92 protein-coding genes, 1 tRNA gene and 1 pseudogene (1 of these 94 running past the window's edge) are annotated in these 115,343 nt (G+C 56.2%); 54 read left to right on the top strand and 40 right to left on the bottom strand.

Annotated elements, in window-relative coordinates:
• Positions 1-579: pseudogene (locus tag AC2FIZ_RS13705) on the bottom strand (GH1 family beta-glucosidase) (its annotated part extends 726 nt beyond the left edge of the window); the annotation flags it as partial.
• Between the two features lie 2 nt (positions 580-581).
• Complete coding sequence (locus AC2FIZ_RS13700) at positions 582-1,613, bottom strand: LacI family DNA-binding transcriptional regulator (protein WP_282027173.1); 1,032 nt, start codon at positions 1,611-1,613, stop codon at positions 582-584.
• A 223-nt stretch (positions 1,614-1,836) separates the two neighbouring features.
• Here AC2FIZ_RS13700 and AC2FIZ_RS13695 point away from each other — a divergent pair, with 223 nt between their 5' ends.
• The 14 genes from AC2FIZ_RS13695 to AC2FIZ_RS13630 all read left to right on the top strand — a co-directional run bounded on the left by AC2FIZ_RS13695 (position 1,837) and on the right by AC2FIZ_RS13630 (position 19,086).
• A complete protein-coding gene (locus AC2FIZ_RS13695; RefSeq protein ID WP_282027174.1) occupies positions 1,837-3,105 on the top strand; it encodes an ABC transporter substrate-binding protein in 1,269 nt (422 codons plus the stop codon).
• Positions 3,106-3,171: 66 nt separating this feature from the next.
• A complete protein-coding gene (locus AC2FIZ_RS13690; protein WP_282027175.1) occupies positions 3,172-4,179 on the top strand; it encodes a carbohydrate ABC transporter permease in 1,008 nt (335 codons plus the stop codon).
• A gap of 3 nt (positions 4,180-4,182) precedes the next feature.
• On the top strand, positions 4,183-5,331 hold the full coding sequence (locus AC2FIZ_RS13685; RefSeq protein ID WP_496791186.1) for a carbohydrate ABC transporter permease: 1,149 nt from the start codon (positions 4,183-4,185) through the stop codon (positions 5,329-5,331).
• Between the two features lie 9 nt (positions 5,332-5,340).
• On the top strand, positions 5,341-6,996 hold the full coding sequence (locus AC2FIZ_RS13680) for an alpha-amylase family glycosyl hydrolase (RefSeq protein WP_281995050.1): 1,656 nt from the start codon (positions 5,341-5,343) through the stop codon (positions 6,994-6,996).
• A gap of 3 nt (positions 6,997-6,999) precedes the next feature.
• Positions 7,000-8,082 carry an ABC transporter ATP-binding protein gene (locus AC2FIZ_RS13675; protein ID WP_496791183.1) on the top strand — a complete coding sequence of 361 codons (1,083 nt, stop codon included), beginning with the start codon at positions 7,000-7,002 and terminating at the stop codon, positions 8,080-8,082.
• 84 nt (positions 8,083-8,166) lie between these two features.
• Positions 8,167-8,919, top strand: a complete 753-nt coding sequence (locus AC2FIZ_RS13670; RefSeq protein WP_496791181.1) for a sugar phosphate isomerase/epimerase family protein — start codon at positions 8,167-8,169, stop codon at positions 8,917-8,919.
• Positions 8,919-9,965 (top strand): LacI family DNA-binding transcriptional regulator, encoded by a 1,047-nt coding sequence (locus AC2FIZ_RS13665; RefSeq protein ID WP_271948740.1) that lies wholly within the window; start codon positions 8,919-8,921, stop codon positions 9,963-9,965. The genes AC2FIZ_RS13670 and AC2FIZ_RS13665 overlap by 1 nt, the downstream gene beginning before the upstream one ends.
• A 22-nt stretch (positions 9,966-9,987) precedes the next feature.
• The gene (locus AC2FIZ_RS13660) at positions 9,988-10,737 is read left to right on the top strand and encodes a basic amino acid ABC transporter substrate-binding protein (protein ID WP_142636138.1); all 750 of its coding nucleotides are present in this window, start codon (positions 9,988-9,990) and stop codon (positions 10,735-10,737) included.
• A 65-nt stretch (positions 10,738-10,802) separates the two neighbouring features.
• Complete coding sequence (locus AC2FIZ_RS13655) at positions 10,803-12,449, top strand: amino acid ABC transporter permease (RefSeq protein WP_281995053.1); 1,647 nt, start codon at positions 10,803-10,805, stop codon at positions 12,447-12,449.
• Positions 12,446-14,410, top strand: a complete 1,965-nt coding sequence (locus AC2FIZ_RS13650) for a beta-galactosidase (protein ID WP_282027180.1) — start codon at positions 12,446-12,448, stop codon at positions 14,408-14,410. The genes AC2FIZ_RS13655 and AC2FIZ_RS13650 overlap by 4 nt, the downstream gene beginning before the upstream one ends.
• Before the next feature lie 141 nt (positions 14,411-14,551).
• Positions 14,552-15,676, top strand: a complete 1,125-nt coding sequence (locus AC2FIZ_RS13645; RefSeq protein ID WP_496691368.1) for an extracellular solute-binding protein — start codon at positions 14,552-14,554, stop codon at positions 15,674-15,676.
• A gap of 117 nt (positions 15,677-15,793) precedes the next feature.
• Complete coding sequence (locus AC2FIZ_RS13640; protein ID WP_142636146.1) at positions 15,794-16,906, top strand: ABC transporter ATP-binding protein; 1,113 nt, start codon at positions 15,794-15,796, stop codon at positions 16,904-16,906.
• A 12-nt stretch (positions 16,907-16,918) separates the two neighbouring features.
• Entirely contained in the window at positions 16,919-17,839 is a 921-nt protein-coding gene (locus tag AC2FIZ_RS13635; RefSeq protein ID WP_282027181.1) for an ABC transporter permease, read from the top strand.
• Positions 17,836-19,086, top strand: coding sequence for an ABC transporter permease (locus tag AC2FIZ_RS13630; protein WP_142636150.1), 1,251 nt, complete (start codon positions 17,836-17,838; stop codon positions 19,084-19,086). The genes AC2FIZ_RS13635 and AC2FIZ_RS13630 overlap by 4 nt, the downstream gene beginning before the upstream one ends.
• A gap of 27 nt (positions 19,087-19,113) precedes the next feature.
• Here the strand turns inward: AC2FIZ_RS13630 and AC2FIZ_RS13625 are convergent, their stop codons facing one another.
• The 10 genes from AC2FIZ_RS13625 to AC2FIZ_RS13580 form a co-directional block, all read right to left on the bottom strand.
• On the bottom strand, positions 19,114-21,033 hold the full coding sequence (locus tag AC2FIZ_RS13625; protein ID WP_496791178.1) for a beta-galactosidase: 1,920 nt from the start codon (positions 21,031-21,033) through the stop codon (positions 19,114-19,116).
• Positions 21,030-21,890 (bottom strand): SMP-30/gluconolactonase/LRE family protein, encoded by an 861-nt coding sequence (locus AC2FIZ_RS13620; RefSeq protein ID WP_281995056.1) that lies wholly within the window; start codon positions 21,888-21,890, stop codon positions 21,030-21,032. The genes AC2FIZ_RS13625 and AC2FIZ_RS13620 overlap by 4 nt, the downstream gene beginning before the upstream one ends.
• Complete coding sequence (locus AC2FIZ_RS13615) at positions 21,887-22,492, bottom strand: 2-dehydro-3-deoxy-6-phosphogalactonate aldolase (RefSeq protein ID WP_142636156.1); 606 nt, start codon at positions 22,490-22,492, stop codon at positions 21,887-21,889. Before AC2FIZ_RS13615 ends, AC2FIZ_RS13620 begins: the two co-directional genes overlap by 4 nt.
• A complete protein-coding gene (locus tag AC2FIZ_RS13610) occupies positions 22,489-23,382 on the bottom strand; it encodes a 2-dehydro-3-deoxygalactonokinase (RefSeq protein WP_142636158.1) in 894 nt (297 codons plus the stop codon). Before AC2FIZ_RS13610 ends, AC2FIZ_RS13615 begins: the two co-directional genes overlap by 4 nt.
• Before the next feature lie 4 nt (positions 23,383-23,386).
• The gene (locus AC2FIZ_RS13605; RefSeq protein ID WP_142636160.1) at positions 23,387-24,154 is read right to left on the bottom strand and encodes an SDR family NAD(P)-dependent oxidoreductase; all 768 of its coding nucleotides are present in this window, start codon (positions 24,152-24,154) and stop codon (positions 23,387-23,389) included.
• Positions 24,154-25,863: an IlvD/Edd family dehydratase gene (locus AC2FIZ_RS13600; RefSeq protein ID WP_281995058.1), complete on the bottom strand. Its 1,710-nt coding sequence runs from the start codon at positions 25,861-25,863 to the stop codon at positions 24,154-24,156. The genes AC2FIZ_RS13605 and AC2FIZ_RS13600 overlap by 1 nt, the downstream gene beginning before the upstream one ends.
• A gap of 25 nt (positions 25,864-25,888) precedes the next feature.
• Positions 25,889-27,229 carry an alpha-glucosidase/alpha-galactosidase gene (locus tag AC2FIZ_RS13595; protein WP_281995059.1) on the bottom strand — a complete coding sequence of 447 codons (1,341 nt, stop codon included), beginning with the start codon at positions 27,227-27,229 and terminating at the stop codon, positions 25,889-25,891.
• Between the two features lie 22 nt (positions 27,230-27,251).
• Positions 27,252-28,100, bottom strand: a complete 849-nt coding sequence (locus AC2FIZ_RS13590; protein ID WP_142636166.1) for a carbohydrate ABC transporter permease — start codon at positions 28,098-28,100, stop codon at positions 27,252-27,254.
• A 1-nt stretch (position 28,101) separates the two neighbouring features.
• Positions 28,102-29,025: a carbohydrate ABC transporter permease gene (locus tag AC2FIZ_RS13585; protein ID WP_142636168.1), complete on the bottom strand. Its 924-nt coding sequence runs from the start codon at positions 29,023-29,025 to the stop codon at positions 28,102-28,104.
• A gap of 94 nt (positions 29,026-29,119) precedes the next feature.
• Positions 29,120-30,379, bottom strand: coding sequence for an ABC transporter substrate-binding protein (locus AC2FIZ_RS13580; RefSeq protein ID WP_142636170.1), 1,260 nt, complete (start codon positions 30,377-30,379; stop codon positions 29,120-29,122).
• 140 nt (positions 30,380-30,519) lie between these two features.
• On the opposite strand from AC2FIZ_RS13580, the gene AC2FIZ_RS13575 reads away from it, so the two are divergent.
• The 15 genes from AC2FIZ_RS13575 to AC2FIZ_RS13505 all read left to right on the top strand — a co-directional run bounded on the left by AC2FIZ_RS13575 (position 30,520) and on the right by AC2FIZ_RS13505 (position 50,935).
• Entirely contained in the window at positions 30,520-31,326 is an 807-nt protein-coding gene (locus AC2FIZ_RS13575) for an IclR family transcriptional regulator (RefSeq protein WP_281972961.1), read from the top strand.
• Positions 31,323-32,381 carry an ABC transporter ATP-binding protein gene (locus AC2FIZ_RS13570; RefSeq protein ID WP_271948765.1) on the top strand — a complete coding sequence of 353 codons (1,059 nt, stop codon included), beginning with the start codon at positions 31,323-31,325 and terminating at the stop codon, positions 32,379-32,381. Before AC2FIZ_RS13575 ends, AC2FIZ_RS13570 begins: the two co-directional genes overlap by 4 nt.
• A 159-nt stretch (positions 32,382-32,540) precedes the next feature.
• Complete coding sequence (locus tag AC2FIZ_RS13565; RefSeq protein WP_496791175.1) at positions 32,541-33,500, top strand: dihydrodipicolinate synthase family protein; 960 nt, start codon at positions 32,541-32,543, stop codon at positions 33,498-33,500.
• Positions 33,491-34,423 (top strand): 4-hydroxyproline epimerase, encoded by a 933-nt coding sequence (locus AC2FIZ_RS13560; RefSeq protein ID WP_281972959.1) that lies wholly within the window; start codon positions 33,491-33,493, stop codon positions 34,421-34,423. The genes AC2FIZ_RS13565 and AC2FIZ_RS13560 overlap by 10 nt, the downstream gene beginning before the upstream one ends.
• Positions 34,420-35,658 (top strand): NAD(P)/FAD-dependent oxidoreductase, encoded by a 1,239-nt coding sequence (locus AC2FIZ_RS13555; protein WP_496791173.1) that lies wholly within the window; start codon positions 34,420-34,422, stop codon positions 35,656-35,658. Before AC2FIZ_RS13560 ends, AC2FIZ_RS13555 begins: the two co-directional genes overlap by 4 nt.
• Before the next feature lie 11 nt (positions 35,659-35,669).
• The gene (locus AC2FIZ_RS13550) at positions 35,670-36,695 is read left to right on the top strand and encodes a trans-3-hydroxy-L-proline dehydratase (protein WP_282021742.1); all 1,026 of its coding nucleotides are present in this window, start codon (positions 35,670-35,672) and stop codon (positions 36,693-36,695) included.
• Positions 36,696-36,915: 220 nt separating this feature from the next.
• Positions 36,916-39,132 carry an NADP-dependent isocitrate dehydrogenase gene (locus tag AC2FIZ_RS13545; RefSeq protein WP_496791170.1) on the top strand — a complete coding sequence of 739 codons (2,217 nt, stop codon included), beginning with the start codon at positions 36,916-36,918 and terminating at the stop codon, positions 39,130-39,132.
• 604 nt (positions 39,133-39,736) lie between these two features.
• Positions 39,737-41,059 (top strand): alginate O-acetyltransferase AlgX-related protein, encoded by a 1,323-nt coding sequence (locus tag AC2FIZ_RS13540; protein WP_281972955.1) that lies wholly within the window; start codon positions 39,737-39,739, stop codon positions 41,057-41,059.
• 54 nt (positions 41,060-41,113) lie between these two features.
• Positions 41,114-42,679: a carbamoyltransferase C-terminal domain-containing protein gene (locus AC2FIZ_RS13535; RefSeq protein ID WP_281972954.1), complete on the top strand. Its 1,566-nt coding sequence runs from the start codon at positions 41,114-41,116 to the stop codon at positions 42,677-42,679.
• A gap of 288 nt (positions 42,680-42,967) precedes the next feature.
• Positions 42,968-44,824 carry a GumC family protein gene (locus tag AC2FIZ_RS13530; RefSeq protein WP_281995065.1) on the top strand — a complete coding sequence of 619 codons (1,857 nt, stop codon included), beginning with the start codon at positions 42,968-42,970 and terminating at the stop codon, positions 44,822-44,824.
• 173 nt (positions 44,825-44,997) lie between these two features.
• On the top strand, positions 44,998-46,344 hold the full coding sequence (locus tag AC2FIZ_RS13525; RefSeq protein ID WP_271948781.1) for a lipopolysaccharide biosynthesis protein: 1,347 nt from the start codon (positions 44,998-45,000) through the stop codon (positions 46,342-46,344).
• Positions 46,341-47,618, top strand: coding sequence for an O-antigen ligase family protein (locus AC2FIZ_RS13520; RefSeq protein WP_281995066.1), 1,278 nt, complete (start codon positions 46,341-46,343; stop codon positions 47,616-47,618). Before AC2FIZ_RS13525 ends, AC2FIZ_RS13520 begins: the two co-directional genes overlap by 4 nt.
• A complete protein-coding gene (locus AC2FIZ_RS13515) occupies positions 47,615-48,826 on the top strand; it encodes a polysaccharide biosynthesis/export family protein (protein ID WP_281972951.1) in 1,212 nt (403 codons plus the stop codon). Before AC2FIZ_RS13520 ends, AC2FIZ_RS13515 begins: the two co-directional genes overlap by 4 nt.
• Positions 48,827-48,901: 75 nt before the next feature.
• On the top strand, positions 48,902-50,065 hold the full coding sequence (locus tag AC2FIZ_RS13510; RefSeq protein ID WP_281995067.1) for a glycosyltransferase family 4 protein: 1,164 nt from the start codon (positions 48,902-48,904) through the stop codon (positions 50,063-50,065).
• A 33-nt stretch (positions 50,066-50,098) separates the two neighbouring features.
• A complete protein-coding gene (locus AC2FIZ_RS13505) occupies positions 50,099-50,935 on the top strand; it encodes a sulfotransferase family protein (RefSeq protein ID WP_281995068.1) in 837 nt (278 codons plus the stop codon).
• 24 nt (positions 50,936-50,959) lie between these two features.
• Here the strand turns inward: AC2FIZ_RS13505 and AC2FIZ_RS13500 are convergent, their stop codons facing one another.
• Positions 50,960-52,192 (bottom strand): glycosyltransferase family 4 protein, encoded by a 1,233-nt coding sequence (locus AC2FIZ_RS13500; RefSeq protein WP_281972948.1) that lies wholly within the window; start codon positions 52,190-52,192, stop codon positions 50,960-50,962.
• Between the two features lie 424 nt (positions 52,193-52,616).
• Here AC2FIZ_RS13500 and AC2FIZ_RS13495 point away from each other — a divergent pair, with 424 nt between their 5' ends.
• From AC2FIZ_RS13495 to asnB, 3 genes are all read left to right on the top strand, one after another.
• On the top strand, positions 52,617-53,780 hold the full coding sequence (locus AC2FIZ_RS13495) for a DegT/DnrJ/EryC1/StrS family aminotransferase (protein ID WP_281995069.1): 1,164 nt from the start codon (positions 52,617-52,619) through the stop codon (positions 53,778-53,780).
• Positions 53,781-53,879: 99 nt separating this feature from the next.
• Entirely contained in the window at positions 53,880-55,004 is a 1,125-nt protein-coding gene (locus tag AC2FIZ_RS13490; RefSeq protein WP_281995070.1) for a glycosyltransferase, read from the top strand.
• 3 nt (positions 55,005-55,007) lie between these two features.
• Entirely contained in the window at positions 55,008-56,957 is a 1,950-nt protein-coding gene (gene asnB, locus AC2FIZ_RS13485) for an asparagine synthase (glutamine-hydrolyzing) (RefSeq protein WP_282027186.1), read from the top strand.
• Positions 56,958-56,987: 30 nt separating this feature from the next.
• On the opposite strand, the gene AC2FIZ_RS13480 is transcribed toward asnB, so the two are convergent.
• From AC2FIZ_RS13480 to AC2FIZ_RS13470, 3 genes are read right to left on the bottom strand one after another with little or no spacing between them, the layout of a single operon-like run.
• A complete protein-coding gene (locus AC2FIZ_RS13480; RefSeq protein ID WP_281972944.1) occupies positions 56,988-57,683 on the bottom strand; it encodes a PIG-L deacetylase family protein in 696 nt (231 codons plus the stop codon).
• Positions 57,680-58,594 (bottom strand): methionyl-tRNA formyltransferase, encoded by a 915-nt coding sequence (locus AC2FIZ_RS13475; protein ID WP_282021746.1) that lies wholly within the window; start codon positions 58,592-58,594, stop codon positions 57,680-57,682. Before AC2FIZ_RS13475 ends, AC2FIZ_RS13480 begins: the two co-directional genes overlap by 4 nt.
• The gene (locus AC2FIZ_RS13470) at positions 58,591-59,196 is read right to left on the bottom strand and encodes a sugar transferase (protein WP_496791166.1); all 606 of its coding nucleotides are present in this window, start codon (positions 59,194-59,196) and stop codon (positions 58,591-58,593) included. Before AC2FIZ_RS13470 ends, AC2FIZ_RS13475 begins: the two co-directional genes overlap by 4 nt.
• 1,062 nt (positions 59,197-60,258) lie before the next feature.
• On the opposite strand from AC2FIZ_RS13470, the gene AC2FIZ_RS13465 reads away from it, so the two are divergent.
• From AC2FIZ_RS13465 to AC2FIZ_RS13420, 10 genes are all read left to right on the top strand, one after another.
• Complete coding sequence (locus AC2FIZ_RS13465; RefSeq protein ID WP_282027187.1) at positions 60,259-62,151, top strand: polysaccharide biosynthesis protein; 1,893 nt, start codon at positions 60,259-60,261, stop codon at positions 62,149-62,151.
• 83 nt (positions 62,152-62,234) lie between these two features.
• A complete protein-coding gene (locus AC2FIZ_RS13460) occupies positions 62,235-62,657 on the top strand; it encodes a GtrA family protein (protein WP_496693742.1) in 423 nt (140 codons plus the stop codon).
• A gap of 1 nt (position 62,658) precedes the next feature.
• Positions 62,659-64,293: a glycosyltransferase family protein gene (locus AC2FIZ_RS13455; protein WP_496689374.1), complete on the top strand. Its 1,635-nt coding sequence runs from the start codon at positions 62,659-62,661 to the stop codon at positions 64,291-64,293.
• A gap of 96 nt (positions 64,294-64,389) precedes the next feature.
• Positions 64,390-65,199 carry a glucose-1-phosphate cytidylyltransferase gene (rfbF, locus tag AC2FIZ_RS13450; protein WP_142636222.1) on the top strand — a complete coding sequence of 270 codons (810 nt, stop codon included), beginning with the start codon at positions 64,390-64,392 and terminating at the stop codon, positions 65,197-65,199.
• Between the two features lie 8 nt (positions 65,200-65,207).
• On the top strand, positions 65,208-66,341 hold the full coding sequence (gene rfbG, locus AC2FIZ_RS13445) for a CDP-glucose 4,6-dehydratase (protein WP_281995076.1): 1,134 nt from the start codon (positions 65,208-65,210) through the stop codon (positions 66,339-66,341).
• Positions 66,342-66,365: 24 nt separating this feature from the next.
• Positions 66,366-67,568, top strand: a complete 1,203-nt coding sequence (locus AC2FIZ_RS13440) for a DegT/DnrJ/EryC1/StrS family aminotransferase (RefSeq protein ID WP_142636227.1) — start codon at positions 66,366-66,368, stop codon at positions 67,566-67,568.
• Entirely contained in the window at positions 67,568-68,812 is a 1,245-nt protein-coding gene (locus AC2FIZ_RS13435; protein WP_271948813.1) for a class I SAM-dependent methyltransferase, read from the top strand. Before AC2FIZ_RS13440 ends, AC2FIZ_RS13435 begins: the two co-directional genes overlap by 1 nt.
• 10 nt (positions 68,813-68,822) lie before the next feature.
• A complete protein-coding gene (locus AC2FIZ_RS13430; RefSeq protein WP_496791161.1) occupies positions 68,823-69,770 on the top strand; it encodes an NAD-dependent epimerase/dehydratase family protein in 948 nt (315 codons plus the stop codon).
• Entirely contained in the window at positions 69,731-70,750 is a 1,020-nt protein-coding gene (locus AC2FIZ_RS13425; protein WP_185956666.1) for a glycosyltransferase family 2 protein, read from the top strand. The genes AC2FIZ_RS13430 and AC2FIZ_RS13425 overlap by 40 nt, the downstream gene beginning before the upstream one ends.
• 3 nt (positions 70,751-70,753) lie before the next feature.
• Positions 70,754-71,872, top strand: a complete 1,119-nt coding sequence (locus tag AC2FIZ_RS13420; protein ID WP_496791159.1) for a glycosyltransferase family 4 protein — start codon at positions 70,754-70,756, stop codon at positions 71,870-71,872.
• Here AC2FIZ_RS13420 and AC2FIZ_RS13415 read toward each other — a convergent pair.
• The 16 genes from AC2FIZ_RS13415 to AC2FIZ_RS13340 all read right to left on the bottom strand — a co-directional run bounded on the left by AC2FIZ_RS13415 (position 71,847) and on the right by AC2FIZ_RS13340 (position 94,587).
• Complete coding sequence (locus AC2FIZ_RS13415; RefSeq protein ID WP_281972937.1) at positions 71,847-72,503, bottom strand: HAD family hydrolase; 657 nt, start codon at positions 72,501-72,503, stop codon at positions 71,847-71,849. The two genes, AC2FIZ_RS13420 and AC2FIZ_RS13415, sit on opposite strands and share 26 nt — an antisense overlap.
• The gene (locus AC2FIZ_RS13410) at positions 72,503-73,474 is read right to left on the bottom strand and encodes an ATP-grasp domain-containing protein (protein ID WP_496791157.1); all 972 of its coding nucleotides are present in this window, start codon (positions 73,472-73,474) and stop codon (positions 72,503-72,505) included. Before AC2FIZ_RS13410 ends, AC2FIZ_RS13415 begins: the two co-directional genes overlap by 1 nt.
• Before the next feature lie 155 nt (positions 73,475-73,629).
• A complete protein-coding gene (locus AC2FIZ_RS13405; protein WP_496791155.1) occupies positions 73,630-77,004 on the bottom strand; it encodes an error-prone DNA polymerase in 3,375 nt (1,124 codons plus the stop codon).
• Positions 77,001-78,479, bottom strand: coding sequence for a Y-family DNA polymerase (locus AC2FIZ_RS13400; RefSeq protein WP_281972935.1), 1,479 nt, complete (start codon positions 78,477-78,479; stop codon positions 77,001-77,003). The genes AC2FIZ_RS13405 and AC2FIZ_RS13400 overlap by 4 nt, the downstream gene beginning before the upstream one ends.
• Before the next feature lie 258 nt (positions 78,480-78,737).
• Entirely contained in the window at positions 78,738-79,844 is a 1,107-nt protein-coding gene (locus tag AC2FIZ_RS13395; protein ID WP_142636241.1) for a transporter substrate-binding domain-containing protein, read from the bottom strand.
• A gap of 44 nt (positions 79,845-79,888) precedes the next feature.
• Positions 79,889-81,130 (bottom strand): peptidoglycan-binding protein LysM, encoded by a 1,242-nt coding sequence (locus AC2FIZ_RS13390; RefSeq protein ID WP_496689359.1) that lies wholly within the window; start codon positions 81,128-81,130, stop codon positions 79,889-79,891.
• A 19-nt stretch (positions 81,131-81,149) separates the two neighbouring features.
• Positions 81,150-81,938 carry a PP2C family protein-serine/threonine phosphatase gene (locus AC2FIZ_RS13385; RefSeq protein WP_281995081.1) on the bottom strand — a complete coding sequence of 263 codons (789 nt, stop codon included), beginning with the start codon at positions 81,936-81,938 and terminating at the stop codon, positions 81,150-81,152.
• A gap of 3 nt (positions 81,939-81,941) precedes the next feature.
• On the bottom strand, positions 81,942-82,913 hold the full coding sequence (locus AC2FIZ_RS13380) for an FHA domain-containing protein (protein WP_281995082.1): 972 nt from the start codon (positions 82,911-82,913) through the stop codon (positions 81,942-81,944).
• Between the two features lie 202 nt (positions 82,914-83,115).
• On the bottom strand, positions 83,116-85,311 hold the full coding sequence (locus tag AC2FIZ_RS13375) for a serine/threonine protein kinase (RefSeq protein WP_281972934.1): 2,196 nt from the start codon (positions 85,309-85,311) through the stop codon (positions 83,116-83,118).
• A gap of 334 nt (positions 85,312-85,645) precedes the next feature.
• Positions 85,646-86,932, bottom strand: coding sequence for a dynamin family protein (locus AC2FIZ_RS13370; RefSeq protein WP_281995084.1), 1,287 nt, complete (start codon positions 86,930-86,932; stop codon positions 85,646-85,648).
• Positions 86,929-88,971 carry a dynamin family protein gene (locus AC2FIZ_RS13365; protein ID WP_271948834.1) on the bottom strand — a complete coding sequence of 681 codons (2,043 nt, stop codon included), beginning with the start codon at positions 88,969-88,971 and terminating at the stop codon, positions 86,929-86,931. Before AC2FIZ_RS13365 ends, AC2FIZ_RS13370 begins: the two co-directional genes overlap by 4 nt.
• 67 nt (positions 88,972-89,038) lie before the next feature.
• On the bottom strand, positions 89,039-89,911 hold the full coding sequence (locus AC2FIZ_RS13360) for a hypothetical protein (protein WP_281995085.1): 873 nt from the start codon (positions 89,909-89,911) through the stop codon (positions 89,039-89,041).
• A 22-nt stretch (positions 89,912-89,933) separates the two neighbouring features.
• Complete coding sequence (locus AC2FIZ_RS13355) at positions 89,934-90,335, bottom strand: hypothetical protein (protein WP_142636257.1); 402 nt, start codon at positions 90,333-90,335, stop codon at positions 89,934-89,936.
• A 30-nt stretch (positions 90,336-90,365) separates the two neighbouring features.
• The gene (locus AC2FIZ_RS13350) at positions 90,366-92,081 is read right to left on the bottom strand and encodes a dynamin family protein (protein ID WP_281995086.1); all 1,716 of its coding nucleotides are present in this window, start codon (positions 92,079-92,081) and stop codon (positions 90,366-90,368) included.
• 8 nt (positions 92,082-92,089) lie between these two features.
• Entirely contained in the window at positions 92,090-94,102 is a 2,013-nt protein-coding gene (locus tag AC2FIZ_RS13345) for a dynamin family protein (protein WP_496791144.1), read from the bottom strand.
• Positions 94,103-94,104: 2 nt separating this feature from the next.
• Positions 94,105-94,587: a hypothetical protein gene (locus tag AC2FIZ_RS13340; RefSeq protein WP_246097206.1), complete on the bottom strand. Its 483-nt coding sequence runs from the start codon at positions 94,585-94,587 to the stop codon at positions 94,105-94,107.
• Positions 94,588-95,251: 664 nt separating this feature from the next.
• Between AC2FIZ_RS13340 and AC2FIZ_RS13335 the strand changes: the two genes are divergently transcribed.
• The 5 genes from AC2FIZ_RS13335 (at position 95,252) to AC2FIZ_RS13315 (ending at position 100,324) form a co-directional block, all read left to right on the top strand.
• Positions 95,252-95,336, top strand: a tRNA-Leu gene (locus AC2FIZ_RS13335).
• A gap of 404 nt (positions 95,337-95,740) precedes the next feature.
• A complete protein-coding gene (locus AC2FIZ_RS13330) occupies positions 95,741-96,946 on the top strand; it encodes a YcaO-like family protein (RefSeq protein WP_281995087.1) in 1,206 nt (401 codons plus the stop codon).
• Positions 96,943-98,265 carry a TfuA-like protein gene (locus tag AC2FIZ_RS13325; protein ID WP_281995088.1) on the top strand — a complete coding sequence of 441 codons (1,323 nt, stop codon included), beginning with the start codon at positions 96,943-96,945 and terminating at the stop codon, positions 98,263-98,265. The genes AC2FIZ_RS13330 and AC2FIZ_RS13325 overlap by 4 nt, the downstream gene beginning before the upstream one ends.
• Before the next feature lie 44 nt (positions 98,266-98,309).
• Entirely contained in the window at positions 98,310-99,605 is a 1,296-nt protein-coding gene (locus AC2FIZ_RS13320) for a gluzincin family metallopeptidase (RefSeq protein ID WP_281995089.1), read from the top strand.
• A gap of 113 nt (positions 99,606-99,718) precedes the next feature.
• On the top strand, positions 99,719-100,324 hold the full coding sequence (locus tag AC2FIZ_RS13315; protein ID WP_281995090.1) for a pentapeptide repeat-containing protein: 606 nt from the start codon (positions 99,719-99,721) through the stop codon (positions 100,322-100,324).
• Positions 100,325-100,376: 52 nt separating this feature from the next.
• On the opposite strand, the gene AC2FIZ_RS13310 is transcribed toward AC2FIZ_RS13315, so the two are convergent.
• The 6 genes from AC2FIZ_RS13310 to AC2FIZ_RS13285 form a co-directional block, all read right to left on the bottom strand.
• Positions 100,377-102,146 (bottom strand): adenylate/guanylate cyclase domain-containing protein, encoded by a 1,770-nt coding sequence (locus AC2FIZ_RS13310; RefSeq protein ID WP_281286267.1) that lies wholly within the window; start codon positions 102,144-102,146, stop codon positions 100,377-100,379.
• Between the two features lie 85 nt (positions 102,147-102,231).
• Positions 102,232-102,879 carry a GNAT family N-acetyltransferase gene (locus tag AC2FIZ_RS13305; protein ID WP_281995091.1) on the bottom strand — a complete coding sequence of 216 codons (648 nt, stop codon included), beginning with the start codon at positions 102,877-102,879 and terminating at the stop codon, positions 102,232-102,234.
• 152 nt (positions 102,880-103,031) lie between these two features.
• On the bottom strand, positions 103,032-103,976 hold the full coding sequence (locus tag AC2FIZ_RS13300) for an ABC transporter substrate-binding protein (RefSeq protein WP_142636294.1): 945 nt from the start codon (positions 103,974-103,976) through the stop codon (positions 103,032-103,034).
• A gap of 48 nt (positions 103,977-104,024) precedes the next feature.
• The gene (locus AC2FIZ_RS13295) at positions 104,025-105,032 is read right to left on the bottom strand and encodes an ABC transporter permease (protein WP_281995092.1); all 1,008 of its coding nucleotides are present in this window, start codon (positions 105,030-105,032) and stop codon (positions 104,025-104,027) included.
• Positions 105,029-106,555: a sugar ABC transporter ATP-binding protein gene (locus AC2FIZ_RS13290; RefSeq protein WP_496791141.1), complete on the bottom strand. Its 1,527-nt coding sequence runs from the start codon at positions 106,553-106,555 to the stop codon at positions 105,029-105,031. Before AC2FIZ_RS13290 ends, AC2FIZ_RS13295 begins: the two co-directional genes overlap by 4 nt.
• Positions 106,556-106,595: 40 nt before the next feature.
• Positions 106,596-108,149, bottom strand: a complete 1,554-nt coding sequence (locus AC2FIZ_RS13285) for a UxaA family hydrolase (RefSeq protein WP_282021809.1) — start codon at positions 108,147-108,149, stop codon at positions 106,596-106,598.
• Positions 108,150-108,232: 83 nt separating this feature from the next.
• Here AC2FIZ_RS13285 and AC2FIZ_RS13280 point away from each other — a divergent pair, with 83 nt between their 5' ends.
• The 6 genes from AC2FIZ_RS13280 (at position 108,233) to AC2FIZ_RS13255 (ending at position 112,968) form a co-directional block, all read left to right on the top strand.
• Positions 108,233-108,970, top strand: coding sequence for a GntR family transcriptional regulator (locus AC2FIZ_RS13280; protein ID WP_282021760.1), 738 nt, complete (start codon positions 108,233-108,235; stop codon positions 108,968-108,970).
• On the top strand, positions 108,967-110,019 hold the full coding sequence (locus AC2FIZ_RS13275; RefSeq protein WP_281995094.1) for an aldo/keto reductase: 1,053 nt from the start codon (positions 108,967-108,969) through the stop codon (positions 110,017-110,019). Before AC2FIZ_RS13280 ends, AC2FIZ_RS13275 begins: the two co-directional genes overlap by 4 nt.
• Positions 110,009-110,437 carry an RbsD/FucU family protein gene (locus AC2FIZ_RS13270; RefSeq protein WP_142636301.1) on the top strand — a complete coding sequence of 143 codons (429 nt, stop codon included), beginning with the start codon at positions 110,009-110,011 and terminating at the stop codon, positions 110,435-110,437. The genes AC2FIZ_RS13275 and AC2FIZ_RS13270 overlap by 11 nt, the downstream gene beginning before the upstream one ends.
• Complete coding sequence (locus AC2FIZ_RS13265; protein WP_281972922.1) at positions 110,434-111,264, top strand: amidohydrolase family protein; 831 nt, start codon at positions 110,434-110,436, stop codon at positions 111,262-111,264. Before AC2FIZ_RS13270 ends, AC2FIZ_RS13265 begins: the two co-directional genes overlap by 4 nt.
• Before the next feature lie 86 nt (positions 111,265-111,350).
• The gene (locus tag AC2FIZ_RS13260) at positions 111,351-112,106 is read left to right on the top strand and encodes an SDR family oxidoreductase (RefSeq protein ID WP_142636305.1); all 756 of its coding nucleotides are present in this window, start codon (positions 111,351-111,353) and stop codon (positions 112,104-112,106) included.
• Positions 112,107-112,125: 19 nt separating this feature from the next.
• Positions 112,126-112,968: a fumarylacetoacetate hydrolase family protein gene (locus tag AC2FIZ_RS13255; RefSeq protein WP_281995095.1), complete on the top strand. Its 843-nt coding sequence runs from the start codon at positions 112,126-112,128 to the stop codon at positions 112,966-112,968.
• A gap of 32 nt (positions 112,969-113,000) precedes the next feature.
• Here AC2FIZ_RS13255 and AC2FIZ_RS13250 read toward each other — a convergent pair whose 3' ends face one another.
• Positions 113,001-114,038 carry a GlxA family transcriptional regulator gene (locus AC2FIZ_RS13250; RefSeq protein ID WP_246097212.1) on the bottom strand — a complete coding sequence of 346 codons (1,038 nt, stop codon included), beginning with the start codon at positions 114,036-114,038 and terminating at the stop codon, positions 113,001-113,003.
• A gap of 157 nt (positions 114,039-114,195) precedes the next feature.
• On the opposite strand from AC2FIZ_RS13250, the gene AC2FIZ_RS13245 reads away from it, so the two are divergent.
• Positions 114,196-114,873, top strand: coding sequence for a GntR family transcriptional regulator (locus AC2FIZ_RS13245; protein ID WP_142636309.1), 678 nt, complete (start codon positions 114,196-114,198; stop codon positions 114,871-114,873).
• Between the two features lies 1 nt (position 114,874).
• Here the strand turns inward: AC2FIZ_RS13245 and AC2FIZ_RS13240 are convergent.
• The coding region (locus tag AC2FIZ_RS13240) for an oligopeptide/dipeptide ABC transporter ATP-binding protein (protein WP_496791138.1) at positions 114,875-115,343 on the bottom strand (469 nt) is incomplete at its 5' end.

Here is a 115,343-nt window from a genome sequence, read left to right as displayed (position 1 = left end):
GCGGGCGGTTGCACGGATGTCGCGCAGACCCGGGGCGTGATGGCCTTCGAAATGGCTCAGCCAGCTGACGCACCACGGCTCATTTATGGGGGCGACGCTGTACATCCGATCGCCGATGCGGCCCATGATGACCTCGGTGAAATCGGCGAACCACCCGGCGATATCTCGATTGCGCCAGCCGCCCAGATCGGCCAGAAACGAAGGTAGTTCCCAATGGTAAAGCGTGGCGCAGGGGCGGATACCGCGTTCCAGCAGCGCATCGGCCAGCCGATCATAGTAATCCAGCCCGGCCTCATTCACCTGACCACGGCCTTCGGGCAGAACCCGCGCCCAGCTGGTTGAAAACCGGTAGCAATCAAAGCCGCCATCGCGCACCAGATCCAGATCCTGCGGGAACCGGTTCAGGTGGTCACAGGCCAGATCCCCGTTTTCATTTCGCACAACATTGCCGGGGGTCCTGGCAAAGGTATCCCAATGGGTTTGCCCGGCCCCTCCCTGTGCGTGGCCTTCGATCTGATAGGCCGAGGTTGCGACGCCAAAGAGGAAATCTTTGGGGAAATCAGTGCGGTTGTATTTCATATTCAGAACCTGTTGGGGGCGGGGCCGGTCGAGCCGCCAACTACCAGCTCAGCCTCCAGCAATCTAGTTTTGGCCGGGTCTTCGGGCGCATTTATTCGTTCGATCAGCATTTCGGCAGCTATTTCACCGGCCAACCGAACCGAGGATCGCGTGGCGGTGAAGATCGGTACATCCTGCCCGTTTTTCAGATAGGACAGGTCGTCATCATGGGCGATCACCGAAACATCGCGGCCCATCTGCAGCCCTGCTTCGTTCAATGCCCGCCGAACTCCGATGGCCGAAATCATTGACGAAACCAGGATGGCGGTCGGAGGGTTCTTAAGTTGAGCCATATCGCGCGCTTCGTGGTGGCCATATACCTCTGTCATCTCGGCGCTGCGCATCAATTCAGGGTCCGGTGACAGACCGGCTTGATTCAGGGCCTGCAGGTAACCTGCCCGGCGGCGTTGGGCGAAATCCATATCTTCAAGTCCGTTGATAAGGGCGATCCGTCGATGCCCCAGGTCGATCAGAAACTGGGTGGCGCGCTTGAACGAGCTTTTGTTGTTCACATCAACCCAGTCATAGGGCGCGTCTATTCCAGTGGATCGTCCGTGCACAATGAAGGGCGCGCCCATGCGATTGAGGACTTCAATCCGCTGCTCGTTAACCTTGGGGCCCTGCAGAACGACACCGTCCACGGCACCACGCTGAAACAGGTCGCGATAAGCGCGTTCAATAGATGTGTCGTCGGCGCTGGTGAACATCAGGTCATAGCCGTGTTCAGCATATCTACGAGCAGCCCCGGCGACAAAATCGCCAAAGATTGGGTTCACCATTTCATGCTGGGATGAGCTGGGAATCACGTGCCCGATCACGTGTGATCGACCTGTCGCAAGACCCTTGGCTCGGCTGTTCGGGCGGTACCCGTGTTTTGTTGCGGCGGCCTGAACCCTTGTGCGCGTGGCTTCGCTGACCTCGGGGTATCCGTTCAGCGCACGGCTGACGGTTGTTTGGGACAAGCCAAGGATTTCAGAGAGCTGCTTTAGGTTCATATTTGTTCAAAGCGCCTACAAATTACTGCGTATTCCTGTTTTTGCGGGCATTTTCGCTGGTGGTCAACAGATTTCACGAACATCTTGTTTGATATTTATATTTATGGGCCTTCGCAAAGCAATCGTTGACAGGTGGAGGCTGTTAGCGCATAAACTCACTCCAGCCAAAGCGCTTTGGATATTTGAGACCAAAGGCGCGAGATATCGTTGGGAGGAGAAATTCATGAAACACTCGCTTTATGCTGGCGTCGCCGCATTTACCCTGGTCGGGGGCGTCGCGCAGGCCGACAAGGTTACCGTATTCGGCCCGTGGCTGGGGCCGGACCAAGAGAATGTCGAAAAGGTTCTGGATGGGTTCGCGGCGGCGACCGGGCATGAGTACAGCTATGTCGGCTCGGACAGCTTTGAGCAGCAAATCAGAATTGATGCCGAAGCCGGATCGGCGCCCAACGTAGCAGTGTTCCCTCAGCCCGGACTGGCGTCTGATATGGCCAAGGCGGGTTTCCTGACTCCCCTGAGTGAAGGTACCGCGGATTGGATTCGCGACAACTATGCGGCTGGCCAGTCCTGGGTGGATCTGGGAACCTACCAAGGTCCGGACGGGCAGGATCACCTATATGGCTTCTTCTACAAGGTCGACGTGAAGTCGCTGGTTTGGTTCGTGCCGGAAAACTTCGAAGATGCCGGTTATGAGATTCCGACCACGATGGAAGAGCTCAAGGCGCTGTCCGATCAGATCGTTGCAGATGGCGAAACGCCATGGTGCATCGGGCTGGGTTCCGGCGGAGCGACAGGTTGGCCAGCGACTGACTGGGTTGAAGACATGATGCTGCGCACGTTGCCGCCCGAAGATTATGACGCCTGGGTCGCCAACAAATTGAAATTTAACGATCCTAAGGTTGTCGCCGCGATTGAAGAATTCGGAGCGTTTGCGCGCAACGATGATTACGTGGCCGGCGGAGCCGGCGCGGTTGCAACGACTGACTTCCGTGACAGCCCGAAGGGCATGTTCAGCTCGCCTCCGCAATGCTACATGCACCGTCAGGCTTCGTTCATTCCGGCCTTCTTCCCTGAAGGCACGGTTGTGGGCGAGGATGCCGATTTCTTCTATTTCCCGGCCTATGAAGGTAAGGATCTCGGCAGCCCGGTCCTTGGGGCCGGAACAGTTTGGGCAATCACCAATGACAGCCCGGGCGCGCATGCGCTGATGAAATACCTGGAGACACCCGAGGCGCATGAAGCCTGGATGGCTCTGACCGGGTTCCTGACGCCGCACAAAGGCGTCGATACCTCGGTCTTCTCAGACCCAACGCTGAAGAAGATGAACGACATTCTTCTTGGTGCAACGACGTTCCGGTTTGACGGTTCTGACCTGATGCCGGGCGGCGTGGGTGCAGGCACCTTCTGGACTGGTATGGTCGACTATACGGGCGGAACACCTGCCCAGGACGTCGCCGACGAAATCCAATCCTCGTGGGACGCGCTGGACTAAAGCGTCTGAGATTGGGCAACCCGCTCTGCCGGGTTGCCCGAACCTATCGTCGCAAGGGAGAGCGGCATGCACCCGGCATTTCAAGGCCTGCTGACCATCGCCATCGGCGTGTCAGGTTGCGTGGGCTACTTCTATCTATCCAATCAGTTTCTGGACAAAGTTCTGTTCCCGCCTCGGGGGCCGAATGCTGGCCGGAATATCAACCGCGCGAACATGATCCGGCCTTGGTTGTTTCTATTCCCAGCGCTGGCTGCTTTGGGCTTGTATCTGGCCTATCCGGTTGTCGAAACCCTACGCCTGTCACTGACTGATCGTGTCCCGGGCGGCGGCTACAAATGGGTCGGGCTGGACAACTATATCCAGATGGCCAAGGAGCCCAAGTTTTGGGAAGCCATGCGCAACAACATGTTATGGCTGATCGTGGTGCCTGCAATGTCGACAGCGTTTGGCCTATTGGTGGCTCAGCTGACCGACCGCATCCGCTGGGGCAACATCGCCAAGTCTCTGATTTTCATGCCGATGGCCATCTCGTTCGTGGGGGCCTCGGTGATCTGGAAGCTGGTCTATGACACCCGTCCGGTTGAGCAGGACCAGATCGGGATGCTGAACGCGCTTTACATCTTTTTCGGAGGGGTCGAGCCGCAGACATGGTTGACCATCCCCTTCTGGAACAGCTTTTTTCTTATGGTTGTGCTGGTCTGGATTCAGACTGGTTTTGCCATGGTCATCCTGTCAGCCGCCCTGCGCGGCATTCCCGAGGAAACCATCGAAGCTGCCATTCTGGATGGGGCCAATCCATTCCAGATTTTCTTCCGTATCAAGGTGCCGCAGATCAAGACCACCATCCTGGTGGTCTGGACCACGATCACCATCACCGTGCTCAAGGTCTTTGACATCGTGTTTGCCATGACAAACGGCCAGTGGGAAACGCAGGTTCTGGCCAATTACATGTATGACAAGCTGTTCCGCACCAATGACTGGGGCGTGGGCTCGGCTTCGGCCATGGTGATCATGCTGCTGGTGGCACCGATCCTTGTCTGGAATGTGCGCAATGCGCGCAAAGAGTTGGAGTAGGCCATGAGCGAAATAGCAGGAACCAAACCCGCCCTTCGCTGGGCTGTCCATGCCTCGGTTCTTTTTCTGGTCGTGCTCTGGGTGGTGCCGACGCTGGGGCTGTTGATCTCATCCTTTCGTACTGCCGACCAGATTGCCACAAGCGGCTGGTGGCGGTCGTTGTTCCCATCCGAGCAGAACCTGACCCTGCGCGCTGCAGCACCTGAAATTCAGGTACTGGAGAATGGCGTTTACGTGATCGAAGGCAACCTGTTCGAGGCGGGCACACAGGCGGCGATCTCAAAATGGGGCACCAGTTCCCGGGCGATTGATGATTTTGTACCCGGTGACACGGCAGAGCTGCGCAAGGGTGGCACGATCACGGTGGATGCCGACGGCAAATACCGGATGGAAAACACCGAAGAATTCACCGGCAGTCGCGGCACGCGCGTCTTTGTGACGGCGGAACTGCCTCCCGAGTTCACCCTGGCCAATTACCACAAGGTCCTGCTTGCTGAAGACAGCACTGACAGTATGGGGCGGGCGTTTTTCAACACGCTGACGGTCACGATACCGGCGACGATCATTCCGATCCTAGTAGCCGCCTTTGCCGCTTATGCGCTGGCTTGGATGGATTTCCCAGGTCGGGCACTGTTAATCGCCGCGGTTGTTGGCCTGTTGGTGGTGCCGCTGCAACTGGCACTGATCCCACTGCTGAAATTTCACCTGAGCATCGGAATTGAGAAAGGCTATCTGGGCGTCTGGATGGCCCATACCGGGTTCGGGATGCCATTGGCCATCTACCTGTTGCGCAACTACATGGCCGGGCTGCCGCGCGATCTGATCGAAAACGCACGTGTAGACGGCGCGACCGAGTTCCAGATCTTTACCAAACTGATCCTGCCACTCAGCTTTCCGGCATTGGCGTCTTTTGCCATCTTCCAATTTCTCTGGACTTGGAATGATCTGCTGGTTGCCAAAGTGTTCCTAATCGATGCGTCCGGCCAGACCACAGTGATGACAAACCGGATTGTCGAGCTGCTTGGAACGCGGGGTGGAAACTGGGAAATCCTTGCCACGGCGGCGTTCGTCTCGATCGCTGTGCCGTTGGCTGTTTTCTTCGCAATGCAAAAATACCTGGTCCGTGGTCTGCTGGCCGGGTCGGTCAAATAGAGGCGTCTGATGAACGTGCAGAACACAGCAGAACTTTCCAATGCAACCAAGGTGGCCGCTGACTGGTGGCGTGGTGGCGTCATCTATCAGATCTATCCGCGCAGCTTTCAGGACAGCAATGGTGACGGGATCGGAGACCTGAAAGGCATCACCCAGCGATTGGGGTACATTGCCTCTCTGGGCGTTGATGCGATCTGGATTTCGCCCTTCTTCAAATCTCCGATGAAGGATTTCGGATATGACGTCAGCGACTATCGCGATGTTGATCCGATGTTCGGCACGATGGAGGATTTTCGGGACCTGCTGGATCACGCCCATGCCCAGGGGTTGAAGGTGATGATTGATCTGGTTCTGTCGCACACGTCAGACCAGCACCCTTGGTTCAGCGAAAGCCGCGCCAGCCGTGAAAACGCCAAATCCGATTGGTATGTCTGGGCCGATCCAAAACCGGACGGTACGCCCCCGAACAACTGGTTGTCGATTTTCGGGGGCTCGGCCTGGCAGTGGGACTCGCGACGTTTGCAGTATTATTTGCACAACTTCCTCACCTCGCAGCCGGATCTGAACTTTCACTGTCCGGATGTGCAAGACGCCTTGCTGGATGTTGCCAGGTTCTGGCTTGATCTGGGTGTCGATGGGTTTCGTCTGGATACAATCAACTTCTATTTCCACGACAAACAGTTGCGAGATAATCCTGCCCTGCCCGTCGATCAGCGCAATGCCTCAATCGCGCCGATGGTAAACCCGTATAACCATCAGGACCACCTGTTCTCCAAAAGCCAGCCCGAGAACATTGCCTTTCTGGAACGCCTGCGGGCCCTGACCGATCAATATGAAGGTCGCGCCTGTCTGGGCGAGGTGGGCGACGCACAGCGTGGGCTTGAGATAATGGGCGAATACACCAGCGGTAATAAGCGCATGCACATGTGCTATGCGTTTGAGTTCCTTGAAAAGCGTGCTTTGACTGCCAGCTATGCACAGCAGGTATTTGATCAGCTCGAGGACAAAGCAGGTGATGCCTGGCCTTGCTGGGCATTTTCGAACCATGACGTGGAACGTCACGCGTCGCGCTGGCGTCTGGACGATGCAGCCGCCAGACAGCATGCAGTTTTGATGATGTGCATGCGCGGCTCGGCCTGCTTGTATCAAGGCGAAGAGTTGGGCCTGCCCGAGGCGGACGTGGCCTTTGACGATCTGCAAGACCCGTATGGCGTCGAATTCTGGCCTGAGTTCAAGGGCCGCGACGGATGCCGGACGCCGATGGTTTGGGCTGCGCAGGATGAACAATCGGGCTTTAGCACCGGCAAGCCTTGGTTGCCTGTCAGTGACCCTCAGGCCGAGCGTGCCGTGGACCGATCAGAGGCTGAGCCCAAGTCCATGCTTCACCATTATCGTCGTGCGATTGCATTCCGCCATGCCCATCCGGCTTTGATGTTGGGGGCGCAAAAGAACATGACGCAGATCGGGACCGTTCTGACCTTCACACGTGAAGATCAAGCGGAAGAGGTGTTCTGCGCATTTAACCTCGGTACCGAACGTTCCGAAGTAATCTTGCCAGGCGGGAACTGGCGCGTGATCGGAGAAGAGCTGGGTGGCGTCGCGGGAACGGGGACAGTGTCTCTGGGTGCTGCACAATTCTGCCTGCTGTTGAGGGAGAAGGAATAAACCATGTCAGAACTAAACCTCACAGATGTCGCCAAAACCTATGGCAATGTGGATGTTCTGAAGAACATCAATCTTGAGATTGAGCGGGGCGAGTTGATCGTTTTCGTCGGGCCTTCGGGCTGTGGCAAATCCACCTTGCTGCGCATGGTCGCCGGGTTGGAAAAGATCTCGGGCGGAACGCTCGAGATTGAAGGGCAGGTGATGAACGATGTGCCGCCAGCACAGCGAGGTATCGCGATGGTGTTCCAAAGCTATGCGCTGTACCCGCATATGACCGTTCGCGAAAACATGGCCTTTGCGCTGAAGATAGCCAAAATGCCGGCGGCTGAAGTTGGCGCCGCGGTCGATCGGGCGGCCCGCATCCTACAGCTTGAACCTTATCTGGACCGGTTGCCCAAAGCGCTATCCGGTGGTCAGCGTCAGCGTGTCGCAATCGGGCGCGCCATTGTTCGTGACCCCAAGGTTTACCTGTTCGACGAACCGCTTTCGAACCTGGACGCGGCGCTGCGTGTCGCCACCCGGATCGAAATCGCCCGCCTGAAAGAGGCGATGCCGGACAGCACGATGATCTATGTCACCCATGATCAGGTCGAAGCGATGACATTGGCCAGTCGGATCGTCGTGCTGGCCAACAAAGGGATCGCTCAGGTTGGGACGCCGTTGGAACTATATGAGACGCCCGACAATGAGTTTGTCGCGCAATTCATCGGTTCACCAGCAATGAACCTGCTGCCCGGAGTGATCACTCAAACTGGTGCGCAGACTGTCGTCAAACTGGACGGTGGCGGCACGGCGATATCAGTGGTACCAACCGAGGCTGGAGACGAAGGCAAGCAGGTGAATATCGGCATCCGCCCGGAAGATTTTGTGTCCGTGGACAGCGACCCAATCCTTGAAGGGGTCGTAGACTTTACCGAGGCTTTGGGCGAGGTGACGCTGTTATACTTCGCGGTAGAGAATGGGACGGATGCCCTTATTGCCAAGCTTCCGGGCGTTCAGAAGAATATGCGGGGCAAGACTGTGATGGTCTCTGCGAATCCTGACAAGGTTCATTTGTTCCATCAGGGGGTTTCCATGCGGAAATAACCCTTTCCAACACGGTTCTTGACAAGACCCCTGATGCTGTTTCAACTTGATTGAAACGTTTCATTTTGTGGTAGAACCGTGAAAATGCGAGTTTCAGCGCAGTTATACACAGTCCGGCAGGTTGGGGATTTGGCGGCCCAGCTTGACTTGGTGCGTGCCTGCGGGTTCACCGATATTGAAACGGTCGGGTTCCACGATCTTACCCCCAAGCAGGTTACCAATGTGGTTAGACAGGCTGGTTTCACCGTTCGATCGGCCCATTTTGACTGGGAAGAATTTGAAACACGGTTTGATGACATTCTTAGAATGCTTGAAGCTTTGGAATGCCCTGTGGCGGTCATGCCTTGGCTGTCGCCCAAGGCTCGGCCCGGCACCGCCGAGGGGTGGAAGGCAGTGTCGGGCCGGTTGGCGAAATGGGCTGATGCCCTGTCTGCCGACGGTGTGCGCCTTGCCTATCATAACCACGATTTTGACCTTGTCGATCTTGGGCAGGGCTCGCCATTGGATATGGTCCTGTCGCATGAGGCCATTGGATGGCAGCCGGATATCGGTTGGCTGTATTCGGCGCTTTCTGACCCCGCTGCACTGCTGAGCCGTTATTCCGACCGGATCGTTTCCGTCCATGCTAAAGACGTTGATCCATTGGCCGGACAAGGCGACGAGCACTGGCGAAATCTGGGGCAGGGGGTTGTGGACTGGCCTCTGGTCCTGCGTGTTCTGGCTGACAGTCCCTGCGCTGACCTTTTTGTGGAACATGACGAAACTGCCGATCACGCGCAAACATTGCAGACGGGACATGACCTGTTGATGCGAATGCGCAGCGTTGAGGTGACATAGTGGCGCGCGCGACGATCAAGTCGATTGCAAAGCAGACGGGGTTTTCTGTCGGAACCGTCTCGAACGCTCTGCGTGGTGCGGAAACCGTCAAGAAAGAAACGCGGCAGCAGATTCAGTCCGCCGCCGAACAGCTTGGATACCGGGTCAATCTGGACGGGCTGAAGCTGCGGACAAAAAAGTCCTATCGCATCGGCGTTCTGGTCAGCGTGTCACCTGATTCAGATGAAGAATGGGAAGGTGTCGAATTCACACGCATTGTCGCGGGTATTTCGCGGGCTTTGAAAGGGTCGCGTTATGAACTTGGCGTTCACAGCGTGGCGGGCCTGCAGGGAACGATGGCGACGCTGAAGGAAATCGTTCAGAACGGATTGGCGGACGGGGTGATATTCTCGGGTACGCGCCACGCCGATCCGCGCATTGCCTATCTGCAACAGAATGGTTTCCCCTTTGTCACCATGGGTATGAGCGACAGCGGCAGATCACATGCCTATGTCGATATCGACAGTCAGGCAGCAGGTCACGATGCAACACAACGATTGCTAGCCTTGGGGCATCGCCGGATTGCCCTGGTGAACCCTCCGGATGACCTGGTTTATGCGACGCAACGCCGAACGGGCTATGCCCAGGCGTTCAGAGCGTCCGGTCTGACCGTTGACCCGGCCCTGATCTTCAGCGGGCCTACGACCGCACGAACGGGGTATAATGCCTTTGAAGCCTTGATGCGGCTATCCGACAGGCCAACCGCGATCATCTGCGCGAACGAAGCCATGACCCTGGGTGTGCTTTCTGCTGCCCATGCGGCGGGTGTTGAGGTCGGTCGCGAACTGACCGTGATCTCGACCGATGATCTGCAACTTAGCCGTTATTTTGTCCCTCCGCCCAGCACCTATTACGTCCCTATTGAGGAAACCAGTCGATTGCTGGGCGAGTATATGCTCAAGGCTTTGGACGGGGTTGACCCGTCCGAAACACAAAAAAAGATCAGGGCCATTTTGATCGAGCGGCAACCTGACACAGTCGCGCCGGAAGCGGCGCTAAACACCTGAACCAACAAAGGAGTAACCGGAGATGTTAAGAAACCTATTTGCCGCCGCCGCCCTGACCGCGCTTGCCGCGCCTGCTGTGTTTGCAGCGGATCTTGAAGGGCGCGTACTTAAGATCGGAACAGATGCCACCTATCCGCCCATGGAGACGGTCGATGAGTCCACGGGTCAGATTGTGGGATTTGATGTCGATGTCATGAATGCGATCTGTGAAAAGGTGAACTGCGTCCCGAATTTCGTAAATACAGCCTGGGATGGTATCTTTGCCGCGCTTCAGCAAGGGGAGTTCGACCTCGTGATCTCGGGCGTCTCGATCACGCCTGAACGCGAAGAAAACATGGATTTTTCCGAGCCTTATATCATTGTAAGTCAGGCGATCCTGCTGCAGGTCGACAATGCTGACATGACGTTGGATGACTTCAAAGCAGGTGGTCAGAAGCTAGCCGCGCAGACTGGCACCACCAATGCCCAGCTGGCCGAAGAACTGGTGGGACGCGAGAATGTCAGCCTGTATGACAATTTCTCTGCTGCGATCCTGGCGTTGCAGAATGCTGACGTACAGGGGGTAATCATTGATGGAACCTCGGCATCGGCATATGAACAGGAATTTGCCGGGGAATTGGCTGTAGGCATCACAGGCCTTCAGTCTGATCCGCTGGGTATTGTGTTTCAGGAAGGTGACGCAACCGTTGACGCCATAAACGAAGGGCTGGCCGCCATTCAGGCTGACGGTACGATGGACGCATTGGTTGCCAAATACTGGGGCACTGATTGAGCCGTTGAAACCCTTTCTGACCCGGCGGGAAAACCTGCCGGGTCACGCATAACCCGAGGGACGCCATGATCCGCCTAAGCTCGATCCGGCCGAGTAATCTTGTTTTGCTCGCCGCTGCCCCGTTCATCATCTACCTGTTTGCCTCATCCTCGAAATATCTGAGGTCATTGGTTGCCATTTTGGGGATTGGTGAAAATGCGGGGCCCATTTTTGTTGGGTTTCTTCTGATACTGGCCGTGGCCATATTGGCCTATCTCTCGGCGCGCCGCATCCGGTTTCAAACCATCGCGCCGAACTGGTTGAGGATTGCGGCGGTTTTGGCAATCCCGGCCTCGGCCGGGTTGGCGATCCTTGGACTTTTCCAGCCTCAGGTGCTGATGCCCTTTGCGGAATCCGTCTTCTTTAATGCGCTCAGCGAAAATACGTCTGAGTTCATTGACCGATCTTCGCAACCTTGGGTCTTGTTTCCCGAGATCGTCGCAAAGGTGCAAATGAGACTACAGGCCCTGCTGGTAGGGTTTGCGATGGTGGTCGCGGTGATCCCTCTGACGGCCCGTTTCCCACGATCCATGAAAGCCTATGTTCAGATTGGACTCGAACTGCTGACCGGGCTGGTTTTGTTTTACCTGTTGTTTCTTGCGCATTGGCAATTTGCGACCGGGGTCGCGATAACGTTCCGTGCAGCGATCTTTGCCTATATCTTTGCGGCCATTATGGGTCTGGTCTGGGTCGGTTTGCAGTCCTTCAAGCCCAAAGCTCGGACAACCGTTGTCTATGGGTCCATCAGCCTGACACTATTGGCCGTGTCGGCGTTCTTTTTTATGCAACCAAAGGTGAGCTTTGTTCTGGTTGGCAGTACAGAAGCAAGAATTGCCATTGTTCGGGGTACGCCGCAGGCCCAGGCGGATTTGATCCGGTTCGGAGAGTTCGACGGAGGTGAAGGCCAACAGTATCGCATTCGCAGCGCCCCCGATGCCGCCTCTGCGCTGGATCAGATCACAACCGTCGACAGCGTATCTGGTGCTTTTGTTCCGGCCGGCGTTCATACGCAGGGCTATCCGGTGATCTGGCAATCCAGTTTTCTGCCGGACAAGTTTCGTAACCCGGCGCTGACTTTTGCGGTTTTCGGGTTTTTGCTTCTGACACTGACGGTCGGAGGCGCACAGCATAAGCTACATCCGCTGGCTGTAGGGGCCGAGTTTTTTGTCGATACCATTCGCGGCATTCCAATGCTGGTCATCATCCTCTATATCGGCTTGCCGCTTGCCGGTGCGGTCAAGGATGCGACAGGTGGCGGCATCGACATGACCAACATGACCCGCGGCATCATCGCCATTTCCATAGGGTATTCGGCCTATATGGCCGAGATTTTCCGATCAGGGATCGAGGCCATCCCACGAGGTCAGATCGAAGCAGGCGGCTCGCTTGGGCTGTCCCGCTGGCAGACTGCCCGGCTTATTATCCTGCCCCAGGCATTGCGCATAGTGACGCCACCTTTGGGCAATGAATTTATCGCGATGATCAAGGATACCTCATTGCTGTCCATCCTGTCAGTCCGCGACATGACTCAGCGCATGCGCGAGTTTCAGGCCTCAAGTTTTCTGCCCTTCGCACCATTCAACACAGCGGCGATCCTCTATGTCGTGGTGACGCTTGGTTGCGCTAGTTTCCTCAAATGGATCGAACGCCGCAGCGCACGGGAAAACCGATGAGCAGGCTTGAGCTGGGCGTTTGCTATTACCCCGAGCAATGGGACAAATCGCAGTGGCGCGACGATGCTAAGCGCATGGTCGATATGGGATTGGATTGGGTTCGGATTGCTGAGTTTACCTGGGGCCTGATCGAGCCGGAAAGAGGCCGGTTCGAATGGGGCTGGCTGGACGAGGTGATTGGAATTCTGGGCGATGCCGGTTTGCGCGTGATGATGTCGACGCCTACGGCTGCACCTCCGAAATGGCTAGTGGATGACTGCCCTGAGATCCTGCCAGTGGGGCCGGATGGCCGGGTGCGTGGGTTCGGGTCGCGCCGACATTATTGTTTTTCCAGCGATATCTACCTGTCCGAGGCCCGTCGGATCACCACGGAATATGCCCGTCGATATGGCGAAAATCCATTTGTTTGTGCCTGGCAGATCGACAATGAATATAACGATCACGATACGGTTCTGAGCTATTCCAATGCCGCTCGCACCGGTTTTCGCAGATGGTTGCAAGACCGCTATGGCACGATTGAGGCGCTTAACCGAACATGGGGGACAGTGTTTTGGGGGTCGCTCTATTCCGATTTTGATCAGATCGAACTGCCCATAAGTTTGGTGGCCAGCCCGAACCCGACCCATGCTCTGGATTTTGCCCGCTATTCTTCGGATCGGGTGCGGGATTTCAATCGTGCTCAGGCGGATATTCTGCGCAGGTTTGCGCCGGGCCGCGATATTACCCATAATTTCATGGCAGGCAGCTTTGAGTTCGACCATCACGCTGTTGCGGCGGATCTGGATGTGGTCGGTTTTGACAGCTATCCGCTGGGCAACCTGTTGGGATCGTCACTGTCTGATAAAGACAAACGTCGATACCTGCGAACAGGCGCGCCGGATTATCAGGGGTTTCACTGCGATTTGTATCGCAGCCAGGGCAGGGGCCGAATGTGGGTTCTGGAACAACAGCCCGGCCCGGTGGACTGGGCCGAAAAGAACCCCTCACCAGCGGATGGGATGGTCAGGCTTTGGACGTGGGCCGCTTTTGCCCACGGTGCACAGGCAGTGATGTTCTTCCGATGGCGTCAGGCGAAGTTCGCGCAGGAACAATTCCACACGGCGCTTCTGCGGTCGGATGGCAGCCCGGATCAGGCCGCGCTGGAACTCGCGCAGGTTGCAAAAGAGCGTGCTGCCCTGCCGGAAGTCACCCGGCAGAAGGCAGCTGTGGCAATTCTGTTGGATTACGAATCCATCTGGGCTGCAGATATCCTGCCGCATGACGACGCATTCCCGAATGCCGGGATTTTCCGGGTTTGGTATGCTGGCCTGCGTGCATTGGGGGTCGATCTGGATTTCGTTGGTCCCGATGATGATCTGACGGGGTATTCATTGATCGTATTGCCGCAAAACATGATCATCTCGCCAGATCTGGCAAAGAGATTGCACCACAGCCAGGCCAAATTGCTGATCGGTGCCCGTGCGGGCAGCAAGACTGTGGACATGTGGACCCCTGAAAATCTCGCTCCCGGAGAGTTGGCCGATCTTGCAGGGATAAAAGTCATACGCGTCGAATCCCTGCCGGATCTGGCGGGTGAATCCGTAAGCCTCGAGAGCACCGGAACCTTTGATTTTAAAGGCTGGCGGGAAGTCATCGAGACCGAAAATCAGGTAATCGCGCATTTCGTAAGTGCTTACAGGGCTGGCAGCCCGGCGATTGTGCAATCGGACCGGGCTATGTATCTGGCGATGATCCCAAACGGGCCGTTGCTACGGGCGATCCTGATTAAAGCGCTGACATGGGCGGGCCTTCCGATACGGGAATGTGGCCCGGACCTTCGTGTTACACAGCGGGGTGACCTCGGCTTTGGGTTCAACTTCGGGGCTGCCGCACAGGTTCTGCCGGATGACGAAAATCGGCAATATATTGTTGGTACTTCAGAAATCCCATCCTATGGTGTCTCAGTCTGGAAGTGGAAGTAAACCAGAGCTTGCGGACATGATTGCAAACTGGACCTATGAATTCTGCAAACTGTCCCTTTTGGACTGACAGCTTTGCAGCAACCCTCTAGCCTGTGATTGCATAACAATAGGACTGAAAGTCCAACTATGGGAGAATCGAATATGGCCGAACGGAAAAACCTTTCCAGACGTACTATCTTGAAGAGCGCAGGGGCGGCAGCACTTGCTGCACCGCTGTACAGCAAAAGCGCGCTGGCGTCCTCGGGTGAGATCAACATTCTGATGTGGTCCGATTACCTGCCGCCAGCATTCTTGCAGGAATTCGAGACACTGACCGGAATCAAGGTGAACTATACCGGTATCGGGTCGAACGAAGAAATCATCAACAAGATGAAGGCCACCAAGGGGCAGGGTTTCGACATCGTGTCGCCGACCAATAACCGGTCTTTGCAGTGGGAACCGCTTGAGCTGTTGCAGCCATTCGACATGAACAAGGTTCCGATTGATCTGGTGAACCCGGCGATGGCAGCGATTGGTACAGATGCCTGGAACTTTGGCGATTCCGGTGTGCATTGGTTGCCACATATCTGGGGCACCGAAGGCATCGCATATCGGACTGACCTGTGGCTGCCTGAAGGTGATGCACCGTCCTATGGCGATGTCTGGTCCGAGGCAAACGCAGGTAAAACCATGGGCCGCGCGCACTCGATGATGCTGGGCGCAGGCCTGTACATGGAGCGCGCAGGCGAGATGGAGCCCGGTTCCGTCTGGGCCGCTTATGGCGACGAAGATACCATGCGTAAGGTTTGGGGTCAGATCGCAGATTGGTGCATCGAACGTAAAAACCGCATCAAGCTGATCTGGAACGACGCGGACACACAGAAGAACGGTCTGTTGAACGAAGGTGTGATTGTTGGCCAGACATGGGATGGCCCGCCGCTGGCACTTAAATCTGCAGGTGAGCCTGTGCATTATCAGGCTCCGGTTGAGGGGGCGATGGCCTGGGTTGATGGTATGGCAATTCCAACAGGTGCTGCCAATATCGACCAGATCTATGCCTTCATCGACTTTGCCTACCAGGCCAAACCGGCCGGTGTTGCGATCGACAGCCACGGGTACAACTCGCCCGTTCTGGGTGCCGACCAATATTCGGGCGACACCTACAAGAAGAACTTCGCCGAAGCCTATCCGGGCGACTCGCTGGCCAACCTCAATCCGTGGCCGGCCGAAGCGCCCTGGTATGCGGAAACCCGGACCGAGTTCGTCAACAAGTTCAAAAGCGCCTGATAGCTTTTCAAAAAAGTGCCCTCCGCCAAACGCGGGGGGCTCCCAACCCGCACGCCACTGCGTGACGGAACCCATTTGGGTGCGCACCACCAAGCGCATCAATCGGAGATACCAAAAATGAGTGCAGGGGTCGGTGTAGATCTTGAAAACCTGTGGATCCGTTTCGGCGATTTTGTCGCGGTGCGGGACGCAAATGTGAACATAAACGGGGGCGATTTCTTTTCGTTCCTGGGACCATCCGGTTGCGGCAAGACAACGATTTTGCGCGCTGTTTCGGGGTTTCTGGACCCCAGCGAGGGTAAGGTTCTGATCGGTGGTAATGACATGCGCGGCATCGGGCCCAACAAGCGCCCGACTGCCCTGATCTTTCAGAACCTCGCGCTGTTCCCCCTGATGAAAGTCTGGGAAAACATCACTTTCTCGATGGAGATCAAAGGCGCCAGCGCGGCCGAGCGCCGCAAGCGGGCCGATGAGCTGTTGGACATGATCGCGCTGCCGGGACAGGGTGACAAGCTGCCCAGCGAACTTTCGGGTGGTCAGCGTCAGCGCGTGGCGATTGCCCGCGCCCTATGTGCCGAACCCGATGTACTGCTGCTGGACGAACCGCTTTCGGCGCTGGACCTGAAGTTGCGCCAGCATATGCGCACCGAGCTGCGCGAGATTCAGAAGCGTGTCGGTATCACCTTCATCTACATCACCCACGACCAGGGCGAAGCGCTGACCATGTCGGACAATATCGCCGTAATGCGTGCAGGAGTGATCGACCAGATTGCCGATGGCAAGACAATTTACAATGACCCCAACACGGCTTTTGCGGCGTCGTTCGTTGGCGAAAACAACGTTTTCCGCGGCAAGATCAAGCAAGTCATGGGAGATGAGGCGCTGATTGCAACCAACCGATCCGGCGATCTGGTTGCACGGATTTCCACTGTAAATCAGGGTAAGCTGAAAGAAGGCGATGACGCGATGATGTTCATTCGCCCCGAGGCGCTGGCGATTGCACCGGACGGTGCAGTGGGCGACCATTTTGTAACCGCCCGCGTGAACCATGAAGAATTCGAAGGTAACGCCTTCAATATTTTCACCGAAGGCGATGGCGGCAAGGAAATTAAGGTATCGCTGCCCAATCTAGGCCAATCTTTCGATGACCATACCGGGCAGACCATCACGTTGGAATATCAGACCCATAATGCGGTTCTGGTTCCAGCGGGTGAGCTGGCCGCGGAATAAGGGGATAAAAATATGCCCCATTTTCTGAAAGAATTCTTCAACCGCAACGGCACCGGCATGGGATTGATGATACTGGGTTTGGTCCTGTTCTGGACCATCGGCCTGATCATCCTGCCGCAGCTGTCGATGCTGGATTTCTCATTCCGGCCAAACCTGCCCCCGCCCGAGATCGGGGGGCCAAAAGATGTCTATACGCTGGAGAACTACAAATACCTGATCTATGGCCCGGAAGGCGGCAGCCAGGACTATAACTCCGTCGATCTGAGGGTGTTTTTCCGCACCCTTCTGGCCGCGGTATGCGTTACGATCTTCAACCTGATCCTGTGCTATCCGATCGCCTATTATCTGGGTCAGTCCAAGGGCAGTCACATCCGCATCTTTGCGATCATGCTGATCATCCCCTACTGGATCAATGAGATCCTGCGCGCCTTTGCCCTGCGAATCATCTTTGGCGAAACCGGTGTACTGAACACGCTGTTCACTGGGCTGGGGGTCTGGGATATGCCGTTTGATTTCATCCGCAATGACATCGCGCTCTATGCCGGGCTGGGCTATGCCTATATCCTGCTGATGATCTTCCCGATGTATAACGTCATAGAAAGTCTGGATAAAAACCAGATCGAGGCGGCGCGAGATTTGGGAGCCCCCTGGTGGCGTATCCATTGGCGCGTGGTCATTCCCTATGCCAAGCCAGGGATCAGTTCGGGCTGTACTATGGTGTTCATGCTGTCCGCAGGTGCGCTGGCCGCGCCGCAAATTCTGGGTGGGCCGTCCTCCCTGTGGTTCACGCAGCTGATCTATCAGCAGTTCAACGACAACAATGACTGGCCGCAGGGTGCCGCCTACGCCATCGTTCTGCTGGTGACCTGTATCTTGTTCGTGCTGGCCATAATGCGCCTGTTCAAGGTGAATATGGGGGATATCGGGAAATGAATTTGTCCTTCCTCCGTGTAAGCATCTGGGTCTACCTGGTGCTGTTCTTCCTGTACCTTCTGGGTCCGCTGGTGATCATGTCGGTCACGGCCTTCAACTCGTCCGAATTCCCAAGGATGACACCGTGGGAGTGTCTAACCTTCCAGTGGTTTGGCGAATTGTTTCAGGACCAACGTATCCTGAACGGCATCAAGAACTCACTGATCATCGGCGCCGGAACGGTGGTTCTATCGGTGGCGATGGGTCTTGCGGGCGCGCTGATGCTGACGCAGATCTGGCCGAAACTGCGCGCGACCTACTATACGGTCATCATCGCGCCGATCCTGATCCCGGGCGTTGTTCTGGGTATCTCGACACTGGTGTTCTGGGACCGGATCAACCGGATGTTGGGCTTGGGTGCCGACAGTTTCCTGTCAAACGGGATATTCCTGACGGTGATTGGCCAATCCACCTTTATCGCCAGCTATTGCATGCTGGTGCTGGTGGCACGGTTGCAGCGCTATGATATGGCGCTGACCGAGGCCGCGCTGGATCTGGGTGCCACCCATGCTCAGGCGTTCCGCAAGATCATGCTTCCGTTCATGCGTCCGGCGATTGCTAGCGCGGCTGTGCTGGCGTTCTTGGCCTCGTTCGAGAACTACAACACCACCACCTTCACCTTTGGTGAATACCCGACGCTGACCATCGAACTGGCGCAGAAGGTGCGCTATGGCATCACGCCCTCGATCTCGGCGCTGGCCTTCATCATCGTGGCGCTGACGGTGTTCTTTGCCCTACTGAACGAAGCCAAGCTGAAGCGACAGGAACTGGTGGCTGCTGCACGCAAGAACGCTACGGTCGAGGAACTGGCGGGCAAGATCAAGCTTCCCAGTTTCTTTGCCGGGAACCTTGCTGCGGTTCTGCTGGTTGTCTTTGCGGTTGCCACGATCACTGTGGTCGGAACCGCAACCGCCTATAATCCGGCTCAGTGTGTCGCAGATGTCAAAGAGCAAAAGCGCCTTGAAGCTGACCTGCGTATTCAAGAGCTGCGCAAGCAGCGCGAAGAACAGCGCAAAAAGCGCGAGGCGGAAGCGGCTGAGCAAGAGGGTGAGGGTGCGCAGGAATCGGCCCCGAAACCCTCGAATAACAGCGGTTTCGGCAATGTGTTTGCGCCGAATACTCTGGGTGACGAAGAAGAGGATTCTGGTACTGAAACGCCTTCGGGCAATGGCGGTGCCTTTGATCCCAACAGTTTGCAGGCGAACTAAGCGCCTCGCAGTTTGCGCCCGCCGAGGTTACCCCTCGGCGGGCGTGTCATTTTCCTGAATGAACACATCACAGGCTTCGATCATCCGGCCGTTCCATTCAACGGGCGCCGAATTGTAGTTGATCAGGAATGTATGCCCGGACGTCTGGCGCCGCCGCAGACCCTGAGGCATCGGATGCAAGGCAATGCCTGTCCGAGCAGCGGCCTTGCTGATCACGCGATCCCATAACGTGTCATTCGGGAACCCGGCCAGATACCACATGTGGTCGGTCCCTTTCAGGGCAGGTGTTCCGTCTTGAAATGTCAAAAGGTCCGGGGCCTTTCCTGACAGGCGGTCAACCCAGTGACGGGCTGCGCCGCCACCATCAACTTCCCGGGTCACCTGAGGGGGCAGAGTTTCCACAAGATCGACAGTGCAATCCAGTGCAGTCAGCCCGGGGCGACCAGTTGCGGGTATCTGAAAGTCCAGCGTGATGGCGCCAGAGCGCGGGCCCAGAACAGCCAGATCACAACCATCGGTCAGGCGCTGTTCCAGATCTGGACTGATGGTTGCCAGACCCGGTGCAAGGATTACCTTATACCCCGCCTTTGGGATGTTATCCGCAGGCAGGAAGTCCACTGACAATCCAGCCCGGCGCAGCGCTTGGTAGGTGGAAAAGACCAGTTTGAAATAGTCGAACCCAGCCCCTTGAGGTTGCGTCGCCCAGGCCCAATCCGAGGCATAGTCGAACAGAATCGCGACATCCGTTCGGGCCTGTGTGATTGCTCCCAGCCCGGCCAGATCATCGGCGGTTTGGCGCGCCTCGGCCAAAGCCGGGGCAGAGCGGTTGTCCGGCGTCAGGAGTCCTGCATGCATCTGTTCTTGCGCAAAGGGCGCCTGCCGCCAGCGGAAATAGCTGACCACTTCTGCCCCATGCGCCACGGCCTCAAGCGACCACAGGCGCACCATGCCCGGCAGGGGCGCAGGGTTGTAAGGGGCCCAATTGACCGGGCCGGGTTGCTGTTCCATCACCCACCAACGCCCGCGCCCCACAGCGCGATACAGATCGTGATGAAAGGCCTGCATGTCGGGATCGCCTTGCTGCAGAAAGGCCGACTTATGTGCCTTATCCGCCTCAAGCCGGTCAGATAGAAACCCGATCGGATAGCTGTCCCATGTGGCGATATCCAGATCGGTACCCACTGCGAAGTGGTCGAAATCGAGCACACGCCCCATGTAATTGTGCAGCAAAGGCGCATCGGTCAGGGGCCGCAGCACTTCGACCTGTGCCCTGTTGAAGGCCACCACCTGATCTGAACTGAACCGCCGGAAGGCCAGAACATGGGCCGGGTTGGGTTCTGTCACTGCCAGGTTCGGCAGGTCGATCTGATCAAACCTGTCATATTCCATTGACCAGAACACATTTCCCCACGCTGCATTCAGGGTTCCAATCGTGCTGTATTGACCTTCCAGCCAGTTTTGAAAGGCGTGTAGGGCGGGTTGGCTATAGCTGACAGTGGTGTCGTGGCAGCCATATTCATTGTCGATCTGCCATGCAGCGACATGCGGGTTGCGCCCATAGCGTTCGCCCATGACACGTGCGATCCGAACGCATTCTTCGATATACCCGGTATGGCTAAAGCAATAATGTCTGCGAGATCCGAACTTGCGCGGCTGACCCTGCGCATCCACGGCAAGCATGTCCGGGTATTTGTCCAGCATCCAGCGTGGCGGCGTCGCTGTTGGCGTGCCCAGCACCACTTTCAACCCGGCAGCACCTAAGGTTTCGATCGCGCGATCCAGCCAGTCGAAGTGCAGATCGTCAGACGTGGGCTCCATCTGGCTCCAGCCGAACTCGCCTATCCGTACCCATGTCAGGCCGGTTTCGACCATACGTGCTGCATCGTCCGCCCACATCGCCTCTGGCCAATGTTCGGGGTAATAGCAAACGCCAAGTTCGGGGTTCATAGGATGACTCTGTGCTCTGCCTGACCTTTGCCTGCGTCGGGCGCGGCAAAGGTCATTCCGTTGGTAGGTTGGGTTTCAATCTGTGCCGCATCCAGCCCTTGGCGAGCGGTGGTGCAGAACAGCGTTGTCAGGTCTGGCCCGCCAAAAGCCGGGCACGAGGCATGGGCCGCGTCAAAACTGACTGCCTTCAGGAACCGACCCTCAGGCGAGTAAGCAGCCACGCGGTTGGCGCCCCATTGGGCGATCCAGATATTTCCGCTCGTATCGACCACTGCTCCATCAGGGTTCAGCTGGTCTTTGGTAAGGTCGAGGAACACGGTGCTTTGGCCTTCTGGCCACCCGGTTTCCGGGTCCAAACTCCAGCGCATGACCTGTCTGGTGACCGTGTCGGTGAAATAGGCGCAAGAGCGATCCGGCGCAAAACAGATGGCGTTCGAGATCGTGACATCCGGCACCAGCCGCCGCAGTTCTCCGCGCCAGAACCGATAGATGGACCCAGCGCCGGGTTCGGCGTTCTTGCCCATGGTGCCGATCCAGAAACCGCCCCAGGGATCAGCGCGGCCATCGTTGGAACGGGTGACCGTATCGTCCGCCTCTAGATGGGTGACCAAGCTACGCGCGCCGGTTTTCTGGTCAAAGCGCCACAGCCCGGTCTCGGAAGCCATCAACAGCGTGTCCCTGTCCACCCAGCCCGCTGCTGAAACATTTTCCGGGAACTGCCAGCTTTGCTGATGCCCGTCCTTCTGGGTCATCAGGCGGTTGCCGGTGATGTCGAACCAGAATAGCTGCGCCCGTTCCGGGTGCCACAAAGGCCCTTCGCCCAGATCGCAGGGACGGTCGTCAAACACGACACTCATTGGGCGGCCTTGTCATAGGCCAAGACGATCTTTCGCGCGCGCTCTGCAATGTCGGCAACGGCCATTCCCGGTTTATACAGGGCCGACCCGATCCCGAACCCGTCCGTCCCGGCCTTGAGCCATTCGGCAAAGTTTTCGGGGCCTGCCCCACCGACGGCAAAGACCAGCGCGTCCTTGGGCAGGATCGGGCGTATTGCGGCCAGGCCCGAGGGCCCCGCCATCACGCCCGGAAACAGTTTGAGCCCGGTTGCCCCTGCCCTGAGCGCGCCAAAGGCCTCGGTCGGGGTATAGACGCCTGGCCAGCTTTGTATGCCCAGTTTGATCGTCTGCTGTATCACCTCAGCGTCGAAATTTGGCGAGACAATCAGCTTGCCGCCGACCCCGGCCACCGCATCGACCTGTTCGATGGTCAGGACGGTTCCGGCGCCGATCAATGCGCGATCGCCGAAACGTTCCGCCAGAATGCCGATGCTGGTCAACGGATCGGGTGAGTTCAGGGGCACCTCGATCCGGTCTATGCCCGCGTCGATCAGGGCCTGCCCGACCTCGGCGGCCTCGGTGGGTTGCAGACCGCGCAGAATTGCAATGATAGGACGGCTCATGCGGTTTGCCTCGTCAGATTTCGGGCCTGCAAAAGACCTGCCAATGTAGATTGCGTGCTGTCGGCTATTTCAACAAATGCACCCTGCTGTTTCAGCGCGATGGCATAGATTTCCGAGAGGCTTTGGTCCCCGATAATGGCAATCTGCTGGCCCAACCAATAGGGACGGGACGCGGCCAGTTCCGCTCCGATCAGGTATCCCGACAGACGCGCGCGTGCGACACCGGAGTCCTGACCCTGCAGCAGATCAGTGGCCCGCAGGCCGAAAAGGCGCGCGGCAAGTTGTTCCGGTCGGGACAGGGCATCCGCCACAGCCTCGGCAAAAGCTGCGTCGTCCCAGCCTTCGCTGACCGTATGTTTCAGGACGGATTGATTGCTGAGCAATCCGAAGATTTCGCCTGTCATGAATGTGCGGAAGCTGACGACTTCATCCGCGCTGACCTGTACCCATTTGGTATGCGTTCCGGGCAGGCAAATGATGCCGTCCCAGTTTGGCCGGTGGGCCAGAAAACCGGCGATCTGTGTCTCTTCTCCGCGCATGACATCGGGGGGGCTTGTTTGCTTTAGCCCGGGTACGACAAAGGCGCGGATACGGGGATCTGTTGCCGGAACGCGGACAGGTGCATCGGGAACAGGAACCGAAGGTACAGCGGAATATGGTGCCTCGACCCAGCCTTGGCGCGCACCCACCATACCGCAGGCGACCACATCCATGACCGTATCGCCAAGCCAGCCCTCGATCAGGTCCAGCAGTGCTTTTTGAAACCCATCCCGGGGAATTTGATCCATGCCGCTTGCGGACTGAGCCTGGTCCAGAATGGTGTCACCCTGCATTGCCCATGCCCGCAGATGAGTTGTTCCCCAATCAACAGCGATCCATTCGATTGTCATGTTCTCATCCTGTTACTACAACACCGCCATCAACGGCCATGCATTGCCCGGTCATGGCGCGACTGGCTTCCGACGCAAGAAACAGGGTCGGTGCGATCATATCCTCGGGCGTCAGGTGGTCCTTTAGGCATTGGCGTTCCAGATGTGCGGACAGATCTTCTGGCGTGGCCCACATGTCCAGCTGTTTCTGTGTCAGAACCCATCCGGGGGCCAGCGCATTAACGCGGATTTTCTGCGGGCCAAGCTCGCGCGCCAACGACCGGGTCATCCCGGTGATCCCGGCATTTGATGTCGTATAGATCGGATAACCGGAATTACCCATCATATAGCTGATCGAGCTGAAATTGATGATTGATCCGCCCTTGTCCTGCATTTGACGTGCGGCTTCTTGGCAGGCAAAGAAATACGCCTTCAGATTCACCTCGATCATCCAGTCCCAGAATTTGGGCGTGGTTTCGTCAAGCGAATGGCGCTTGTCGTTGGCGGCATTGTTGATCAGCACACCAAGGGGGCCATGGGCCTCGGCGGCTTTGGCCATTGAGGCGCGCAGCAGGTCGGTATCTGTCATGTCGCCTTGCAGAAACAGCGGCCCGCGCCCGTGCTTGGCGCGCATCTCATCAACAAAGGCACTGGCGTCGGAGCGCCCGATAAAGGCGACCTGCGCACCCTGCGCCAGAAATCCGTCCGTTAAAGCGGCCCCGACACCAGAACCACCTCCGGTGATAAAGACGGATGCACCGTTCAGGTCGTGGAAAGTGGCGGGTTGGTCCATCAGTGGCTCTCTCTGGTCACAAGGCGGGTGTCTTTGCCGACAAGAAAATCCAGGTCCGCACCCTGATCGGCCTGCAGGACGTGGTCTATGTAAAGCTTGGCATAGCCGCGGGTGTAATGCGGAGCATCCGGTTGCCATGCGGCGCGTCGGGCGTCCAGTTCAACTTGGTCAACCAGCAACTCGAGCGCGCCCTTGCTAGCGGATACACGGATACGGTCACCGGTTTTGACCAGCGCCAGCGTGCCGCCCGCCTGGGCTTCGGGGCTGACATGCAGGATGACAGTGCCAAATGCCGTGCCGGACATCCGTGCGTCCGAGATACGGATCATGTCGCGCACACCGTCCTTCACCAGCTTGGCCGGGATCGGCATATTGCCAACCTCGGGCATGCCGGGATAACCCTTGGGTCCACAGCCTTTCAGCACCAATATAGTCTCGGGCGTCACCGGCAGGTCATCCCTGTCGATATTGGCCTTCATATCTTCGATGCTTTCGAAGACATGGGCCACAGCCTCGGTCTCCAACAGTGCGTCCGTGGCCGCCGAAGGTTTCACAATGGCCCCGTTCGGCGCCAGATTGCCGCGCAGCACACGCAGGCCTGCGGCAGGTTTTACTGGGTCGTTGAAGGGACGGATAACATCGCGGTTGAAACATTCTGCACCTTCGTAATGGGCCGATATATCCTTGTTCAGAACCGTTTTGGCAGGTCGTAGGAAGGGTTTGAGTTCGTTTAAAACCACAGGCACGCCACCTGCATAGCAGAAATCCTCCATCAGGTATTGGCCCGAGGGCATACAGTTCACAAGCAGCGGGATATCCGACCCGATCTCAAAATCCTTCAGTGTCAGGTCGATGCCTACACGACCGGCCAAAGCCAGCAGATGCACCACGGCGTTGGTAGAGCCGCCCACGGCAGCATTGGCCAGAATGGCGTTTTCAAAGGCTTCTTTGGTCAGAATGTCCGAGGGTTTGAGGTCTTCATCCACCATCTCGACGATCCGTTTGCCAGTCAGATGCGCCAGCGCCATTCGGCGAGCATCTACGGCGGGTAGCGCGGCGTTGGTGGGCAGGCTCATGCCCATTGCTTCGACCAGGGATGCCATGGTCGACGCGGTGCCCATGGTCATGCAGACACCGGCGCTGCGCGACATGCCGGATTCAGCATTCATGAAATCCTGCAGGGTCATTTCCCCGGCGCGCACGGCTTCGGAAAACTTCCATACATCCGTGCCCGAGCCGATATCCTGCCCGCGATACTTACCGTTCAGCATCGGACCGGAACTGACAACGATGGCGGGCAGATCGACCGAGGCGGCACCCATAAGTTGCCCCGGCGTAGTTTTGTCACAGCCACCCAGCAGAACCACGCCGTCAATCCCATAGGCGCGGATGGATTCTTCGACATCCATGGCCAGTAGGTTGCGAAACAGCATGGCGGTGGGCTTCATCTGGGTTTCACCCAGCGACATGACCGGGAATTCGACCGGGAAGCCGCCGGCCTCCCACACGCCGCGTTTGACGCCTTCGGCCAGATCGCGCAGGCCGGAATTGCACGGCGTCAGTTCGGACCATGTATTGCAGATGCCGATAATGGGACGCCCGTCAAAGGCATGGTCGGGAAAGCCCTGGTTCTTCATCCAGGACCGGTGGATGAAACCATCCTTGTCCAGCTTGCCATACCAATGCTGCGAGCGGCGTTTTTTTGTCATTATTGTCAGCCTTGTAATCTTAGGGTCACGCCGCTTTGGCCGGTTTGCACCAATCCGGCAACCAATCCGCATGCGCGATCAAAAGATCGCTGACCAGATTGCGGATCTGTCGCAGGTCGAGCTCGGCGGCTGTGTGTGGGTCCATCATGGCGGCGTGGTATATGTATTCGGGGTTCTGGTCGGTCAGCGCCCGCACGGTCAGTTCCTGCACGTTGATCTGGGTGCGCATAAGCGCAATCAGCTGCGGTGGGAGGTCGGTCACGACCGAGGGTTGCACCCCGTTGCTGTCCACCAGGCATGGCGTTTCCACAGCAGCCCCCAAGGGCAGTTGCGGGATTTGGCCGGTATTGGGCAGGTTGCCATAGGCGGTGTAGGGCGTATTGGTCACGATGGCGTTCATCAGGTCCGCCGCGAATTCGTGGCTGCGGCACACCTCAACCGCACGCCCGTCGGTCAGGGTCTTGGCCTGTTCTTTCCAGTCCTCGACCTGCTCGACGCAGCGGGTGGGATATTCATCCAGTGGGATCGAGAACTGCTCGATCAGATCGTCGCGCCCGTCCTTGATGAACCAGGGCACATATTCGGCCAGATGTTCCGAGCTTTCGGTGCAGAAATAGCCCAGATGATCCATCACTTCGTATCGGACCTTGTTGGGGCAGCGTGGCATCAAAAGGGGCGGTTTCGGCAGCTGTCCACCGGCATATCCCTGTCGGAGCGCAGGGTACAGATCGCGTCCCTGATGCTCGAGCTTGAGGAAGAAAGCCACATGGTTGACGCCTGCGACCTTATAGCGAAACTCGTGCTTGGGCAGGTCCAGATCATGGGCCAGTTCCTCGACCGTATTTTGCACCGAATGGCACAGGCCGACATGTTTCAATGTCGGAAACCGTTCGGCCAAAGCCCAGGTGTTGATCGCCATCGGGTTCACATATTGCAACAGCGTCGCGTTGGGGCAGAGCTGCATCATGTCCTGGGCCACGTCCCACAGGACCGGAACGGTGCGTAACCCGCGCATGATCCCTCCTACGCCCAGCGTATCGGCGATGGTCTGACGCAGGCCATATTGCTTGGGGATCTCGAAGTCAGTCACTGTGCAGGGGTCATACCCTCCGATCTGAAAGGCGGTAATCACGAAATCCGCCCCCTCCAATGCGGCGCGTCGATCGGTGTGGGTGGTTATGGTGGCCCCCGTGCCGACCGAGCGCACCATGGCGCGGGCCACGGATTCGCTCTCAGCCAGGCGCTGTGTGTCGATATCCATCAAGGCAAAATGGCTGTCGGCCAGGGCGGGGGTCAAAAGGGCATCGCCCACGATATTGCGCATGAAGATCGTGGAACCGGCCCCGATAAAAGTGATTTTGGTCATCAGGCAAACCTTTAGCTTGATGTTATTTCACGGCACCGAGTGTCAGGCCCGCGATAAAATGTTTCTGCATCAGGAAGAACATGGCAACCGGCGGCAGCGCCGCGACAATGGAACCGGCACTCATCAGCTGATAGGCGGCGCGGAACTGCGCGTTAAAGCTGGTGATCCCTGCGGTTACAGGCTGGCTCTCAGCACCTTGCGTCAGCACTACAGCCCAGAAATAGTCGTTCCATATGAAGGTAAAGATCAGCACACTGAGCGCCGCAATGGCGGGCTTCATCAGCGGCAGCACCACGTACCAGAAGATACGCCATTCACTGATCCCTTCGACCCGCGCTGCCTCGATCAGTTCAAAGGGCAGGGCGCGGATGAAATTCCGCATGAACAGGGTGCAAAACCCGGTCTGGAACGCGATGTGGAACAAGACCAGCCCGGTCTTGGTGTTGTACAGGCCCAGGTCCAGCGTCAGGTCGCGCACGGGCACCATGAGGATTTGGAAAGGCACGAAATTGCCCGCTACGAACAGGAAGAAGATCCAAAGGTTCGATTTGAATTTGTAGATGCCGAGTGCAAACCCCGTCATGCTGCTGAGCGCGACGCACCCGATGACCGTGGGAACGGTGATCAGGAAGGAATTCATCAGATAGCGCGGCATATCCGAATTGAAAAACACCTGCCCATAGTTGAATGCGCCCTCAAAGCTGGACGGCATCCCCCAGTAGTTGGCATTGGTGAAATCCGCGGCGGGTTTGACCGAGAACAAGGCGACGGCCAGCAACGGCCCGAGCCACAAAAGCAAGGCCAGCGGCAGCAACGCCTGATAGGTGATCTGCGCTGCACGAGGTTGTTTTTCGATTGGCTTGGGAAACATCTCAGTGCCCCCTTTCTTCGCGGTACATCGACCACAGGAAATAACCGATGAAACACAGCATGATCAGGAACAGGATCACCGCGATAGCTGCGCCATATCCCATGCGGAATCCGTATTCGGACAAGGCGACCTCGAACATGTAATAGGCCAGCACGCGCGATGATCCGAACGGACCGCCCTGTGTCATGATTGAGATCAGGTCAAAGCTGCGAAGCGCACCAATGATGGTGACGACAAAGGCAATGAAGGTGGCGGGGCGCAGTTGCGGCAGGATGATATGCCACAACATCCGCCAGCTCTTGGCACCGTCCAGCCGCCCGGCTTCGATTTGTTCGGGGTCCACGGCGTTGAGGCCGGTCAGGTACAGGATCATGCAATAGGCGGTTTGTGGCCAGAGGCCAGCAAAGATGATGCCATAGGTGACGAAACGCTCGTCGCCCAGCACGTTCACCGGGCCCATGCCAAAGAATCCGAGGAATTCGTTCAACAGGCCGAATGTGGGGTCATAGAACCATGTGAACACAAGGCCAACGACCACCTGAGAAATCACGAAGGGGAAGAAAAACAGGGATTTATACAGGCGAATGCCCCAGACCGTCTGGTTCAGGAACAGCGCGATGAACAGACCCGCCGGAATCGCCGCCAGATAGAGCAGCAGCCAGATCAGGTTGTTTTTGAGCGAGATGTAAAAGGCATCCCGGTCCGACCATTCCCAGTACAGGTCTTCATAATTGCGAAAGCCGACATATTCGGCAGCCCCCAGGCCGTCCCATTCGTAAAGCGACAGGTTGAAGGACTGAAAGACCGGAATGATCACATAGACCATAAAGAACAACAGGCCTGGGGCCAAAAATAACCAGGGCGCGATGCGCTGTTGGTTTCGGTGGAACCAGCTTTCTTGTTCGTGGGTATCGACGGCGGTCATGGGCGTCCCCGGTTCTGGTAGGCGGAGTAAGGCGGGTTGATACCCGCCTTACGCAGGTCATGGCTCAGGATTGGCTTTGCCAATCCTGACCGGTTCAGTTGTCGTAGATGCGCTGACGCGCCCGTTCAAGTTTGGCCAGGATTTTGTCCGCATTGTCTGGCTTGACCATGAATTCCTGGAAGCCTTCCATCGACGCCTTGGCCATTTCTGCCGGTGCGTCGCGGTCCCAGAACTGGGCGACTCCGCCCGGGCTGTTTGACGACAGCATGGTAAAGCCCTGCTGCAGGAACTTGTCGGCATCTACCGAGGACTGAGCATTGACCGGCAACTGGCCGAGATTCGAGCCATTGTTGATCTCGGTCTGTTCATCCGCAGACACAACGAAGCGCAGGAATTCACGGGCGGCTTCTTTGTTCGCCGCGTTTGACGGGATGTGGAACGTGTCGGTCGGTGCATCTTCGGCCAGTTCGACATCGGGGTTGATGGCAACAAACTGGTAGAAGTCCAGTTGGTCGTCACTCAGGCCCGCCTCACGCAGCGGCGCCACGGCGAAGTTGCCCATCAGATAAGCCGCCGCATCACCGTTGACCATGAAGGGCAGAGCTTCTTGCCAGCTATAGGTCTGGTGGTTGTCGATGAAGGCACCCATATCGATCAGCTGTTTCCAGTTGGCGAAGGTCTGCTTGACCCGGTCATCCTCCCAGCTGATTTCACCATTGGCCAGCTGGTTGTGGAAGTCATAGCCGTTGGTGCGCATGTTCAGGTAGTCGAACCAGCCACCGGCAGTCCACAGGAACTTGGTGCCGATCGTATAGCAGGCGCGACCGGAATCGACGATCTTTTGGCAATTCGCCAGCTCTTCTTCCCAGGTTGCGGGCTCGGTCAGGCCCAGCTCGTCAAAGATGTCTTTGCGATAATAAACGCCCCACTGATAGTAGGTGTAGGGCACGCCCCACTGTTTGCCGTCGATCGTCATCGCACCTTTGGTTGAGGCCAGATTGTCCGCAATCGCAGGTTCCGCCCACAGGTCCGAGACGTCTTCGAACAGGCCAGCCTCGACATAGGGTTTCATCCGATTCGCCGCGTACCACGTGGCGACATCCGGCGTATCCGCAGTCAAGAAGTTGCGGATCTGGGTTTTGTAGGCCTCGCGGTCGATCACCGTTGTCTCGATGGCCAAATCCGGATGCTGTTGCTGAAATCTGTCGATCATTGCTTCCATCGTGGCCCGGGGTGCCGGGTTCGATGTGTCCAGGAATATCCGCAATTCGCCGGTAAGCTCGGCAGAGGCGGGAACAGCAAGTGCAACGCTCATGGCCAGCGCGGCCGTGGTGCGCTTGTAGATGGAATGCATGGTTTCCTCCCTTAGCTTCCATTTTAGTTCCATATATTGGAACTTAGTTTTATATGTTGAAAACTACACATCGACTCGGTTAGTCTTGTCAAGACCCTCTTGGCTGAGGCCGCAGGTTAATCCGAGGAGACAGAGCGCCCGTGGCAGGTGATGGAACGATAGGGAAAGCATGTGACGTGCTGGATCAGGTGGCCGCGTTTCAGCGGCCAGTTCGCTTTGCGGAACTGCTCGAAAGCAGCCGCTTTCCCAAAGCAACGCTGTATCGGTTTCTGCAATCCCTTACCAATCAGGGGATGTTGTCCTATGACCCGGATAGGCAGACCTATGCACCGGGTTTGAGGCTGGTTCGGCTGGCCCATGCGGCGTGGACGCAAAGCTCACTGGCGCCGATTGCCAGGCCTTTTCTCGATACGCTCAGCGGTGAAACGGGCGAGACTGTGCATCTGGCGCAGCTCGATTCTGGTCAGGTTCTGTATGTCGATAAGCGCAATGCCGCCCAGCCGGTTGAGATGTATTCACAGGCGGGCAAGGTCGGACCGGCCTATTGTACGGGTGTGGGCAAGGCGATGATGGCCTTTCTGGATGAGGCCGAGCTGAACAAGGTGATCTCACAGCAAAGCTTTCACCGGTTTACGGAAAAGACCCTAGCTTCGGAAGCTGCGCTGCGGTCCGATCTGGAACTGATCCGCAGCCGGGGCTACGCCCTGGATGATGAAGAACACGAGACGGGGATCATTTGTGTTGCCTGCCCGATCCGAACGCCGGGCGGGCGGATGCTGGGTGCAATTTCGGTGACCGGCTCGACTGAGCGGATGAATTTCGACCAGCTCGAGGCTTGGATTCCCCGCGTGCGCCGGGTGGCCGAACAAATCGCGGCCGAAGCTCAGGCCTGGCGGTTCCCTGAAACACGCCCCGATGGCCAGAAGGACAGGATACAAGCGACATGACCGGAGTAACTCTGAACCAAACGATTAAGCGGTATGGCCAGACACAGGTGATTCACGGAATCGACCTCGAAATCGAGGATGGTGAATTCTGTGTCTTTGTCGGCCCATCGGGTTGTGGGAAGTCCACCTTGTTGCGGATGATCGCAGGGCTTGAGGAAACGACTGAGGGCCAAATTCACATCGGCGCGCGCGAGGTGACACATCAGGACCCGGCGAAACGGGGCGTGGCGATGGTGTTCCAGACCTATGCCCTGTACCCGCATATGACTGTGGCCGAGAATATGGGGTTTGGCCTGCGGATGAACGGCGTGGCAAAAGCCGAGATCGACAGGAAGGTTCAGGAAGCCTCGGGTATCCTGAAGCTGGACCAGTACCTGAAGCGCAAACCCAAGGCTCTGTCGGGTGGTCAGCGCCAACGCGTTGCCATCGGGCGTGCGATTGTGCGCGGCCCCGAGGTGTTTCTGTTCGATGAACCTCTGTCCAACCTGGACGCCGAATTGCGCGTTGAGATGCGTGTGGAAATTGCCCGGCTTCACAATGAAATTGGCGCGACCATGATCTATGTGACTCACGATCAGGTCGAGGCGATGACCATGGCCGATAAGATCGTGGTGCTGCGAGATGGTCGGATCGAACAGGTCGGTGCGCCGATGGATCTGTATCGGGATCCAGATAACAAGTTTGTAGCAGGGTTCATTGGCTCGCCTGCCATGAACTTTCTGGATTGCGACATCGTTGATGGTCAGGTGACTCATCCGGCGATCACTCAGCCTCTGCCCGTCCCAGCATCGGTTCCTTTGGGTCTGTCTCGGGTCACGCTGGGTATCCGCCCGGAACATATTCAGGTTGATCGGTCAGGCGATACCTGCACCGTTGATCTGACCGAGGCGCTTGGTGGCGTCAGCTATTCCTATTTGCTGACATCGAATGGCGACAAGCTGATCGTTGAAGAGCGCGAAGACGAGCGCAGTAAGCAGGGTACACGCATCGGTATTTCGATCCGCCCGGAACGCACCATGCTGTTTGATCCTGAAACCGGCCTGCGGTTGAGATAATCGCCGTTTAGACAGTCAAAAACACCCGCGTCAAACGAAAGGTCCAACGCGGGCTTTTTGCGTCGAATTATGTATGGATTTTGTATCCAATATCCGTTATCGCGTGAAAACGGGCGCATGACGCCTATCTGGACCCCTGTAACTAGAGGATAGCACCGTATGTCGACCAATGTATTTAGCGGTACGATGCCCGCGCTCATGACCCCTTGCTCGGCGGATCGGCAGCCGGATTTCAACGCACTTGTTGGGAAGGGCAAGCAAATGATCGACGCAGGCATGTCTGCGGTTGTCTATTGCGGATCCATGGGCGACTGGCCGCTTTTGACGGATGCGCAGCGCATGGAAGGGGTGGAACGTCTGGTGGATGCCGGGCTGCCGGTTGTGGTCGGAACCGGGGCAATCAACACCAAATCCGCCGAGGCCCACGCTGCACATGCGCAAAAGGTCGGCGCTGTCGGGTTGATGGTCATTCCCCGGGTTCTGTCCCGCGGGAGCTCATCAACTGCGCAAAAGAACCATTTCAAGGCAATCCTGTCCGCTGCGCCGGACGTGCCGGCAATTATCTACAACAGCCCATATTATGGTTTCGCTACAAAGGCTGATCTGTTCTTTGCCCTGCGCGCCGAACACCCTAACCTCATTGGGTTCAAGGAATTCGGGGGCAAGGACGATCTGCGCTATGCTGCGGAAAACATCACCAGTCAGGATGATGATGTGACGTTGATGGTGGGTGTGGACACCGAGGTTTACCACGGTTTCGTCAACTGTGGGGCAACCGGGTCGATCACCGGGATCGGAACGGCCCTCCCACGTGAGGCGTTGCTGTTGGCTGCGCTTTCTCAAAAGGCCGCGCGGGGCGATGCCGAAGCCCGGTTACGGGCGCAAGAACTGACCGAGGCCATTCAGGTGCTGTCCAGTTTTGATGAGGGTCCGGATCTTGTGCTGTATTACAAGCATCTTCTGGTGTTGAACGGGGAAGAGGAATACCGCCTGCATTTCAATGAAACTGATGCCCTGACAGATGCACAGCGGAATTATTGCGAACAGCAATACGCGTTGTTTGGGGCTTGGTTCGCCGATTGGTTGAAACAAGGTGGGGTGATCGCAGAATGCATGTGATCGACAGCCACACCGGAGGAGAACCGACCCGGGTCATCCTCGATGGCGCTCCAGATCTGGGCTCTGGCCCTCTGGCTGAACGCGCCCGGCGGCTGGACACCGAATACAGGGATTTCTATCGTTCGGTCATGCTTGAACCGCGCGGACAACCGGCCATGGTCGCGGCCTTGTTGGTGGAACCGGTTGATCCAACCTGTGTCACCGGCGTGATCTATTTTGATGTCGATGCTGTTTTGGGAATGTGCGGCCACGGAACCATTGGCCTGACCGTGACACTGGCGCATCTTGGTCGGATCGATGTTGGAATACATCGGATCGAAACGCCAGCCGGAGTTGTCACGGTCGAGCTGCACGATGCCAATACTGTCACGGTCACGAATATCGAAAGCCGCCGCGTTCACAGCGACATTTCACTTCATGTGCCCGGTTTCGGTGAGGTTGCAGGGGATGTGGCCTATGGTGGAAACTGGTTCTTTATCGTCGATCCAAGCCCGCTTTCCGTCATTCCGGCCAATATTCGGGAGCTGACCGATAGGGCCGTTGCTATCCGCAAAGCCTCGATCGCGCAGGGGGTTGGCGGCGAGCAGGGTGAACCGATTGATCATGTAATCTTTCAGGACGCATCGCCCGAGCAAGCGATTCACAGCCGCAACTTTGTTCTGTGCCCGGATGACAATTACGACCGGTCGCCCTGTGGCACCGGCAGCTCTGCTCGGCTGGCCTGTCTGGCCGCTGAGGGTCTATTGGCCCCGGGGCAGGAAATCGTCCAGCAAAGTGTCATTGGCAGCACCTATCGCCTGTCCTATCAGGCTGGGCCCAACGGCGGTGTCATCCCCTCGATCACCGGGCAGGCCTATGTCATTGCGGAATCGCGGTTGATGTTTGCCGAGGCTGATCCATTCCGTTCGGGGATTGAGGTATGACCCAGCAGATCGTCGTCATCGGAGCTGGCGTGATTGGCATGACCATTGCGCTGGAATTACAGCGCCGGGGTCATGCCGTGCTGGTTCTGGACAAGGAAGGCGTTGCGGCGCAGACATCAGCCGGAAATGCCGGGGCCTTTGCTTTTTCCGAGGTTGAGCCTCTGGCAACGCCCGGCATCATGAAAAAGGCACCAAAGTGGCTGCTGGACCCGTTGGGTCCCCTGTCTATCCCGCCTGCCTATGCAGTCCAGATTGCACCCTGGATGTACCGTTTCTGGCGGGCCAGCCAGCCCGGTCGCTATGCCGAGCTGTTGGCCGCTCAGGCCAGCCTCATGCAACTGTCCAGTGCCGCGCTTGAACGGTTGATCCCAGCGGTTGACGGCGAGGCGATGATGCAGCGCGACGGTCAGATGCAGCTGTACGAATCCGAGGCCGAATACCGTGCAAGCCTGCCCGCCTGGGAGGTGCGCCGCCAGCATGGTATCGACTTTGAACTGCTGGAAAGCCCCGAGGCGATTGCCGAAAAACAGCCGGGTCTCAGTCCTCGGTTCACTCATGCGGGATTTACGCCCAACTGGTTGAATACTGTTGATCCCAAGAAATGGGTCGAGCGCCTTGCCCAGACCTTTCAAAACCGGCAAGGCCGGATCGAGCGGCGCGATATTCAGACGTTGGTGCCACAGCAAAGTGGCATGCGCCTTGAAACGGCGGAAGGGCCCGTGGACGCGACGAAAGTGGTCGTGGCTGCCGGCGCATGGTCGCATCATATCGCCCGAACTCTTGGTGACCGATTCCCGCTTGAAACCGAGCGTGGATACAACACGACCCTGCCCGAAGGTGCATTTGATCTGCGGATGCACCTGTCCTTCTCGCGGCATGGGTTCGTTGCCAGCCGGATCAACAATGGCGTCAGGATCGGCGGCGCGGTCGAGTTGGGCGGTCTGAACCTCGCCCCCAATTTCAAACGAGCCGACACGTTATTGCACAAAGCCGAAGAGTTTCTACCCGGCCTCAAGACCGAAGGAGGCACGCAATGGATGGGGTTCCGGCCGTCGATGCCTGACAGCATCCCGGTCATCGGTGTTTCTCCAAATGCGTCTTGCGTGTTCTATGCGTTCGGCCATGGGCATCTTGGGCTGACCCAATCCGCTGGCACGGCCGAGCTTGTTGGGGCCATGGTTGACCGTCAGGCCCCCCCGATTTCGCCAGCCCCCTTTGCTGCTGGCCGGTTCTGAGGGAGGGGGTCGTGCGCAGTATCAAAACTCTCCACGTGATCTCCGCCCATGCCGAAGGCGAGGTCGGAGATGTCATCGTTGGCGGTGTTCTTCCGCCACCCGGTGATACCTTATGGGAGCAGCGGTCGTTCATCGCGCGCGACCAGTCCTTGCGCAACTTTGTCCTGAATGAACCGCGCGGGGGTGTATTTCGTCATGTAAACCTGTTGGTGCCGCCCAAACATCCGCAAGCAGATGCAGGCTTCATTATCATGGAGCCCGAAGACACACCGCCAATGTCTGGTTCAAACTCGATCTGCGTGGCCACCGTGCTGCTGGATAGCGGGATCATTCCGATGCAGGAACCGGTTACACATCTGACGCTTGAGGCACCGGGCGGGCTGGTCCCGGTGCGCGCCGAATGCCGGAATGGCAAGGCCGAGCGCATATTTGTGCAGAACCTGCCCAGTTTTGTAGACCGGCTCGCCGTTCCGCTTGAAGTGCCGGGCCTTGGCACACTGACCGTGGATACGGCCTATGGGGGCGACAGTTTCGTGGTGGTCGATGCGGCGGCGCTTGGGTTTGACATCGTGCAGGACGAGGCGCGTGACATTGCGCGGCTGGGTGTAGCGATCACCAATGCGGCCAACGAACAAATTGGGTTTACGCATCCCGAAAACCCGGACTGGAATCACATTTCATTCTGCGCTTTTTGTGGCCCGACCGAGCGGGTAGCAAATGGCCTGCGCGGAAAATCCGCCGTGGCGATCCAGCCGGGCAAAGTTGATCGGTCCCCTACCGGTACCGCAGTTTCTGCCCGCATGGCCTTGATGGCCGCCAAGGGAGAAATGGCAGTCGGGCAATCTTTCCAGGCGGTTTCGATCATCGGCTCGTCTTTCACCGGACAGGTCGTCGAGGCCACAACGATCGGGGGGCGTGCCGCGATCATTCCCGAGATCAGTGGCCGCGGATGGATTACCGGTACACATCAACACATGCTTGACCCGGACGATCCCTGGCCGGGCGGATATAAGCTCAGCGATACCTGGGGCGTCTGAATTTTGCCCATTGGCAAGCAGTTTTGATGATTTTCCGCAAACCGTGTCAAAATGCGCGGTCTCTGGCGATTGATCCCAAGCCAAACGTCATTTAAGGGAGGCCCTGTCAATACAGAGTCATCCCGGGACGGCAGTCTTGTTACGTCCCTTACGCGCCACGCCGATGTGGCCCCAACTCTTGGATCGCACGCCCCGAAAGGCTTAAAAAAGGTAAAAGAATATGGCAGATAAATCGAACTTCGACATATTGTATACCATTGTAGACGAAGCGCCCGAGCTGGCCAGCGCCTCATTCCTGCCCATCATTCGAAAGTTTGCATCCGCCGCCGGTGTCAGCGTCGGAACCAAGGATATTTCACTTGCTGGGCGGATTATTTCGACCTTCCCCGAAAAGCTGACAGATGCACAGCGCATCACCGATGATCTGGCCGCATTGGGTGAGTTGGTGAAGACACCCGATGCCAATGTGATCAAGCTGCCCAACATCTCGGCCTCGGTACCGCAGCTGGTGGCCGCCGTCGAAGAGCTGCAAGCACAGGGTTATGACATCCCGAGCTATCCCGAAGAACCTGCGACTGACGAAGAAAAAGCGATCCGCGCGCGGTATGATGCCATCAAGGGTTCGGCTGTGAACCCGGTTCTGCGCGAAGGTAACAGCGACCGTCGCGCCGCGCGCGCCGTCAAGAATTATGCCCAGAAGAACCCGCATTCGATGGGTACATGGGCCGCTGACAGCAAGACTAAAGTCTCGTCCATGTCCGGCAATGATTTCTACGCGAACGAGAAATCGGCCACCATCACTGCGGCGCAAGCCGGTGACGCCAAAATCGAATTTGTCGGACAAGACGGCAGTAATACGGTTCTGAAAGACGGCTGGCCGCTGGCCGAGGGCACCGTTGCCGATGCGACCTTCATGTCCGTCAATGCGCTGTCGTCTTTCCTGGCCGAGGCCATCGAAGACACCAAAAAAGACGGCACCATGTTCTCGCTTCACCTGAAGGCCACAATGATGAAGGTCAGCGACCCGATCATCTTCGGCTATGCGGTCAAGGCGTGGCTTGCCCCGGTATTCGAGGCATATGGCGCGGAATTGGATGCGCTGGGTGTGAACCCGAACTCGGGTCTGGGCGATCTGCTGGAGCGGGTTGCAGGCAACGCCGATATCATGGCAGCCATTGACGCGATCAAGGGCGACCGCCCGTCCATGTATATGGTTGACAGCGACAAGGGTATCACCAACCTGCACGTGCCGTCTGATGTGATCATCGACGCCTCGATGCCTGCCGTGATCCGTGCTGGTGGCAAGGGTTGGGACGAAACCGGGTCCAAAGGTGACACCAACTGTGTGATCCCCGACCGCTGCTATGCGTCTATTTATGATGAATCCGTCAAATTCTTCAAAGCCAATGGCGCGCTGAACCCAGCCACCGTCGGAGCTGTGGCCAATGTGGGTCTGATGGCACAGAAAGCCGAAGAATACGGCAGCCACCCGACAACATTCCAGGCGCCTGCGAATGGGACCATTCGCATCGTGCTGGCCAATGGTGAGACGTTGCACGAGCATGCGGTTGAAAAGGGCGACATCTGGCGTGCCTGCACTGTGAAGAAGGCTCCGATCGAGAATTGGATTCAACTGGCGATGGACCGTCAGCGTCTGACCGGATCCGAGACGATCTTCTGGCTGGACGCAAACCGTGCCCATGATGCCGAACTGATCAAATCCGTCCAACCCGCACTGGAAGCTGCTGGCGTGGCGGACAAGTTCCAAATCCTGGCACCGCGTGAGGCGACCCGCCAGTCGTTGGAGACCATCACCGCCGGTAACGACAGCATCGCCATCACCGGCAACGTGCTGCGTGACTATCTGACCGACCTGTTCCCGATCCTTGAGTTGGGCACATCGGCCAAGATGCTGTCGATCGTCAAGCTGATGCAGGGCGGCGGATTGTTCGAAACCGGCGCGGGTGGCTCTGCCCCGAAACACGTGCAGCAGTTGGTTGAGGAAAACCACCTGCGCTGGGACTCGATGGGTGAGTTCTGCGCGCTTGGCGAGTCTTTGAATTTCCTAGCCGACAGCAAAGGCAACGCCAAAGCCGGAGTTCTTGGCGCCGCTGCCGAGGCCGCAACGCAGGGCATTCTGGACAACAACAAGTCGCCCAGCCGCAAAGTCGGGCAGCCGGATAACCGCGACAGCCACTATTGGTTCGCGCGCTATTGGGCCGAGGCGCTGGCCGCGCAATCCGATGATGCTGATCTGGCCGCCGAGTTCGCGCCGATTGCTGCAGAGTTGGCCGCGAAAGAACAGCAAATCCTATCCGAACTGGCCAACGCGCAAGGGGCAGCGGCAGATCTGGGTGGTTACTATCACACCAACCCGACCAAGACTGCAGCAGTCATGCGCCCGAGCGCGACACTCAATGGTATCATTGACGGGTAATCCAGGTGCCCTGTCCTGATTTGGGCAGGGTTCTGAACCTGACGTAAAAACTAAAAAGGGACCGACCCCCAAAGTCAGTCCCTTTTTGAGCGAGTGGGGAGGCCGAAGCCTCTCCGGTGTAGTTGCGTTAACTGTAACAAAACCCTGCTGGCTGGATATTAGGGGTTTCCCGTATATTCATCCGTCTGCTGTGCCGCTGACGATACACCCGCCAAAATCATTGTCCTCCGGCGACGGAAAGGACTATGTCGCCGTACTGAATTCGGGAACAATAGGCCGTACAAGGACGGATTATGCGCGCAATGTGATAGCGCCGTGCGCCCACTAGGCGTTGAAAGAGCGGGTGATTTGCTTTTCGGCATAACGGTGGTAAAAAAATCTGGTTTTTGTTTTGTATTCGAGTGTTGTGTGCTGTGTGTATTTATCCTGTTGTTTTTGAGCGTTTTTCATATTCCAGAGGGTCAGGCGATGCGTCTGCTTCCTGCGCTTTTCAGGCCGCCGCAGAAAAGCTTGCCGATGATACGCAAATCGGTTCAACTGAATTCGCCCGGTTTCGCCGTTAATGACGGCAAATGTCGATATCGGTCGAAAGGGACCAGATGGAATGACTGAAAAAACCCGCAGTTCGCGTTTCGGGTCAATCCTATGTTTGGTCGCCGCTCTCTATTTCTTTGCGGTCGTCGCATACGCGCTGATGAATTCAGCGGAATTTGCCAATGGAACCGCGCGGCTGATCCGGTACATTCTGGCCCCGGGCGCGATTGGGCTGGTGCTGGCCTTATGCGCGGTCTTTTTATCAGACGAAGGCAGGCTGACAGTTGGCGTGAGCGCTGTTTCCCTGTTGGCGGCTCTGTTCGCATTCGAGGCCTATCTGACAATCAAGATAATCCCCGGGCGTCTGGGGCTGGTCGGGTTTGTCGGCGATGACGTAAGCGTCGAAGAATACAAGGAAAACCTGCCGCCCGGCAGGACGATGAAACATGTGAACGATGAGTTGGATACTCAGCTGCTGGAATCTGCGTATCTGGCACCGATGCCGGGTGACAAGATGCTGCTGTGCTCGGTGCTGGGCGAGCCGGTGACCTACACGCCTGATCGTCTGGGGTTCCGTAACCCCCCTTCGGTCTTTGAAAACGATGTGAATGTGATGCTGCTGGGCGACTCGTTTTCCGAAGGCTTTTGCCTGAGAGAAGGTGAGCATCTGGCGGATAAGCTGCGTCAGGACATTCCAAGCCTGCTTAACACCGGTCACAGGGGCATTGGCCCGCTGTATCAGCTGGCGGTTTTGGGTCGGTACGGACCAGAGTTTCAGCCCGATCTTACGATCTTTTCATTCTTTGCGGGCAATGACTGGCGCAATCTGGAACGAGAGCTTGAGAAGCCGTGGCTGCGCGAAGCACTCGACCCGGCTGTAGATTTTGGCCCGATCGAGCATCCGGATCAGTCGGAATTAACCGCTCCGGTGATATCCGTATGGTGGGCAGAGACCACTTTATCCTGGGGCGACTACCTGCGGGCGCAACGGGTGTTCAGGAACTTTCTGGCATTGCAGAAAACGGCCGAGATTCTTGGGATTCACTATCCCAAAGCGACCGATGAGAACCCGGTATTTGCGGATGTTCTGATCCGGGCAAAGCAGATAACATCACAATGGGATGGTGAGATCGTCATCGTGTATGTGCCGACGGTCAGCCGCTATATGGGTCTGGTCGCCCAGCCCTTTATCCACGACCCGCTGCGAGTATTGGTGAAAGATGCGGCTGCGCAGGCCGGGCTGGACGTGATAGACTTAACGGATGTTATCGAAATGCAAGAGGATCCGGCATCGTATTATGCGCCGGATTCTCATTTCAACAAAGCAGGCGCAGAACTGGCCGCTCGGGCAATTACAGAGGGGCTGCGTCAACGCAATTTGATAGAACAGTAACGAATTGGTGTGTTTTGCCAGGACCGCGCAACAAGCGCGGTAAAGAGGTGTGAAATGAAGATTTTGTCATTCAAGTCGGGGCATGACGGTACGGTTGCGGGTATTGATGCCCAAAACGGTAACCTGCTGTTTTCCTATGAATCCGAGAAAGACAGTTTTCCCCGCAATACGTCAGTCACACCGGATACATTTATCGACTCTGGCCTGTGGTTCCGGGACTTGCCTGATATCCTGGCCCTTAGCGGCTGGTCAACGACCGGAACACAACATGTGACGACCTCGGGGGCAGGGTATTTCGGCATTGGCGAAGATGCTCAGACCGTGGGGAAACGAACGTTTTTTGGCAAAGAGATCGACTATTTCTCATCGACCCATGAAAGGGCACATATCTGGGGCGCTTATGGGATGTCTCCGTTTCGTCAGGGTGAACCTTGTTATGTGTTGGTTTGGGAAGACACGCTTGGCGATTTCTACAAGATTGATGAAGATCTAAAGCTGTCTCATGTCGGTCGGGTGATGACCGGGCCCGGTGCCCGATATTCGTTCCTGAGCGCACTGGTTGATCCCGATTATCCCGTGCTTTCGCGTGAACAACGGCGTGAGGACCCCGGGAGGATGATGGCGGCATGTGCCTATGCAGAGCCCGGTTCACATGACGTGGATGAACATGCGCTGATAGATTATCTTTTGTCAGATCAGCCATTGGCCGAAATTCTGCGCAAGGATCGGTTGACCGATTCCCCGTTTTTCAATGTCGGAATGCACAGCCAGCAGTTCAGTAATCTTGCACAGAAACTCTCGGATGCGATTTTTTTACGGTTCCTTGCCTTTGCCGAACAGAACCTGACAGAGGGCTATCCGCTGGTGATTGCCGGCGGATGTGGATTGAACTGCGATTGGAACACCAAGTGGCAGAATTGCGGCTTGTTCCGAGATGTATTTGTACCACCTTGCAGCAGTGATTCCGGCTGCGCCATAGGAACTGCGGTTGATGCCATGCGCCACTATACGGGCCAGGCAAAGCTGGATTGGACGGTTTATTCCGGACAGTCCTTTGTGGATGATAAAATCGACAGTAGCGGCATGCGGGTCAGCGAGCTGCGTCTGAACGATGTCGCGGATGCGTTGATGTGCGGTGAGCTCATCGGTTGGGCCAGAGGGAACTGTGAAATCGGTCCGCGCGCATTGGGCAACCGCTCGATTCTGGCGGCCCCGTTCTGGGCCGAAACCCGCGTGCGCCTGAACAGGGCTAAAAACCGGCCGGATACAAGCCCCGTGGCCCCATCCTGCCTTGAGGAAGATGTCAGCCAGCATTTTGAGTGGGAAAACTCCGCGCCTTATATGTTGCATCTGCAGAAGGTGACCAATCAGAACCTGGCCGCGATCACGCATGTAGACGGGACAGCAAGGGTCCAAACAGTCCGCAGGGATCAGAATGCTTTCTTTTACGACCTGCTGAACGCATTCAAGTCGGCTTCGGGCACGGGTGTATTGTGCAATACGTCACTGAACTTTCGCGGAGCGGGGTTCATAAACAAAACCAGTGATCTGCATCACTATGCAAGATCGGCAAAGCTGGACGGCTTTGTCGCAGGAAACACCTTTTACAGGTTTAACTAGTCGAACTGGTACTTACGGTGCCGCCGCAGTTTTGGAGGGTAAGAACTTTGCGCATGAATCAGGTCTGCAAAACGTTGCAGAATGCAGTGATATTGCCTCTGCAACGGCAGGGAATCCGGCCTATTGTTCCCCATGTGGAAACATTGCGCGTAAAACGACCAGTAAACTCGAAAAAATAGCCAGGCTGCCCAATCAAGTAGGATAAGAATTCGTTCGAACACGGGCGCAGCATCTAAGATTTGAATTTCAGGCGACGGCGATATTGGTCGCTACAAGGGACGATAGAGAATGGATCAAAACCATATCGCAAACCAATTTGGCCAGCAGCGTCTGGATGGCATATGGCGGATGATTTACCGTCATCTGAAGTTGATCCTCGGAGTGACCGCAGCTGTGATCGTCGGCACGTTCATGGTCGTCAATCAACTGGACCCAAGATACAAATCCCGCGCCGAAATCGTTCTCACATCTCTGGATATGCGCGTCCGCGCCGACAGTGTCGAACTTGAATCCTATGAACTGACCCGCACCCTAATTGAAACCGAGATCGACATCCTGCGGTCACGGGAGTTTGCGGCAGAGGTCGCCCTGGCGCTGGACCTGTTCGAGAATGAGGCTTTTGCCGGGGCACAAAATCCCGCAAACCCGCAATCCACATCCGTTATCCGCAATCGTGTAATCGACAATACACTGTCGACATATAACGTACTTCGGCAAGGAGAGAGCCTTGCGATTGAGATCATCTCAACAGCCGAAGACCCGCAGCTGGCAGCCGATATTGCCAATACTGTTGCAGAAACCTTTATCCTTCGCCTGCAGCAGCGGCGGCAGCAAGGTCTTTCATCTTCCATTTCTTTTCTTAAGGACCGCGTAAATGAACTGGGTGACGAACTGACCCGTGACGAACTTCAGATGGCGGCCTTTATTCTTGAAGAAAATCTGGCGGATGAATCCGTGCCGGGTAGGCTTCGGTCGGAACTTGCGCGGCTGAACTCGCAAAAAGATGTGCATGAGATCAACGGAGCCAGCAGCGAAGAGGTCAACAAAATTGCTGACCAGATTGCCGTTGTTGAACAGGCATTACGCAGCCGGACCGGTTCGGAAATAGCATTGCTGCGGATGGAACGCGCGCTAGAGCTTCTTCGGATCCGGTATCAGACGACGATTGAAAAACTGAATGATTTCGAAACCCAGCAACAGTTTCTTGGCCAGGCGGTTCAGCAGGTTTCGGTTGCTCATGCGCCGACTTCGGCATTCTGGCCGAATACCAAAGTCGCCGTCGCAGTCAGCGCAATTGTCGGGTTCTCTCTGGCATTTGTGATCGCCCTGTTGATGGAAGGCAGCAACACGCGGATCGTCAACGAAACCCAGATTGAACAGCAAACCGATCTGACCAATCTGGGTTTCCTGCCGGATACGGTGATGGATTCGGACACGGATGGTCAGCAGGAGTTGTTGCGCTTTATCCGTGATCAGGGCCGCTCGCCTTATGTAGAGGCGCTGCGCAGTGTTTTGACGATGTGGTTTAACACAAATGATGACGGCAGCATCGTCATGGTTACCTCTGGTGTTCCTGGAGAAGGCAAGACCGTGGTTGCGGTTTCGCTGGCCCTAGTGGCGGGTACAGATGGGATGCGCGTTCTATTGTTGGATATGGATAACCACCGTTGCCGTGCCTCAAAAACACTGGGTCTTAACGGGGCGGCCCCGGTCGAAATCGAGGACGCGCTGAGCGGTGCCGTGCAACCCAGCCAGATTTATGTCGATGGCGAACGGGTACCGGGGGTTTCGTCGATCAGTCTGAACCTGCGTCCAAAAATATCCCGCAAACAGTTGATGCAGCAACTTGGCGAATACGGGCGCATGTTGCGCAATCAGTACGATCTTGTGTTGGTCGATACGCCGCCGACATTGGTCATTGATGACACGATCCGACTTGGGCCGCTTGTCGACGGTACGTTCTTGGTGGTGCGCTGGGGGCAAACCACCGAAAAAATTCTCAAGGATGCAATCGAAAAGCTGCGGATGAGCAATATCAAGATCTCCGGTACGATCATGAATGGTGTGAACATGCGGAAGCAAAGGCAATATGGGTATGGTGCCTATACTTATCATTACTCGGATGAGCCTGGGAAAAGCAGCTGATTACGGTTCGCAGACCCTTGTAGGATTTGTTAGATTGGTGATTGGGTATTGGTTTTTATTTGCGAATATGAGGGCACAGCGCCCGCGACGCTTTTGCGGCGTGGTCCAATGACCGGCAGCCGCCAAGGGGTGGAATTGGCCGGTCGTTTGTGCGGCGGGCGGGTGGGTCAGACATGACCTCTCAGCCCGGCGCAACCTCAATCCCGACTGCTGTGCTTCGGCGTTTACTGCGCAATCTGAAATGGATCTTTTCCTCTCAGATAGCAGTCGCTTTGCTGGGCCTTGTGTTTCTGCCGGTGGCCGCCCGCGCACTTGGGGCCGCAGGCTTGGGGGTAATGGCAATAGGCGAGGCCTATGCGCGGATCGTTTCCCGATTCCTTCATCTTGAGCCCTGGCAGGCGGTGATTAGATATGGAAGCACTGCGCTGGAGGAAGAAGACCGCGAACGATTTCGCCGACTTGTCGGGCTGTCGGTCCTGATTGACGTGGTTGGGGGCGTATTGGCCGCCGGCGCTGCGATCGCATTCGCACCGATCATCGCCGGATGGCTGGGGCTGGATCAGGATCTTGCATGGGTGCTGCCGGTCGCATCGCTGGGAATTCTGGTTTCGCTGAGGCCAACCGGGTTGGCTTTGTTGCGGTCCTTCGACCGGTTCGATCTGTTGGCCAAACTGGATATTTTCGCAGCGTCTGTGCGGATGGTGCTGGGGGTGATTGCCTGGCAACTGGGGTTTGGGCTGCCTGGCTTTGTCGCGATATTTGTTGCTGTCAGCCTTTTAGACGGCGTTCTTGCCTTTGCCGCGGGGCTGCGAGAAATGTCGCGGAATGGCTATGGCCGTCCGATGCTTGGAATAAAGCAAACTCTGGGTGAAAATTCCGGGTTTCTGCGCTTTGTTTGGAACAGCAATCTCTCTGTCATCTTGCGTCAGACCACGCAGCGCCTGGACGTGATCATATTGGGTGTTCTGATTTCACCGACGATGGTGGGATATTACCATATCGCGAAACGGTGCGGTGAAGCTGCACTGCGTCTTGGACGACCGCTAAGCCAGGCGATCTATCCCGAATTCACCCGGTTTGCCGCCCGAAATGAATTCGACCGTTTGCAAAAAATGCTAACGGGTCTCAGCGCCGGGTTCTGGGGGGTAATTGCCCTTGTCCTGATTCCAGTGATCTTGATGCTGGAACCGATCGTTACTGCGATTTTTGGCGTGGATTATGCCCCCGCAGTACCGGTCGTGCGCGTGCAGGCAATCGCGGTAGGTATTTATCTTGGTGGGATACTGCTGAACCCTGCACTGCTGAGTCTGGGGCAAGACCGGGCCTTGGTTCGGATCGGTTTGTTGAACACTATTTTGTTTCTGATCCTCATTGCACCGATGGTTTCTGTTTTGGGCGTGGTCGGTGCCGCTGTGGCGCATGTGCTGTGTAATTCCGTCTGGCTAGGGCTGTGTGTGTTACACTTGCGGCGTACATTGCTGAACCCTGCATTACACGGAAAGGAGCAGGTGCGCCCATGAGACCTGCATCGGCCCAATCAGTTTCCTTTGGCAAGCCGACCAATGGAATCGGCTATTTGCCAAGCGTAGACATGGCAGCTCTCTATTTCCTGATGGCGGCTGTAGCCCTGGCGCCGATGAACTATCTCAGAGTGGATTTCGTCTATTTCACCCTCTCGGATTTCTTCTTTGTGCTGGCTGGGTTTGTCATGCTGGCAGCTGGCCAGCTGCCGGTTAAGATATTCGGGCCCGCAAGCGGGTTCTGGTACAGTTCGTTCCTGTTTTTCACAGGGGGCCTGACCATAGGTTCGTTAATCAACGGAGATCCGACCGAGCTGCTGACCGTGTTTGTTCAGTACTTCTTTTCGTTGATCGTGCTGCCAATCCTGATCGGCAATCGAAGCTTTGATCAGATCGTCCTGCTGATGAAGGCATTTATTATTGGTATGGGCATTGTTGTGCTGTTTGGCATCCATGCAATCAATTTCATGGAAGACCCGACACACCGGTTTGTATCCGCCAATGGTCGGATGCTTTCGCTGGTCGAGCGGGCAAATGAATGCGCGCTTATGCTGGCGATGGCCATCGTTTTCCTGCTTAGCCTGATCCTGCAGAAGCAAAGCAGCCGCATCTGGGGGCTGATCGGGCTGCCAATCCTGTTTTACGGCGTCATCCTGACCGGTTCGAATTCTGGTCTGATCGTGACCATAGTGGGGACTGTCGCCATTATCCTCAGCAGCGGGTCCCCGCGTCATGTTGTGACCCTGATCGTCGGCACGTTGATTGCGGTTTTGGTGGTCCTGAACTTTGGTGAGCTTTTCTTGCCCGAGGTCTTTCGCGAACGAGTTCTGAATGCCGTTCTTGCAGGTGACATTAGCCAGGCGGGCACGTTCTCTGACCGGCTATTCCTGCTGCAAGAGGCCTTCGAGGTATCCCGTGGCACTTTGTTGATCGGGCTGGGTGCAAACCAGTACAGCCTGGCCAGCGAACAGGGAATCGTGGTTCATTCGGCCTATTTGCTGACTCTGTCCGAAGGTGGCTTGATTTCTCTGCTCGGTATGGTCGGCTTTATTTTGGCCAGCATATACTTGGCCTGGATGGCCATTTCTGTCGGCCGCTCGCCATCGGTCGGGGCACTGACCATCGTTGCCATGCTGATGTATGTCGTGCTGCTTGCCGGGGCGACGACCTTTTATGCCCGGTTCTGGAACGTACCCTTTGTCCTTGCCATTGCGCTTAGCGTGTCGCGCCTGCCGGTGTTTGGACCAACGAATACACTTAGGAGAATGTCGTGAAATTATTGCAAAAACTGATGCTTTCTGTGATCGCGGCTTCGGCATGTTTTATCGGTGCGCTTCAGGCCGAGGAATATGTTCTGGCACCGCAGGACAAGATCAATTTGCGTGCGATGCGCTGGGATCCGGTGGGCGCGTCTTTTGTGAACTGGCAAGGCGTTTCCGGTGAATATGCGCTTTCTTCGGGAGGGATGCTGATGGTGCCTCTGGCCGGACAGGTTCATGCTGAAGGGCGAACGACCGAAGAACTGGTACTGCTGCTGGAAACTCAGATGCGCACTCGCGTGGGGATGGCAGAACCGCCTCATCTGGCGATCGAAGTCATCGGCCATCTGCCTGTATACATATTGGGGGATGTCCAGATTCCAGGCTCGTACCCCTATCGGCCACAACTGACCGCGCAACAGGCGATGGCGCTTGCGGGCGGGGAATACCGGTTGCCGTTGCAAAATGACGTAGGAACGAACTTTACCGGATTGCGGGTTCAGGGTGAAGTTCAATTGTACAATGAACAGATTGAAGCTTTGCAAGCCGAACAACGCCGATTGCTGGCTGATCTGTCAACACTGTCTCCGGACGGCGGTGATGCCAAAATTGAACCCCCACAAGGTCTGCAGGGGGAGATTCTGCAAGCGGATCAACAGGCCCGGAAAGGGCAGGGTGAACGGATCATCCAATTGCAGGAGACCCTCAAAGATCAGATTGAAAGTCTCGAACGGCAGCTGGCATTGCGGGCGAATCAGATCGCGATCACGCGTAAGGATCTAGATGATGCTCTGGAACTACAGAAAAAGGGCCTCACGGTCAGTTCGCGCGTGTCATCTCTGTCCAACTCGCTGAACGATCAGGAAAGCAAAAGCGTAGATATCGAGATTGCTCTGGGCTTGGCCCGGCAACAGTTGAACCGCGCGCAACGCGATGAGTTGGAGTTGCTCGATACCGCGCGGTCAAATACGCTTGTCAGGTTGAATGCCTTGCAATTTGAACTGGAGGACCTGCAGACTCGGCTGGGTACCGCGAAAATCCTGCAGGCCGAGTTGGCGGCGCTTGGCGTTGTTGAAGAGGTTGATGCGTTTGAAGAGATCGTGATCGAATACTCGGTCACCCACGCGGCCGGAGGAGCCGCAACGGCGATTTCGGGTGATACTGTCTTGTCCCCCGGGGATACGCTTTCGGTTTCTCGAACCTTCGTCACGCAAACACAATAGATTTCAGTTCAATGATTTATGGTTCAGCGCGCGGTTCTGATGTCCGGCGCTGAGCCAAAAAGGCGGCAGGCCAGAATGAAAAAGATACGCGTTTTATTTCCCTTTGCAGGTTGGGCAGATTTGGGCGGCAGTCATGTTTCCGCGCTCAAACTTGCGTCCTGTCTGGACCGGGATCAGTTTGAACCATTTGTCCTTTGCCACAACGAAGCCGGGTCGGTCGGGCAGTATGCTCAATCGCTGGGTCTGAATGTCGAAGTATTGCAGGGCCCCAGGCTTATGGGCCCTCCAAACAACAAAACGGATGCAGATGTTGGCTTTCCGGAATACTGGACCCGGACCTACGGCCAGCTCGTCCGGTTTTTGCGGGACAAAAAGCCAGATATCGTCCACACAAATGAGGGCCGATTGCATGTGAATTGGGTGTTTCCGGCCAGACGGTTGGGGATCAAGCATATCTGGCACCACAGGCAGGATCCGAGCGCGGTAGGCGTTAACTATGTCGCGCCGGTGTTTTCGAACCGTATCCTAAGCGTGTCGTATTTTTCGAAACCCTCGCGTCCGATACGCTCGGTTGACAAAAAGTTTCAAGTCATTCGCAGCCCCTTCGACCTGAGCATTCAGCGCCCGGATCCAGACGCGGCGCGTCGGATGATCCTGAACGAAATCGGTGCGCCGGAAAATGCAGTTCTTCTGGGATATTTTGGCCATCTGGAACCGCGAAAACGGCCGGTTCATTTTGTCCAAAGCCTTGTGGCCATTCAGAAACAGTTTGGGGACAGGCCGGTACATGGCCTGCTGTTTGGCAAAGTACTCAATCCCGATGACGGGTTGGACTCAGGCTCCATGGACGTGGCCCGAGAACATGGGTTGAGCGCGCAGATTCATTTGATGGGTTTTCGGCAGGATGTTGAAAAGTGCATGGTCGCCATGGATGCCACCCTTGTGCCGGCCTTGAACGAGCCATTTGGACGCACTTTGATCGAGGCAATGCACCTTGGACTGCCTGTTGTGGCCACACGGCACGGCGGCAATATTGAGGCAATCGATCATGGCAAAACCGGTTTTCTGGTAGATCCGCAGGACCCCGAGGCCTTTGTTGAGCCGGTCGTCTCTCTGATTGAGGACCCGAGCCTGAGACAGCAGGTAACACAGGCGGCTTACCAATATGTGCAGGATAATTTTGGGTTGGATAAACACGTGGCCGAAGTGTCCGACGTGTACCGGGAATTGGTATCGTGATCCCGATGCGAATTGTAGGGTTTAGAGGGTAAAATGGGTTTGGCGAACGAGCGAAAAATAGATTTCCTGATTTTTGGTGCTGCAAAATGTGCGACCACCTGGTTGCAGAATTCTTTGACCGCGACACCGCAGATTTTCATGCCGGACCCCGAGCTGCACTATTTCTCGGATCATTATGACCGGGGGGCGGCCTGGTATCGCGATCAATACGAAGGATATTCGGGCCAGAGTATCGTGGGTGAAAAGTGCAATACCTACCTGACACATCCAGAGGCCGCCAAAAGGATCGCCCAGGATCATCCTGATGTAAGGTTGATCCTGCAGATGCGCGATCCGGTTCGCAGGGCTTATTCCGATTACTGTATGCTGTATCGCCGGGGCACTGTCGGGGACGACATTCATCGGTATCTGGACCCCGACAAAGCCGGTGATGAAAGGTTCTTGCACAACGGCAGATATGGCTATCACCTGCGCCGCTTTTACGATCTGTTTCCGACCGATCAGATTTTGTTACTGGCCTATGAAAATACCGTCTCGCAACCGGTGGAAACCTTGCGCCGTGTTGCCGATCACATCGGTTATTCCGGCGTCGTGGAGCCGCCACTAGAAGAGCGGGTCAAAAACAAAAATACGCCAATCGTGCCCTTGCCTCTGAGGCGGGTTCTGGCGCCGCTTCGACCGTTGCTTGACCCGATCCGGCATACGGGGCCGTTAAAGGCCATTCGCAGAGCGGTGGCGCGGCAGGTGGAATACCCTGAATTGCCCGATGCTTTGGCGCAGAAAATGGCCGATTTCTACAGGCCAGACGTTGCCGAGCTTGATGCGATTGATCCGGGTCTCAGCCGCGGGTGGCGCAGTTTCTCGAATTAGACGTCAGCTTAGAATGGATGTGGATCAGTCGGTGGCAGTCGAGGGCAGCGTGGTATCGCTGTCGATCAGCCCCATTTTCCGTAGCAGGATCGTGTTGATCCGCGCGACGTCAAACTCTTGCTCGGCACGCGCCCGCGCGGCCTGACCCATGGATTCGATTAGGCTCCGGTCTTCAACGAATTTTCTCATCGCATCCGCCAGCCCCTCTGGATTGCGTTTGGGGACGATAAACCCGTTTTCCCCGTCGCTGACCGCATCGGCGCATCCCGGGGCATCGGTCGTAATGACGGCGCGCCCTGTCGACATCGCCTCAAGAATGGCGCGGGGGATGCCCTCACGATAGACGGTGGGCAATACGAAGACCGAACATTCCTTGAGAAATGGCCGAACATCCTTGGTTTCGCCTAGATACTCGATATGCCCCTGCTGGCCCCATTCTTCGAGCTGCTGTGCGTTTACCGAGTCCGGGTTGTCGTCCAGCGGGCCCAAAAGCTGACAGCGCACATCAGGGAATTGTTCCCTAAGCTGCCGGGCGGCCTCGGCATATTCGAACACGCCCTTGTCACGCAGCAAACGTGCGATCATCAGGAACACGGGTGGATCCGTAGGCTGATGGGATTTTGCGTATCTGGCGAGATTGACACCGGAACCGGGCACAATCGACAGCGCGGCCTGAGGTGCCAGCAAACGTCTGCTGCGAAACTCCTCGGCGTCGACCGAGTTGTAAACCAGAACTTCGTCGGCACCTTTCAATCCGATGCGGTAAAGGCCTGTCGCCACCGCTCTCAGCACTTTTCGGCGCAGGGTCAGTTCGGCATCCGCAAATACATAACCTAACCCGGTACACATCGCGAACCGCCGTCGAACGCCGGTCAACCGCGCCGCAAGGCCGCTGAAGATGATCGGCTTCATCGTATAGGCAAAGACGATATCGGGCCGTATTTCCCGGCAGATCCCGATCAGCGTGAACAGGGTGGACATATCCTGAAATGGATTTAACCCCGCGCGCGCCATGGGGATTTGCCGAAATGTCACGCCGATCTCGGCAAGGGCTGCTTCGGTCGCCGCATCGTTTTCTGGTGCGCAAGCAAGTACGTCTGCGCGTTCAGCAAGCTCTTTCAGCAGGTCATAACGAAAATTGGTCAAAGAGGTCGTAAGATTGCCGACAAACAGAACTTTTGGACGTCCGCCAGTTGTCGAACCTCGTTCGGCAGGTACGGCTTGGGCACCGGAAGCGGTGTCGGGAAAATCACTCATCAAAGAAACATTTCAAACTTTAAAAACCAAGGTTGAGGCGATGCTGATCCATGTCGCCGAAGCTGTCAACGGCGCTGTCACCAAAGCCGATTGTTGCCTATTTTTCACCTCTGACTGTCTGTGGCCTGATTGTTGAAAAATCACGCTGTTAAGTGACCTGGAACCTTGCATAAGCAATCGATTCAGGTCAGGTTTCGCCTGCCGCGGCACAAAAAGATATTTCCGAACCTGCGGAGTTTGTTTCCAATTCAGGCGCTGAGCGCCAAAAATTTGTTAATTGTTGAGCTTGCCTGACCTCCTCGGATGGTTTGGCGCGAGGTAAAGAAATGATCCGGAAATCCTGCTGTCTAAATTTGAGCAATTATAGGCTTGGCCCATCTTCCATCGGCTATCCTCTGGCCGCTTATCTGAAGGGAAACAGCTGATGCCCAAATGGCCATTCTTCGAAGAAGATGAAATTGATGCTGTCAGCGCAGTGCTAAGATCCGGTTGCGTGAATGCCTGGACCGGCCCCGATGTCAAAGAGTTCGAACGTGAATACAGCGCCTATACCGGCGCGCAGCATGCGATCGCCATGGCAAATGGCACGGTCACTCTGGACGCCGCGCTGCTGGCGTTGAACATCCGACCCGGAGACGAGGTTATCGTCACACCGCGTAGCTTTATCGCGTCTGCCAGTTCGATCCTTCTGGCCGGTGGCAAGCCGGTATTTGCAGATGTGGATCGTGACAGCCAGAACATCACCGCAGAAACGATTGCACCGGTTCTGACCGACAGAACCGTGGGGATTATCGCGGTCCATCTGGCCGGGTGGCCATCGGATATGGCGGGTCTCATGGATCTGGCGCGCAGCCGCGACCTTTGGGTGATCGAGGACTGTGCGCAGGCGCATGGTGCCATGATCGGTGACCAGCACGTGGGAACCTTTGGCACCTGCGGCTCGTATTCTTTCTGTCAGGATAAAATCATCACAACCGGCGGCGAAGGCGGAATGCTGATCACCAATGATGATGAGCTGTGGTCCAAGGTCTGGAGCTATAAGGATCACGGTAAAAGCTATGAACACGTGTTTAACAAGAGCCACCCTCCGGGGTTTCGCTGGCTACATAGTGGCCAGCCGGGTACCAATCTGCGGATGACCGGGCTTTCGGCCGCCATCGGGCGCATTCAGCTGGCGAAACTGGACGGGTGGCGCGCCCATAGAACCAGAAATGCCGAGATTTTGGCGGAAGCTCTATCCGGATGCGCTGCGTTTCGGGTACCTGTTCCACCTGCCGGGCTGACACACGCGTATTACCGGTTTTATGCGTTCATAAGACCTGAGAATCTGGCCTCGGGTTGGAGCAGGGATCGCATCATAGCTGAGATTTTTGAGGCGGGTTTCCCCGTGTTCTCGGGCAGTTGTTCTGAAATATATAGAGAAGAGATGTTCGCACGCCTTGGTGTTGGCCCGGTTGATCCCTTGCCGGTGGCGAAAGAGCTTGGTGAAACCAGCCTTGCTTTTCTGGTTGATCCGACCTGGTCGCATCAAGACATCGTCGGTCTGGCCGAATTTGTACGCGAAATCGGAGATCGGGCGCGTGCATAGGCAGTTCACACCGCCGCATCCGGGGGCGTGTCTGAAGGTTCCGACCCGGCATCTGCCGCCGGATCAGGTTAGTGAGTTTCGGGTGTTGAACGGATGATCATGCATGTCATCACCGATTTTTCCGGTCAGGGCGGGGCCCAGGCGATGCTGGCGCGGCTGGTTGCCATTTCCGGGGATCGGGTATTGGTGGTGTCGCTGACGGAGGTTTCGGACAGGATCAAAAGCCAATGTGCAAATCCAAACGCCGTTCTGATCGGATTGAATGCCAGATCACTGTCGTCCATGCCCCGCGCGATATTGCAGATATCGCGTCTTATCCGTCAGTATAAACCGCAGGCGGTTCTGTGCTGGATGTACCATGCGATGGTCATCGGGCTGATTGCCAGCTGGATATCAGATCGAAAGGTGCCAATTTACTGGACGGTGAGGCAGGCTTTGGACGATACCAGCTCATTCACGCGCAGCACACGGATTGCGGTGGACCTGTGTCGGCGTTTGTCGGGCAGGTGCGCGGGGATCATTTATAATTCGCAACGCGCATTGGATCAGCACACGAAGAACGGGTTTGCTGCTGCGCGGTCTTGCGTCATTCCGAACGGTCTGATCATGCCTCAAGCCTCTGTGGTGCGGAGCGACCCGCCCAGGGTTTTCGGGATTGCGGCGCGGTTTCATCCACAGAAGGATCACGAAACCCTTTTCCAGGCTCTGTCCCTGGCGCTGCGGTCAGTCCCCGATCTGCGCATCATCGCGGCCGGAGAGAATATGTCGCCTGAAAACTCCGAAGTACAATCATTGCTGGCGCGCTATAACCTGACTGCCGACAATGTAGAGCTGTGCGGCGACCTGCATGATATGGCTGCATTCTACAAACGGATTGATGCGCTGGTGCTTTCATCCCGAACCGAAGGGTTTCCGAATGTCATTGTCGAAGCGATGAGCTATGGCCACCCCGTTGTGTCGACGGATGTGGGTGATGCAGTGGTGATCATTCGCAACTGCGGATTGATCGTACCGCCCCGCAACGCGGAATTGCTGGCAGACGCTTTGGTCCATGCCGCAAATTGGTCGGCCCCAGAGTATCTGGAAAAAAGAGAAAAAGCCCGGGCGATTGTGGCCAGTACCTACCAGCTTTACCGCGTTGCCGCGCAGTATCGGAACATTTTGGAGAGCGGCAGTCTTGATCCCGATAAGATTGCCTCTCAGCCAGAACAGAAGGGGATCTGAGCGATGTGTGGCATTACCGGATTTATCAACTTTGGCACCGTTGATCGGTCTCAGGCCTCATCCGTCCTTGGCAGGATGTGTCAATCGATTGAACACCGTGGCCCGGATGGAACCGGGTTGTTTGTGGACCCGGATCAGGGTGTGGCCCTGGGGCATCTGCGTCTGGCCATTATTGATCTGTCGGAAACCGGGGTCCAGCCGATGGATTCCGCAGACGGTCGGTTCACCATTGTGTTCAATGGTGAGATCTATGGCTATCTGGAACTGCGTCAGGAATTGCAGGATCTGGGCATAAGCTTCAGGGGCACGTCCGATACCGAAGTTTTGCTGGCGGCGATGCAGCTTTGGGGTATCCGCAAGACACTGGACCGCGTCCACGGGATGTTTGCCATTGCCGTGTTTGACCGGAAAACCCAGAGCGTGACATTGGCGCGCGACCGGATTGGCAAAAAACCTCTCTATCTGGGCCTGGCCGGGAAAACCGTTCTGTTTGGGTCCGAATTGAAGTCACTGCGCGCGCATCCGGAATTTGGACCGGCAGAGGTGGACCGCGCAGCCTTGGGATCGTTTCTTCGGTTGGGATATATTCCTGCCCCGCGCACGATTTACCCAAATGTCCTGAAACTGCCTGCGGGCTCTATGGTCGAGATCAAACTTGACACCCCACCGGCCTCGTTGGATGCGCTTCTGCAAGGGATCGAGCGGTTTTGGGATATCGAGGCCGTAGTCACCGAGGCGCGCGCAAACCCCTATCCTGACGATGAAACGGCCATAGCTGAAATCGAATCCGAACTGCTGCGCGCGGTGGGCGAACGGATGGTTGCGGATGTGCCGGTTGGGACATTTCTGTCCGGAGGCGTCGACTCGTCGCTGATAACTGCAATGATGCAAGAGCAATCCAGCAGGAAGGTTCCCAGCTTTACCGTACGCTTTGAGGACGAAGACACCAACGAAGCCGACCATGCAAAAGCCATCGCCGAGTATCTTGGGACGGATTACCACGAGGTGACGGCGACGCCGGAAATGGCGTTTCAAGCCATCGAAGGCTTGCCGCAGGTGTTTGACGAACCTTTCGCCGACCCGTCGCAACTACCAACCCTGCTGGTTTCGCAACTGGCGCGCCAGCAGCTTAAGGTCGTCATGTCCGGCGACGGCGGTGACGAGTCGTTTGGTGGCTATGCCCGATATGTTCGGATGCAGGCCTTTGAGCGCCTGAAGGGCAAGATGCCCGACCTGGCAATTCAAGCCCTGTCGCAGGCGCCGCAATCGGTTCTTGCCGCTCTGGTGCCAGTCCTAAAGCCATTCGCCCCGCGCAGCATGCGCGATGATCTGAGCGCCGACCGTCTGGCCAAGCTTGCGCCGGTTCTGCAGGGACGAGAGTTCCAGTGCCGCTATCAGGCCCAGTTTTCGATCTGGTCCTCCGGTATGCTTGGAAAGTCCGGCATCCCGCTGGGCAATGAGATCGGAACGCATGATTTGCCCGCAGGGTTGAGCCAGTTGGACAGCATGATGTTGTTGGATTCGCTATATTATTTGCCGGATGATATTCTGGTGAAGGCCGACCGCACTTCGATGTCGGTGGGCCTTGAGATGCGCGCGCCGTTGTTGGACTACCGCGTTGTCACCGCCGCCTGGCGCTCTTCGTCATCGCTTCGGTGCGACGGGAAGGTTGGCAAGGTGGCGTTGCAGGAGCTTTTGAAAAAGCGGGTTCCGCAATCGCTGTACGACCGGCCAAAGCGCGGGTTCGGTATCCCACTCAACGCTTGGCTGCGCGGGCCCCTAAAGTCCCGTGTTTCCAGCATTCTTCTGGATGGGAACGGGCTTGAGGGTTTCGTGGACAAGGCAGCGCTGGAAAAATGCTGGGCCGAGCACCAATCAGGCAAACGCAACTGGGGTGCTCAGCTGTGGACGGTCTTTATGTTCCAACTATGGTCCGAAGCGTGGATGCGCTGATCGCAGCTTGGCGATTTTGCGATCAGTCAGTCAGATAACCGACCTGACCAAGACAAAGCTCTCAGCCGCGGCCCGGTGAACCGTCGCGCCACGCAAAGTTGCCAACGCTTTCAAGCTCTGAACCGAACGCTCGTGCGGGGGCTGTTTGACCTGGCTTGCAAATAGCTGGAAGGCTTCCAGTTTACGCTCCAATGTATCCGAAATGTCCACAAACATGTTCGGCACGAATGGCGGCGTCAGATATGGCGCGTTCCAATTTGTCTCGGAAAGCGTCTCATAGGCCGCGATCGTCGTCGGGTATTTGTCCTGATAAGGTCGGCTTGCCACCAAAGTCGAAAGGAAACTCAACTGGTGGTCCAGATGGATGTCGCCGGGATGCGGCGCCAGGATGACACTTGGGTCGAGATCGCGGATCAGTGTTCCCAGACCAGCGTTCAGGTCACCATGGGGGTGCTCAGCCAGTTCAGCGGCAGGGAAATCCAACCAATGCGTATGCGTCACACCAAGATGCTCATGTGCGGCCCTGGCTTCGGCCTGTACATTGGCGATCTGTTCCGTGCTGAACCGGGGCGACCGACCCGTTGTGACAATCGCGATATGGACTGCGCGACCTGCATCTGCCAGTCGTGCGATGGTGCCGCCAGCCCCAAGGACTTCATCATCCGGGTGCGGAGCAACCACAAGTACCGGTCCGTCCTGTCCGTCAAAAGGTGTCAGTGATGTCATTCGGAATTCCTGAGCTTTGAGTGCAGTTCGGGCGGCGCATCGGCGCCGGTCCAGTTTGTGATGTCCAGACATTTCCCATCCCCACAGGCGACCGTAAACCGGTTTCCTTCGATGGCCTGTATCTGACCAGGTAGGCCGATATAGTAGCCCTGCAGGGCGGTGTTCTGTACACCCAGCAGGACCAGCTTCTCACCGGAGGCAGTGTAGGTGAAAGCGCCGGGATAGGGCGGTCCGGCTGCGCGTATCAACCGGTTAATCTCTGCCGCGGGTCTGGTCCAGTCGATCAGCCCGTCCTCGGGCCGCCGCCGCGCGCAAAGGCTGATCCCGGTTTCTGGCTGCGGAGCCGCCGGGATATCGCCTTCAGAGATTTGCGTCAGAAGCTGAGGCAGCAGCTGCGTCAGGGCCTGAAGCGCCCGGTCATACAGCTCGCGCGCTGTTACCGTGTCGGGATCGACCGCATATCGAGCTTGCGCCGCAATCGGGCCGTCATCGGCCCCTTCACCCAGCCAGAACAATGACGCGCCTACATCGGTTTCGCCCAATATGACAGTCCAGGGGATCACACCGCGCCCGCGCAGACGGGGCAGGGCGGATGGGTGAAACCCGACGCATCCGATCTTTGCCTGGGCCCGAAATTCCGGCCCGCAAATCTGAGACCACCCGATGACCAGTATCAGATCAGGTTTTACGGCTTGAATGGTTTTGATTGTTCCGGCCGAGTCACTTTTGGCGGTATAGTGGACAGGAATATCATACCGATCTGCAGTGGGTTTGAGATCTGCAAAATCAGAGTGCCGGTGAGACAAGTCCGGCGGTAGTGTCACCACCAAATCCGGTACAAACCCTCGGGCACATATGGCGGATAAGGCGACATGCGATCCTTCGACCGCCCCCACAAATACCGTCTTCATGCAGGTGTCTCCTTTCGGCTGTCCAGCCAGTTGTCTGCGGCCTGAATTCGGTCAGGGCGTTTATGCTCTCCGGCCAAGGCTACCATAATGGTTTCGAACAATATCTTCAGATCAAGCGACAGGGACCGGTGCGCGACATACCATAGATCCAGCTTTAGCTTCTCGTCATTTGAAAGCGCGGTATTGCCGCTGACCTGAGCCCACCCTGTCAGGCCGGGCCGAACCGTGCAGCGCACCTGCCCATTGTCTCCAAACTCTTCAATGGTTTCGGGAAGCAGGGGACGGGGGCCAACAAGGGCCATATCTCCGCGCAAGATGATCACAAGCTGGGGCATCTCATCCAGCCTTACGCGGCGCAGAAGCTTGGTGGTTTTTGTCTGACGTTCCGAATCTGGCAGCAAAGCCCCGCTTTGATCGCGTGTGTCGGACATTGTTCTCAGCTTCCAGATGCGAAAGACGCGCCCGTTGCAGCCTGCCCGCCGTTGGTCAAAAAACAAAGGTCGCCCGACCGAAAACAGCACAATCACACAACCCGCCAGAAAAAAGGGCAGCGCGATCGTGCCCGCGATCAGGCAACACAGTATTTCGAGAAATCTGTTCATATTCAAATCCAAGAACTGTAGCTGAAAACTACGAATATCAAACCAAGAACCAACATCTCTCCGGATTATCCTGCTGGCCGGATCCAAGTTCCGGCGCACTGATCCGAAGTCTGGGCTGAGTTGATCCCAAATCGATTCTCGATTCAAGCGGCAGAGCTGACCGGCACCCTGACTATGCGGAAATTTTTCCAAGCATGCGCCAAGTTCACAAAGCCTTTGTCAGGAAAACCGGCCTGCGACTCATGAGAGGATTGGCCGAAAGGAGTTGTCATCTTTGTTGCGTCTTGGTTCACAATGCTCCGATTGGGGCTTATTGTGGATCGATTAATCAAGATTGAGGCCCGGACAGCGGCCCACGAAGATTTCATCGGATTGAGAAAATGACTGTAATTTTCCCCGTGAGATAAGCATTTCCATTGTTTACGCTAGGTCAATCGGCGCTCAAGTCAGCCGAAACAAGGAGGAAATTCTGCAACCCTCAGCAAAATATCAGTCAAAGAGTACTTCAGGAAACGCTGCATTTCGTTAATGAAGTGTGAAGAAATTACTTTTGAGGGCGCGGAAACGTATGTTAGCGTTGAAGGAGATTGAAGAAATTGCGCTAACCGGCGAACCAGAGGAACAATTTTGTTACTTGCGTGAATTATTATTATTAACGAGTGAAGTGAGTGTGTTCAACTTGGGCGATTGAGACCAGCTCAAGTGAAGGGGGCAAAACAAAGATACAGGTACAAGGCTTTCGGTTGATCATCTGATCGCGGGCCTTTGGTTTATATAGGACAGCTGCAAGCGGTCTGTGAGTGATCAGTTGGGAGCTGTGGCAATGTTTTGATGCTGCAGGATCCTGTTGGGTAACGATGTACGAGTAATTCTCGATCGGAATTGAGCCGGTGATGAGATAAAGGGGTGAGGTAAATGGTTTCGGGTTTTCATTGCTGGCAAACGCAGATTGTTAGTGAGTTGCGTGCCAATCATCGATTAGTCTTTGGAGACATTGTTGCTTCGTCTTTCTCAGCCGTAGTGGCAATAAATCTTGCGAATGGTGGAACGGTAGCGCAACAGATGGCGCCAGCCATGTTCCCGCTGATGCTCTTGTCCAGCCTGATTGGACTGGCGGTTTTCCCGCTTGCGGGCATGTACCGGCGCCACACACGCTCGACGTCATTGCGAGACATTCGTCTGATCCTGCGGGGATCGACAATGTTGGTCCTGTGCCTCATGGCTGCCAGTGCAGTTTTCGAAGTGACCAAGGCTGTACCCTTCGCTGCCTTCATTATTCAGCTTGGCTTGATGATCCTACTGCTCAGTGCCCTGCGTGTAGTTGCCCGTAGCCGTGAGCTGAATCGCCAGAATGCGCGGTTGATGGCCGAACATCAGGACAAGGTTCCGGTGCTTTTGGTTGGTACAGGTGCAAGTTGTGATCTGTTTGTCAGGTCTTTGCGGAATACGCACTCCAAGTATCAGCCGGTGGGCATTATTGACGATGCGCGCAATACCATGGGGCTGTATTTCCACGATGTTCAGATTATCGGATCTCTTCTGGATGCCGATCGCGTGGTCGAGCGGCTTAAAACCTGGGATCATTTGCCCAGACGCTTGTTCCTGACCGAACCGATCACGCATTTTGAAAGTGATGGCATCCGCAAGCTGACCAGCTGGTGTGAATCCAACGGTATCGCTGTCTCACGCGTGCCGGGTCTTGGGGAAGAAGGCCAGGATGCCGCCAATGGTTGTATTATCAACCCGGAAGAAATTCTCGAGCGGCCACAAAAAGCTGTTGAACGCTCGATGTTGCGCGAGATGTTCCGTGGGCGCCGCGTATTGGTGACCGGTGCAGGTGGTTCGATCGGTAGCGAACTGGCACGTCAGATTGCCTCTTTCGATCCGGCGGAACTGGTGATGATCGACCATTGCGAGTTCAACGCCTATTCCATCGACATGGATTTGTCGCAGAACTTTCCAGATGTTCCCCGGCGGATGTATATCGCAAGCATTCGCAATGCGTCGCGTGTGAATGACATCTTTGAACGTCATCGCCCCGAGCTGGTATTCAATGCCGCAGCGCTGAAGCATGTTCCGATGGTTGAGATGAATCCTTGCGAGGGCGTTTTGACCAATGTGATCGGAACCCGTAACGTCGCGGATGCAGCCCGGAACTATGGTGCCATCGCTATGGTGCAGGTTTCCACGGACAAGGCTGTAAACACCACCAATGTGATGGGTGCAACCAAGCGCGTTGCTGAATTCTACGTTCAGGCGCAGGACCGTGTAACCAACGGAACCGAGGAAGAAACCCGGTTCTTCTCGGTACGGTTTGGCAATGTTCTGGGGTCGTCGGGCTCGCTGATCCCGCTGTTTCAACGTCAAATCTCGAACGGTGGTCCGCTGACCGTGACTGATCCCCGGATGGAACGGTACTTCATGACCATCCGTGAGGCCGTGCAACTGACTCTGGTTGCGGCCGCCAGCGGGTTGAAAATGGAAAGCAGCCACGGAGAGATTTTCGTTCTGGATATGGGTCGGCCGGTCAAGATCGTGGATTTGGCCGAACGGATGATCCGCCTTGCCGGGCTAAAGCCTTATGAGGATATCGACATCGAATTCATTGGTATTCGTCCAGGCGAAAAGCTGTTCGAGGAATTGTTTGATGCGTCTGAGAAGCGCCACGAATGCGGCATTCCGGGCGTCGGGTCCGCACGGCCCGAGGGCATTCCTGTCGCCCGCCTGCGCGCCATGATCCGGAAACTGGAACAGGCTGCGGCAGAAGGTGACGAACTGGCAGCCAAGCGCCTGCTGAAAGAGCTCGTGCCTGGGTATGGTGCAAATGGCCTGCGTCCGGTTCCGATCTCGGAATTTTCATCCAAGCCCATTTTCAAAAGCGCTGGCACAAACGCAGCAAATGCGGTCAGTCAGTCTGAAGGAGAAAACCCGGAACTGCTGCCCGCTGGCAGCTGATTTAGCATTGTTTTTCTGGTGTCGGTTATTTTGCCGAATTTGGTTTCTGTGTTTAATATTTCCGCCGAAAGGGCCAACATTTGATGGCGAGGCTTAATATACGCTCGGCTTTTGCGCCGTCAGAGGAACGTGCGCAGGTGGTACGGTTTATCTGGGCCGGCCTGATCAACACGGCGTTTGGCTATAGCGTGTTTGCCCTTTTGATTTTTGCGGGCATGCATCCGCAGCTTGCGCTTCTGCTTCAGTTTATTTTGGGTGTGATCTGGAATTTTTGTATCCACGCCCGGTTTGTCTTTGGCGTGCAGGGATACCGCCGTTTCCCGCTATATGCGATGTCTTATGTCGTGCTGTATTTTGTGAATGCGCTGCTTTTGCGCGGTTTGATGCAGGTTGGGCTTGATCCCTATCTGGCACAGGCGGTCGCATTAGGGCCCGTTGTCATATTGTCTTACCTCATGATTTCGCGTGCGCTTGGCCGGGGTCAGGCGATGGATCGGAGGGGCTGAGATGAGCGATGCGAGAATATCAAGCTTTAAGGGCACCACCCCGTCAAGTACGCGCATGGGTGCTATGCTTGGGATCGTGACCGCTGGTCTGGGGCTTGTGTTGCTGATTGCCGGTTTGTTCGGCCGACTGATGACCTATGATCTGCGCCGGGATGAGCTGATGTTCGTCCCTCCGGCGCGTTTGCTCGGAGAGTGGGAGCTTTATTCGGACTTCTTCTACAATCACGTCCCTTATTCGGCGTGGTATTACCTTGGGACCGGCATTCTGTTCGATGAGTTCGGCCTGTTGGGGTCCGCTCGGATCGGCCTGTTTCTGGCCTGGCTTGGATTGATCGCGGCGACTGGCTGGGTAACGCTGCGCTTGTCGGGATCACCGGTTCTCGCTGTCTTTTCAATTATCGGCATTGTGACATGCGAGCTGTTTCTGACCGGTGCCGGTATGGCCGCAACCAACAATCTGTTGCCACTGCCATTTGCGGTCATCGGGCTTGGCCTGTTTTTGATCGAGACGTCAAAGCCCGCGCCGCGATTTTTGACGCTGGTTCTATCGGGCGTCGCATTGTCTATTGCGGCGGGGATGAAGGTCAGTGCGGTACTGTTTATTCCGCCGATTGCTCTTGCCGCATTCTTGTTGCCTGCGGATGTTTCGATGGCACGACGACTGAAAGCCGTGGTCCTGCCGCTGCTGATCGGAGGGCTGATCGGGGCCTTGCCCCTGTTTGCCTTTCTGCTCGCTGATCCGGGCGTCTTTCTGGCGCATGTCTTGGGGTTTCACACCGGACCACATGTCGCCTATTGGGAGGCCAACGCCGCAACAGAACCGGGGCTGGCCCTGAGATTGTCGGGCAAGTTGATGCTGGCCCATTCGGCATGGGTGGCCGGAGTGGGCCTGGTGATGGTTATGGCCATTCTGTCCGTGCTTTGGATTATCCTGCGTGGTGGTGCGCGTGTCGACGAAATGCAGCCCTCGCAACTGCGGCATGGTGGTGTTGTTCTGGCGATCATTATCCTGACTGCCTCAATGGCTTTTGTTCCAACGCCCGGTTTTCCGCAATATTATATCCAGCCTCTGGTCTGTCTGCCTCTGCTGCTCGCGGTTCTGTTTCGTCGGCTTGACCCGCCACGGCGGCACGAGGCAGTGCCTGTGCTTGCGGCAGGTATTGTCTTGATGGTCATCCTGGGACTCCCGCGTATCGGGATGGGCCTGGTCTCGCTGACAGAACCTTCGAAGTTCACCTCGGCCCGTTTTGCCGGTTCCGGTGCTGTCCTTCGGGATGCGGTGGCAGGCAGTGCACTGCCTGATGGTCCGGTCGCGACTTTGCTGCCGATCTATCCGCTTGAGGCGGGCCTGAGCGTTTATCCAGAATTTGCAACGGGGCCATTCGCTTACCGAATTGCACCCTTCACGGACCCGGAACTTGCCGGCAAATACGTGATGGCAGGCGCCGAAGACTTACCGGCTCTGTTTGCAGATAACCCGCCTTCGGCTTTCCTGCTTGGATACGATTCCGTTCTGGAAGCCCCATTGTTGAGCTATGCGCGGGCAAACAACTACCGCCCGGTCGAATTATCAGGTCTGAACAACCGCTACGGCCAAGGTGTGGTATACTTGAAAGCTGCAGGGGCTGAACAATGACCAGTGCCTGCGCGACTCAACCTGCCTATATTTTTCCTGGGCGGGCCCATTCACATGACCATCAATTCTATTGATCGAATAAAGGAAGGATAGACAATGAAAACGGTACTTCTGGCTGGTGGACTAGGCTCGCGTCTGGCCGAAGAAACGGTTTCCATTCCCAAGCCCATGGTTGAAGTGGGCGGGCGTCCGATCATCGCACGCGTGATGGATATCTACAGCCATTTCGGGCATCGTGATTTTGTTGTGGCTGCCGGGTACAAAGCATTGCTGCTGAAGCAGTTCTTTGCCAATTATCACCTGATCGCCAACAATATATCGGTATCGCTGGACACTGGGGAATTGCAACTGGTCCCTTCTGCTCCGGGCGGGTGGAATGTGTCAGTGGTAGACACCGGTGCGCATACCATGACCAGTGGTCGTATCCGTCGGCTCAAGGATTGGCTGACTCCTGATGAGCCGTTCATGTGCACCTATTCGGACGGCGTAGGAAATATCGACATCAATGCACTGATTGATTTCCACAAATCACACGGCAAGCTGGCGACCGTAACTGCGGTTCAGCCCCCGGCGCGGTTTGGTAACATCGAGCTCAAGGGCGACAGGGTTGACGCCTTCACTGAAAAGGTCCGCAATCGCGAAACCTGGATCAATGGCGGCTTCTTCGTCTTCGAGCCGGGCGTCTTGGACTATATGGTTGATGACAATGAGCCGCTGGAACAGACCCCGCTGACCCAGATGGCCCGCGACGGAGAGCTGATGGCCTATCGCCACGATGGGTTCTGGCATCCGATGGACACTCTGCGCGACAGGAATACGCTGGACGGTCTGTGCGAAGGTGAAACGCCGCCCTGGCTTAATTTCAACGAAGGTTCGGGCAAGAGCTACCCAGCTCTGGCGATATGAGGTGAACCGTGAGCGGGCAGGTCAATTCTCAGTTTGATGGCGTTTTTGCCGGCCGCCGTGTTCTTGTGACCGGGCATACCGGATTCAAGGGCGGGTGGATTTGTGCATGGCTGAGGCGTCTGGGGGCAGAGGTGACAGGCTTGTCACTGCCTCCCGAACAGGGGCATTCATTCTTTGATGCCTGTTCTGTTGACGGGCTGACCGACAGCCGGATTGCGGATATCCGCAATCGTCAGGCGGTGCTGGATACACTGTCAGGGGTGGACGCTGAAATCGTGTTCCACATGGCCGCCCAACCCTTGGTGCGCCGGTCTTACAGGGATCCTGCCGAAACCTTTGCGACCAATGTATCTGGAACGGCCCATGTTCTGGATGCCGCTTTGGGGATGCGCTCACTGAAGGCGGTGGTCGTTGTCACCAGTGACAAGTGTTACGACAACAAGGAATGGACTTGGGGTTATCGCGAAAACGATCCGATGGGCGGCAGGGACCCGTATAGCGCCTCGAAAGGCTGTACCGAACTTGTGGCGCAATCTTATGGTCATTCCTTCTTTTCATCAGCGGATGGGCCGCAACTGGCAACAGTCCGGGCCGGGAATGTGTTCGGAGGGGGCGACTGGGGCGAAGATCGGCTTATCCCCGACGTGATCCGCGCATCCGAGGCGGGCGAACCGGTGGTGATCCGCAACCCGCTCAGCGTGCGCCCCTGGCAGCATGTTCTTGAACCGCTGTCGGGCTATCTGGCCTTGGCCGCGCGAATGTATCGGGATGGGCAAAGCTTTGCTGGCGCCTGGAATTTTGGCCCTGATGTGTCGGGGACGGTGGATGTCCGGCAGTTGGCAACCTTGATGCAGGATGCCTGGGGCGAAGAGGCCCCGCAGTTTTCGATGGCGTCGGCGGAACAGACCTCTGCTGCGCCGCATGAGGCAGGTATTCTTCGACTGGACAGCACTAAGGCGCAAACGGGATTGGGTTGGCGTCCGCAACTGACATTGCCCGAAGCCGTTCGCCTGACAGTAGACTGGTACAAGGCCCATGCCGCCGGTGCGGAGATGGGTGGGATCACAAACAATCAGATCGGGTTCTACAGTGACCTGATGTCTTCACGGGATTTCGACCGGGCTCCGGTCGCCGCGCAATAGCGGGTTATTGAGGAGAAAAGAATAATGCGAGTGAATTACGGTCAAACCGTGCATGGCCAGGAAGAGATCGACGCGGTTGTCGAAGTTCTGAAAACGTCCACCCAGATGGGCCCCAAAGTGCGCGAGATGCAGGAAAAAGTGGCTGCTTTGTTTTCCAAACGCCACGGCATCATGGTGAACTCGGGGTCATCGGCGAACTATCTCGCGGTCGAGATTCTGGACTTGCCAAAGGGCAGCGAAGTTATCACTCCGGCCCTGACTTTTGCCACGACGGTTGCTCCGCTTGTCCGTCAGGGCCTGATCCCGACATTTGTGGATGCCGCGGTCGGGACCTATAATATCGACGTAGACGCGATCGAACGCATGATCACGCCAAATACATCTGCCGTCATGATTCCGTCACTTATCGGAAACCTGCCAGATTGGCGCCGTATCCGCGAGCTGGCCGATGCGCATGGCCTGAAGGTGATTGAAGACAGCGCTGACACGCTGGGCGCGACCATCGACGGTACAAGCACGGGCGTCTATTCCGACGTCTCTACCACCAGCTTTTACGGCAGCCACGTCATCAATGGCGCCGGGAATGGCGGCATGTTGTGCGTGAATGACGAAGAGCTTGGCCGCAAGGCGCTTTTGCTGAGGTCCTGGGGGCGGTCGTCCTCGCTGTTTGTGGAATCCGAGGCCATCGAGAACCGGTTCAACGTCAAACTGGACGGGATCGAGTATGATGCCAAATTTCTGTTCGAGGATCTTGGCTATAACGTTGAACCTTCGGAAATCAGCGCGGCATTCGGGTTGGTGCAGCTGAGCAAACTGGACAACAACATCCGCGTGCGCGAAGAGGCCTTCGCTGCTCATCGCGCCTTTTTTGCCCGCTATGAAGACTGGTTCATCCTGCCTGAACAACTGCCGAACTCGCGCACCGGGTGGCTGGCCTTCCCGCTGACATTGCGCGAAGGTGCCCCATTCACGCGGCGCGAGATGCAGATATTCCTTGAGACTTCAGACATTCAAACTCGGCCTGTCTTTACCGGAAACATTCTGCGTCAGCCTGCCATGAAGCAAGTAGAATACCGAGCAGATCCCGCGGGCTATCCCAATTCCGATGCGGTTATGCGCGGGGGTATCCTGCTGGCTTGTCACCATGGTCTGATACAAGCGCAAATCGATTATATGCATGCAAAATTTGAAGAATTTGCATTGAAATTCCAAGGAGCACTGGTCTGATGAACGATCAAAGCATCAATACGTCTGTTCGCACGACCTGCCGTACCTGCCGGTCTACCAACCTTATGCTTGTGCTGCCGATGGGCGATCACCCGCCCGCCAATATGTTCGCACGGCCCGAGCAAAAGGATGTTCCGCAACCGGCTTTCCCGCTGAATACTCAGGCCTGTCTGGATTGTGGCTTGATCCAGGTTGCAGATCAGGTGCCTGCTGATTTCTTTACGGACTATCTTTATGTTCCGTCCGGTGCGGCAACTATGCACACGCATTTCGCCGAACTCGCCTCGGTCGCGGTAGAGCGTGCGCAAGGTGGGCTGATCATTGATATCGGTTGTAATGATGGGCTGATGCTGTCCCATGCCAACGATCAGGGCGGGCGCACATTGGGTATCGACCCGGCGGCCAACCTAGCCAAGATTGCCGGCGAACGGGGCGTTCGGGTCCATGTGGACTTTTTCAACCGCGCCACCGCGCAGCAGATTCGTGAAACCGAAGGGCCGGCCAGCGTCATCACGACGACCAATACCTTCAACCATATAGACGATCTGCACGGCTTTACCGAAGGTGTTCTGGACCTGTTGACAGATGACGGCGTCTTCATCATCGAAGTGCCTTGGGGCAAGATGATCCTCGAGACCAACGAGTTCGACAATGTTTATCACGAACATGTCTCTGAACTGAGCCTTCTGTCCGTCGTCAAACTGGGCCAGTCCGTTGGGCTCGATGTAGTGGATGTCACAAAACTGCCGGTTCATGGCGGTTCGATGCGCGTGTTCATGCAACCCGCCGCGCTGAACAAAACCCCGGCGCCGATTGTTGCTGATATGCTGGCTGACGAAGATGCCGCGGGCATGACCAACAAAGAGGCATACGAAGCATTTGCCGAGCGTGTTCACGCGATGCAGGAAAGCCTTGTTTCCATGCTGGCCGAGCTTAAGGCATCTGGCAAAACGATTGCTGGCTACGGTGCGCCCGCTAAGGGTAATACGCTGTTGAACTACTTTGATATCGGCACGGAAACTCTGGATTTTCTGGTTGACCGGAACACGTTGAAACAGGGCCTGTATTCGCCGGGCAAGCTTATTCCTGTATTGGCCCCCGAAGCGGTCATGGAACGCAGACCTGATTACCTGCTGGTTTTGGCCTGGAATTTCTTTGACGAAATCCGCGAGCAGATGGCTGATTTCGAAGCCGCTGGCGGCAAGTTCATCGTGCCTTTGCCAATGCCAGTAGTTATTCCCTGAAGGGAAAACAATGACGCGCGTACTGATCACCGGAGCCAGCGGATTCATCGGCTCTCATCTGGCTCGGGCCTGTTTGGCCCGGGGCGATGAGGTCGCTGTGCTTACGCGGCCGGATTCCTCTCTGGACCGTTTGCAAGGTGTTTCGGGAATCCGCGTTTTCACTGATGGTTATTCGGATGTTGCCGCGATCAAACGCGTCGCGAATGCGTTCCGACCCCAGGTAGTTCTGCACACCGCCGCGCAGACAAAATTTGCCGAGACTGATGACCTGGCAGATCTGAATGCCAGTATTTTGCAAAATCTCTCGACGCTGGTTGCGATCCTGTCGGCTTTGGCCATCTGTGATCAGCCGCCCAATGCGTTTGTGCGCACCGGATCCATTGCGGAATATGGTGATATCAAGCTGCCCTATGTCGAAACTTCGCGAGAGAACCCGCGAAATTCCTATGGCGCCTCTCTGGTGGCCGGAACGCACTATATTGAAATGGCTCAGCCCCGGCTGCCGTTCAAGGCTGTTACGGCTCGGTTGGCGCTGACCTATGGTCCCGGACAGTCAGAAGATTTCTTCATACCCCATGCCATTGGCCGCCTGTTGCGGAAAGCCCCGGTTTTCCTTCATCGTCCACATGATCGGCGTGATCTGATACATATTGACGACATAGTCGAAGCGCTGCTTCTGATTGCTGACGCGCCGGACAAGGCGGGGTCGGTCATTAATGTTGTCACCGGCGATGCTCCGGATATGGCCGCGGTCGCAAGAGAGTTGCAGGTGTTGACCGGAGCAGCTCCGGATATGGTTTCCTCTGCGCCGCCGAAGGATGACCCGATATTGTTGGTTTCGGATCCTTCACAGATGGCGGAACGTTATGGCTGGTCGGCAAAAATCGCTTTGCGTGAAGGCCTTGAAAGGACGGTTCAATGGACAAAACAGTCACAACAAGCGGAGATGAACGCGTGACTTTGGTTTCAATCCTGATCCCCGCTTTGAACGAAGAAGATAACGTTCGCACGGCCTATGAACGTGTGACCAAGGTGTTTGACGATCTGCCCTCTTATGAGCCCGAGATCATTTTCACTGACAACCATTCCACGGATCGTACATTTGAAATCCTGTCGGATATTGCTGCTGCTGATCCCCGTGTCCGGGTTATCCGGTTTGCCCGCAATATGGGATATCAGTCATCAGTTCTGACGGCCTATCGATCCGCAAACGGGGCCTGTTCGATCCAACTGGATTGCGACATGCAGGACCCGCCCGAGCTGATCCCGCAGATGCTGGATACCTGGCGGCAGGGATATCACGTGGTTTACGGCATTCGCCGTAGCCTGCCGGACGGCCCCATCGTCGCTGCCGCGCGGCGCGGCTTTTATGCGTTGATCGACATGATCAGCAATGATGATTTGCCGAGAAATGCGGGCGAGTTTCGGCTGACTGACCGGCGTATTCTGGACGAGTTGCGCCGGGTCGATGATCGCTCTCCTTATGTTCGCGGGTTAATCAGTGGGATGGGTTTCCGCCAGATCGGCTTTGAATATGATCGCAATGCGCGCACCGCTGGCGAGTCGAAATTTCCGTTTCGGGCCATGCTGTCGCTTGCTGTCGACGGGTTGATCAACCACTCGCTTCTGCCCTTGCGCCTTGCCTCGATGATCAGTCTGACGGTTGGCACAGGGACGTTTTTGCTGATGATCGGATATGTGATCGGCAAGCTGTTCTTTGGCCAGAACTGGCCGGGCGGTTTTGCCACGACCACCATCCTGTTGCTGCTGTCGATGACCTTGAATGCGATGTTCCTGGGAATAATGGGCGAATATATTGGGCGGATTTTCCTTCAGTCCAAAGACCTGAACCGGCCCATTGTCGAACAAGAGTTGAACCGTCCAGAAACTCTGGATCTGGTACAGCAAGCTGATCGTGTAAAAAGCGCCGCTGAGTGAAAAATGAAACTGTTATTGGTGCAAGCTGGGTTCGGAGCAGGCGGTGCGGAAAAGATCGCCGCAATGATCGCCGCGCATCGGATCTCGGCCGGGGATGAGGTTCACGTCGCCGGGATGGCGACAGAGGATTCTGGTTCCTATTTCGCCTATCCTGAGTGCGCGCATTTGCACATGATTCAGCCGCTAAAGATTTCGCGGCGACTGACGCAGGCACGGCGCTACTTGCATATTCGCAAGATCATCCGGGCTGTGCGTCCCGATCTGATCATCTCGTTTCTGACCAAGGTGAATGTGCTGACCATGTTGGCCGCGCGTGGAACCGGGGTGCCGGTTGTAATTTCCGAGCGGAACAATCCACTGGTCCAAAGCGGAAATCCCATGTGGCTGAAAGCGGTGAACAGGCTTGCGCGGGGGGCATCCGGAATTGTCATGCAGACCGAACGTGCGCGTTTGGATTTGCCTGCGGACCTGATCCCAAAGGCCAGTGTAATCCCCAATCCATGTGCTCCGCTGGGGGGGATCCACATCGGGTCCGGACAGACCCGGCTTGTGGCTGTCGGGCGTTTGGATCGTCAAAAGGGGTTCGATATGCTGCTGCGGGCAATGCCCGAAGTGCTGCGCAACAACCCAGACATCCGGTTGACGATCTTTGGCGAGGGCCCAGAGCGCGACGCGTTGGAACAGCAGATCTCTGCTGCGAATTTATCGGATGTAGTATCATTGCCCGGCGCCAGCCCAAAACCCGGAGACTGGATGCAAGACGCGGATATTCTTGTATTTCCGTCTCGCTTTGAAGGGTTCCCGAATGTAGTTGCCGAGGCCACGGTCACAGGTCTGCCGGTCATATCGTTCGATTGCGCCTATGGGCCACGGGAATTGATCCGCGACAGGGGAAACGGATTGCTCGTTCCGGCCGAGGATGTTGCCGGTCTGACCGAGGCGATTGTCAGCCTGTCAAAGGATGATGCCTTACTGAATAAAATGCGTCAGAATGCACGCCATAACAGGGAATGGCTGGAACCGCAGCACGTCCTGTCGGACTGGGATTCTTTGATTGCCAATGTGCAAATCGGAGTTGCTGCCAAAGCCGGCACGGCTAAAGGTCTGACAGAACTTCTGTAAGCTGGCCTAAGCTGGTGACCGTGGCATATGCGGCATGCTTAGAACTGGGTGGAATCGGATCATGCACAGCCCCGGGTCGGAGGATTTGAACCGTCCGCCAGCCTCGGGCATTCGGGGTGATAAAGTCCTTGGCCGGATTGTCCGCTACATAGACCATTCTGCGCGGGTTTTGCGCGGCCAATTCCATCTCTTCATAGGCACGGGGATGCGGTTTTCCGTAGCCATCCGGCCAGGCACCGGTCGGGCGGATATGCGCAATATAGCGGTTCAGATCCAATGCGGCGATCTTGTTGCGCTGCATCTTTTCGGGGCCGTCGGTGATCAGCCCCATCGGCCGATCTGCGTTTGTCAAAAACCGCTCGGCGTCGCTACACAGCGAAATACTGGGCGGGTGTGATCGGTAATTGGCGATCAGCTCCTGTATGAAGGCATCCGTCGCATCAAGGCCGGTCTGCGCGCAAGCCACATTGAATATGCGCCGTCTTTCCCCCGCATTGAATGCGTCCTGACACCGTTGCCCGAACCCTTCGACGCCGGTCTTTTCGTGGACCCAACCGTTCAGCCAATCATAGCCGCTAAAGGCAAAATCCCGCTCCAGATACAGGGTATCGTCCAGATCAAATACCAGCATCAGCCCTGATACACCGCGCTGTCATATCGCATCATTTTCACGCCTTCGCGCCAGTTGTTATGGGCGTTTGACGGCAGTCCAGAGACCTCTTCCAACAGCCACTGCGCAAACTGCGCGCCGGCATGATCGGCCAGAGGGTAGCCACCCCCGAAACGGGCATTGATCTCAAGCACCGCGGGGCCATGTTCTGGGTCATCGATGATCTGAAAACAGGCGACACCGCGCAGATCGGGCAGGGCCTGTGCAATGCCTTCGGCGATGGTTTGCAGATCATTGCGTCGCCTGGTTTCACCCTTTTCAACCTCACCGGCGCGAATTTGAATGCGCAGATGCGGGATCACCGTGCAGAGCTGACCCGAGGCATCTACAAACATGTTGATTGTGTATTCCGGTCCGTTCAGCTTGTCCTGAAAGATCATCGGTTCGGGGAATTCAGAGGGGACATCAGCGAGGGTTTCGAATACATCCAGCCCCCGGCTTGCACTGCCGCCACTTGGCTTTGCAAAGATGGGCCAACTGATGTCTTGTGGCCGCTCTAGCAATTCCTGATGATCCAATGTGCGCGGAACTGGAACCCCGGCTTCGGACAGTTTCTGGATTGTCAGGCGCTTGTCCCGGACAACCTCAATCACGTTCACTGGCGAGACATGGACTCGCGCGCCCAGATTGGCAAAGGCGGGCGCGGCCTGTGCCAGGGGCATCAGTTCCGGGTCGATTGTGGGGATCACCAGGCTGACCCCGTGTTGACGCACAATCTCGAGGATCGAGGTTGCATAGTCGGGGCTGTCACATCGCGGCACGGCGGCGGCGTGATCGGCAAGCGCGCAAGCCGCGCTTTCATCTGGGTTCAGGTCGCAGGCGATGATGGTCAGATCTATATCCAGACGGTCCGCAGCCGCCCTGAAGCATTGCAGTAGGCCAACACGGCGACCCGCCGACGTAATCAGGATTGCCAGACATTTTCGCGCCATCGGAAACTCACCAATTCATAAACAATTATACGTGCTTAACCTAGCACAGGGTGTCTTGCCCTGTGAACGGGGTAGGGGTGAGTTTGCCTCAATATTGTTTTGAGTTGCGGCAATCCGACAGTGCGGACCCTGCCAGAGATATGCAGCAGTGCGGTTCAATGAAAATCCCGGCTTGGAAACAGCCGCTTTGCCTGATCCCGTGGGTGCATTGCCCTGGCAGGATAGCGGGATTTCTTCGGTGTATCATCAGTGCGGGACCCTTCGGTGCTTAGGACCTCTGGTTGCGGGTGCCCCAATTCGGAAAGCTTATGTGACATGTCCTGAACGTCCTGGGCGATCAGGTGCACGATAATCCCTTCACGCTGCAGATACCCTGTGATCCGCAGCAGGCGCCCGCCCATCACGGCCCGGCGGAAACGCTCATAAACCTTGGGCCAGACCACCACATTGCTGACCCCGGTTTCATCCTCTAGCGTCAGGAAAATTATACCCGACGCCGTGCCCGGCCGCTGACGGGTGATAACCAGACCACAAACGCTGTGCCGCCCCAGGGGCACCTCTAGCAAGGCGACATGTGTGGTCAGCCCTGGCAGAGAGGGGCGCAGCAGTTCCATCGGGTGGGCCCGCAGGGTCAGGCGGGTGGCAACATAATCCTCGACCACCTCTTCGCCCAGCTGCATGGCGGGCAGGTTGACCGGGGGTTCGTGAACCGTTTCCCCGTCAATCGGATCATTGAACAAGGGCAGAGGTTTGGGGCTTTGAATGGCTTTGACCTGCCAGAGTGCATCGCGCCGGGTCAGCCCCATATCGGAAAAAGCGTCTGCCTCGGCCAGGCGCGTCAGTACATCAGGCCGCAGCCCCGCACGCAGCCACAGCGCCTCTGGATCCTGATAGCCATTGCCGCGGGCGGCCTCAATCCAGCCGGCGTCTTCTTCCCTGAACCCCTTGATCTGGCGGAATCCCAGCCGCAGCGCCAGCGCGCCATCGGGGCGACGTTCCAGTATATTGTCCCACTCGGAATGATTGACGCAGATGGGGCGGATTTCGACCCCATGCTCGCGGGCGTCGCGCACGATCTGAGCGGGCGCGTAAAACCCCATGGGTTGAGAGTTCAAAAGCGCGCAGGCAAAGATCGCCGGGTGATGGCGTTTCAGCCAGGCCGAGACATAGGCAAGCATGGCAAAGGCCGCCGCATGGCTTTCCGGGAACCCGTAATCGGCAAAGCCTTCGATCTGGGAAAAACACTGCTCAGCTACTTTGATGTCATAGCCGTTGCCCAGCATCCCATTGATGAATTTATCCCGGAATGTGCCGATTGTGCCCATTCGCCGGAACGTGGCCAATGAGCGGCGCAGATGGTCGGCCTCTTCCGCCGTGAATCCGGCCCCGACCACGGCAATCTGCATGGCCTGTTCCTGAAACAGGGGGACGCCCAATGTGCGCGCTGTCACCTGTTCCAGTTTCGGGCCAAAGGGTTCGGGGTTTTCCAGCCCATTGCGTCGCCGGATATAGGGCTTCACCATATCCCCTTGAATGGGGCCAGGGCGCACAATGGCAACTTCGATTATCAGGTCATAAAGCTCGCGGGGGCGCATCCGGGGCAGGAAATTCATCTGCGCCCGACTTTCGACCTGAAAGACGCCGATCGCATCCGCCCGGCAGAGCATGTCATATGTGGCGGTGTCGTCCTGAGGCACCTTGGCGATGCTCAGGGTCTGGCCTTCATGCTGTTGCAGCAGGCCAAAGGATTTGCGCAGACAACTGAGCATACCAAGCCCCAGCACATCGACTTTCAGGATGTTCAGAGCATCAATATCATCTTTGTCCCAGCAGATGACGGTGCGGTTTTCCATTGCGGCATTTTCAATCGGGCAAAGCTCGTCCAGGCGTCCTTTGGTGATCACAAAACCACCAACATGCTGGGACAGATGGCGGGGAAAGCCGATGATTTCGCCAATCAGATGAATGGTTTGCATGAGGCACCGGTCGCTGAGGTCCAGCCCCAGCTCGCGAATACGGTCCAGATCAACGCCGCCATTGCTCATGCCCCAGATCTGGCTCGACAGCCCAGCGGTTACATCCTGCGACAGCCCCATGACCTTGCCCACCTCGCGAATGGCTGCACGGGTGCGGAAATGGATGACAGTTGCGCAAAGACCAGCACGTTCGCGGCCATATTTCTCGTAAATCCACTGGATCACCTCTTCACGCCGCTCATGCTCGAAATCGACATCAATATCCGGCGGCTCGCCCCGGTATCTGGACACGAACCGTTCAAAGACCATGGCGATCTGGTCGGGGCTGACATCCGTGATGCCCAAGAGGTAACAGAGCACCGAATTGGCCGCGGACCCGCGCCCCTGACACAGAATGCCCTGCGACCGGGCATATTGTACGATGTCATGTACAGTCAGGAAATAAGCGGGAAACTGCAGATCCGCGACCACCGCCAGTTCCTTGCGCATCAGCCCGACCACCGTGTCGGGCGGCCCTTCGGGGTACCGGCGCCGCAACCCTTCGTGTGCCAGACGTTCCAGACGCGTTTGCGGATGTTCCCCGCTTGCAATCTCATCGGGGTATTCATACGAAAGCTCCGCCAGATCAAAGCTGCACCTGTCGGCAATCTCCATCGTGCGCCGCAAGGCGCTGGGGTGATGGCGGAACAGCCGGACCAGATCATGGCCGGATTTGAGGCGGCGTTCGGCATTGGGCAATGCGCGGGTGCCGATCTGATCAATCGTGATATTTTCACGCATGCAGGTCAGGATATCGGCCAGTTGCTTGCGGTGGGCGCGGTGCATCAGAACATCCCCGACCGCCACCATTGGGGCGCAGCTTTTCTGGGCCAGTTGGGCGCATTCGGCCAGGTAGGCCTGATCGCTGCCGTCATAGCGTGGCACTGCACCCAGAAAAACATGATTGGGAAATCGTCGCCGCACGGTTTGAATATCCGATGCGGCCTCTGACAGGGTGGTCTGGGGCAGGGCGATCAGGATCATGCCCTTGCAGGCCGTCAGCATGTCTTGCGTATAGAGCTCGCAATCACCCTTATCCGCACGCCGCTTGCCCAACGTCAGCAGGCGGGCCAAGCGTTTGTAGGCTGCCAGATCACAGGGCAACGCCACCCAATCTACCGCACTGTCGCGCAGCAGCAGCCGGCAGCCGGTAATCAGTTTAGGCAGAACAGTGCAGTCCGGTTTCGGAAGCGCCTGCCTGTGGCCAACCTCTTGCCGGGAAGAGGCATCAACACGATGTTCGGATCTGATTTGAAGGGGCTGTTTGGTCTGCCGCTTAAGCTCTCGCAGTGCCGACCATGCGCGCACAACCCCTGCCAATGAATTGTGATCCGTGATGGCTATTGCCGACAATCCCAGCTCGGCGGCGCGCAGGACGAGCTCTTCGGGGTGGGAGGCCCCGGTCAGAAAGGTGAAATTCGTGGTGACGCACAGTTCGGCATACCCCAGCCCCTGTGCATGGGGTTTTGGCATGTGGCGATGCAGGGCGTCTATCGGGCGGTTTGCGGCGATCATGCGAACTCTCCCTGTACAAACCAGCCCGGATTCTGAGGCGTGTAAAACAGCCAGAGCCTGCGCCCCTGCGTGGTTTCCACTCGCCAGTAATCCCGCAGACCGGACCGCCAGCTTTCATCCTGATGCCACCACTCGGGCGCGATGCGTTCGGGGCCCGTGGCATGGCCGGTTGTCAGGGACATACGTCTCCAGCGGAACCGCGCGGGCGGATGCGGGCCGGTTGCCGCAATAGGTTCGGGTGGAAACAGGTAGAGCGGGCGTGGGTTCAGGATGCTCCAGCCGCTGGAGGGGTTGGAATAGGCGGCGGCCGCGATGATGAAACTGCGCTCGGGAATATGGCTGTCCGCAGGTAGGAAACGCTGTATGTTTTCAAGCCCGACCCGGGTGCCCAGCCGGGTGATCAGGTCATCCAGCCGGCTCTTGCTGTGGTCCGACACATGGCTGATTTGTTGTACTGGCAGCGCTTCAACCCCGGTGGCCTCCAACCGCATTTGATCAATGCCAAAGCCAGCATCTATTTCCCCCAAACCGCGTTCGAACAAAGACAGGATACGCTGAGGATCGCGCAGAGGTCGGGCCAGACGCAGTTCAACCTGCTGGCAGTCCTGGTCCACCCGACGCAATGTCATGCAAAGTTTCCGGGCGCCCATCTCTTGCGCCTTCAGCTTGGCGCAGAGCTGGGCCAACAGCCGTTCGGTACCAGCCATCACGTCCGACAGTAATCCGATGGGGTCCGGCAGGGTCATGCGCACCGCGTAATGGGGGGGATCGGACAGCGGCGTGATTGCTTCGGGTTGCGCGCCCAGAGCCTGATCCAGCCTGAGCAGCAGACCGGGACCAAAACGCCGTGTCAGCGGTGCGCGCGGTGCTGCCGCCAATGTACCAATTTTGCGCAGGCCCATGCGCTGTAAGGCGACCGAGGTCTTCTCATCCAGACGCAAGGCCGCCACCGGCAGCGACTTTAGGGCCGTCAGCATATTGCCAGAGGCTGCGACCCCCTCGTTATAACGGGCAAGCGCCCAAGCCGCACCGCGCGTATCCCCCAACCCGATCTGCACCCAGAGCCCTGCGCGCGCAAACCGTCCGCGCATATCAGCCAACATCGCCTCTTCGCCGCCAAAGAGATGGGCTGACCCGGTGACGTCAAGCACCAGCCCATCCTCGCCTTCCATCCCCACCCAGGGGCAATAGCGCGTTGCCCAGCGACGCAGGATGTGCAGGAAACGCATATCGGCCTGAGGATCGGCTGTGCAGCTTTGCAAAGCGGGGCAAAAGGCGCGCGCATCCGCATAGGACATGCCCTGATGCAGCCCCTGTTCCGCAGCCTGAGCGTTCAGGCAATAAATACGATTGGCATTCTGTTGTTTGAGCGTCAGGACAAAGGGCCCATTCACCAGGCGTCGACGCAGAACCCGGTCGCTTGCCAACCGAGGAAACCACAATGAAACGACGCGACGCTGCATTCCATCGAACATGCCAGATACCAATATGTTCTTGATTTGTTCTTTTTATGCTTCCACTTTTACAGAGTCGAGTCTTTTGGATCAAACGCCGGTAGATAGTGCCACCGGGGCCAAGTTGTTTCGGCTTCGAAGGGAAGGTCGACCCTTTTAGGCATCAAACCGCGGCAGCCATTATTCGGACTCTCATTCCTGTCGCAAAAATCTTCTGATCTTGAAAAAAGACAGGGCCGGTCCAAAGACCGGCCCTGCGACTGTTCATATGTATCGGTATTAGTTTGACGCGGCGTTCAGCTTTTCGTTCTGTTCACGCAGCGTGTCCGAGATGATCGCGTACCATTCGCCGGATTCACGCATCTCGTTCAGGCCCTTGTTGACCATAGCGATGTATTCGCGTGCAAACGGGTTGGTGCGGTGCGCAAGGAAGCTCATCGAGGACAGCGTGGAAACATAGGGGTTTTCTACGATATCTTCCGAGGTCAGACCCATGTCCTTCATGGTTGCGGCGAAAAGATCGACCTCGAACGCGGCCACATCGGCTGAGCCGGTCAAAACGGCATCCAGACACTCGCGGGCCGAGCTGGGGTGAACCAACGTCAGGTTATCGGAATTCAAGCCGACTTCTTCAAGTACAACCATGCTCCAGCCGTCCATACGACACAGGGTTGCACCTTTGAGGTCTTCGAAGGCCGTCGCTTGTGAGTATTCGCTTTCCGGCAAAGTGAAGAAGCCGCCGACGATGTCATAGACCGGAACCGAAGCAACAAACTCGTTGCACCGGGATTCAGTCGCTGCAGACCACTCATAGGTGTGATTTGTACAATCTGGAACTGTCCAGGCGATCGAGATGTCGAATGCGCCGAGCGGCAAGAGAGTTTCCAAATGCGAAGTCCAGTCGTCGACAAAGCTGACCGAGAAATCACGGCTGTTGCCGGCACGCTGAAGACTTGTGGTCGCCAGGCGGGTCATGATCCCACCACCACTCAGACTTTCGGTCGTGAATGGCTCCCATCCGTTACCCGCTACCAGCTTGATTGGCGGGGCGTAGACGTTCGAACGTTTCACACTGGCCGCACGCTTTTCTTCTGCTGCGATCAGTTCCTGTGCTGACTGGCCATTCGGCAGACTACCGTCTTCACAGGGCAGGGACAGAACCAATCCAGGCGCCAGCGCGTTTGGGTTGGTGATGATGTTGCGGTTGGCGTTGAAGATCGGCTGATAGTTCGAGGTGCCATAAGCCGCGATGGCGATGGTCGCCATCGTGTCACCATCCGCGACGGTATAGTTGCTACAGGCTTCCTGTGCTGCGGCAGCTCCGGCGCTCAGGGCGGTGACGGCGGTGGCCGAAATCACGACTTTCTTCAGGTTAAATTTATACATGTCCACTTCCTCCAGACTTTTTTGAGTTTAGGCCAATAAGGGCCTTAGCCATTTTCCATTTGATAACGCAGAGCGGTTGAGACGATGTCGCGCCACTCTCCTGATTGCTGCATGATCGCCAGACCCTGATTAAGCGTTTCAAGGATCGCTTCTCCATCAGGATTATCCTTGTGAGTCATGATGTTAAGAGACTTGATCGCTGCCAAGTTGGGGTTTTCTACAATGCGATGCTCGTAACCCAGCCGACCGATTGCCTCGACGGCCAGATGGGCCTCAATTGCGGCGATGTCGGCGGTTCCATCCATCAATGCATGGAAACATTCATCCGGCGAAACCGGGCGCAGTATCGTGATCGCGGGCTCGTACAGCCCCACCGCATCCATATGCGACAGAGACCAGCCCTCGGGTCGGCAGATGGTTGCACCGGCAAAATCCGCATATGTCAGGGTCTCTTCATAGCCCGAACCTTCGCGAGCAAAGAACGTGTCCACAACTTCATAGAACGGGTTTGAGAAATTGTAGGTTTCACAACGTGAACGGTCATTTTCAGACAGTGCATCTGCGTCGTCACAATCTGGACGCGACCACGGGAAGGTTGCGTCAAATGCCAGCGTCGGCATCAACAGATCCAGATGTGAAGACCAGTCATTGACGAACTGGATCTTGTAGGACTGTTCCGGCGCTGCGCGCAACATCGCGGTTTCAACAAGATTTGTATATAGACCACGATGCGGCAGAGCTTCATCCGTGAACGGGGAATAGTTGCCGCCAGTGATCAAAATCAACTGACGGTCCCGGATTTCAGGACGTTCACCGGTACCTGCATTGCGGATTAGGGCAGCACCTTCAGCACGCGCGGCCTCGATCTCATCCTTGGCCGCAGCCTTGGCGGCGATGACCGCCTCTGCTTTGGCTTCGGCCACGCGGGACTCGGCTTCGGCGATAGCTTTGGCAGCGCGATCTTCCGCAGCCTTGACAAGTTCGGCGGCCATTTCGGCGGCCATTGCTTCGGCCTCTGTCTGCGGCACGGCAGCCGCGCGCCCGATATCTTCCAAACACGGCAGGGTCAAAACGTCGCCGACGCGGATGACATTGGGATTATTTCCGATTACATCGCGGTTTGCCTCGAAGATGATCCGAAAATCTTCGGTCGAATAGACTGCGATGGTCAGTTCCCGCAGGCTGTCGCCTCGCTGGATTTCATAGGTTGAGCATGCTTCTTGTGCCGAAGCAGCGCCCGTCGCGGCAGCTAGTGCCAGGCTGGATATGATCAGATGGAGTTTCATTGGTCCGGTTGCTTTGCCTCTAGTCGTTTCTTCTGAGTTTGATGACGCCAATCGACGTATTGTCTTGATCCGGGTCGTTCCTGGTTCTCAGTGCCCGCAACAGCGCATCCGCAATATCTTGAGCCAGCGCATCTTCGTTTTCCTCAAGAATTGCCTGAATTTCTGTGTTGCTCAGATATTGCAGCCCATCACTTCCCACGATCAGCACATCCGCGGTGCTAAGACCCAATGGTTCTTCCGGGCAATCGACCTTGGGAATTGCGGCGCCCATTATCACCGAAGTCAGTTGGTTTCGGTCGGGGTGAGACGACGCCTGGTCTGGCGTAAGGGTACCTGCAGCAACCTGAGCATCAATCATCGGAGCCATCGAATGGTCTTCGTTGATTTGGCTGAGGGTACGGTCGCGATAGAGATAAAGGGGGCTGTCGCCAATCGAAATCCAGAAGACGCGCTTTTCCAGCAGCAAAACTCCCAACATGGTTGATCCCATGTTGAAATCTTCACCCTGCTCCTCGCAGTAAGTCGAAATCGCGGCATTTGCCTGCATGGCTGCCAAGGGTAAGGCGTCGATCAGCGCAGTCTCAGCCGGAGCGTCTGCTTCAAGTTCGGTATCCAGTGCATCGCGCCAGGCTTTGACTACCAGTTCAGATGCCACTTCTCCTGCCGCATGTCCACCCATTCCGTCCGCGACGATGACATAGCCCGCATCCGCCGCGTCGAACATACGCGACGCGACCGCGTCTTCCTGCGTGTCGCGCTGACCCTGATCCAGGATCAGCGCAAGATCATATGCCGGGGTCGCCAGCATCAATTAAGCATCCCGCCAATCAAAGCCGTCATCGCAGAAGGCTGCAAAACGGATTGAGGTTTCACTGATCCGGATAAGATCGCCAGTGGAGAGTGGAACCGTGCTGAGAACGGGTTTGCCGTTCAGGCGCACCAGATTGGCCTTGCCGCCATGGCCCAAATAGCATTTGCGGTCTTCCGGGTCATAGGCAATTACCGCATGGTTGCTGCGGGAAATCCCAGTGTCGCCAAAGTCCAGCTGGATCGCCTGATCATCATTACGCCCAATCTGCATCAGGCCTTCTGTCAGCGTAACGCTGGAACCGCGGCCGGGGCCGGAAGTTACAACAAGCCATCCCACCGGGAATGTCGCCTGCGCGGCCTCGGTCTTGGCCATAGCCACCGGCTCGGCCGATTCCATCAGGTCCTGAACATGCGTATCCGCGCGCTCGAAGCCCAGGAAGGTGGTTTTCACACGGCTGCGTCTGTCTTCTTTTGCCGCAGGAGCAGGCTGAGGTTGTACCTCGACCTCTTGGGCAGAAGGCGCTTCTGGTTCCGGATCAACTGTCTCGACGACTACGTCTACGACCGGTTCTTCCATCGCCATTTCAGGCGCGGGATCTTCAATCGTGGCTGTCAGTTCTTCGGTTGACACATGCAGTGTCACAACCGGTTCGTCGTCCTTTGGGTCGGCATCAACTGTAACCTCGGTGGCGCTTTGCACTTCGGCGACCACTTCCTCGACGATAATCTCATCGGCAGTGGCTTGTTCTGCTTCGGAGAACTCCGGCATCTTGTCTTCGGGTAATAGTTCTTCGCTTTCATCGTAGCTATCAGCGGTAGTGTTGCCGCCTGCCAGTGCATTACGAAGTGCGTTGAAATCCGCAATCGGTTCAGCGTTATCAGACTCAGGTGCCGCGACCTCCTCGGTTTCGGTCTCTTGAGGTTTGCCGGCACCTTCGAGAAGCCGGCTAAGGGGGCTTTTATATTTAAACATGGTGTCGACACCTTTGTTTCTTGGCACAGGATCTACGTCCCATGGGGCTGCTACTCACCTCTGCACGTTCGGTACACAGGCACTGATGATTGGGAACAAAAAACTCATTTACCTTCTGCGACGGGCCGGTCCCCGTCAGAGTGATGGCTTTCGCTTCACTCTCAGCAAACACACACAGGCAGATCACAATCAGACCGGATCATTACTCCTGTACCAGGGGCATAACCGCACCCGTTTCAGTACCGTTGCGCAGAACTGTAAAGCGGGCTTCGGACTGGTTTTCAGAAACAAGGAGCTGCAAAAGCGCGTCCAGCCCTTCAGGGTTGGTAATGTTCTGACCGGTATGATTTTCCGAGATCAGTACATCGCCTTTGCGCAGGCTACCTGCTGCGGGCGCGTCTGGTGCAGTGTCAACAACAGTTGCCCAGCCGTTTCCATTGCTGTTCCTGATAGTGAACACATAACCATTCTCGAGACCCAACATGCGAATGGCGGGCAGGGCCAGCAATCCGTTCTGCGCACGGGTTTTTCCGAGTTCCCGATAACGGGCAGTGATGCGGATATACCCATCCGGATCGACCTTCAGGTCATCCAAAATCTGGGCGGCAAAACTTGCATCTGCCTGGACCGGCACTCCGTTCAGAGTATAAATCGACGCCCCATGCTGCACCCATTCTCCGATCACGGAAGTATCCAGCGTGGGGTCAATGCCGGTCACGACAACGACGCTGCCAGTCGAGGCGCGGCGTTTCGAGGTCTGGAACGGTATTTCCACATCCCAATGAGAATACGCAATCTGCGTTTCTGCCGGTTGGCCAGCAGCAGCGCTGATTTCTACCGGGTCAGCAGCAACTGGGGCTGCCTCGACAGGTAGCGCTTCGGCGTTTTGCGCCGTGAGGGTATCCGTCTGCTCAACAGGTTCTACGCTTGCGACTTCTTGTTCTGGTGCTTCAGCTTCCGCAGCGGCCGGTTCTGCCGTTTCCACGACCTCTTCCGCAGCGGCCGGTTCTGCCGTTTCCACGACCTCTTCCGCAGCGGCCGGTGCCGCCGTTTCCACGGCTTCTTCCGGCTGTTCCGAGGCTGGTGCCTCTGTCTCGGTCACTTGGACCGGCGCTGCTGTCGGTTCGGGGGTTTCCTCGCTGCCACTGAACAAAACGAATCCGCCTGCAGCCAAGGCAACCACCACCGCAGCAGCGCCTGCGATGACTTTACCGCTGCCGCCTGATCCGTTCTTGACGATCGTATCGACCGCAACCGCGGCCTCTTCTTTTTGTGCAAACTTGGCCAGATCGCCCTCAGACTTATCCTCATTACCCAGGGCAATGTCAGGGTTCCCAGCCAACAAGGCAGTCACCACCGCCTCGGCATTTTCACTTTCGGCTTTGATCCGGGCTTGCTCTTCGACTTCGTCCTTACGGTCCATCGCTACGATGACCGAGACCGGACGATAGGCGAACGAGTCAAACATGACGCCGGGACCACGGAACATCCGCAGCCAATCCAAGGCCGTTTGCAGACGATCTGTTGCGTGAACTTCCATCGCTTTGTCGATCGCTTCAAGGAACCCATCGGGATAGCCGCTGTACTGACCTGCGAGGGGCGTATAGGGATCATCCTGGCCATTGTTGAAGGCATTCAGTCGGGTTTGCCCGTCGATCGGACGTTCGCCACTGATGGCGTGATAAAGCGTCGCCGCGAGAACATAGAGGTCGCTGCTGGGTCCCTGATCTGCGCCGCGTACATAGAATTCGTGCGGGGAATAGCCGTCTTTGATAACCCGCAAAGTCAACAGGGCAGCTGATTGATTGGCTGCCTGTTCCCGCGCGGCACCAAAGTCGATGAGGACCGGGTCTCCGTTTTGGTCAATCAGAATATTGTCCGGTGAGATATCGCGATGCAGCATTCCGCTTTGGTGGATGAACGAAACGGCCGACAGCATTTTCTCGGTGACTTGGACAAGGAAATCTGGGCCAGCGTCGTTTTCGGGGTTCTCGGAATAATCCAGAAGATCGCAACCCCGGATCAGGTCCATAGCGATATACGCCGTGTCGTTGTCTTCAAAGACCTGATGTACGTCAACGATATTGGGATGAACCAGTCGGGCGTGATTGCGCGCTTCCTGAATGAACAGGTCGATGATCGCGCGCAGATCTTCTTTGTGGTCGGGATTGATGGGTTCAACCGCGTCACCATTCCGACGGCACAGAGCGCCCGGATAGCACTCTTTGATCACGACATCGCGCTCTAGGCTGTCGCGGGCCAGGTAGGTAATCCCAAACCCGCCATTGCTGAGGAAACGAAGAATCTCATACTGCCCGCGCAACAGCTTTGCGCCAGGTTCAAGTCCTTCAATCTTAGGTTCGTCGTGCGTTGCACCGACAGCCTGGTTATGGCTCATTTCATTCCGCCCGTTCTAATCGTTTTGCGGCAAAAAACCTGGGCAAATAGCCCGCAAACACACAACCAAAAACAACCGCAGGACACTCAAGTCGGTTAGACGATTCAAATTTGACTTTATTGGGGCCGCCTGATGGCTTCACTAAGGATCGTTTTTGCGATTGATCTATATGTGGTGTGTATTTGACAGTTTATACTACATATAGAAATATATTGTGATAAAATCGAAAGCTAAAAACAAATTCTTAAGGATTGGTCTACAAATTCGAAACAATAGATTCGTAGGAATCGCTTCTACGATTCGCGGAATTGCCGCTCAGCTTTGAGCGGAAATTTCAGGTTCCGGTCTTTGGCTGTGCCGATTCAACCCGGCTGCCGGCCCAAGCAAGGTTGTCACTCAGCTGTGCCAGGATGCTAATCGCATCCTTCAGTGGCGCAACGCCGCTTTCGAACTGAAGCAAAAGCAACAAGTCCGTGGCCTTTTCGAACTCACCCGGAATCCAATCCGCCGTCGGGTCAATCTCGTCATCGTTTTCCAGGCGCTCGGCGAAATCCTCAACGATTTCCTGACAGCTTTGCAGGAAAGCCGCAGGCTCCATATTTGAGGTTTCCCGCAGGTCTTCATAGATACTGGCAATTGCGGCAAGCCAGTCTTCCAGGATCGGATTGTCGATAGGGGGTAGCACGTTTTCCAGCGTAGCCTGCATAGAGGGCGCGTCGAGGGCGGCTATGTCCGGCACCTGAACGTCAATCGATTTCAGATAGGGTAGAAAGTGCTGTTCCAGATCTTCGCGCGCCGAACTCAGGTCTGCCTGTCGCCGGTTCGAAGCAATATCAAGCACCTGTTCGGCCAGCCCCTGTCCACCGCAGGTTTCCCAAAGGGCGAAATCCGGTTCTGGCTCTTGCGCCATGGCACGGACAGCCACTGGGGTGCCGATCGGCACAACCGAGCGGAACATATTGCGCTTTTCTTTGTTCAAGCGGGCCAACACCCGGTCAAGCGCGTCGCGAACCGGAGGCAAATCTGTATGTGTCACAGCCAATATGCTGTTTGCTCGCAACTCTTCCGGAACCTTAGCCCAAAGATGGCGTTCCGTTTCGCGCCATGCATTTGTGCCGTTGGTGCACCAGATCGCGCAATCCACAAATTTGAGCAGATCGAGCGTCGGTTTATAGGTATCATCCAAAGCGCCTGACCCAGGCAGATCGTAGAGCGATATCTCTTGCAGGGCAGGGGTGTTCAATCCAACAGAGATAAAGTCGGGTTCGTCTTTGGCGGCTTTTTCAAGTGCAATTCCAGAATAGACTTTAGGTTCCCGGTCCCACCACCCGACAGTTGTTTCGGGGGTTTCGGAATATGCCACAATAACGAGCGGCAGTTTCAGATGTTGCGGCCCGGTAGGCAGAATATCTGCCCCGGCCAGCATGTTGGCCAGGCTGGATTTTCCCGCCCCAAATTCTCCGGCGAATCCAATATTTACCGCGTTTGACAAGCGTTCGGCATGCGCCAAGGCACGGGCGCGCATATCTTCGAGCGCCACGTCGCTCGGCAGGCTTTCGGTCGCGGTCAGAAAGCGCTCGAGCTGCCTCACTTCCTTGTCGGTTCCGGGAAATTCGATCATTCCGCTGCCTCTGCTAGTCTTTCATCTGTTCGATGCTGGCTGAATAGGGTGCCCAGCTCGTCAGAAATATGTTGTGCGTGGTTGAAGGCGGCTTGCGCCTCGGCCCGGGCATTTGTTTCGCCGGTTCCGGCACGATGTTCAAGATGTGTGGCGAGCAGGGCCAGATAATGGTCCAGCACGGTATTAAGCCGCTCGGTCAAATCACCGCGGGCGGTATCCACCAGATCATCTCCGATCATCTCAAACTCCTGAACGATCATGCGTTCGGCACGGGACACGACACTTTTACGCGAAATCAGCCGGGACAACCAGTTTACCCGAAGTTCGACAGTGATGCCACGGGTCAAAGCGGACGTGTCCGGACGGAACCAGCGAACTGCGCTGGTGTTCATCCGGTTGTCGGTTGCGTCCTGCCAGCCGGGCAGAGCCCGCAGCGTGGCATTGCTTTGCATGTCGATTGCGTAGAGCTCGCTCAGCATTCTTTGGCGGACAACTTGGGTGGCCCCCTGAACAAGTTCGCGCATGCGGTCACGCAGCGGAGTGAAATTCAGCTCGGTTTCTCCGGTTTTCGACAACAGCGGAGAATCTCCGTTCGGGCCGCGAACAACGCCCGACACGGCCTCGGCCACGGTGTCATCCATTACGCCTCTCAGGTTGGCCAGGACGTCATCCATTTCGTCAATGATCTTGGTGGTCTTGTCGCTGACCGAGTTCCGCAGATCGGCCAATATCCTGTTGTTTTCACCAGCGTCTTCTGCCGAGGTTGTGGTGTCGTTCTCGATCGCGCGCAGATGCGCTTTGGACCGGTCCAATTCACCTTGGGCAAAGCTGTTGAGATGCTGCCAGGCCATACGCAGTTGTTCATCGCGCGGGCCTTCTGTCAGCGCTCGGGTCACATGCCGGCGCAGATCGGGCAACCCGGAGGCGATCATAGCGGCAAAGCGCAAAACACCTTCGCGGCTGATCGGGCCGGGGCCTTGTTTGATCTCTTCGACACCGTCCAGATATTGCTTCATCTGATCGGGATGCGCGCGCAGCCAGGCCAGGACATCGTCGTGATTGATACCGGCTTCGTCACCGGTCAGGGCGTAATGCGCCCATTGGGCACTGCCGGTCAGCACGTCAATGTTCGAGTTTCCAAGCGCCTTCTCAAGCCCGTCCAGAACATCGGCCCGCACCTTGAAGGCATCTTCGGCACCATTTCCCAATTCGTCCACGCGGTTGATAAAAACCACGATCTGGCCCAACTCCAGCGCTTGCATTAGGCGGAACAGTTTCAAGTCCGCCCGAGAAAGCGCCTGATGCGCCGACAGGACAACCACAAAGAAGTCGGACTCCTTGAGGTATTGGCGAGAGATCTCTTCGCGGATCAACAGGGGGTCATTTACGCCGGGCGTATCGGTGACCGTAAGCGGAAATGGGAAATGTCCGATGTCAAAATAGACCTCGGCCTTTCGGGTGATGTCGCTGTAAAGGCCCCGGTCCGATGCCGGATCATGTGTCCCACCCTCGGTCGGGTCATCGCCTGCGCAAACATAACGTGCCAAATCATCCGAATTCAGGTCTTCCAGATCATGATGTTGGCCCAGCAGCTGTTCATAGCTATCGCCCAGCCGAAGCTTGGCGCGGGTCTTCATTGCGTCGACCTGTTCTTCGATCATCTCGCGCTTATAACTGTCCTCGTCATCGGGGAACATGTTGCGCAGCTCTTCGCCTTCGGCAATCAGGGACTGCCACTGACGGTTGTCGAAGAAATGGAACTCGGCACCTTGCGTCCGGCCCGACGGGTGGCCGAAATGCATATCAGTGATTACGGTTGTCCAAGGGTTCACATCCGACGGCAGATATTCGGCCTGTCCGGTAAATCCATTGATCAGTCGGGATTTGCCGGCCTTGATCTGACCAACAAAAGCAATCGAGGGCTTCAGGTTCGAAAGATCACCAATGATCCGAGAGATAAACTGCCCGGTTTCGTCATTGCTGACGCCTTTCATCTCGTTGGCTATACGAAGTAACTCGCGACGATTATTCTCACTCATAACACATACCCTGACTACTTAATTTCACGGATCGAATTCGTTGAAAAATTGAACTGTTGGCACCGGATCATTTTTCCGAACCCGTAACTGATTTCCAAAGGTTTACGACGGCTCCCAGTTTGCGCGCTTCATGAATGGCCAGCGCAAATTGAGACCCGTCATGCAGAACGGCAAGCGCATCCCCTTTGCCCCCTGAAGGCCGCATTACAATCAGCTGAGGATGATCCAGCGCGGTGGCGGCGTCACCGTCCCACCCAACAAGATCCTGTGCAAACTGACGAAGCAGATCCTGATCGGCGTGCATGGGTTGCCCGACGTCGCATACTCCTTCGAGCCGCGATATGGCTGCACCGTCCAAGGCGACTTCGGCGCGTCCCAATGCGAACCGTTCAGCGCCATCAAAAAACGCGCTGGCAATGGTTCCTGCTGTCGCCTCGGCGGCGGACGCTGGAATATCTGTTTCTTGCGGGGCAGGCGTGTCGGGAACCAAAGAAACGACCGTCTCGGGCGGCAGCTCGATAGTGCCGCAAGCCTTTGCAATCTCGCTGAAAGTCACACCGACATCATCAACCTCAAGCGCCGTGTCCGGCTGCAGAGAAAGCAACTCCAACGGGGCAGGGGCTGCTGCAATATCGGACACCAATTCGGCCAAGCGAGTCGCAAGCTCTTCACGCGGAGTAGTTTCAAAATCCGGTATCATGCCCGAGCGGACCCGGAAAACATCAGTTACCCGCGAGCTGTTGACCTCCATTGCCAGACAATCGCCATTGGCCGCGGTAAATTCCAGCCGACGCGGCAAAATGGTTCCGCGAATTGTACGCAGGATCTTTTCACGACGAATCTCAGTCGTCTCAGCAGCTAATGTAACCGTCGGATTCAAACGGGCGACCGACAACCGCCCGATGTCTTCGAGCATGTCCAGTATGTCAGTATCCATCATGCCGTGACCCCCTCTGGTCCCGTTATACAGCGGCCGTAACCGGCCCTAGGCTTATGTGCGATTTAGTAAGCGCCAGCCCCACATTGGCACTGTCGCGACAGATGTAGCAGACCACATGGTCCGGGTAGTCCGGGGTCCGCAGGAAAATATTCAGCCGATCCTTTGAAAACACTGCGATTTCGCCAAACCCAGGATTTTCCGTATCGTCGGCGTCGGTCGAACGCAGCAGATTCTCAAACGCGATCACACCGCGCCCCTGAAAAAGGTTGGCCACCGCAATGGCCAGAGTATCCAAGGCTTCGGCACTTTCCGAGTCTGTGACATGGGTGCCTAGCAACATACCTGTCTTCATGTCGACATACCCGGCTGCTATGCAGTCGGGTATGGTCGCCATCGCATCGTTTAATGCTGTTTCGATAGACATCAGTTGCCCTGTCTCCTAGGTTTCTCACGGCTAAAGTACATGTCGTTCAACACCCGTGTCTTCAGAGGTATTGGCCATGGGCCTTACCGCGTTATCTGATTTTCGCGCATTGTGTTCGGCCGTGATTTGGTCAAACTCCTCAAGAAATGCTTGAAATACCTTCTTCAACGCTTCTGGGTTGGTGGGCATGTCTTCGCCATCCGTGACCTCGCGCCACATCGCCGCCGCGCTAAGCGGGGTGTCGACGGACACGTTTACAATGTCTTCAAACGAGCCCGCGATTTCCGGTCTGCTCTCTTGCATGGCGACAACCTGAGTGTTCATCAGGCCATTGGTTTCCGGCTCTGGTTCGAACTCATCCTCGGCATCATCCGATTGTTCAGCCATCAACGCTGTGATCGAGGACACGGAAAGTTCGACCGGGGTTTCTTCCGGCTCTGCCTGAGCGGTCTCTTCGGGCTCCGGAACATCTGTAAGCTGGTCCTCCAAAGAGGCCATGAATGTGTCAGCTTCGTCTTCGTCACTGAACAGGTTTTCTTCTTCAGCAACTTCGGCTTCCGCAGAAAGTGGCTGAACTTCAACAATGTCAGTTTCATCAATGACGGATACGGCCTGTGGGTCTGTTTCATCATCCTCGGTAGGAGCAACGGACAGATCGGCAACGTCCGAGTCCTCGGGAGTGGTCTCCCGGAAGAACGCCCGCAATTCGTCTTCTTTTTCTTCTTTTACGATCTCGGCGCCCGAGGTCATGTCGGCGCGCAGACGTTCGGCCTCTTGTGGGTCAATGCGCGGGGCACGTTCAACCTCATCAGGGCGCAGTTCGACCCGGGCAGGGCGCACTGGGAATTGTGTTACCACCTCGGGCTCTGTTCCCTCATGCAGCGGATTTACCAGCTTCAGCGGAGCGGTTCCCTGTACATTCGAGAAATTGCGCCGCGGGCGCAGCGGGTGTACCTGAGGAGCATCGGACAAGCTGGTGTCAATTTGATAACGCGCCAGCTGATGAGCGCGGCTGTCCATGATGAGTTCTGTGATTTCCAGGAAGCTGTCGACCATCTTGCCACCGCCACTGCGGGTCCACAATTCGGCGTCCCCACTTTTGTCGCGGGCCATGATGGCATCACGGGCTGAAAACAGGATCGAACGGTTGAACAGGTGACCTGCTTCGCGGTTCACACGACGAAGGACCTTTTGGCGATCCTTGACATCCAAAACGTCTGCACGTGTGACCAGCAGCAATGAATTATGTTGCAACCGTTCGGGCAGGGAAACCCAGGTTGCCCGTTCAGTTTCGCGCCATGCCTGCGTGGCGTGCGTACACCAAATAACGCCATTTGCCTGACCGACAGCCCGTCGCCAGACATCAGTAGAAATCTTGGGGTCGGAAATACCCGGAGTGTCAATCAGGTCGACGGCTTCAAGAATGTCGGATTCCAGAAATATGCGAATAAACTGGGCATCATTCACCCCGACTTGTTCCAACTGGTCCAGGTTGATGTTTTCGCGAGTTCCGTCAGGGCGTTGTACATAGGCCGACCTTCTACCCCAACTGAACCAAACTGGTGGCAGCTGTGTGGCTGTAACCTGTGTAGGCAGTGCCTCCGAGCGCAGCAGAAAGTTCATCAAGGTTGATTTGCCGGCGCTGAATTCCCCCATAAGTGCAAAAACAGGTTTCCTGCGGGACCATTTCTCAATGCGGTCCCATGCTTTTGAAGAGACGAAGCGGGTTTGTGAATCTTTTGCCATATCGCTACTTATGCTGCCTCGTTACTAAGATCTTTCAGGATATCGCCGAGGATATCGTCGCGGGATTTCTGAGGGGCCAGCCCCTCCATCAGCGCTGCACTGCGACCGGGGTCCTTTTCGGCTGAGGCCGAAATGTTCAACAGAGTCTCCTTTTGCTCGCGCATAAAGTCGGAAAGGGCGGCGCGGACATTTTCAAGAACTGCTGCAATCTGGTTTTCTTCGATATCCTTGGTGATCGAATTCGCCTCTGATGTGATCAGGCGCGTATAATCCGCCGCATAGGCCTCGAAACCATTGCGGCGTTGCCACCAGCGGCGCCACCATGTGCTTTGCAAGTCCAGGGCAATCGTGCGTCCGATACCCAGTGGAGGTGGTACCCGCGGGACGATTGGTGCCTCGATGCTGAACTCTCCCAGATGGTTGCCCAGCAGGCTTTGATACAACGCTTCGATGTCAGCGGCTGCCGCTGAATACAACGCACCAACTTCTTTGCGCATCGACCGGGCAAAGCTAAAATAGGCCGCTTTTTGCAAGGTCCGCAGCCCGGCAGGATCGTACTGCCACGTTCCTTGCTCGCCATTTTGCTCAAGATGCGCGATCAGAGAATCGGTGGCACGTTTGACAAAGTTGGCTTCGGCCGAGTTCAGACGCTCAAGCACTTTCGCGCGCAAGGAAGCAGTAAGCTCAGCGGCCTTCTTTTCATATTCTGCGTTGACCTCGGCCACGGCGTCTTCGGGTGCTACCCCGTTCAGCTCTCGCACAATCCCTTCGCTGTCGGATAGTTTTTTGGCCACGGCGGTCGCCCGGATCTGACTGGCGATGTTGCGCGCCCGGTGGCGTACACGGTCCAGAAGTCGAGTTCCTGCGCCTTCGGCAATGCGTTCATTCATCGCCAGCAATAGGTCGGGCAAACCGGACAACGCCCAAATCTTGTCCAGTGACGGGGCCTGATCGCCAAACCCGGCCGCCAGATAGAACGTGTTAAGGGCTTTCCGGGATTCCTCAGACAGAATATCGGGATTGCCAGTTATCGCGGCCTCGGCCCACAGAGCGCTGCCGAACACGACACTTGCCTTGGTGTCGATATTGTTCTGTCTCAGCGTGTCCAGAATCCGATCCCGAATCTCAGGAACCTGGGTGACCGGATCTGCAAGTTCGTCAATTCGGTTAACGAACAGGATAATCTGACGATTTTCGAACTGAGCGATGATCCGCATCAGAGCCATGTCCATTGTGGTCAGAGCCTGACTGGCTGCCAGAACCACAATGCAGACTTCGGACCCGCGCAGGCTGCGCAGGGTGATCTGTTCACGCACCATAAACGTATCGTTTACACCCGGTGTGTCGCACAGCTTGAGGGAAATTGGGTACTGGGGGATGTCCATGTACAGCTCAGCCAACTTTGTCACATCCGCAAAACGACCGGTCTTGGGGTTGATGTCCGGGTCGTCTTCATCACCCAGACACACATACCTTTGGATCAGTTCCTCATCGAAATAGTCGTATTGATGGCTTTGCCCCAGAATCAAGTCGAAATGCTTACCCAGTCGTTCCTCGGACTTAGCTTTCATTTCGCCGATCTGACGGCGGATATCGTCCATTTCATCGTCGGCGCCGGCCCGATTGGCCAGCTCTCCCAGCCGGCCGCCGCCAACCATCAGATTGTCCCATTCCTCTTGTTCGAAGAAAGTGAACCGGGATTTTGTATCACCCTGGGTTCTGGTGTTGATGTTCAGCGTGGTAACCACAGAGGTCCAGGGGTTCACATCCGAAGGCAGCAGGGCAGGGCGTGCGGACAGAATGTTCACAAGCGAAGATTTTCCCGCCTTGACCTGACCGACCAGCGTGACGCTGGCAGTGAAATTCTCCATGCGTGTCTTGAGCGTCGCAAGACGTGCCGAAGAGCGCGCGTCCGCCACCTCTGTCAGTTGGTCAATCTGTGTCGTCAATGCCGACATGGCCGAAGTCATTGGGGTCAGCGCTTCGTTTCCAACAGACAAAAGATGATCGTTACGCGCCATGGTTAGCCTCCGGTTCCTGTAGCGGCGATATGAGGTTCGATCTGCCCGTGAGGTGCGCTGGTCAGCGTATCGATCCGGGCGATCAGGTTCAGGGCGTTGCCCAAAATTGCGGCTTCGGCGCTTGGTGTGATCGATTCATATGCGCGGGCATCGGCCAGCACTTCGATCGAGCTGAAGCAGTCGCTATTTTCCAGGCACGCAACACTGCGCCCTGTTGGGAAACCCTGTGATTTGACCTCGGGCAGAGGCATTCGAGAATTGGCAAGCAAATAATGCCCGCCAGAATGCGTGCGCAGCGAGATGCCAAACCCGGTATTCGGGTGTTCGCGATTCAGGGTTTTGAGTTCACCAAGAAAACTTTCGCGTGCAAGACCAATCGCGTCTTGCTCGGCAGATGCAGAGTTCATCATGTTGGTCACGGTAAAGACCCTTGTACTGGAGTTGAGCGAACGAACTGGTAAGACGCCCGAAGGCAAAAGACTCATTAACTCCTTTCCACCCATCAACTACTGGCAAGGCGGTCTTATTTTGACGCGAATAAGATTTTTTGGCGTTTGAATTGTGGCGCAAGTATGGCTGCGGACTTGCCCGGGCCCACTACTAAACTAAAAAGCGTATAAAAATATGAGCATATCAGCTGAAGTTCACAGCGAGCCGAATTTGATAACTGGCCCCCAAATGGGGTGTAACTATTTATTAAATTATAGTTTTACATACATGCGGTCAGCTCCATATTTGGCAAAATCTTGTCATGAGACAGAATCCATCGCCCAAACAAAGTGCGCTTTCGGGAAAGGCAACAACAACACGGCACAACGTGAGGGTGTTTAGATTTGGCAGGTTCATCAATGGTGAATTTTAACAGGACGCTAGGTTTCACATAGTCTTATTTTGGGTCTGCCTGGTCTACGAGATTTCTGTTTTAGGCGGCGTCAGGCAAAGCTTGGTCAGCTGCAAGCCCATTGGCCTTTCCGGTCGATGTGCTCGTGCGGTCTTTCATATGTTTTCGGGTCGTGAGGTGCCTCTAAGCAGAGGTTGGGTTTGTTCTGAAACGGGCATCAATATTCTTCGTGTAAACTACAATTTCCCTCTCGCACTCGTTCAAAAGCTTTGCTATTGAGCGGCATTCCGGCAGCAGCTGCTGGTCGTGCGGGTGTGGCGAAATTGGTAGACGCACCAGATTTAGGTTCTGGCGCCGCAAGGCGTGGGGGTTCAAGTCCCTCCACCCGCACCATAGTTCATTGTATTGCATTGATTATATTTTATAAATTTGACCCAATAGAGCAACTTTCCCGATTGCCCTGAGACCTTCGCACGAAAGAAGGCGCACTTCTGACAGCTTTTCGAGACATTTTGGGTTTCCGGTCCCGCAGTAAATATCGCAGAATGAAGATTATGTTAAAATAATGCGACATCCTTTGAATATCGTAGCTGCAATTCGATTTTAGGTGCTGGCTGCTGGACACAGTTGGTTCAGCCCGCGCTCATCATCGTCCAGCAAGTAGATTGTCGTGTTGAGACAATTATGGGCGGCAGAGTTGACCCCTATGAAATCATCCCCCATCCTGAGCTGATCCGGTCACCGGCATGTATTTTCGCCTGGTGGCCAATTTCTTTTGTTTTTGGCAAGGTTGCATCATGTCTGACGTATCGGAAAAGCAATATGTGCTTGATACTCATCGCCTGCGAAGCCCCAGCCAAACATTGGAAATCGTAACGCCCTATTTGCGTGAAATGGGCATTACTCGAATTGCGAACTTAACCGGCCTGGATCGTATCGGATTGCCCACGGTCATGGTTGCGCGCCCGAATTCCCGATCGGTTTCGGTGTCGCTCGGCAAGGGATTGTCAGTCCCGGCCGCGCAAGCGTCGGGGGTTATGGAAGCGATCGAAAGCTGGCACGCGGAACGGGTAACGGCGCCTCAACGTCTGGCACGATTTACCGATATAGCGCGCGATGCGCCGGTGGTGGATGTTGATAAGCTACCTCGGGTGACTGGTGGCCGATTTGATCCTGATGCGAACAGATTGTGGGTAGAGGGTCGGGATTTGAATTCCGCTTGCGCCCGTTGGGTTCCAATGGAGATGGTCGATACCGATTATACGTCTTTGCCGATGGGTCGGCAGGTTGCTTTTCCCAGAACGACAAACGGTTTGGCATCCGGCAACAACCTGTTTGAAGCCAGTTGCCATGCGATCTTTGAACTCATCGAACGCGATGCCACCACACTGTGGCAATTTCAGTCCGCGCCAGCACGGATCCACCCAGACACTATAGATGATGACAGGTGCAAGGACGCAATAAGCATGATTGAAGCGGCGGGCCTGACCCTGGGCATCTGGGACACCACCTCGGACATCGGAATCGCCTGTTTCCGCTGTACGATCTGCGAGCCGGACGGGCAGAACGGCCACATCGGTATCGGTGATGGCTGCCATCCAGATCGCGCCATTGCTTTGTTGCGGGCCCTGACCGAAGCGGCACAAACCCGCCTCACCTATATCTCTGGCGCGCGTGATGATCTGGACCCAGAAGAGTTTACTGACCAGGCGCAGACCGAAAGATGTGCCTATATTCGCAATCAGATTGACAGCTCGGACGCGACGCAGGATTTCTCGAATACTCCGACATATGCCACCGGATCATTCCAAGAGGATTTGAACTTGCTGACTACCCGCCTCGAAACCGTAGGTATTTTGCAGGTGATCACGGTCGATCTATCGCGCCCGGAATATGAGATCGCCGTTGTCCGAGCTGTCATACCGGGGCTTGAAGCGCCTCATGACGACCCCGATTATATCGCCGGGGAACGCGCGCAGCGTGTAATGGAAACATACGGATGAGTGTCGTTATTTTTGTGGGCCCGACGTTGACAGCCGATGCTGTGGCCCAATGCTTGGACCCTGTGATCTTGCCCCCGGTCCGGCAGGGGGACGTATATCGCGTGGCACGTGATCGTCCGCGTGCGATCGGGATAATAGACGGCTTTTTTGAGGGCGTCCCGTCGGTCTGGCATAAAGAGATTCTTTGGGCGATGGATCAGGGAATCCCCGTTTATGGCAGTGCCAGCATGGGTGCTTTGCGCGCGGCAGAGTTGGCTGATTTTGGTATGATCGGCGTGGGTCGAATCTTTGAGGATTTCTACAGCCGAACCCTGCAGGATGACGACGAAGTTGCGGTCCTGCACAGCCCGGCAGAATTGGGTTATTTGCCATTGAGCGAACCCATGGTCTCGGTCCGAGCAACGGTTGAGGAGGCGCATGATCTAGGCATGTTGGTCGCTGAACGTGCCGCAGAGGTTCTGCGGATTGCCAAAGGCATGAACTATCGTCAGCGCAGTTGGCCTAACATAATTGACGCGTTGAACGGGCTTTCTGATATCCAGAGTTTTGTGGACTGGCTGCCAAACGGCAAGGTTGATGCAAAAGCGCGTGATGCCATTGAGATGCTTGGGCGTATGGCCGAAGATCTGGCAAACGACCTTCCCTTCCCGGCGACGCAGCAACCGACCGAAGAAACGCTGATGTGGAAAGGGCTGCGTGCCCGAGTGGATGCCGATCAGAAGGCCGATCAGGCGGTTATCGACGAAGTCAGGCTGAACCCGGACATGTATACGCGGCTGCGTGAACGGGCCGCGCTGACTCTGCTGGCGCGGGAAGAGGCTGATCGGCGGGATGAAGAGCCTGACCGCCCTGCCCTGATGGCACAGATGGATGCGCACCGGCAAAAAGCCGGCCTGTCGCGCCGCGCCGCTTTGATGGCATGGCTGGACGAGAATGATCTGAGTGTCGAGGAATACGAGGCGATGCTGGCCGATGCCGCTCGGGTGCATGGCCACATTACCTCTCGGGCTTCGGTCCTTGAGTCATCGCTTTTGCGCGAGTTGCGCCGTGACGGGAGCTATGCCGAATTGCGGGATCGTGCCCATCGCAAGGCACAAAGGGGAGCTGAATCATTGACTGCCCGAGGCGGTCCCGCAAGCGGGCGCCTACCTATGGTTATGTGGTATTTTGAAACACAGCTTGACCAACCAGTGCCGGATGATCTTGAATCATATGCAGTTTCACTTGGATTGGCCGGGCGGGAAGCATTTTTTGATTTGATAGAAGCAGAGTATTTGTTTTGTCACGCGGATGCCGGATTAAATAGTACCGTTGACTAGCCGCCCCAAGGCGGATCCGAGGCGTGGCCTGAAAGGGGGGTATTGTGAACTTACCAGATCACCTTGATGAAGAAGAGCCTGGAACGCGATTTCTGCTGTATCCGCAATCCCCTTTTCTGGAAGAGGACCCACAGCTTGAGCTAGTCGAAATATCGGCCCCGCAGGGCAGTATCGGCCCTGGTCCATCGGGTCCGCGCATGTACACGGTTAACCCTGTCGGAAAGACTACACCCTATGGGGCCATCGTGCCCGGACCGGATGGTCCGGGAATGTATCTGCCGCCCTGGAACGGATATATCCATCCCCCGGCAATGCCTGATGAGTTCGGTAACTTTATCCATATTGGCCCGTCGGACCCGGCTTTTGAGGCAGCGCATCTGTTTGGCTCGGCGCATTTCACGATGGACGTCTGGCAGGGCTATTTTGACCGACCAATCCCATGGCATTTCGCCCGTGATTTTAACCGGCTCGAACTGTCGCTGCTGCCAAGCCTGGACAATGCGCATATCGGTTGGGGTTTCCTTGAAACCGGGGGCACCCATGAACACGGGGACGAATATCGCCCCTACAGCCTGAATTTCGACGTGGTCGCACATGAAATCGGCCACTCAATCATTTACAGCGTCGTGGGCATGCCCACCGACGGAGATGTCTCGGGTGAGTATTACGGGTTCCATGAATCCGCCGCCGATATGGTGGCGCTTCTGGCCTCTTTGCATTTTGGCTCGGTGGTAGAGGCGCTGTTGGAAAACACCAAAGGCAATCTCTACAGCTTCAATCGACTGAATCGCTTTGCCGAGCTTTCGGAAAATGCACAGATCAGAACGGCCGCAAACAACCGGTCACTATCGGAATTCGCTGCCGGATGGTCCAGTGAACATGCACTTTCCGAGCCACTGACAGGTGCAATGTTCGACATTTTGGTGGACATCTATCATGAGCGCCTGTTGGTTCATGGCCTTATCACACAGGCAGAGGAAGACCTGTCCGATCAGCTAGAGGATTCACCCGATTACAGCGCGGTCATGCAGGGTATTTTTGACAAGCGATATGCCGAAAACCCCGATGGATTCCGCGTAGCACTTCTTGAGGCGCGCGATTTCCTGGGCACCTATCTGGCCGACGCCTGGAGCATGTTGGACGCCGATATGCTCAGCTATTTCGGTGTCGAAAAGGCCATGCTGGCGGTGGATCAGGAAATTACCGGGGGTGCCTTCCGGCGGATCATCGAAGGAAACTTTCGGATGCGTGATATCGGGGTGGCAACTGCCGGTCCGCGGCTGCCGGACCCCGATGAAGACAGTCACGCACACTCCGTCCGCACGCAGGTTCCAGACTGATGACAGCAAAATTCTTTTTTTTTCGGCAGATTTATGGCATTTAGAGGCGGGGTGATTTTTGAGGAGACACCGATGCGGTCATCCTCGGGATTTAATCGAAGGGGGTTCGGGTGATGAACCCATATTTGGGAGATGAGTTTATGGCGGAATCCTTGCTCAGTTTTTCGGAAGTGTTGATTTACGGCAGAGTTATCGACGATTTGGATTACGACCCTGCGAAAAAGAAAAGCAGAGGAAAAGGCAACAACAAACATCTTGATGAGCAACTCGCGAATTCAGGAAATGACGAAGCCAAATTTGCCAAGATCTACGGGTTTGCCTATGAAGGCACCTACTACGACCTGCCCGAGCCGGTGATTTTCCTGGTTCACGGCGATGGTCAAGATGTCGCCAAAAAGGGCGAGCCACCAAACCAGGCCTCGCGCGCCCCCACGGATCCTTCGATTGGCGGTGTTGCGGCGGCGGACTATCAGGTCGCTGACGGTATCAAGTTCTGGAGCTATGATAAGTCCGATCAGACCATGCGCATGGATGTCATGACAGGCCAGTTCGAACAGGTTCTTCTAGACCTCTATTTTGGCTTTGACAGCCCTGCTATCAGCGGTGCAAAGGTCAGCGGTGCCAAAGTGAGTGGTGCCAAGGTCAGTGGCGCGAAAGTCAGCGGTGCCAAGGTCAGTGGCGCCAAGGTTAGCGGAGCCAAAGTACGCGGCGGCGACTGATCTTCGGACAAAGTCAGCAAAGAAGGCGCGGGATCTCGCGCCTTTTTCCGTTCTAAAATCCCGCTTTTTTCAGCCCTTCGACAAAGTGCTGCGTGTCGTCTTCCAGACGGTCGGGCAGCACCTTGGCCCAGCGTGACAAAGAAAAGTTCGGGTGTGCGGCGCGGTGCTTTTCAGCAATCATGCGTGCCATATCCATGTTGCCCAGCTGCGCATGGCTGGCGGCCAGCATCCGTTGACCCTCGGTTGGATTGTTCATCTTGTTGACGGTTTCGATAACATCTTCATAGCGCCTGAGATTGTAATAGGCGCCGCCGAGGTGCCAGAGATACTGATCCGGAAAGTACGGGTTCAGACGCATGGCCTGTTGCAGATGCGTGATGGCGGTCTCATTTTCCCCCGAATGTGCAAGCGCATCGGCGAAATCCGAATGCATATCCGCATCATTGGGGTTGAGAGCCAAAGCACGTTGGTAAGACTGTAGCGCCGCACTATGTTCCTTGCGATACAGATGGACAAATCCCAGCTCGCCAAATCCCCGCGCGTCTGTCGGGTCCAATTCGATCGACCGCTGTGCCAAAGACAGCGCCTGCTCGAATGCACTGCCTGGATCTTCGGTCCACGAGTATCGCCAATCCAGATTCAACGTTCGGGACAAGGCGGCGGCGGCACGGGCATAGTTGCCGTCCCTTTCCAGCGCAGATTGATAGAAATTCTGTGCCTTGCGGTTGTCGTTGCGCGTGTATTTGAAGATGTGCTGCTGCCCCTGCAGGACAGAGCCATATGCCTCCAGATCTGAAGGAACGGCCTGAACCATAACTTGGCGCTCATGGGATTCGATCATTACGGCCGTGGCCGCGACGATACATTCAGTCACCTCGTCCAGAATATCAAATATATCGTCAATGTTTCGATCAAACCGCTCACCCCAAATCGTGCGTTCAGTGTTTGCATCGACCAGTTCCGCAGTAATGCGGATTCGACTGGAAGAGCGACGCACACTGCCACGGGCGATATACCGGACATTCAGCTTTCTTGCGGCTTCCTTCGGTGGCATGGACTGCGCCCTGAAGAAGAATGATGAGTTTCGGGCGATGACGAAAAGGTTTCTGAATTTGGAAAGGTTCAGAATGATGTCGTCGGTCAGACCATCGGCAATCCAGCCGTCAGACTCATCCCCGCCGCTGATGCTGAACGGTAGCACAGCGACCGACGGAGTGTCCGGGCGTTCCAACAGATCGACAATAGCGTCGGGACGCATAGTGCCCGCCAAAGTAGCACCGGCAACCTCGCTGCGGACACAGTAGGTTGAAACCGGCGAAAGAATGTTCTTCAAATGCTGCGGACCAAGAAATTCGTACCCATACCGCAACCGGTTACAAACCTGATCATACACCGCAGAGCTGACATAGACCCGCTCGGGTTCCGCAATTTCTTGCAATCGCGCTGCAATGTTGACGTTGTCGCCATGAATTCCACGCTCATCTATCAGGATCTCTCCAAGATGGATGCCAACGCGAAACTTGATTTGCTGTTGATCTGATCCTGAATCGTTGTGCTGGGCAGAAATTTGGTGCAGCTCAACACCAAATTCGACCGCGCTGGTCGCTGTTTCAAACAGGGCCAGGATGCCGTCACCGCGCACTTCGACAACACGCCCCTGATAACGGGCGCATGCGGCTTCGATCTGCGATAGAAGTGTCTTCAAAGCGTTGTAGGTGTCGAGTTCGTTCTCACTCATCAGGCGAGAATAGCCGACGACATCTGCAAATAAGACTGCACCCAGCTTCTGAGTGATTGATGAATTCGGGTTAACTGTATTCACTGGCGGTACTCGATTCCTGAGTTCTGAACGAACCCTAACTTTTGTATAACAAAAAAAGATTTGAAACGATTGGTAATAACGTCTCTTAGTCCGACCCAGTCTCTTGCGGGGGCCAACACCAGCAATCCGAGGCATTATTGCCAAGCTTAACGATGGTTTCACCGCCCAATTCTTTTGCCAGTGAATTTCGGTTTTCGAACCAACCGCTGCTCAGCAACCCGACCACAACCATATCGTGAAATTGACCATCTGCAAACCAGGCCTGACGCATCGACCCCTCGATCTGGCACCCCAGTCTGGCAACCAGGTCTCTGCTGCTGACATTATCCGCCCTATAATACGACGTCAGCCGGTTCAGCCCCAGTTGCCGAAAGGCGAAATCGGCGACCAAAGCCGTCGCCCTGATACCAACTCCATGGCGGCGCACCGAATGATCGACGAACATCGCAACGACAGCATCGCGATTGATCGGCGATATCCCCTCGAGGCCGCTCATGCCGACCAGTTTTCCCGCCGAATTCTCAACAACGAACCAACACCTGCGGCCGATGGCTGAGCCGGTGAACATGTCGCTCCAGCTTTCCTCTGTCTGTGCAAGATTAAGAGGAATGCGGGACACGCGTTCGAATTTGGCTAAATCCTCTACATTTTGAAACCAGGGCAGAATTGTCTCAAGATCGGATTTTTCCAGGGGACGCAGGACATAGGTCTTGTTGCTGGGCTTTTTTTTCACCGGAATTTCAACCTTCAATAAACATCAAAAAATAACCCGTAGAGGATAGCATGAAAACGCCGCAAACAGAAAAGATGATTGTTGCAACCCAGTAAGACAAAAAAACCGGTCCGCCGATCGGGCGAACCGGTCCGTATTAAGCTGTCAGGCTCTTAGTCGTAAAGAACTGCCGCGATCTTCGGATCGTCAATGTTGGAAGCATCGTAATAGTAAAAGCCTGTGTCGATTAGGGCCGGGACTTCTTCGCCTTTCATCGCCGCGACGGCCGCCTTGACCGTTTCATAGCCGATACCAACCGGGTTCTGAGTAATTGCCCCGGTCATCAGACCACTTTTGATCGCGTCTTTTTGGGCTTTGCCGCTGTCATAGCCAATGATGACAAGGCCTTCGGTGCCCAATTCCTGAACCCCGTTCACGACACCAATGGCAGAGCCTTCATTGGTGCCGAAAATACCATCCAGATCGGGGTTTGCAGTGAGGATCGCTTTTGTCACCTCGGTTGATTTCAGATGGTCGCCCTGCCCGTACTGAACGGTGACAACTTCGATATCAGGGTATTTTTCCGCAATGCGGTTCACAAATCCATCGCGGCGGTCAATGCCAGTGCGGCTGGTTTGGTCGTGGGCTACCACTGCAACTTTGCCTTTTCCACCAATCTTTTCGGCCATTTTGTCAGCGGCAAGCCCCGCTGCAGCTAGGTTATCAGTTGTGGCAGTAGAAACAGGAATATCACTGTCGACTCCGCTGTCAAAAGCGATGATCGGGATACCCTTGTCATTTGCCTGCTTCAGCAACGGAATGGCGGCCTGACTGTCGAGTGCGGCAAAGCCGATAGCTTTGGGATTGTTTGCCAGTGCTGCGGCCAGCATGTCGATCTGACGGTCGACCATCGTTTCGTTGTCCGGTCCTTCGAATGTGATTGTGACGTCAAACTCTTCGGCTGCCTGTTCGGCGCCCTGCTTTACCGCCTGCCAGAATTGGTGCTGGAACCCTTTGGATACCAGCGGAATATAGATTTCTTCCGCCATGGCCATAGAGGCCGGAGCTGCGAGGGTGGCTGCGCTGAGCGCCCCCAGAACGAAACGACGTGTTAACATGATATTCTCCTCCAGTTGGTCGTTATCTTCTTTGGTCCTAAAAATTGTTCACCCGGTCTTTTTGCGCCGCGCCATGTCGGCATAGACGGCCAGAATGATGATCGCGCCAGTGACAACGGTCTGCCATTCCTGCGCGACAGACAGAACGCGCAGCCCATTGGTCAGGACAGCCATGATAAGCGCGCCGATGAGCGTTCCCAGGATCGTGCCGCGCCCGCCGGACAGAGAGGTTCCGCCAATGACCACAGCCGCGATGGCCTCAAGTTCGTATCCCAGCCCCAAAGCGGGTTGTGCCGAGTTCAGGCGCGAGGCGATCAGGATGCCGCCGATGCCGCAAATTCCCCCGGCCAGCGCGTAGATTCGCATCTTCCAGGCGTCGGTGTTGACACCCGACAAGCGGACCGCCTCTTCGTTCGATCCCAAAGCGAACGTATAGCGGCCCAGAACAGTGCGGCTGAGGATATAGGATGCTGCAATCGCGACCAAAAACAAGATCAGCACGCCGTTCGGGATAGGTACCGAGGGGACGATTTCTCCGATCAGAGACCCGCGCGAGATCTGATCGAAACCAGGCGTGTCATTGAAATAGATCGGTCGTGTGCCCGAGATAACCAGCGATAGACCCTTGAGGATCAGCATCATGCCCAGCGTCGCGATGAAGGGCGGGATTTTCATTTTGGCCACAAATGTGCCCGAACACAGACCACAAAACGCACCCGCTGCAATGGCTGCAGCAACACCCAAAAGCAGGGGCATGCCGAGATAAGTCAGGGCTACGCCCGCAATCACGGCGCAGAAGGTCATCAAAGTGCCAACCGACAGGTCGATTCCGCCCGTGATGATCACCAGAGTTGCGGCAACGGCCAGTACGCCGTTGACCGAAGTTGCCTGAAGAATGGCTATCATGTTCGAGGTCTGCATGAAGTTCGGCGATGCGATCGAAAAGCCGATCAACAGGGCGATGAGACTGGCAAAGGCCAGCAGCTTTTGATACGCGCCGCTTTCCGACAGGCCCGCCAGGGGCTTTTTCTTGTCTATATCCGTTGCTGTGGTCATATTGCTGTCCCTGTGACCTGCATCGCCGCCGTGCGTTGGGTGGCCAGATGCATGATGTCTTCCTGAGTGGTGTTGTTTCCGCCGGGTAGAATTCCGGTCAGCCGGCCTTCGCACATGACGGCGATTCGGTGGCTGAGGCGCATGATTTCCGGCAATTCGGATGAGATCACGATGATCGTCTTTCCCTGCGCGGCCAGTTCTTCGAGCAGTTTGTAGATTTCCGATTTTGCACCGACATCAATACCGCGCGTGGGTTCGTCAAAGATCAGGATGTCGCAATCTCGCAGAAGCCATTTTGCGATGACTACCTTTTGCTGATTGCCGCCGGACAACAGGCGCACCTCTTGCACATCCGAGGGTGTGCGAATGCCAAGCTGGGCGATATAGCCTTTGGCCGTAGTGCTGATTTCGCTATCGTTCAGAACACCGGTGGCACTGGTAAACCTATCCATCGAAGCCAGAGCGATATTGTCGCGGACGTTCATTCCCGTGGCGAGGCCGAAATGCTTGCGATCCTCGGACAGGTACCCGATCCCGGCCCGCACGGCATCCACAGGGGAACGGATGGGCACGATCTGCTCATGTACCCGGATTTCACCGCTATCGATAGTGTCAGCCCCAAAGATTGCCCGCGCAACTTCGGTCCGCCCTGCCCCCATCAGCCCAGCAAAGCCCAAGATTTCACCCTTCCGGACCGAAAAGCTGACATCTTTCAGATCCGTGCCCCGCGTCAGTCCTACGACTTCCAGAGAAACCTCGGCATCGCTCAGGTCCGGCACATCCAGAGGGTCTTCGGATACTTCGCGCCCAACCATCATCGCAATGATTTTGCTGATCGGCGTGTCACTGGCACCGACAGTGCCAACATATTCACCGTCGCGCATGACAGTCACACGGTCGGCGATTTGTTTCAGCTCGTCCATTTTGTGGCTGATATAGACAATCCCCACCCCTTCCGCCCTCAGGCGGCGGATGATGACGAACAGCTCGGCAATCTCGGCGTCGTTCAGGGCTGCGGTCGGTTCGTCCATGACCAGAACCTTGGAGCGATAGGACAGCGCCTTGGCAATTTCGACCATCTGCTGCTTGGCAATGGTCAACCCGCCGACCAGCGCTTTGGGATCAAGGTTCAGGTTCATCGCCCCGAAGATTTCAGCGGTTTGAGCGTTCAGCGCGGCCTCGTCCAGGCGACCAAAACGTTTCCGGGGCTCGCGTCCGATAAAGATGTTCTGCGCTACGGTCAGATCATTCATCAGACTCAGTTCCTGATGGATGATCCCGATCCCGAGGTTCTGAGCCTCACGCGGGGATGTGGGACTGGCTGATTTGCCTTGAATGGCCAAGTCGCCGCCATCGCGCTGATAGATCCCGGACAGGATTTTCATCAACGTACTCTTCCCCGCCCCGTTTTCCCCCATAAGCGCGTGGACTTCGCCCGAAAACAGATCGAACTGCACGGATTTCAGCGCGTGCACACCGGGGAAATACTTTTCGATCCCCTTCATTTCGACCAGTTTTTCCATCTCTCCCCCCATTTTGCCCCTACCTCTGACGAACCTGCCGCTACATCACAGCGCCGATTTGCCAGGGGACAAATTCAACGCCCCCAAAACCAAGCTCTTCGCTTTTTGTTTGATCGCCCGATGCGACACGGATCAACATTTCGAACAACTCTTCGCCCTTGGCCTCGATACTGACCCCGTCAGTGACGATGTCGCCGCAATTCAGATCCATGTCTTCGGACATGCGGGCGTACATTTCCGAATTCGTCGCCAGCTTGATGCAGGGCGTGGGTTGATATCCGGAGACCGACCCCCTGCCTGTGGTAAACACGATCAAATTGGCACCCGCCGCCACCTGACCAGTGACCGAGCAAGGATCGAACCCGGGACTGTCCATGAAGACAAAGCCCTTTTTGTCGATAATTTCGCCAAATCTGTAGACGTCGCGCATCGGGGCCGTGCCCCCCTTGGCCACCGCACCCAGAGACTTTTCAAGAATGGTCGTCAGGCCACCGCGCTTGTTTCCGGGGCTTGGATTGTTGTCCATCTCGCCGCCATTGCGCTTGGTGTAATCTTCCCACCAATGAATACGGTCGATCAGTTTTTCGCCGATTTCCGGCGTTTCTGCGCGCCGGGTCAAAAGATGCTCGGCGCCATAAATTTCAGAGGTTTCCGACAGGATTGTTGTTCCGCCATGGCGCACAAGCAGATCAGAGGCATATCCAAGCGCCGGATTGGCAGTGATGCCGGAATAACCATCCGAGCCTCCGCATTGCATCCCGACCGTAATCGCACTGATCCGAGCGGGCTTGCGCACCGCCTGATTGGCGAGCCGAGCGATCCCCTCCAGCTCGGCAAGCCCGCGCTCGATCGTGCGGCGCGTACCGCCTTCGTTTTGGATGGTCATATAGCGCAAGGCACCGTCCTCGCGGATGGGGCGGCCATCAACCAGACCGGCCACTTGCATGACCTCACATCCCAGCCCGATCAGCAGAATGCCGGCAAAGTTCGGGTGCTGGGCGTACCCGGCCAGGGTGCGCATCAACGTAGCATAGCCGTCATCCTTGGCCGACATACCGCAGCCCGTGCCATGCACGATGGGCACCACCCCGTCCACGTTGGGATATGGATCAAGCAACCCACGTTTTAAGGCCGCTTCGGCGATGAACCGGGCTACTGAACCCGAACAATTCACTGTCGTCAGAATTCCGATATAATTGCGCGTGCCAACCTTCCCATCGGACCGGTGATACCCAAGAAAACTCCGCTCTTCGTCGAAATGCGGCAAAGGGGTATTTGCGGTCGCATGGGCATAATCCTGCTGATGGGCCCCCATACCAAGATTGTGGACATGGACGTGATCTCCGGCTGCGATATCTGCCTTTGCCTGACCAATGATCTGACCATAGCGAATGACGTTTTCTCCGGCAGAAATTGGGGCAATAGCAATCTTGTGCCCACGCAGAACCTGATCCCGAAGCGGGACATTCAGCCCGGAAGGCTGCGTGTCGATCTTCAGATCTCGGAGTGCAATGACGATATTGTCGTCCGGGTTCAACCTGACTGTATCGCGCGCTGCGGGCTCAGAAGCCTTTATTTTCTGATCTGGTTGCATCATTTTCCTGTTTGCTGATCCCGACTGCTAATCGTCGGACACGCACTTGTCAACTAACATGTTAGTATGCTAGGTCACCAAATATGAATAAACCACAGGACATAAACGCTCTGCACCTGCGCGATATTTCTACGTCTGAGGGCTCGTTGTCTCAGCGCGTTTACCTCTCAATCAAGCATGCAATCCTGTCGCTGGACTTCGCGCCGGGCGACAACCTCAGGAAGGCGCCGATATGCGAACGCCTTGGCGTTTCGCGTGCGCCCGTGACCGAGGCGATTGCCCGACTTGCTTCCGAGGGTCTGGTGGATGTCGTGCCCCAATCCGGCACGCGTGTATCCTATTTCTCGATGTCCGAAATTCGCGAGGGCATGTTCCTGCGTGAAGCACTTGAACTTGCGACGGTCGCCAAAGTCGCGCGCGATTTGACCGAGGATCAGCGCAAGATACTGGGCCGCAACATGCGTCTGCAAGAGCTGCTGATCGAAGATGAAGATGTCCCCGGCTTTTACGAGGCGGATGAAGAATTCCACGGCCTGCTAATGAAATTCACAGGATTCAACAGGTTAAGCGACGTCGCGCAAACCGTTTCACTGCAAGTGACCAGAGCACGAATGCTGCTGCTGCCCACCCCGGGCCGGGTTGTGGAAACGCTGACCGAACACCGTACCATTTTCAACGCGATTCTTGAGAGAGATGAAAAAGCTGCACAGGACGCCATGCGACGTCATCTGGGGCAGTTGATGCCTCGGATTCAACGCTTGCAGCAGGAACAGTCCCACCTTTTCACGGACTCCCCTCATCCAATACGCGAGGCAGGATGACAGTTACCGCAACAGAGCTTCTAAATGGCCGCACGGCGCGACCCGTTCCGCTGACCAGGATGGGTTTTGGTGGCGCGCCTTTGGGGAATCTCTATCGCAAAGTATCAGATGAGGATGCGCAGGCTGCGCTGCAGGCAGCCTTTGATTTGGGCATCCGATTTTTTGACACCGCACCGCAATATGGGCTGGGCCGCTCCGAGCAACGATTTGGCCAGGCTATTGCCCGGTTCGGACGCGAAGAGATTCAACTTTCGACCAAGATCGGGCGTCTGCTGCTGGATTGCGCACCGCATCAGGTCACACCCGAAGCCTTTGTTGATGTGCCGCAGAAACGTATCGTTTTCGACTATACCTATGACGGGGTCATGCGATCCTACGACGCCAGCCGCGACCGGTTGGGTGTCTCATGCGCCGATATCCTGCTTGTGCATGACGTCTGTGCGTTCAGTCAGGGCAGTCAGGAGGCATCTGATGCCAAGATCCGGGAACTGTTCGATGGCGGCGGATACAAAGCTCTGGTCGAACTTCGTGAAGCCGGTGAAATCTCCGCCATTGGAGCCGGTGTAAATGAATGGCAGGTCTGCGAAAGATTATTGGGCTTGGGCGACTTTGACGGGTTTCTTCTGGCAGGCCGTTATACCCTCTTGGAACAAGACGCTTTAGACAGCTTTCTACCCCTTTGCGAAAAGCGGGACGTGGGCATAATTCTTGGCGGGCCGTACAACTCGGGTATCCTCGCAACCGGCGCTGTTTCCGGTGCGAAATACAATTATGCTGATGCACCCGAAGACATCCTTGCCCGAGTTCGCCAGATCGAGGCTGTCTGCTCAGCCCATGATACACCACTGATCGCTGCTGCCTTGCAATTTGTCCTTGGCCATCCCTGCGTCAAAACCGTTGTCCCCGGCGCGGTGAATGCGGCCGAGGTGCAGGCCAATGCGGCCCTGCTCGAACGTCAAATCCCCGCTGCGCTTTGGTCTGATCTGTGTTCGGAAGGATTGATCCGTTCCGACGCCCCCCTTCCCGGAGAGACTGCCTATGCTGCGTAATATTGATCCCATCCTGTCGCCTGACCTGTTGTACACCCTGCGCGCTATGGGGCATGGCGATGAAATCGTGATTGCGGATGCGAATTTCCCCGGCTCCAGCTCTGGGCCGGGCTGCATACGTGCCGACGGGTCAAGCGCCAGCGAAATCCTAAGAGCTATTTTGTCTGTCATGCCGTTGGACACATTTGTGCCTGACCCGGCCCTGACCATGCAGGTTGTTGGCGATCCGGATGCTATACCTGAGGCCATCGCCGATTTTCAAACCATTATCAGCGAAATAGCGGACCACCCGGCCACGATACAGGGCCTTGAACGTTTCGCCTTTTACGACCGGGCGGCCACAGCTTTTGCGATCGTGCAAACCGGCGAACGTCGGCTGTATGGCAACATCATCCTGAAAAAGGGTGTTCTTGGATGAAGATCGACGCCCATCAGCATTTTTGGACATTGGCGCGCGAAGACTATGGCTGGCTGACACCGGATTTGGGGCCGATTTACGCGGATTTCGCGCCCGCGGATCTGGCCCCATTGCTGAAAGGAGCGGGAATTGACGGTACGGTCTTGGTACAGGCTGCGCCGACAGCTGCTGAGACCGAGTATCTGCTGTCACTCGCCGAGCAGGCCCCGTTCATAAAAGGCGTTGTCGGATGGGTTGATTTTGAGGCCGCCGACGCACCGGAACAAATCGCACGACTGGCTGCCCACCCGGTCTTTGTCGGTTTGCGCCCCATGGTTCAGGACATTCCCGACCCATTATGGATGCTCAAGGATGGGCTGACACCGGCTTTTGACTCTCTGCAACAGTCAAACCTTACCTTTGATGCGCTAACCCTGCCGCGACATCTGGGGCCGCTTCAACAGCTGCTGGAACGGCACCCACATATGTGCACGGTAATTGATCACGGTGCCAAGCCCCTGATCCGGGAGGGAGTCATGGAGGACTGGCAAGAAGACATGTCGACATTGGCCCGAAATACAAATGCCTGGTGCAAACTTTCCGGGTTGGTGACCGAGGCCGGGGCGAATTGGACGGTAGAAGATTTGAAGCCCTATGTGGATCACCTGCTGAACACATTCGGGCCCTATCGCCTGATCTGGGGCAGCGACTGGCCGGTTTGCACATTAAACAGCAGTTATGAACGATGGCTCGAGGCGACCGATACGCTGTTAACCGGTCTGTCACCACACGAGCATCAGGCGATACGGGGCGGTAATGCTGCCCATGCCTATGATCTCAGGAACTAGATTGATCTTTCCGAGGCTGTATGCCGATGGGATTTTGCCGTCGTGGTTCCCAGAAGCTTGGATTTTAGAAGGAGAGTGAATTAGATATGACATCATCCGAAAACCTTGGCCGTCTGGCTGGAAAAACTGCTCTGATCACCGCCGCGGGACAGGGCATAGGGCGTGCAACAGCCGAATTGTTCGCCGCCGAAGGTGCACAGGTTTTTGCCAGCGACATTAATGATACCTCTCTGGCAGAGTTGCAAAATATCCAAGGCGTTACGTCGGTAAAACTTGACGTAACCGATGCGGCGGCAGTGCAGGACTTCGTCGCGGGCACGCCCCCGTTGGATGTTTTGTTCAACTGCGCAGGATATGTGGCTGGCGGGTCCATTCTGGAATGTGATGAACGTGACTGGGATTCCAGTTTTGAGCTGAACGTCAAATCGATGTACCGGCTGATCCAATGTGCCCTGCCAACAATGCTGGAACATGGTGGCGGGTCTATCATCAACATGTCTTCGGTCGCCTCTTCGTTGAAGGGCGTTCCAAACAGGTTTGCATACTGCGCCTCGAAAGCCGCCGTAATCGGACTGACGAAATCGATCGCAGCCGATTTCGTTACTCAAGGCATCCGGTGCAATGCGATCTGCCCCGGCACTGTCGACAGCCCCAGCTTGCACGACCGGTTGCGCGCAACTGGGGATTACGAGAAAGCAATGACTGATTTTATCGCGCGGCAACCCATGGGCCGCATCGGAACCGCAGATGAGATCGCGGAACTTGCGCTCTATCTGGCCAGCGATGCCAGCAAATACACAACCGGACAGCCCTTTGCCATTGATGGCGGCTGGACGATCTGAAGCAAATGAGGAATGTGAAATGAAATTGCTACGATACGGCTCAGCAGGCGCGGAAAAGCCGGGCATAGTTGATAAAGACGGCACTATCCGGGACCTGTCGGGGATCGTCGTCGACATTGCTGGGGAAGCGCTTAGCGATGAAACCCTCGCACGGCTGCGCGCGCTGGATCTTGAAACCCTGCCACCCGTCGATGCCGACAGCCGTATCGGCGCCTGTGTTGGACGTGTCGGCAAGTTCATCTGCATCGGTTTAAACTTTGCCGATCACGCGGCCGAAAGCGGCATGCACCTACCTGCTGAGCCGGTGGTCTTTTTCAAAGCGACATCCGCCATCATAGGCCCCGATGACACGGTTGAAATCCCCCGCGGGTCAGTCAAGACCGACTGGGAGGTGGAACTGGGCGTCGTCATCGGAAAAGAAGCAAAATACATCTCGGAGGATGAAGCACTGGCCCATGTGGCAGGATATTGTGTTATCAATGACCTGTCAGAACGGGATTTTCAGCTGCACCGTTCAGGTCAGTGGGTCAAAGGTAAATCCGCAGATACGTTCGGCCCAATCGGTCCCTGGCTGGTGACACGGGACGAAATCCCTGATCCCCAAGACCTGCCAATGTATCTTGAGGTGAACGGGCATCGGTATCAGGATGGCTCGACCAGAACGATGCATTTCAGTGTCACAGCGGTGATCTCGCACCTGTCGCAATTCATGTCACTGCAACCCGGCGACGTGATCTCGACCGGGACACCCCCCGGTGTGGGTCTGGGGCAAAATCCGCAGGTTTACCTCAAACCTGGAGACAAGATGGAACTGGGGATCGAAGGTCTGGGGGTTCAACGTCAGAACGTTATACAGGGATAGTCCCTGGGACCTATCAAGTGGTGCTCATCCAGTCATTCTGGGTGGGTTTCCTCGGACCAGGATCGCCGGAAATTATGCGGTGATATTCTGAATCGGTTCCGGAAATGCACAGAAAGCCTATCCGTACTGGAAAACCCGGATGCAAAGGCTATCTCAGAAACGCTCAGGTTTGTTTCATTCAACAGGGCAAAAGCACGGTCCAGCCTGAGTTCATTATAGAACCGTCCCGGCGACATGTTAGTGTGCTGCCTGAACAGCCGCTCCATATGCCGGCGGGACAGGGACGCCTGATCCGCTATTGCCTCGAGGCTAAGCTGCGTTTCAATATTCTCGCGCATGATTTGCACCGCTTCGATCAATTTGGCATTTCGCGTGCCCAAAAGCGCCGAAACCGGCGATACCTGTTTGCTGCCGCCTTCTCCCAGCCTTCTGTGCAGGCACATTTCCGAAACATTGTTCGCCAAGGCGTTGCCAAACAATTCCTCGATAACTTCAAGCATCATGTCAGTGCTGGCGTGCCCGCCCCCGCATGTTCTAAGTTTCCCGTCAATTTCATAGAGGTTCTGGGTCGGCTCCATTGTTGGGAAGTTCTCACAAAAGCCAGGCCGGTTTTCCCAATGGACGGTAAAGTTTCTGGTTCCGATCACGCCCGCCTTTGCTAAGGCAAATGCACCGGTACAAATCCCACCGAACTCACATCCATGCGCCTTTTGTCGCCGAATCCAGTTCAGGACATTTGTGTTGAAAGACCTCATCGGTTGCGTTCCGGAACACACAAAGACAAACGCTCCCTTCTCCAGGTCATGGACCGAGTGATCCGCCTGAACACGTATGCCGTTGGAACAGGTCACGGGTTCTCCGTCGGTGGAGAGCACGTACCATTCGAACAGCTGCTTTCTGGACAGTTGATTTGATATGCGCAGAGGCTCAATCGCGGCACTGAAAGCCAGCATCGTCGTGTTGGGTAAAAGCAGAAAATAGAAGGCCTTGGGCGGCCCGTCATAGGAAACGTCCACGGAAATTGCGCCTTTTGGCAAAAAGCGCGGATTATCCATACGATCCTCTTTCATGTTTAATCCTTATAGAACGTGACCATTTTTACTGTGGCAGCCGAGGCGGCTTGAAATCAATCAACACTTTATATTCATTAGTGAATGCAAGGCTCTTGGAAAATCGGTGTCTATTTTGTATTTTGGATACAAAATTACACCAGCAGAGACTGTAACAATGCCAAGAACCCGCGCAATTCCCAGGCAAAGTTTGCCCGATGTCATCACAAATGACCTGCGCGAGCGTATTCTAAGCGGTGAGATGGCAGAAGGTGAAGCCATCCGTCAAGAAGCCTTGGCAGAAGACTATGACGTGTCACGCATGCCCATACGAGAAGCGTTAAAACGGCTTGATGCAGAGGGTCTTGTGCAGCTGACCAACAATCGCGGCGCTGCGGTGACAAGACATTCGCTGTCAGAAATCGGTGAGATATTTGACCTCCGGATAATGTTGGAGGTCGATCTGTTCAGGCGTGCAATTCCACAGATGACCGAGGCAAATTTTGCCGAATGCGAAAGGTTTCTGGACGAAATGGAAACGTCCTACGAAGCCTATGATGTCGGGCGGTGGGGTGGTTTGAACTACGAATACCACAATGCGCTTTACGCTGCAGCAGACCGTGGGATCACCAATGATATACTACAACGGATCAATCTACAGTCCGATCGCTATGTCCGTATGCACCTGAGCGTTATGGAACAACGCGAGCCCGCAAAAAAGGACCATCGCCAACTGCTGACGCTGGCCGAGAATGGGCAAGTTGAGGAAGCCTGCGCGCTGTTGACCCAACATATTGGGCGCACAAAAGACCATTTGCTTGCGATGGTCACCGCAACGCGCAGTTCCGAGAGCTAACCTAACCCAGCGGATGCAGGCACGCAGCCTGATGGGTTGTTCCTTGCAGATCGGGTGGTGCCGCACGGCATTCGTCAGTTGCCAGCCAGCATCGCTGAGCAAAGGCACATCCTTTGGGGATATTCATCGGTGAGGGCAACTCACCTTCCAGCTTGATCCGTTCCTTACGCGCCTCGGGGTCGGCACGCGGTGTCGTCGACAACAACGCTTTGGAGTAAGGATGCCGGGGCGCCGCGAACAACTGTTCTTTCGGAGCTTTCTCGACTGCGCGTCCCAGATACATGACAATTACGTCATCAGCGAAATGCTTCACCACAGACAGGTCATGCGAGATGAACAGGTAGGCCAGGTTCAGACGCTCTTGCAGTTCAACCAGCAGGTTCAGGATTTGTGACTGGATCGAAACATCCAACGCCGATACCGGCTCATCCAAAACCAGAACCTTGGGGTTCAGCATCAGGGCTCGGGCA

The organism is Ruegeria sp. CDSB022 (genome assembly GCF_059611145.1).
This window is presented reverse-complemented; position numbering and strand designations above follow the sequence as displayed.

Excerpts from the sequence above, each read along its gene's own strand:
- AC2FIZ_RS13700 (WP_282027173.1), bottom strand. The coding sequence starts at position 1,613 with ATGAACCTAAAGCAGCTCTCTGAAATCCTTGGCTTGTCCCAAACAACC.
- AC2FIZ_RS13695 (WP_282027174.1), top strand. The coding sequence starts at position 1,837 with ATGAAACACTCGCTTTATGCTGGCGTCGCCGCATTTACCCTGGTCGGG.
- AC2FIZ_RS13690 (WP_282027175.1), top strand. The coding sequence starts at position 3,172 with ATGCACCCGGCATTTCAAGGCCTGCTGACCATCGCCATCGGCGTGTCA.
- AC2FIZ_RS13685 (WP_496791186.1), top strand. The coding sequence starts at position 4,183 with ATGAGCGAAATAGCAGGAACCAAACCCGCCCTTCGCTGGGCTGTCCAT.
- AC2FIZ_RS13680 (WP_281995050.1), top strand. The coding sequence starts at position 5,341 with ATGAACGTGCAGAACACAGCAGAACTTTCCAATGCAACCAAGGTGGCC.
- AC2FIZ_RS13675 (WP_496791183.1), top strand. The coding sequence starts at position 7,000 with ATGTCAGAACTAAACCTCACAGATGTCGCCAAAACCTATGGCAATGTG.
- AC2FIZ_RS13670 (WP_496791181.1), top strand. The coding sequence starts at position 8,167 with ATGCGAGTTTCAGCGCAGTTATACACAGTCCGGCAGGTTGGGGATTTG.
- AC2FIZ_RS13660 (WP_142636138.1), top strand. The coding sequence starts at position 9,988 with ATGTTAAGAAACCTATTTGCCGCCGCCGCCCTGACCGCGCTTGCCGCG.
- AC2FIZ_RS13655 (WP_281995053.1), top strand. The coding sequence starts at position 10,803 with ATGATCCGCCTAAGCTCGATCCGGCCGAGTAATCTTGTTTTGCTCGCC.
- AC2FIZ_RS13650 (WP_282027180.1), top strand. The coding sequence starts at position 12,446 with ATGAGCAGGCTTGAGCTGGGCGTTTGCTATTACCCCGAGCAATGGGAC.
- AC2FIZ_RS13645 (WP_496691368.1), top strand. The coding sequence starts at position 14,552 with ATGGCCGAACGGAAAAACCTTTCCAGACGTACTATCTTGAAGAGCGCA.
- AC2FIZ_RS13640 (WP_142636146.1), top strand. The coding sequence starts at position 15,794 with ATGAGTGCAGGGGTCGGTGTAGATCTTGAAAACCTGTGGATCCGTTTC.
- AC2FIZ_RS13635 (WP_282027181.1), top strand. The coding sequence starts at position 16,919 with ATGCCCCATTTTCTGAAAGAATTCTTCAACCGCAACGGCACCGGCATG.
- AC2FIZ_RS13630 (WP_142636150.1), top strand. The coding sequence starts at position 17,836 with ATGAATTTGTCCTTCCTCCGTGTAAGCATCTGGGTCTACCTGGTGCTG.
- AC2FIZ_RS13625 (WP_496791178.1), bottom strand. The coding sequence starts at position 21,033 with ATGAACCCCGAACTTGGCGTTTGCTATTACCCCGAACATTGGCCAGAG.
- AC2FIZ_RS13620 (WP_281995056.1), bottom strand. The coding sequence starts at position 21,890 with ATGAGTGTCGTGTTTGACGACCGTCCCTGCGATCTGGGCGAAGGGCCT.
- AC2FIZ_RS13615 (WP_142636156.1), bottom strand. The coding sequence starts at position 22,492 with ATGAGCCGTCCTATCATTGCAATTCTGCGCGGTCTGCAACCCACCGAG.
- AC2FIZ_RS13610 (WP_142636158.1), bottom strand. The coding sequence starts at position 23,382 with ATGACAATCGAATGGATCGCTGTTGATTGGGGAACAACTCATCTGCGG.
- AC2FIZ_RS13605 (WP_142636160.1), bottom strand. The coding sequence starts at position 24,154 with ATGGACCAACCCGCCACTTTCCACGACCTGAACGGTGCATCCGTCTTT.
- AC2FIZ_RS13600 (WP_281995058.1), bottom strand. The coding sequence starts at position 25,863 with ATGACAAAAAAACGCCGCTCGCAGCATTGGTATGGCAAGCTGGACAAG.
- AC2FIZ_RS13595 (WP_281995059.1), bottom strand. The coding sequence starts at position 27,229 with ATGACCAAAATCACTTTTATCGGGGCCGGTTCCACGATCTTCATGCGC.
- AC2FIZ_RS13590 (WP_142636166.1), bottom strand. The coding sequence starts at position 28,100 with ATGTTTCCCAAGCCAATCGAAAAACAACCTCGTGCAGCGCAGATCACC.
- AC2FIZ_RS13585 (WP_142636168.1), bottom strand. The coding sequence starts at position 29,025 with ATGACCGCCGTCGATACCCACGAACAAGAAAGCTGGTTCCACCGAAAC.
- AC2FIZ_RS13580 (WP_142636170.1), bottom strand. The coding sequence starts at position 30,379 with ATGCATTCCATCTACAAGCGCACCACGGCCGCGCTGGCCATGAGCGTT.
- AC2FIZ_RS13570 (WP_271948765.1), top strand. The coding sequence starts at position 31,323 with ATGACCGGAGTAACTCTGAACCAAACGATTAAGCGGTATGGCCAGACA.
- AC2FIZ_RS13565 (WP_496791175.1), top strand. The coding sequence starts at position 32,541 with ATGTCGACCAATGTATTTAGCGGTACGATGCCCGCGCTCATGACCCCT.
- AC2FIZ_RS13560 (WP_281972959.1), top strand. The coding sequence starts at position 33,491 with ATGCATGTGATCGACAGCCACACCGGAGGAGAACCGACCCGGGTCATC.
- AC2FIZ_RS13555 (WP_496791173.1), top strand. The coding sequence starts at position 34,420 with ATGACCCAGCAGATCGTCGTCATCGGAGCTGGCGTGATTGGCATGACC.
- AC2FIZ_RS13545 (WP_496791170.1), top strand. The coding sequence starts at position 36,916 with ATGGCAGATAAATCGAACTTCGACATATTGTATACCATTGTAGACGAA.
- AC2FIZ_RS13540 (WP_281972955.1), top strand. The coding sequence starts at position 39,737 with ATGACTGAAAAAACCCGCAGTTCGCGTTTCGGGTCAATCCTATGTTTG.
- AC2FIZ_RS13535 (WP_281972954.1), top strand. The coding sequence starts at position 41,114 with ATGAAGATTTTGTCATTCAAGTCGGGGCATGACGGTACGGTTGCGGGT.
- AC2FIZ_RS13530 (WP_281995065.1), top strand. The coding sequence starts at position 42,968 with ATGGATCAAAACCATATCGCAAACCAATTTGGCCAGCAGCGTCTGGAT.
- AC2FIZ_RS13525 (WP_271948781.1), top strand. The coding sequence starts at position 44,998 with ATGACCTCTCAGCCCGGCGCAACCTCAATCCCGACTGCTGTGCTTCGG.
- AC2FIZ_RS13520 (WP_281995066.1), top strand. The coding sequence starts at position 46,341 with ATGAGACCTGCATCGGCCCAATCAGTTTCCTTTGGCAAGCCGACCAAT.
- AC2FIZ_RS13510 (WP_281995067.1), top strand. The coding sequence starts at position 48,902 with ATGAAAAAGATACGCGTTTTATTTCCCTTTGCAGGTTGGGCAGATTTG.
- AC2FIZ_RS13505 (WP_281995068.1), top strand. The coding sequence starts at position 50,099 with ATGGGTTTGGCGAACGAGCGAAAAATAGATTTCCTGATTTTTGGTGCT.
- AC2FIZ_RS13500 (WP_281972948.1), bottom strand. The coding sequence starts at position 52,192 with ATGAGTGATTTTCCCGACACCGCTTCCGGTGCCCAAGCCGTACCTGCC.
- AC2FIZ_RS13495 (WP_281995069.1), top strand. The coding sequence starts at position 52,617 with ATGCCCAAATGGCCATTCTTCGAAGAAGATGAAATTGATGCTGTCAGC.
- AC2FIZ_RS13490 (WP_281995070.1), top strand. The coding sequence starts at position 53,880 with ATGCATGTCATCACCGATTTTTCCGGTCAGGGCGGGGCCCAGGCGATG.
- asnB (WP_282027186.1), top strand. The coding sequence starts at position 55,008 with ATGTGTGGCATTACCGGATTTATCAACTTTGGCACCGTTGATCGGTCT.
- AC2FIZ_RS13480 (WP_281972944.1), bottom strand. The coding sequence starts at position 57,683 with ATGACATCACTGACACCTTTTGACGGACAGGACGGACCGGTACTTGTG.
- AC2FIZ_RS13475 (WP_282021746.1), bottom strand. The coding sequence starts at position 58,594 with ATGAAGACGGTATTTGTGGGGGCGGTCGAAGGATCGCATGTCGCCTTA.
- AC2FIZ_RS13470 (WP_496791166.1), bottom strand. The coding sequence starts at position 59,196 with ATGAACAGATTTCTCGAAATACTGTGTTGCCTGATCGCGGGCACGATC.
- AC2FIZ_RS13465 (WP_282027187.1), top strand. The coding sequence starts at position 60,259 with ATGGCGCCAGCCATGTTCCCGCTGATGCTCTTGTCCAGCCTGATTGGA.
- AC2FIZ_RS13460 (WP_496693742.1), top strand. The coding sequence starts at position 62,235 with ATGGCGAGGCTTAATATACGCTCGGCTTTTGCGCCGTCAGAGGAACGT.
- AC2FIZ_RS13455 (WP_496689374.1), top strand. The coding sequence starts at position 62,659 with ATGAGCGATGCGAGAATATCAAGCTTTAAGGGCACCACCCCGTCAAGT.
- rfbF (WP_142636222.1), top strand. The coding sequence starts at position 64,390 with ATGAAAACGGTACTTCTGGCTGGTGGACTAGGCTCGCGTCTGGCCGAA.
- AC2FIZ_RS13440 (WP_142636227.1), top strand. The coding sequence starts at position 66,366 with ATGCGAGTGAATTACGGTCAAACCGTGCATGGCCAGGAAGAGATCGAC.
- AC2FIZ_RS13435 (WP_271948813.1), top strand. The coding sequence starts at position 67,568 with ATGAACGATCAAAGCATCAATACGTCTGTTCGCACGACCTGCCGTACC.
- AC2FIZ_RS13430 (WP_496791161.1), top strand. The coding sequence starts at position 68,823 with ATGACGCGCGTACTGATCACCGGAGCCAGCGGATTCATCGGCTCTCAT.
- AC2FIZ_RS13425 (WP_185956666.1), top strand. The coding sequence starts at position 69,731 with ATGGACAAAACAGTCACAACAAGCGGAGATGAACGCGTGACTTTGGTT.
- AC2FIZ_RS13420 (WP_496791159.1), top strand. The coding sequence starts at position 70,754 with ATGAAACTGTTATTGGTGCAAGCTGGGTTCGGAGCAGGCGGTGCGGAA.
- AC2FIZ_RS13415 (WP_281972937.1), bottom strand. The coding sequence starts at position 72,503 with ATGCTGGTATTTGATCTGGACGATACCCTGTATCTGGAGCGGGATTTT.
- AC2FIZ_RS13410 (WP_496791157.1), bottom strand. The coding sequence starts at position 73,474 with ATGGCGCGAAAATGTCTGGCAATCCTGATTACGTCGGCGGGTCGCCGT.
- AC2FIZ_RS13405 (WP_496791155.1), bottom strand. The coding sequence starts at position 77,004 with ATGATCGCCGCAAACCGCCCGATAGACGCCCTGCATCGCCACATGCCA.
- AC2FIZ_RS13400 (WP_281972935.1), bottom strand. The coding sequence starts at position 78,479 with ATGTTCGATGGAATGCAGCGTCGCGTCGTTTCATTGTGGTTTCCTCGG.
- AC2FIZ_RS13395 (WP_142636241.1), bottom strand. The coding sequence starts at position 79,844 with ATGTATAAATTTAACCTGAAGAAAGTCGTGATTTCGGCCACCGCCGTC.
- AC2FIZ_RS13390 (WP_496689359.1), bottom strand. The coding sequence starts at position 81,130 with ATGAAACTCCATCTGATCATATCCAGCCTGGCACTAGCTGCCGCGACG.
- AC2FIZ_RS13385 (WP_281995081.1), bottom strand. The coding sequence starts at position 81,938 with ATGCTGGCGACCCCGGCATATGATCTTGCGCTGATCCTGGATCAGGGT.
- AC2FIZ_RS13380 (WP_281995082.1), bottom strand. The coding sequence starts at position 82,913 with ATGTTTAAATATAAAAGCCCCCTTAGCCGGCTTCTCGAAGGTGCCGGC.
- AC2FIZ_RS13375 (WP_281972934.1), bottom strand. The coding sequence starts at position 85,311 with ATGAGCCATAACCAGGCTGTCGGTGCAACGCACGACGAACCTAAGATT.
- AC2FIZ_RS13370 (WP_281995084.1), bottom strand. The coding sequence starts at position 86,932 with ATGATCGAATTTCCCGGAACCGACAAGGAAGTGAGGCAGCTCGAGCGC.
- AC2FIZ_RS13365 (WP_271948834.1), bottom strand. The coding sequence starts at position 88,971 with ATGAGTGAGAATAATCGTCGCGAGTTACTTCGTATAGCCAACGAGATG.
- AC2FIZ_RS13360 (WP_281995085.1), bottom strand. The coding sequence starts at position 89,911 with ATGATGGATACTGACATACTGGACATGCTCGAAGACATCGGGCGGTTG.
- AC2FIZ_RS13355 (WP_142636257.1), bottom strand. The coding sequence starts at position 90,335 with ATGTCTATCGAAACAGCATTAAACGATGCGATGGCGACCATACCCGAC.
- AC2FIZ_RS13350 (WP_281995086.1), bottom strand. The coding sequence starts at position 92,081 with ATGGCAAAAGATTCACAAACCCGCTTCGTCTCTTCAAAAGCATGGGAC.
- AC2FIZ_RS13345 (WP_496791144.1), bottom strand. The coding sequence starts at position 94,102 with ATGGCGCGTAACGATCATCTTTTGTCTGTTGGAAACGAAGCGCTGACC.
- AC2FIZ_RS13340 (WP_246097206.1), bottom strand. The coding sequence starts at position 94,587 with ATGAGTCTTTTGCCTTCGGGCGTCTTACCAGTTCGTTCGCTCAACTCC.
- AC2FIZ_RS13330 (WP_281995087.1), top strand. The coding sequence starts at position 95,741 with ATGTCTGACGTATCGGAAAAGCAATATGTGCTTGATACTCATCGCCTG.
- AC2FIZ_RS13325 (WP_281995088.1), top strand. The coding sequence starts at position 96,943 with ATGAGTGTCGTTATTTTTGTGGGCCCGACGTTGACAGCCGATGCTGTG.
- AC2FIZ_RS13315 (WP_281995090.1), top strand. The coding sequence starts at position 99,719 with ATGAACCCATATTTGGGAGATGAGTTTATGGCGGAATCCTTGCTCAGT.
- AC2FIZ_RS13300 (WP_142636294.1), bottom strand. The coding sequence starts at position 103,976 with ATGTTAACACGTCGTTTCGTTCTGGGGGCGCTCAGCGCAGCCACCCTC.
- AC2FIZ_RS13295 (WP_281995092.1), bottom strand. The coding sequence starts at position 105,032 with ATGACCACAGCAACGGATATAGACAAGAAAAAGCCCCTGGCGGGCCTG.
- AC2FIZ_RS13290 (WP_496791141.1), bottom strand. The coding sequence starts at position 106,555 with ATGGAAAAACTGGTCGAAATGAAGGGGATCGAAAAGTATTTCCCCGGT.
- AC2FIZ_RS13285 (WP_282021809.1), bottom strand. The coding sequence starts at position 108,149 with ATGCAACCAGATCAGAAAATAAAGGCTTCTGAGCCCGCAGCGCGCGAT.
- AC2FIZ_RS13280 (WP_282021760.1), top strand. The coding sequence starts at position 108,233 with ATGAATAAACCACAGGACATAAACGCTCTGCACCTGCGCGATATTTCT.
- AC2FIZ_RS13275 (WP_281995094.1), top strand. The coding sequence starts at position 108,967 with ATGACAGTTACCGCAACAGAGCTTCTAAATGGCCGCACGGCGCGACCC.
- AC2FIZ_RS13270 (WP_142636301.1), top strand. The coding sequence starts at position 110,009 with ATGCTGCGTAATATTGATCCCATCCTGTCGCCTGACCTGTTGTACACC.
- AC2FIZ_RS13265 (WP_281972922.1), top strand. The coding sequence starts at position 110,434 with ATGAAGATCGACGCCCATCAGCATTTTTGGACATTGGCGCGCGAAGAC.
- AC2FIZ_RS13260 (WP_142636305.1), top strand. The coding sequence starts at position 111,351 with ATGACATCATCCGAAAACCTTGGCCGTCTGGCTGGAAAAACTGCTCTG.
- AC2FIZ_RS13255 (WP_281995095.1), top strand. The coding sequence starts at position 112,126 with ATGAAATTGCTACGATACGGCTCAGCAGGCGCGGAAAAGCCGGGCATA.
- AC2FIZ_RS13250 (WP_246097212.1), bottom strand. The coding sequence starts at position 114,038 with ATGAAAGAGGATCGTATGGATAATCCGCGCTTTTTGCCAAAAGGCGCA.
- AC2FIZ_RS13245 (WP_142636309.1), top strand. The coding sequence starts at position 114,196 with ATGCCAAGAACCCGCGCAATTCCCAGGCAAAGTTTGCCCGATGTCATC.